The 100,596-nt window shown below is 41.2% G+C and carries 94 protein-coding genes, 5 tRNA genes and 2 pseudogenes; 62 read left to right on the top strand and 39 right to left on the bottom strand.

Going from position 1 to position 100,596, the window contains the following annotated elements; all coding sequences use genetic code 11:
* Positions 1 to 281: 281 nt before the first annotated feature.
* The 10 genes and pseudogenes from FTV43_RS08635 to FTV43_RS08680 all read left to right on the top strand — a co-directional run bounded on the left by FTV43_RS08635 (position 282) and on the right by FTV43_RS08680 (position 10,772).
* Entirely contained in the window at positions 282 to 2,381 is a 2,100-nt protein-coding gene (locus tag FTV43_RS08635) for a carbon starvation CstA family protein (RefSeq protein WP_179995342.1), read from the top strand.
* Positions 2,382 to 2,391: 10 nt separating this feature from the next.
* On the top strand, positions 2,392 to 2,697 hold the full coding sequence (locus FTV43_RS08640; RefSeq protein ID WP_179995343.1) for a YbdD/YjiX family protein: 306 nt from the start codon (positions 2,392 to 2,394) through the stop codon (positions 2,695 to 2,697).
* Between the two features lie 157 nt (positions 2,698 to 2,854).
* Positions 2,855 to 3,814, top strand: a complete 960-nt coding sequence (locus FTV43_RS08645; RefSeq protein ID WP_104853219.1) for a MoxR family ATPase — start codon at positions 2,855 to 2,857, stop codon at positions 3,812 to 3,814.
* Positions 3,815 to 3,821: 7 nt separating this feature from the next.
* Entirely contained in the window at positions 3,822 to 4,730 is a 909-nt protein-coding gene (locus FTV43_RS08650; RefSeq protein WP_179995344.1) for a DUF58 domain-containing protein, read from the top strand.
* A 5-nt stretch (positions 4,731 to 4,735) separates the two neighbouring features.
* Positions 4,736 to 6,763, top strand: coding sequence for a DUF3488 and transglutaminase-like domain-containing protein (locus FTV43_RS08655; protein ID WP_179989321.1), 2,028 nt, complete (start codon positions 4,736 to 4,738; stop codon positions 6,761 to 6,763).
* 32 nt (positions 6,764 to 6,795) lie between these two features.
* Positions 6,796 to 6,872, top strand: a tRNA-Val gene (locus FTV43_RS08660).
* Between the two features lie 225 nt (positions 6,873 to 7,097).
* A pseudogene (locus FTV43_RS08665) lies at positions 7,098 to 7,634 on the top strand (ABC transporter permease); the annotation flags it as partial.
* 116 nt (positions 7,635 to 7,750) lie between these two features.
* Complete coding sequence (locus FTV43_RS08670) at positions 7,751 to 7,930, top strand: hypothetical protein (RefSeq protein ID WP_004971601.1); 180 nt, start codon at positions 7,751 to 7,753, stop codon at positions 7,928 to 7,930.
* 418 nt (positions 7,931 to 8,348) lie between these two features.
* A complete protein-coding gene (locus FTV43_RS08675) occupies positions 8,349 to 9,671 on the top strand; it encodes an NCS2 family permease (protein WP_096901065.1) in 1,323 nt (440 codons plus the stop codon).
* A 99-nt stretch (positions 9,672 to 9,770) separates the two neighbouring features.
* A complete protein-coding gene (locus FTV43_RS08680) occupies positions 9,771 to 10,772 on the top strand; it encodes an adenosine deaminase (RefSeq protein ID WP_096901064.1) in 1,002 nt (333 codons plus the stop codon).
* Between the two features lie 105 nt (positions 10,773 to 10,877).
* On the opposite strand, the pseudogene FTV43_RS08685 reads toward FTV43_RS08680, so the two are convergent.
* A pseudogene (locus tag FTV43_RS08685) lies at positions 10,878 to 11,313 on the bottom strand (cytochrome b).
* Positions 11,314 to 11,824: 511 nt separating this feature from the next.
* On the opposite strand from FTV43_RS08685, the gene FTV43_RS08690 reads away from it, so the two are divergent.
* Positions 11,825 to 12,211, top strand: coding sequence for a hypothetical protein (locus FTV43_RS08690; RefSeq protein WP_004971594.1), 387 nt, complete (start codon positions 11,825 to 11,827; stop codon positions 12,209 to 12,211).
* A 94-nt stretch (positions 12,212 to 12,305) separates the two neighbouring features.
* Positions 12,306 to 12,887 (top strand): ribonuclease HII, encoded by a 582-nt coding sequence (rnhB, locus tag FTV43_RS08695; protein WP_004971591.1) that lies wholly within the window; start codon positions 12,306 to 12,308, stop codon positions 12,885 to 12,887.
* 138 nt (positions 12,888 to 13,025) lie between these two features.
* Here rnhB and csrA read toward each other — a convergent pair whose 3' ends face one another.
* From csrA to alaS, 3 genes are all read right to left on the bottom strand, one after another.
* On the bottom strand, positions 13,026 to 13,280 hold the full coding sequence (csrA, locus tag FTV43_RS08700; RefSeq protein ID WP_004971589.1) for a carbon storage regulator CsrA: 255 nt from the start codon (positions 13,278 to 13,280) through the stop codon (positions 13,026 to 13,028).
* 250 nt (positions 13,281 to 13,530) lie between these two features.
* Positions 13,531 to 14,811: an aspartate kinase gene (locus FTV43_RS08705; protein ID WP_004971586.1), complete on the bottom strand. Its 1,281-nt coding sequence runs from the start codon at positions 14,809 to 14,811 to the stop codon at positions 13,531 to 13,533.
* A 65-nt stretch (positions 14,812 to 14,876) separates the two neighbouring features.
* On the bottom strand, positions 14,877 to 17,570 hold the full coding sequence (gene alaS, locus FTV43_RS08710) for an alanine--tRNA ligase (protein WP_179995345.1): 2,694 nt from the start codon (positions 17,568 to 17,570) through the stop codon (positions 14,877 to 14,879).
* A gap of 462 nt (positions 17,571 to 18,032) precedes the next feature.
* Between alaS and gap the strand changes: the two genes are divergently transcribed.
* The 6 genes from gap (at position 18,033) to FTV43_RS08740 (ending at position 23,724) form a co-directional block, all read left to right on the top strand.
* On the top strand, positions 18,033 to 19,067 hold the full coding sequence (gene gap, locus FTV43_RS08715) for a type I glyceraldehyde-3-phosphate dehydrogenase (protein WP_179995346.1): 1,035 nt from the start codon (positions 18,033 to 18,035) through the stop codon (positions 19,065 to 19,067).
* 135 nt (positions 19,068 to 19,202) lie between these two features.
* A complete protein-coding gene (locus tag FTV43_RS08720) occupies positions 19,203 to 19,517 on the top strand; it encodes a hypothetical protein (RefSeq protein ID WP_004971580.1) in 315 nt (104 codons plus the stop codon).
* Between the two features lie 165 nt (positions 19,518 to 19,682).
* Positions 19,683 to 20,849, top strand: coding sequence for an ATP phosphoribosyltransferase regulatory subunit (locus FTV43_RS08725; protein WP_096901061.1), 1,167 nt, complete (start codon positions 19,683 to 19,685; stop codon positions 20,847 to 20,849).
* A gap of 69 nt (positions 20,850 to 20,918) precedes the next feature.
* Positions 20,919 to 22,238 (top strand): adenylosuccinate synthase, encoded by a 1,320-nt coding sequence (locus FTV43_RS08730; RefSeq protein ID WP_004971574.1) that lies wholly within the window; start codon positions 20,919 to 20,921, stop codon positions 22,236 to 22,238.
* A 238-nt stretch (positions 22,239 to 22,476) separates the two neighbouring features.
* Complete coding sequence (locus FTV43_RS08735; protein WP_004971573.1) at positions 22,477 to 22,785, top strand: hypothetical protein; 309 nt, start codon at positions 22,477 to 22,479, stop codon at positions 22,783 to 22,785.
* Between the two features lie 156 nt (positions 22,786 to 22,941).
* Entirely contained in the window at positions 22,942 to 23,724 is a 783-nt protein-coding gene (locus FTV43_RS08740; RefSeq protein WP_004971571.1) for a M48 family metallopeptidase, read from the top strand.
* A gap of 169 nt (positions 23,725 to 23,893) precedes the next feature.
* Here FTV43_RS08740 and FTV43_RS08745 read toward each other — a convergent pair whose 3' ends face one another.
* Complete coding sequence (locus FTV43_RS08745) at positions 23,894 to 24,943, bottom strand: NADP(H)-dependent aldo-keto reductase (protein WP_179995347.1); 1,050 nt, start codon at positions 24,941 to 24,943, stop codon at positions 23,894 to 23,896.
* 204 nt (positions 24,944 to 25,147) lie between these two features.
* A complete protein-coding gene (gene crp / locus FTV43_RS08750; RefSeq protein ID WP_004971566.1) occupies positions 25,148 to 25,852 on the bottom strand; it encodes a cAMP-activated global transcriptional regulator CRP in 705 nt (234 codons plus the stop codon).
* Positions 25,853 to 26,000: 148 nt separating this feature from the next.
* On the opposite strand from crp, the gene FTV43_RS08755 reads away from it, so the two are divergent.
* The 3 genes from FTV43_RS08755 to FTV43_RS08765 all read left to right on the top strand — a co-directional run bounded on the left by FTV43_RS08755 (position 26,001) and on the right by FTV43_RS08765 (position 30,824).
* Positions 26,001 to 26,423, top strand: a complete 423-nt coding sequence (locus FTV43_RS08755) for an OsmC family protein (RefSeq protein ID WP_070156041.1) — start codon at positions 26,001 to 26,003, stop codon at positions 26,421 to 26,423.
* 309 nt (positions 26,424 to 26,732) lie between these two features.
* Entirely contained in the window at positions 26,733 to 29,312 is a 2,580-nt protein-coding gene (gene clpB, locus FTV43_RS08760) for an ATP-dependent chaperone ClpB (protein WP_179995348.1), read from the top strand.
* A 228-nt stretch (positions 29,313 to 29,540) separates the two neighbouring features.
* A complete protein-coding gene (locus tag FTV43_RS08765) occupies positions 29,541 to 30,824 on the top strand; it encodes a DUF945 family protein (RefSeq protein WP_179995349.1) in 1,284 nt (427 codons plus the stop codon).
* 73 nt (positions 30,825 to 30,897) lie between these two features.
* Here FTV43_RS08765 and rlmKL read toward each other — a convergent pair whose 3' ends face one another.
* A complete protein-coding gene (gene rlmKL / locus FTV43_RS08770) occupies positions 30,898 to 33,102 on the bottom strand; it encodes a bifunctional 23S rRNA (guanine(2069)-N(7))-methyltransferase RlmK/23S rRNA (guanine(2445)-N(2))-methyltransferase RlmL (RefSeq protein WP_179995350.1) in 2,205 nt (734 codons plus the stop codon).
* Between the two features lie 327 nt (positions 33,103 to 33,429).
* Between rlmKL and FTV43_RS08775 the strand changes: the two genes are divergently transcribed.
* The 4 genes from FTV43_RS08775 (at position 33,430) to FTV43_RS08790 (ending at position 38,103) form a co-directional block, all read left to right on the top strand.
* Positions 33,430 to 33,819: a hypothetical protein gene (locus FTV43_RS08775; protein ID WP_104851793.1), complete on the top strand. Its 390-nt coding sequence runs from the start codon at positions 33,430 to 33,432 to the stop codon at positions 33,817 to 33,819.
* Between the two features lie 305 nt (positions 33,820 to 34,124).
* Positions 34,125 to 35,141, top strand: a complete 1,017-nt coding sequence (locus FTV43_RS08780) for an aspartate carbamoyltransferase catalytic subunit (protein WP_179995351.1) — start codon at positions 34,125 to 34,127, stop codon at positions 35,139 to 35,141.
* Positions 35,142 to 35,151: 10 nt separating this feature from the next.
* The gene (locus FTV43_RS08785) at positions 35,152 to 36,387 is read left to right on the top strand and encodes a dihydroorotase (RefSeq protein WP_004971548.1); all 1,236 of its coding nucleotides are present in this window, start codon (positions 35,152 to 35,154) and stop codon (positions 36,385 to 36,387) included.
* A 231-nt stretch (positions 36,388 to 36,618) separates the two neighbouring features.
* Positions 36,619 to 38,103: an OmpA family protein gene (locus FTV43_RS08790; protein ID WP_179995352.1), complete on the top strand. Its 1,485-nt coding sequence runs from the start codon at positions 36,619 to 36,621 to the stop codon at positions 38,101 to 38,103.
* Positions 38,104 to 38,374: 271 nt separating this feature from the next.
* On the opposite strand, the gene FTV43_RS08795 is transcribed toward FTV43_RS08790, so the two are convergent.
* The 7 genes from FTV43_RS08795 to FTV43_RS08825 all read right to left on the bottom strand — a co-directional run bounded on the left by FTV43_RS08795 (position 38,375) and on the right by FTV43_RS08825 (position 46,348).
* Positions 38,375 to 39,013 carry a CoA transferase subunit B gene (locus tag FTV43_RS08795; protein WP_004971544.1) on the bottom strand — a complete coding sequence of 213 codons (639 nt, stop codon included), beginning with the start codon at positions 39,011 to 39,013 and terminating at the stop codon, positions 38,375 to 38,377.
* 3 nt (positions 39,014 to 39,016) lie between these two features.
* Entirely contained in the window at positions 39,017 to 39,721 is a 705-nt protein-coding gene (locus tag FTV43_RS08800) for a CoA transferase subunit A (RefSeq protein WP_004971542.1), read from the bottom strand.
* A gap of 101 nt (positions 39,722 to 39,822) precedes the next feature.
* On the bottom strand, positions 39,823 to 40,725 hold the full coding sequence (locus FTV43_RS08805) for a hydroxymethylglutaryl-CoA lyase (RefSeq protein ID WP_096901054.1): 903 nt from the start codon (positions 40,723 to 40,725) through the stop codon (positions 39,823 to 39,825).
* Positions 40,722 to 42,716, bottom strand: coding sequence for an acetyl/propionyl/methylcrotonyl-CoA carboxylase subunit alpha (locus FTV43_RS08810; RefSeq protein WP_167845930.1), 1,995 nt, complete (start codon positions 42,714 to 42,716; stop codon positions 40,722 to 40,724). Before FTV43_RS08810 ends, FTV43_RS08805 begins: the two co-directional genes overlap by 4 nt.
* 15 nt (positions 42,717 to 42,731) lie before the next feature.
* Positions 42,732 to 43,529, bottom strand: coding sequence for an enoyl-CoA hydratase/isomerase family protein (locus tag FTV43_RS08815; RefSeq protein WP_179995353.1), 798 nt, complete (start codon positions 43,527 to 43,529; stop codon positions 42,732 to 42,734).
* Positions 43,530 to 43,540: 11 nt separating this feature from the next.
* Positions 43,541 to 45,142, bottom strand: coding sequence for a carboxyl transferase domain-containing protein (locus tag FTV43_RS08820; RefSeq protein ID WP_131261348.1), 1,602 nt, complete (start codon positions 45,140 to 45,142; stop codon positions 43,541 to 43,543).
* 33 nt (positions 45,143 to 45,175) lie between these two features.
* Positions 45,176 to 46,348, bottom strand: coding sequence for an isovaleryl-CoA dehydrogenase (locus tag FTV43_RS08825; protein WP_179995354.1), 1,173 nt, complete (start codon positions 46,346 to 46,348; stop codon positions 45,176 to 45,178).
* Between the two features lie 148 nt (positions 46,349 to 46,496).
* On the opposite strand from FTV43_RS08825, the gene FTV43_RS08830 reads away from it, so the two are divergent.
* The 6 genes from FTV43_RS08830 (at position 46,497) to FTV43_RS08855 (ending at position 52,602) form a co-directional block, all read left to right on the top strand.
* On the top strand, positions 46,497 to 47,123 hold the full coding sequence (locus tag FTV43_RS08830; RefSeq protein WP_004971526.1) for a TetR/AcrR family transcriptional regulator: 627 nt from the start codon (positions 46,497 to 46,499) through the stop codon (positions 47,121 to 47,123).
* An 83-nt stretch (positions 47,124 to 47,206) separates the two neighbouring features.
* On the top strand, positions 47,207 to 48,895 hold the full coding sequence (locus FTV43_RS08835; protein WP_179995355.1) for an AMP-binding protein: 1,689 nt from the start codon (positions 47,207 to 47,209) through the stop codon (positions 48,893 to 48,895).
* Positions 48,896 to 49,086: 191 nt separating this feature from the next.
* Positions 49,087 to 50,079 carry a biotin synthase BioB gene (gene bioB, locus FTV43_RS08840; RefSeq protein ID WP_179995356.1) on the top strand — a complete coding sequence of 331 codons (993 nt, stop codon included), beginning with the start codon at positions 49,087 to 49,089 and terminating at the stop codon, positions 50,077 to 50,079.
* Positions 50,080 to 50,139: 60 nt separating this feature from the next.
* On the top strand, positions 50,140 to 50,826 hold the full coding sequence (locus FTV43_RS08845; RefSeq protein ID WP_179995357.1) for a class I SAM-dependent methyltransferase: 687 nt from the start codon (positions 50,140 to 50,142) through the stop codon (positions 50,824 to 50,826).
* A gap of 97 nt (positions 50,827 to 50,923) precedes the next feature.
* A complete protein-coding gene (locus FTV43_RS08850; RefSeq protein ID WP_168419157.1) occupies positions 50,924 to 51,721 on the top strand; it encodes a thioesterase family protein in 798 nt (265 codons plus the stop codon).
* Between the two features lie 104 nt (positions 51,722 to 51,825).
* Positions 51,826 to 52,602 (top strand): Rossmann-like and DUF2520 domain-containing protein, encoded by a 777-nt coding sequence (locus FTV43_RS08855; protein ID WP_179995358.1) that lies wholly within the window; start codon positions 51,826 to 51,828, stop codon positions 52,600 to 52,602.
* 69 nt (positions 52,603 to 52,671) lie between these two features.
* On the opposite strand, the gene trmB is transcribed toward FTV43_RS08855, so the two are convergent.
* Positions 52,672 to 53,388, bottom strand: coding sequence for a tRNA (guanosine(46)-N7)-methyltransferase TrmB (trmB, locus tag FTV43_RS08860; RefSeq protein WP_004971514.1), 717 nt, complete (start codon positions 53,386 to 53,388; stop codon positions 52,672 to 52,674).
* 185 nt (positions 53,389 to 53,573) lie between these two features.
* Positions 53,574 to 55,025: a SulP family inorganic anion transporter gene (locus FTV43_RS08865; RefSeq protein ID WP_179995359.1), complete on the bottom strand. Its 1,452-nt coding sequence runs from the start codon at positions 55,023 to 55,025 to the stop codon at positions 53,574 to 53,576.
* Positions 55,026 to 55,243: 218 nt separating this feature from the next.
* On the opposite strand from FTV43_RS08865, the gene FTV43_RS08870 reads away from it, so the two are divergent.
* On the top strand, positions 55,244 to 55,855 hold the full coding sequence (locus FTV43_RS08870; RefSeq protein WP_096902535.1) for a glutathione binding-like protein: 612 nt from the start codon (positions 55,244 to 55,246) through the stop codon (positions 55,853 to 55,855).
* Between the two features lie 100 nt (positions 55,856 to 55,955).
* On the opposite strand, the gene FTV43_RS08875 is transcribed toward FTV43_RS08870, so the two are convergent.
* The 5 genes from FTV43_RS08875 to FTV43_RS08895 form a co-directional block, all read right to left on the bottom strand.
* Complete coding sequence (locus tag FTV43_RS08875; RefSeq protein WP_004971502.1) at positions 55,956 to 56,738, bottom strand: thiazole synthase; 783 nt, start codon at positions 56,736 to 56,738, stop codon at positions 55,956 to 55,958.
* A 13-nt stretch (positions 56,739 to 56,751) separates the two neighbouring features.
* Positions 56,752 to 56,949: a sulfur carrier protein ThiS gene (thiS, locus tag FTV43_RS08880; RefSeq protein ID WP_004971499.1), complete on the bottom strand. Its 198-nt coding sequence runs from the start codon at positions 56,947 to 56,949 to the stop codon at positions 56,752 to 56,754.
* A gap of 42 nt (positions 56,950 to 56,991) precedes the next feature.
* On the bottom strand, positions 56,992 to 57,357 hold the full coding sequence (locus tag FTV43_RS08885) for a DUF423 domain-containing protein (RefSeq protein WP_131261341.1): 366 nt from the start codon (positions 57,355 to 57,357) through the stop codon (positions 56,992 to 56,994).
* 170 nt (positions 57,358 to 57,527) lie between these two features.
* The gene (rpoH, locus tag FTV43_RS08890) at positions 57,528 to 58,397 is read right to left on the bottom strand and encodes an RNA polymerase sigma factor RpoH (RefSeq protein ID WP_004971496.1); all 870 of its coding nucleotides are present in this window, start codon (positions 58,395 to 58,397) and stop codon (positions 57,528 to 57,530) included.
* A gap of 165 nt (positions 58,398 to 58,562) precedes the next feature.
* Entirely contained in the window at positions 58,563 to 58,817 is a 255-nt protein-coding gene (locus FTV43_RS08895; RefSeq protein WP_179995360.1) for a sulfurtransferase TusA family protein, read from the bottom strand.
* Between the two features lie 476 nt (positions 58,818 to 59,293).
* Between FTV43_RS08895 and FTV43_RS08900 the strand changes: the two genes are divergently transcribed.
* On the top strand, positions 59,294 to 59,506 hold the full coding sequence (locus FTV43_RS08900) for a cold-shock protein (RefSeq protein ID WP_004648643.1): 213 nt from the start codon (positions 59,294 to 59,296) through the stop codon (positions 59,504 to 59,506).
* 110 nt (positions 59,507 to 59,616) lie between these two features.
* Complete coding sequence (gene rhlB / locus FTV43_RS08905; protein WP_004971493.1) at positions 59,617 to 60,768, top strand: ATP-dependent RNA helicase RhlB; 1,152 nt, start codon at positions 59,617 to 59,619, stop codon at positions 60,766 to 60,768.
* A 109-nt stretch (positions 60,769 to 60,877) separates the two neighbouring features.
* Here rhlB and FTV43_RS08910 read toward each other — a convergent pair whose 3' ends face one another.
* Positions 60,878 to 61,255, bottom strand: coding sequence for a hypothetical protein (locus FTV43_RS08910; protein WP_004971490.1), 378 nt, complete (start codon positions 61,253 to 61,255; stop codon positions 60,878 to 60,880).
* Positions 61,256 to 61,635: 380 nt separating this feature from the next.
* Here FTV43_RS08910 and FTV43_RS08915 point away from each other — a divergent pair, with 380 nt between their 5' ends.
* The 14 genes from FTV43_RS08915 (at position 61,636) to FTV43_RS08980 (ending at position 75,082) form a co-directional block, all read left to right on the top strand.
* A complete protein-coding gene (locus FTV43_RS08915) occupies positions 61,636 to 62,211 on the top strand; it encodes a nitroreductase (RefSeq protein WP_104851808.1) in 576 nt (191 codons plus the stop codon).
* Between the two features lie 27 nt (positions 62,212 to 62,238).
* Positions 62,239 to 63,312, top strand: a complete 1,074-nt coding sequence (locus FTV43_RS08920; protein WP_178318507.1) for an NAD(P)H-dependent glycerol-3-phosphate dehydrogenase — start codon at positions 62,239 to 62,241, stop codon at positions 63,310 to 63,312.
* Positions 63,313 to 63,466: 154 nt separating this feature from the next.
* Positions 63,467 to 63,922 carry a histidine phosphatase family protein gene (locus FTV43_RS08925; RefSeq protein ID WP_179989753.1) on the top strand — a complete coding sequence of 152 codons (456 nt, stop codon included), beginning with the start codon at positions 63,467 to 63,469 and terminating at the stop codon, positions 63,920 to 63,922.
* 46 nt (positions 63,923 to 63,968) lie between these two features.
* Positions 63,969 to 65,108: a type II secretion system protein GspL gene (gene gspL / locus FTV43_RS08930; protein WP_179995361.1), complete on the top strand. Its 1,140-nt coding sequence runs from the start codon at positions 63,969 to 63,971 to the stop codon at positions 65,106 to 65,108.
* The gene (gene gspM / locus FTV43_RS08935; RefSeq protein ID WP_004971478.1) at positions 65,108 to 65,587 is read left to right on the top strand and encodes a type II secretion system protein GspM; all 480 of its coding nucleotides are present in this window, start codon (positions 65,108 to 65,110) and stop codon (positions 65,585 to 65,587) included. Before gspL ends, gspM begins: the two co-directional genes overlap by 1 nt.
* A gap of 111 nt (positions 65,588 to 65,698) precedes the next feature.
* Positions 65,699 to 66,700: a quinone-dependent dihydroorotate dehydrogenase gene (locus tag FTV43_RS08940; RefSeq protein WP_004971477.1), complete on the top strand. Its 1,002-nt coding sequence runs from the start codon at positions 65,699 to 65,701 to the stop codon at positions 66,698 to 66,700.
* Between the two features lie 3 nt (positions 66,701 to 66,703).
* On the top strand, positions 66,704 to 67,285 hold the full coding sequence (locus FTV43_RS08945) for a CvpA family protein (protein WP_004971476.1): 582 nt from the start codon (positions 66,704 to 66,706) through the stop codon (positions 67,283 to 67,285).
* Positions 67,286 to 67,310: 25 nt separating this feature from the next.
* On the top strand, positions 67,311 to 68,849 hold the full coding sequence (purF, locus tag FTV43_RS08950) for an amidophosphoribosyltransferase (RefSeq protein WP_096902526.1): 1,539 nt from the start codon (positions 67,311 to 67,313) through the stop codon (positions 68,847 to 68,849).
* A 96-nt stretch (positions 68,850 to 68,945) separates the two neighbouring features.
* Positions 68,946 to 70,835 (top strand): M48 family metalloprotease, encoded by a 1,890-nt coding sequence (locus FTV43_RS08955; protein ID WP_179995362.1) that lies wholly within the window; start codon positions 68,946 to 68,948, stop codon positions 70,833 to 70,835.
* Positions 70,836 to 71,005: 170 nt separating this feature from the next.
* Positions 71,006 to 71,656 (top strand): hypothetical protein, encoded by a 651-nt coding sequence (locus FTV43_RS08960; protein ID WP_179995363.1) that lies wholly within the window; start codon positions 71,006 to 71,008, stop codon positions 71,654 to 71,656.
* 63 nt (positions 71,657 to 71,719) lie between these two features.
* A complete protein-coding gene (locus FTV43_RS08965) occupies positions 71,720 to 72,694 on the top strand; it encodes a D-glycerate dehydrogenase (RefSeq protein WP_104851813.1) in 975 nt (324 codons plus the stop codon).
* Between the two features lie 105 nt (positions 72,695 to 72,799).
* On the top strand, positions 72,800 to 74,236 hold the full coding sequence (locus FTV43_RS08970; protein ID WP_178318511.1) for a M48 family metalloprotease: 1,437 nt from the start codon (positions 72,800 to 72,802) through the stop codon (positions 74,234 to 74,236).
* 48 nt (positions 74,237 to 74,284) lie between these two features.
* On the top strand, positions 74,285 to 74,659 hold the full coding sequence (locus FTV43_RS08975; RefSeq protein ID WP_179995364.1) for a GFA family protein: 375 nt from the start codon (positions 74,285 to 74,287) through the stop codon (positions 74,657 to 74,659).
* 60 nt (positions 74,660 to 74,719) lie between these two features.
* Positions 74,720 to 75,082 carry a hypothetical protein gene (locus FTV43_RS08980; protein WP_004971462.1) on the top strand — a complete coding sequence of 121 codons (363 nt, stop codon included), beginning with the start codon at positions 74,720 to 74,722 and terminating at the stop codon, positions 75,080 to 75,082.
* A gap of 153 nt (positions 75,083 to 75,235) precedes the next feature.
* On the opposite strand, the gene FTV43_RS08985 is transcribed toward FTV43_RS08980, so the two are convergent.
* Together FTV43_RS08985 and rpsU are read right to left on the bottom strand one after the other, a co-directional pair.
* Positions 75,236 to 75,682: a GatB/YqeY domain-containing protein gene (locus FTV43_RS08985; protein ID WP_179995367.1), complete on the bottom strand. Its 447-nt coding sequence runs from the start codon at positions 75,680 to 75,682 to the stop codon at positions 75,236 to 75,238.
* 31 nt (positions 75,683 to 75,713) lie between these two features.
* Entirely contained in the window at positions 75,714 to 75,929 is a 216-nt protein-coding gene (rpsU, locus tag FTV43_RS08990) for a 30S ribosomal protein S21 (RefSeq protein ID WP_001136722.1), read from the bottom strand.
* A 146-nt stretch (positions 75,930 to 76,075) separates the two neighbouring features.
* On the opposite strand from rpsU, the gene tsaD reads away from it, so the two are divergent.
* Positions 76,076 to 77,092, top strand: coding sequence for a tRNA (adenosine(37)-N6)-threonylcarbamoyltransferase complex transferase subunit TsaD (tsaD, locus tag FTV43_RS08995; protein WP_004971458.1), 1,017 nt, complete (start codon positions 76,076 to 76,078; stop codon positions 77,090 to 77,092).
* Positions 77,093 to 77,187: 95 nt separating this feature from the next.
* On the opposite strand, the gene FTV43_RS09000 is transcribed toward tsaD, so the two are convergent.
* The gene (locus FTV43_RS09000) at positions 77,188 to 77,445 is read right to left on the bottom strand and encodes an EexN family lipoprotein (RefSeq protein WP_004971457.1); all 258 of its coding nucleotides are present in this window, start codon (positions 77,443 to 77,445) and stop codon (positions 77,188 to 77,190) included.
* A 353-nt stretch (positions 77,446 to 77,798) separates the two neighbouring features.
* Here FTV43_RS09000 and FTV43_RS09005 point away from each other — a divergent pair, with 353 nt between their 5' ends.
* On the top strand, positions 77,799 to 78,110 hold the full coding sequence (locus FTV43_RS09005; RefSeq protein WP_096902521.1) for a hypothetical protein: 312 nt from the start codon (positions 77,799 to 77,801) through the stop codon (positions 78,108 to 78,110).
* A 76-nt stretch (positions 78,111 to 78,186) separates the two neighbouring features.
* Here the strand turns inward: FTV43_RS09005 and FTV43_RS09010 are convergent, their stop codons facing one another.
* Positions 78,187 to 79,059 (bottom strand): ATP-binding protein, encoded by an 873-nt coding sequence (locus FTV43_RS09010; protein ID WP_179995365.1) that lies wholly within the window; start codon positions 79,057 to 79,059, stop codon positions 78,187 to 78,189.
* A 185-nt stretch (positions 79,060 to 79,244) separates the two neighbouring features.
* On the opposite strand from FTV43_RS09010, the gene FTV43_RS09015 reads away from it, so the two are divergent.
* From FTV43_RS09015 to FTV43_RS09035, 5 genes are all read left to right on the top strand, one after another.
* On the top strand, positions 79,245 to 80,774 hold the full coding sequence (locus tag FTV43_RS09015) for a DUF3336 domain-containing protein (RefSeq protein WP_131261332.1): 1,530 nt from the start codon (positions 79,245 to 79,247) through the stop codon (positions 80,772 to 80,774).
* On the top strand, positions 80,764 to 81,615 hold the full coding sequence (locus FTV43_RS09020; RefSeq protein WP_004971453.1) for a protein kinase: 852 nt from the start codon (positions 80,764 to 80,766) through the stop codon (positions 81,613 to 81,615). The genes FTV43_RS09015 and FTV43_RS09020 overlap by 11 nt, the downstream gene beginning before the upstream one ends.
* 117 nt (positions 81,616 to 81,732) lie before the next feature.
* Positions 81,733 to 81,817: transfer RNA gene (locus FTV43_RS09025), tRNA-Leu, on the top strand.
* Between the two features lie 33 nt (positions 81,818 to 81,850).
* A tRNA-Trp gene (locus tag FTV43_RS09030) sits at positions 81,851 to 81,924 on the top strand.
* 36 nt (positions 81,925 to 81,960) lie between these two features.
* A tRNA-Leu gene (locus tag FTV43_RS09035) sits at positions 81,961 to 82,045 on the top strand.
* A gap of 244 nt (positions 82,046 to 82,289) precedes the next feature.
* Here FTV43_RS09035 and FTV43_RS09040 read toward each other — a convergent pair.
* The gene (locus FTV43_RS09040; protein WP_004971452.1) at positions 82,290 to 82,493 is read right to left on the bottom strand and encodes a hypothetical protein; all 204 of its coding nucleotides are present in this window, start codon (positions 82,491 to 82,493) and stop codon (positions 82,290 to 82,292) included.
* A gap of 418 nt (positions 82,494 to 82,911) precedes the next feature.
* Between FTV43_RS09040 and FTV43_RS09045 the strand changes: the two genes are divergently transcribed.
* The gene (locus FTV43_RS09045; RefSeq protein ID WP_104851819.1) at positions 82,912 to 83,184 is read left to right on the top strand and encodes a hypothetical protein; all 273 of its coding nucleotides are present in this window, start codon (positions 82,912 to 82,914) and stop codon (positions 83,182 to 83,184) included.
* Between the two features lie 41 nt (positions 83,185 to 83,225).
* On the opposite strand, the gene gloB is transcribed toward FTV43_RS09045, so the two are convergent.
* Together gloB and FTV43_RS09055 are read right to left on the bottom strand one after the other, a co-directional pair.
* Positions 83,226 to 83,957, bottom strand: coding sequence for a hydroxyacylglutathione hydrolase (gene gloB, locus FTV43_RS09050; protein WP_131261331.1), 732 nt, complete (start codon positions 83,955 to 83,957; stop codon positions 83,226 to 83,228).
* A 208-nt stretch (positions 83,958 to 84,165) separates the two neighbouring features.
* Entirely contained in the window at positions 84,166 to 85,401 is a 1,236-nt protein-coding gene (locus tag FTV43_RS09055; RefSeq protein ID WP_004971448.1) for a pyridoxal phosphate-dependent aminotransferase, read from the bottom strand.
* A gap of 153 nt (positions 85,402 to 85,554) precedes the next feature.
* Between FTV43_RS09055 and msrB the strand changes: the two genes are divergently transcribed.
* Together msrB and FTV43_RS09065 are read left to right on the top strand one after the other, a co-directional pair.
* On the top strand, positions 85,555 to 85,974 hold the full coding sequence (gene msrB / locus FTV43_RS09060; RefSeq protein WP_096902313.1) for a peptide-methionine (R)-S-oxide reductase MsrB: 420 nt from the start codon (positions 85,555 to 85,557) through the stop codon (positions 85,972 to 85,974).
* Positions 85,971 to 86,450, top strand: coding sequence for a glutathione peroxidase (locus tag FTV43_RS09065; RefSeq protein WP_096902294.1), 480 nt, complete (start codon positions 85,971 to 85,973; stop codon positions 86,448 to 86,450). The genes msrB and FTV43_RS09065 overlap by 4 nt, the downstream gene beginning before the upstream one ends.
* 73 nt (positions 86,451 to 86,523) lie before the next feature.
* On the opposite strand, the gene dapC is transcribed toward FTV43_RS09065, so the two are convergent.
* The 5 genes from dapC to FTV43_RS09090 all read right to left on the bottom strand — a co-directional run bounded on the left by dapC (position 86,524) and on the right by FTV43_RS09090 (position 92,888).
* Positions 86,524 to 87,693 carry a succinyldiaminopimelate transaminase gene (gene dapC / locus FTV43_RS09070; protein ID WP_104851821.1) on the bottom strand — a complete coding sequence of 390 codons (1,170 nt, stop codon included), beginning with the start codon at positions 87,691 to 87,693 and terminating at the stop codon, positions 86,524 to 86,526.
* A 20-nt stretch (positions 87,694 to 87,713) separates the two neighbouring features.
* Positions 87,714 to 90,380, bottom strand: a complete 2,667-nt coding sequence (glnD, locus tag FTV43_RS09075) for a [protein-PII] uridylyltransferase (protein ID WP_004971443.1) — start codon at positions 90,378 to 90,380, stop codon at positions 87,714 to 87,716.
* A gap of 27 nt (positions 90,381 to 90,407) precedes the next feature.
* On the bottom strand, positions 90,408 to 91,625 hold the full coding sequence (gene purT / locus FTV43_RS09080; RefSeq protein WP_104851823.1) for a formate-dependent phosphoribosylglycinamide formyltransferase: 1,218 nt from the start codon (positions 91,623 to 91,625) through the stop codon (positions 90,408 to 90,410).
* Positions 91,626 to 91,806: 181 nt separating this feature from the next.
* The gene (ygaH, locus tag FTV43_RS09085) at positions 91,807 to 92,154 is read right to left on the bottom strand and encodes an L-valine transporter subunit YgaH (RefSeq protein WP_179995366.1); all 348 of its coding nucleotides are present in this window, start codon (positions 92,152 to 92,154) and stop codon (positions 91,807 to 91,809) included.
* Complete coding sequence (locus FTV43_RS09090; RefSeq protein WP_171062558.1) at positions 92,151 to 92,888, bottom strand: AzlC family ABC transporter permease; 738 nt, start codon at positions 92,886 to 92,888, stop codon at positions 92,151 to 92,153. The genes ygaH and FTV43_RS09090 overlap by 4 nt, the downstream gene beginning before the upstream one ends.
* 119 nt (positions 92,889 to 93,007) lie before the next feature.
* Here FTV43_RS09090 and FTV43_RS09095 point away from each other — a divergent pair, with 119 nt between their 5' ends.
* Complete coding sequence (locus FTV43_RS09095; RefSeq protein WP_026438320.1) at positions 93,008 to 93,499, top strand: hypothetical protein; 492 nt, start codon at positions 93,008 to 93,010, stop codon at positions 93,497 to 93,499.
* 125 nt (positions 93,500 to 93,624) lie between these two features.
* Here FTV43_RS09095 and ychF read toward each other — a convergent pair whose 3' ends face one another.
* On the bottom strand, positions 93,625 to 94,716 hold the full coding sequence (gene ychF / locus FTV43_RS09100; protein WP_004971435.1) for a redox-regulated ATPase YchF: 1,092 nt from the start codon (positions 94,714 to 94,716) through the stop codon (positions 93,625 to 93,627).
* A 268-nt stretch (positions 94,717 to 94,984) separates the two neighbouring features.
* Here ychF and FTV43_RS09105 point away from each other — a divergent pair, with 268 nt between their 5' ends.
* Positions 94,985 to 95,749 carry a glutathione S-transferase family protein gene (locus tag FTV43_RS09105; protein WP_096902290.1) on the top strand — a complete coding sequence of 255 codons (765 nt, stop codon included), beginning with the start codon at positions 94,985 to 94,987 and terminating at the stop codon, positions 95,747 to 95,749.
* 79 nt (positions 95,750 to 95,828) lie between these two features.
* Here FTV43_RS09105 and FTV43_RS09110 read toward each other — a convergent pair whose 3' ends face one another.
* Positions 95,829 to 96,887 (bottom strand): hypothetical protein, encoded by a 1,059-nt coding sequence (locus FTV43_RS09110; protein ID WP_218950795.1) that lies wholly within the window; start codon positions 96,885 to 96,887, stop codon positions 95,829 to 95,831.
* Positions 96,888 to 97,375: 488 nt separating this feature from the next.
* On the opposite strand from FTV43_RS09110, the gene FTV43_RS09115 reads away from it, so the two are divergent.
* Entirely contained in the window at positions 97,376 to 97,846 is a 471-nt protein-coding gene (locus tag FTV43_RS09115) for an Lrp/AsnC family transcriptional regulator (RefSeq protein ID WP_004971430.1), read from the top strand.
* 85 nt (positions 97,847 to 97,931) lie between these two features.
* Here FTV43_RS09115 and FTV43_RS09120 read toward each other — a convergent pair whose 3' ends face one another.
* Positions 97,932 to 98,681, bottom strand: a complete 750-nt coding sequence (locus tag FTV43_RS09120) for a YebC/PmpR family DNA-binding transcriptional regulator (protein ID WP_004971429.1) — start codon at positions 98,679 to 98,681, stop codon at positions 97,932 to 97,934.
* A 99-nt stretch (positions 98,682 to 98,780) separates the two neighbouring features.
* Complete coding sequence (locus tag FTV43_RS09125; RefSeq protein ID WP_131261328.1) at positions 98,781 to 99,359, bottom strand: 1-acyl-sn-glycerol-3-phosphate acyltransferase; 579 nt, start codon at positions 99,357 to 99,359, stop codon at positions 98,781 to 98,783.
* A 306-nt stretch (positions 99,360 to 99,665) separates the two neighbouring features.
* On the opposite strand from FTV43_RS09125, the gene FTV43_RS09130 reads away from it, so the two are divergent.
* The gene (locus tag FTV43_RS09130) at positions 99,666 to 99,809 is read left to right on the top strand and encodes a hypothetical protein (protein WP_154320842.1); all 144 of its coding nucleotides are present in this window, start codon (positions 99,666 to 99,668) and stop codon (positions 99,807 to 99,809) included.
* A gap of 282 nt (positions 99,810 to 100,091) precedes the next feature.
* On the opposite strand, the gene FTV43_RS09135 is transcribed toward FTV43_RS09130, so the two are convergent.
* Positions 100,092 to 100,168 (bottom strand) — tRNA-Ile (locus FTV43_RS09135).
* Positions 100,169 to 100,596: the final 428 nt, after the last annotated feature.

Below are 100,596 nucleotides of genomic sequence, written 5' to 3' on the forward strand. Positions count from 1 at the left end.
TCATGAAATACGGTATTCTGATGTGACAAAACCTGAATCCTGGTCGTTAAAGTGTTTGTTTGCACTCATATTTTAACTGTTAGGACTCAGGTTTTTTTATTTAAAGCAAACTATGGGACAGCAGTGGATCATTCCCCCCTTTTTTGTTGATTTGATTATGTGGTAAAAGAATAGGTGAAAAATACAATAAAAGGAGCAACATCACACAAGGAATCTCGGAAATTAAGCTTCATCTCGAAAAATAGTAAATGCTTAAAATGTAACAATAAAGAGAGAGTGACATGGAATCAGTTCAACCGAAGTCAGGCCTGACTTCAAAAATTATATGGCTCTTGGTTGCCGTACTGGGTGCAGTATCTTTTGGGATATTGGCAGTCAGTAGAGGCGAACACGTCAATGCAGTCTGGTTAGTTTTAGCTGCGGTCTGTGTCTATAGCATTGCATACCGCTTCTACAGTTTATTTATTGCCACCAAAGTATTTGAGTTAAATGAGCGACGCTTAACGCCCGCACATCGTTTGGGTGACGGTTTAGATTATGTGCCCACCAATAAAAGTGTGTTATTTGGTCACCACTTTGCCGCGATTGCAGGTGCAGGCCCTTTAGTTGGGCCTATTCTTGCAGCACAAATGGGTTATTTACCTGGCACGATCTGGCTTTTAGTCGGGGTGGTGTTGGCAGGTGCAGTCCAAGACTTTTTGGTTTTGTTTATTTCTACACGTCGTGATGGGCGTTCTTTGGGAGAAATGGCAAAACAAGAGTTGGGTTCATTTGCTGGTGTGATTGTCATGCTGGGTGCGCTGGGCGTGATGGTGATTATTCTTGCCGTACTCGCTTTGGTTGTCGTGAAAGCTTTAACCAATAGTCCGTGGGGCGTATTTAGTATTGCAGCCACCATCCCAATTGCGATTTTCATGGGCATTTATATGCGTTTTATTCGCCCGGGGAAAATTGCTGAGGTTTCCATTATTGGTTTTGTCCTGATGATGATGGGTATTATTTATGGTGAAAATGTTGCACAGCATCCATTTTGGGGGCCTTTATTTACTTTAAGTGGCACAGAATTAACGTGGTGTTTAATTGCCTACGGTTTTATTGCTTCAGTTTTGCCAGTGTGGTTGTTATTGGCGCCACGTGATTATTTATCGACGTTCTTAAAAATTGGTGTTATTGCGGGTTTGGCTGTCGGGATTGTGTTTGCAATGCCTGAAATGAAGATGCCTGCGGTGACCCATTTTATTGATGGTACAGGGCCAGTATTTGCGGGTTCATTGTTCCCATTCTTATTTATTACCATTGCCTGCGGTGCGATTTCAGGTTTCCACGCATTAGTGTCTTCAGGTACGACGCCAAAACTAGTCAATAACGAAAAAGACATTCGGATGATTGGTTATGGCGGCATGTTGATGGAGTCTTTCGTGGCAATCATGGCAATGATTTGTGCCACGGTGCTAGACCCAGGCGTGTACTTTGCCATTAATGCACCCACTGCAGTTTTAGGTACAACGGTGGAAAGTGCAGCAGAAGCGGTACGAAATTTAGGCTTTGTAGTGACTCCTGAGGCTTTAACCATTTTGGCAAAAGAAGTCGGTGAAAGCTCGATTCTGTCACGTACGGGTGGTGCGCCAACGTTTGCAATTGGTATGGCACATATCATCACCGAGATTTTTAATAACCGCTCAATGATGGCATTCTGGTATCACTTTGCCATTTTATTTGAAGCCTTATTTATTTTAACTGCAGTAGATGCGGGCACACGTGCTTGCCGTTTTATGGTGCAAGATACTGTAGGTATTGTTATTCCTGCAGTGAAAAATTCACATAACTTCTTTGGTAACTTGCTTGGCACAGCAGTTGCGGTGGCTGGTTGGGGCTTCTTCGTCTACCAAGGCGTGGTCGATCCTTTAGGCGGTATTAACAGCTTATGGCCACTGTTTGGTATTGGTAACCAAATTTTGGCAGCGATGGCACTCATTTTAGGTACAGTGATTCTGTTTAAAATGAAAAAAGAAAAATATGTTTGGGTGACGATTATCCCAACGGTTTTCTTGTTCATTACTTCAATGACCGCAGGCTGGCAAAAGATTTTCCATGACAATCCAAAAATTGGTTTCTTGGCGCAAGCGGATCGTTTCAGTGCAGCAATTCAACGTAATGAAATTTTAGCACCTGCTAAAACAGTGACTGAAATGCAAACCATTGTGATGTCCAATCAAATTAATGCCGTGTTATGTGGTTTCTTTATGATTGTGGCATTTGTGATGTTGTTCGCTGCCATTGGGGTGATTCGTCGTGCATTGGCAAATCCAACGCCAACCGTACATGAAGCCGAAGCGATTTATCGCGATCCTGAAACGATTCAGCCGAATAGCGGTCATTAGGAGTGAGCACATGATTAAGCTTAAATTTGCCCAACAAGGTAAAACGGTGATTTACAACATCATTAAAATGACCATCATGTCGCAAAAGGATTTAATTTTGAATCCGAAAAACTGGTCGCGTATCGCAACTTTATGGCAGCGTTTGCAACAAAGTTTTCGTTTAATGGTCGGTGTACCTGATTATCAGAATTATTTGGAACACATGCGTAAGCATCATCCAGATTTAGAAGCCATGGATCCGAAGACTTTTTATCGCTACTGTGTCGATGCGCGTTATCCATCGGCAAAAGGTGGTTTGAGAAAGTGTCCGTGTTAATCCCGTATCACGATGGAAACGTATAGAGATACGAGCTGTTTAAAACTTACTTTTTTAGGCAGTTTAGAATATCTCGAGGATTTCTTTGGAAATTTAGCAAAACGGTGTATGTTTAAACATGCGCCGTTTTTTATTGGGGATAAGGGGATTTACTGTGATTTGGGGTACAGAAAAAGTTCAAAAACAACAACTGACGCAAGCGCAGCAACAGCTCAATGCACAGATTGAATCTTATGCTGGAAAAATTCAGGCTTTTTTGACTGAAATTAATACCATTATTTTAGATAAAGAACAGCAGACCAAATTGGCGTTAAGTTGTTTGTTGGCGGGCGGGCATGTGCTTTTTGAAGATTTACCCGGATTAGGCAAAACCACCTTATCGAGTGCTTTATCGCACTTGGCGGGTCTGCAATTTCAGCGCATTCAGTTTACCAATGACATGCTGGCCAGTGATGTGATTGGCGTGAATATGTTTAATCAAAAAGAACATCAATTTGAGTTTAAGCAAGGCCCTATTTTTACCCAAATTTTATTGGCAGATGAAATTAACCGTTGTTCGCCTAAAACCCAAAGTGCCTTGTTGGAAGCGATGGAAGAAGGCGCGGTTACGGTGGATGGTGTGCGTTATAGCTTGCCGCAACCTTTTTGGGTGATTGCCACACAAAACCCACTGTTTCAAAGTGGTACTTATGCGCTGCCAGAATCACAGCTCGATCGTTTTTTAATGCGTCTGTCTTTGGGTTATCCATCGCGTTTTGCTGAAAAAATGCTGTTGCAACAAAACTCCAGACATGCGCTGATTGCCAGTTTGGCCCATATTTTTACTGAAACAGAAATTTTAAATTTACAGCAATTGGTCACAGAAATTTATGTGTCAGATACCGCGCTAGACTACTTACTCGACTTAGCCGCAGAAACCCGTAAAGCGCGTCACGGATTATCTACCCGTGGTGTTTTGGCACTTAAAAAAGCAGCGCAAGCACATGCCTTAATTGAGCAACGCAGTTTTGTCACTGCCGATGATATTCAAGCGGTATTTGTGGCAGTTGCCGCACATCGTATTGGATTGAGTGAGGCAGAAACTTTGCATGTGATGCAACAGGTTAAAGTGAGTTAGTACACGCATGTTTAAGCAGGCATGGCAAAACTGGATCAAGACACGTTTTAAGTTTGATCGACACAAAACCTTAAAACAAAAAGATATTTTGGTTTTTATTTACCAACAGGGCTATCTGTATTTAGTGCTGATTTTGATCACGTTTATTGCAGGCGTGAATTATGGCAATAACCTGATTTTAGGCTTTTGCTTTTTGATCAGTGCCATTTTATGTATCAGTTTTTATTTGACCTTTAAGCAGCTGCATGAATTAGAGATTGAAATTGTGACCACCGAAGTTGGGCAAGTAGGTGAAGTATTGCAATTACAATTGCATTTCAAACAAGAGGTCGCGCAGGCACGCTATTTATGGATTAAAGCCGATCATCAATTAGAAAAGGTTCTTATTCAAGACACTCAGCAGCAGTATGTGTTGACATTTTTTGCAGCGCAACGTGGGCAGTTTCATTATCCTTATTTACACATTTATTCGGTTTATCCTTTTGGCTTGGTACGTGCGTGGACTTATTTGAATTTGTCACGTACCGCGTGGGTGGCACCCAAAGCCGCCATGTATAGCGCAGAGAATAAACAGCATCAACACAGCTTTCAACCCGATTTAGACGAGTTTCGTGAGCTGTGTGATTTTCAATTGGGCGATTCCTTACAAGCCGTGTCGTGGAAGCAAGCGGCACGCGGTCAGGGCTTATATGTGAAAGTTTTTGAACAATATCAGGATCAACAGAGTATCGACATTCACTATGAACACATGCCTGCACCGACTCACGAAGAAAAACTAAGTTTGATGATGGGCTTAGTTGAACAATGTGAACAACAACAGTTGAATTATGCGATGTTTTTGCCGCATGCGACCCTTGAAAAAGGCGTAGGCGAGCGGCAGTTGAAACAGGCAAAAATTCTTTTGGCACAGGCTTGATGATCATGCACAATTCGATTCAGCAATCTATTCTGCTTAGCCTGATCTTAATTTTGGCTGCTCACATGCTGTTTAGCCCTGTGGCATTGAGTGTCATTTTCGGACTCATGTTGTTGCTGTTGTATCTTCACTATAAAAACAAGACAGCGCGTATTTCTAAAGTTTGGACTTATGGATTGACCTGTTGTGCCTTAGCCAGCATTTATTTGAGTTATAAAAGCCTGATTGGTGTAGAGGCAGGGGTTGCCTTATTAAGCACCTTTTTGTTTGCCAAAGCTTTAGAAAGTCATACTCAGCGCGACCTGATTATTTTATTTAATTTTGCGCTTTTTGTGAGCGCCAGTTCATTTTTATACAGCCAGAGCATGTGGATGACCGTGTTGGTCATTCTATGTTTAATCAGTTGTTTAATTGGGTTATATCGGATTCAAAAAAGTGCATTTTCAGATTATGCATCGCGTCATTCGAGCAGGCAAGATGCAAAGCATGACCTTAAAAATGTCGCCAAGTTTATCGCATACGCTTTGCCATTCTTTTTATTATTGTTTTTATTCTTTCCACGTTTACCGCCATTGTGGCATGTACCTATTCCTGATGCCAAAGGCGTGACAGGTATTAGTGACACGATGTCACCGGGCGATATTGCCGAATTATCACAATCTTCTGCTTTGGCATTTCGTATTGTGGGGAATATGCAGCAACTGCCGCCACGTTCAAAACTATATTGGCGGGCGATGGTACTTGATCAATATGATGGTCGCACATGGACAAGCAATTTTAGCAATCAACAACCCGTTCAGGCAGCACAATTACAGCCAGAGCAAGTCGATTTTCAGTATCAATATATTGCCGCAGACCCACGTGCACAGTGGATTATGGCGCTGGAAAAATCTGTACCGAATCAACACGGTTATGTATTACGCCGTGATTGGAGTATGGTGCCACAGCGTCAAAATGGTCGGATTCAACCCATTGCTTTGCAGTGGGTTGGGGAATCCGCACGTATTCAAGGGGATGATGCACAGAACGAGCGTTATCGACGCTTTAGCCAGCGTTTAAATGTTCAGGTACAGACGCAATCTGACCCAAAAGCTCAGCAATTTGCCCTGCAGATGTTTGCTCAAAGTCAGCAACAACCTGAACGCTACGTGCAGAATGTATTGCAGTGGTATCGCAATAATGGCTTTAGTTATACCTTAAAACCTGGAATGCTCGGACAAAATCGAGTCGATGAATTCTTGTTTCAGAGTAAGCAAGGTTTTTGTGAACATTATGCCTCAAGTTTTGCCTTATTGATGCGTTATGTCGGGATTCCAGCGCGTGTAGTCGTGGGCTATCAGGGTGGGGAACTTGCACCCGATGGACAAAGCTGGGAAGTACGACAGCAAGATGCACATGCTTGGACAGAAGTGTTGCTCAATCAACAATGGGTACGCATAGACCCGACAGCCATCATTGCACCTCAACGTATAGATGATGGTATGCAAAACCTAATGGCAGATGATCGGGCCGTTTTGGGTGCTGACACACAAATGTGGCAATACCAACATTCTAATTTTATTCGTTCTTTACGGGTGTGGAGTGATTATGCAAGTTATCAATGGCAAAGCAAGGTCGTGGGTTATGATGCCGAGTCACAGCGTCACTGGTTTGGACGCTTAGGGCTGCACTCAAACTATGCTTTGGCAGCGGTGTTGGTTTCAAGTATTCTCATGATCTTAGCAGGGTATTTTGGCTGGATTTTTTGGAAAAAACGTCAGCAAGGTTCTCGCATAAATCGTGCCTTAGACAAATTTTCTAAAAGATTGCCCGCTCAGTTGCAAAAACAGGATGCAGAAACAGTGAGTGTGTGGATGCAGCGTTTAGCAGCGCAGGTAGATGCAAATGAACAAGAGGCATTTAAGCGTTTAGGCGTGTGCTATCAACAATATTCTTATGCGCCTGAACATGACCGTGTTTCAGAGCAGGTGTTTTTTGATTTGCTTAAAACTTGCTCGGATGTGTTGAAAAAACACAGAAAGGACTTGTCTTAAAAATCAAAACTGAATATGATGCGAAGCACTTTAGGCGTATAGCTCAGTTGGTTAGAGCGCTACGTTGACATCGTAGAGGTCTCCAGTTCGAGTCTGGATATGCCTACCAATACATTAAAATTATATGTTGTTACATAACTTTATATAAGTAATAAAGCTCTGAATTATAACGATTTAGGGCTTTTTTATTGCTTTTCTTAAAGATACATAAATTCGCTTATAGTTTAAAAATATGTACACAGTGGTGTACACATGTAAGTTTTCGGCTTATTTTGCACTAATTGGTTTTTATTTTGCACTAGAGCTTTGAAGCCTCTTTCCACATTTCATTTGTGCACTGATTCGTGAGCGAGAACATGGCACCATTGAGCATTTAATGGTTATGCCAGTCACGGTTTTTGAAATTATGCTGGCAAAGGTTTTATCGATGAGCCTTGTGGTGCTTTTAGCAGCTTTTTTAGGCTTAAAAGTAGTGGTGCAGGGGGCATTGCAGGTACCCATAGAAGGAGGTTTGTTGTTGTTTTTCTTTGGAGCCTTGCTGACCTTATTTGCAACAACCTCAATGGGTATATACATGGCAACCGTGTCTAAATCGATGCCGCAATTTGGTTTGCTGATGATGCTTATTTTGATTCCCTTGCAAATGTTGTCTGGGGCAAGTACACCACGAGAAAGCATGCCAGAAATTATTCAAAATATCATGTTGATTGCAACGACAATGCATTTTGTAACATTGGCGCAAGCAATTTTATACCGAAATGCAGGATTGGATGTGGTCTGGCCTTCCTTTCTATGGTTAATCGCAATTGCAACAACATTTTTCTATGTATCTTGGAAACGTTTTAAAAATACCATTCATACAATGGCTTAATGTAATAGATTGAGTTTGATCGCTGAAGCACAAATTTTGACTGGGGCGTATTAAGAGTTACACCGCGCATAATTTTTGCTAATATGTATGAAAATTGTTCAATAAAAGTAAATGACATGAAACACATTCTTGTGCCAGTTTTGGTGGTGTTGGTCGTTTTATTAGGTTATCTCGTTTACTTGGAAGAGGAAACGCGAAAGCAGGCAGAACTGAACCGAGTTTTGACTGAATCTGCAAATTTATCGCTAGAAAAAACAGAAGCGGCTACACCACAGATTTTGCAAGTCACAGAATAAGCGTAGAAATTTCTAACATAATGTGTGGTAATTGCTTTATTCATCACACTTTTGTGTGCTTCACTTTATCGTAAAATTTTATCTTTAATTCAAAAAACTAGAATTTTTAAAAAATCCCTATGGTATAATTTGCCAATTGAAACTGCTTCATCACAACTCAAAGGCATTACTTTTGAGAGTGACTGAAGTAAAAAAAAGATGAACAAAGCTGCATAAAATTTATGCGGCTTTTTTATTTAGCATTCCGAATTTTTGATTTTGATAAAATCAAATGCTTGATTGTGAATTAAGTTTATCTTTTTCATGTAATTTTACATGCTCATTGGGCAAATCCATTGCCGCAACTGACACAGGCTTTTAAGTGCTGACTTAAAATTGCGTCATGCTGCAAATTCAGTTTATTTACAGGGGCTAGGTCATGACGACTCCTAATCCATCCTCAGCGGGAATGCTTGAGCGCTTATTCAAATTAAGCGAAAACAAGACCACATTCCGTACCGAGATTTTGGCGGGTGTAACCACATTCTTAACCATGTGTTACATCATTATTGTCAATCCGATGATTTTATCTGAAACAGGAATGGATCATGGAGCTGTCTTTGTCGCCACCTGTTTAGCCGCAGCTATTGGCTGCTTGGTGATGGGAATTGTTGCCAATTACCCAATCGCACTCGCACCAGGCATGGGGCTAAACGCCTATTTCACTTACTCGGTTTGTTTAGGCATGGGTGTGCCTTGGCAAACGGCTTTGGCTGCAGTTTTTGTATCAGGGATTATTTTCATTGCCATTAGCATGTTTAAAATCCGTGAAGCCATTGTTAATGCCATTCCCATGTCATTAAAACTAGCCATTGGCGGTGGTATTGGTTTATTCCTAGCTTTAATCGCCCTAAAAAATGCAGGTGTTATTGTTGATAATCCTGCGACTTTGGTGGGCTTGGGTGACTTAAAACAACCATCAGTACTGTTAGCGCTACTTGGCTTTTTAATGGTTGTAGTAATGCATCACTTTAAAGTACGTGGTGCAATTATCATCAGTATTTTGGTGCTGACTGCTATTTCAACAGCTTTAGGTTTAAGCGAATTTAAAGGTGTGGTTGGTGAAATTCCATCTATTGCACCTACTTTTATGCAAATGGACTTTGAAGGTCTATTTACAGCAAGTTTAATTGGCGTAATTTTCGTATTTTTCTTAGTCGATTTATTCGACTCTACAGGTACTTTAGTGGGTGTTTCACACCGTGCAGGCTTGTTGCAAGATGGTAAATTACCCCGTTTGAAAAAAGCACTTTTTGCCGATTCTTCTGCAATTGTTGCAGGTGCGGCATTGGGTACATCTTCAACAACGCCGTATATTGAATCATCTGCAGGTGTTGCAGCGGGTGGTCGTACAGGCTTAACCGCAGTGATTGTTGGCTTGTTGTTTATTGCCTGTTTGTTCTTGGCACCACTTGCGCAATCGGTACCAGGTTTTGCGACTGCACCTGCCTTGTTATTTGTGGGTGTGTTGATGATTCAAGGCATTGTGCATATTGATTGGGATGACATCACCGAAGCCGTGCCTGCATTCTTAACAGTCGTGTTCATGCCATTTACTTATTCTATTGCCGATGGCATCGCTATGGGCTTTATTAGCTATGCGCTGATTAAACTACTCACTGGCAAAGCCAAGTCTGTACCTTATATGGTGTGGATTATTGCTGCACTTTGGGCATTAAAATTTGCCATGTTTGGCGGTTAATATTCTTAAACTGAAAAGGGGTGTAAACTCAGTTTGCACCCTTTTTTATTTTGATCAATTTTTTAATATTCTCCCATAAAATAGCAAAAAGGACAGAACATGAATCAACTTGAGCTAATCTGTGCATTACCTAAAGCAGAATTGCATGTGCATATTGAAGGTACTTTTGAACCTGAATTGATGTTTGCTATTGCGCAGCGCAACCAAATTGACATCCCTTATCAGTCCGTAGAAGAAGTCAAACAAGCATATAACTTTCATAACTTGCAGTCTTTTTTAGATATTTATTATGCAGGCGCACAAGTGTTGGTGCATGAGCAAGATTTTTACGATTTGGCTTGGGCATATTTTGAAAAATGTGTTGAAGACCGTGTGGTACATACCGAAATGTTTTTTGATCCGCAAACCCATACCGAGCGTGGTGTGGCATTTGCAACCGTGATTAATGGCTTACAACGTGCTTGTGATGATGCGCAAACAAAATTAGGCATCAGTTCAAATTTAATTATGTGTTTCTTGCGTCATTTAAGCGAAGATGCAGCATTTGCCACACTTGAACAGGCTTTGCCTTATAAAGATCAAATTATCGCAGTGGGTTTGGACTCAAGCGAAGTTGGACATCCACCTTCAAAGTTTGAACGTGTCTTTGCCAAAGCACGTGAAGCAGGCTTTTTAGTCGTGGCACATGCAGGCGAAGAAGGGCCAGCCGAATATGTTTGGGAAGCATTAGATTTACTGAAAGTAAACCGTATTGATCATGGTGTGCGTTCTGAAGAAGATCCTGTATTAATGCAACGTCTAATTGCAGAGAAAATGCCGCTCACGGTCTGTCCATTGAGTAATTTAAAGCTATGCGTAGTGGATGATATGGCACAGCACAACATCCGCCGTTTATTGCAGCAGGGTGTTAAAGTGACAGTTAATTCAGATGATCCATCTTATTTTGGTGGTTATATGAATGATAACTTTGTTGCTATTAGCCAAGCTTTAGATTTAAGCAATGCTGAATTAAAACAATTGGCGGTTAATTCTTTTGAAGCTTCATTTATTTCGGCTGAAGAAAAGCAAAAATGGATTGAGCAAATTCAAGCATTGGGATGAGTTAAACTGAATTTAGATTAGCTTAGACTACAAAAAAGCAGCTTAATTTAAGCTGCTTTTTTGTGGGAGAACGATTTGAATCGCTTTAAACTCAAGCTTTAAAAATTATTTACCTTGTTGCGTCATACTACGCAATACATCGTCTTTATCTATAAAGTGATGTTTAAGTGCTGCAAGCATATGCCCAACCACCATTGCCCCTGCAAACCATGACAAATAAGTATGCACAGGTTTAACAATTGCTAATAGTTCGGGGTTCTTATCCACCAAGGCTGGAATTTCAAATAAATACAACACAGGCACAGGTTTACCCACGCTCCAGCTAAACAAACAGTCCGTGATTGGAATCGCAATCAGCATAAAATACAGACCTAGATGTCCTAAATGCGCTAGTGTTTTCATCAACGGTGACATGCTGTCAGGCAGTTGTGGCGCAGGGTGGGTGTAACGCCAAAATAAGCGAATCACCAATAAAAATAATCGCCATGAGCCAATGTAAAACTTGTGCGGTACGGGTGTAATATGAATGAGAACTGTTCATGTTGTGTTTCAGGCGAATAGTGTGCTTGCATGCTAAACAACAGCATGTAGCGAAAAAAGTATCCACCTGCAACGGAGTGTTGAAAATCTGCAACGCTGCAAAAAAAATAGCGTTCTTGAGGGGGCTGTTGATATTTCATAAATAGTTTGCGCTGTAGGCTAAAACTGAGCAGATCAGGCATGAAACGCAGGGAATAGCGAGACTATTGCCAAGTTTCATAACGCAATCTGAGAAAGTTTTAGCCACAGCCTTTCAGGACAAGCATATTTTTTGCTGCTATTGCGTTATGAGTCAGTCATTTAGAATGACTAAATTTCCTACCTCATGCCTTATATCAGCTAAAAAATATGCGTTGTCGCAAACATAGAAAAATTGTCAACAGCCCCTAGCCTTAAGCCTAAGCACATGAATGTAGAAATTGCAAAAAGCTATTCCTTCGTCAAACAAGTTTAGGCACAATAGCGGCATTGTTTCACTCAAATGACTTGAATATTAAATACAGGAAATATCCATGAAAAAACTACTCGCTGTATTGGCACCTATCGCTTTGGTTTTATCTGCATGTACCACCACTACAGGTACTACTACAGGAACGACAACTGCACCGACAGCAACTCAACAATTGGGTATGGCGGCGATTAAAATTGCAATTAATGCCAAGTGTGTGACTGAATTAAACAACATTCCTGCATGGCACACTGCGACACGTGTTATGACACCAACGCAAAAGCAAAATGTTCAAGCTGAAATTTGTGGTTGTGTTAGTGAAAAAGCACCACAAAATGTGACTGCAGTAGATTTAGCCACTGCAGCAATTGACCCTGCTGCACGTGCAACCATTGTGAGCAATGCAGTATCTCGAACCATTAATGCATGTGTGGCAGAAGCAGTAAGATAAGTTTTACCGATTCTGTAAAATTAAAAATGGTGCGTTGTGACTCGCATCGTAAGATAGGCTGAAGATTTCAGCCTATTTTTTCTGGAAAAAGATGATGAAAATTGCAGGTGTAGATGAAGCAGGACGTGGGCCTTTAGTGGGTTCTGTTGTCGCTGCGGCAGTTATTTTAGATCCGAATAACCCGATTGAAGGTTTGAATGACTCTAAAAAGCTGACTGAAAAAAAACGTGAAAAGTTGTTTGTTGAAATTCAGGAAAAGGCTTTGGCTTGGGCAATTGCAGAAGCCTCTGCAGCCGAAATTGATGAGCTGAATATTTTGCAAGCATCTTTATTGGCGATGCGCCGTGCGGTGGAAGCCTTGTCTATTCAACCTGAACATGTCTTAGTCGATGGCAATAAAATTCCACAAGGTTTAGCAATGTCTTGTGACGCAGTTGTTGGGGGTGATGCATTGCATGCAGAAATTTCAGCAGCTAGTATTTTAGCTAAAGTGGCGCGTGACCGTGAAATGGTATTGCTTGATCAAGCATTTCCACAATTTGGTTTTGCTAAACACAAAGGTTATCCAACCAAAGCACATTTTGAAGCCATTGCACAGCATGGTGTAATTGCGGCACATCGACGTAGTTTTGCACCTGTGCGTAAGGCTTTAGAGTTAATGGAAAACTCACAGTAATTTTCATGCAAAACTTGTGCTGAGTTGCCTGTAAAATAGCTTTTACATGATTTGAATCAGGGCAAGTTTTTAAAAAGCATTCAGCAGAAAAATTTAAAGCGGCAAATGAGCCGCTTTATATTCAATTACCTTAATCGTTTAACGATTAAAGTCATTTTGCGAGTAGTTATCTTCTTCAAATGAAGGTTGATAATCTTGATCTAAATGTTGCAAATGCTCATGCATGGCACGCTCGTGTTGAATACGTTGATAGATTTCTTCACGATGAACCGATACTTCTTTCGGGGCATTTACACCAATACGAACTTGGTTACCTTTGACACCAAGCACAGTCACGCTGACTTGGTCCCCAATCATTAATGTTTCTCCGACACGTCGGGTCAGAATCAGCATGTTTATCTCCTTGCAAAATGCTAAACCTGCATTGATTTTTAAAGCAATTTAAAAGTCACAACCAAATAAAAACCAGTAAATTTTAACGGAACGTATCATTATTTATTTTATAAGATACAGCGCTGCCAAAATTTATGAAAGCATGTTGCTCAATATAACAGAGCCACTATAAAAAAAACTATAGTGGCTCTATTTTTTTGTACTTTTTCGCAAAATTTGTCAGACAATTACATTTTCTGACAGGGGCGTATTAAGCGCGTGCGCTAGACTCACCGCTTTCACGATCTAGACCAAATACAGTGTGTAAAGTACGTACTGCAAGCTCTAAATAGTTTTCTTCAATAATGACTGAAATTTTAATTTCAGAAGTAGAAATCATTAGAATGTTGATGCCTTCATCTGCAAGTGCAGTAAACATTTTGCTTGCAACACCTGCGTGTGAACGCATACCTACACCTACGATAGATACTTTCACGATGTCACCACGTGTAGCGACTTCACGTGCACCAATTTCTTTGGCAGTTGCTTCAAGAATTGATTTTGCTTTGGCAAGTTCGCCACGGTTTACAGTAAAAGTAAAGTCGGTAGTACCATCTTCTTCTACGTTTTGGATGATCATGTCAACTTCAACATTGGCAGCGCCAATAGGTGACAAGATTTTAGATGCAATACCTGGCTCATCAGGCACACCTAAAATAGTTAATTTTGCTTCGTCACGGTTAAACGCGATACCTGAGATGATAGGTTGTTCCATGTTGTCTTCCAATTCAGTAGTAATGAGTGTGCCGACATTTTGTTTAAAATCTTCGTCGAATGCGCCATCATTGTCATTATCAAAACTTGATAATACACGTAAAGGTACTTGGTATTTACCTGCAAATTCAACCGCACGAATTTGCAATACTTTAGAACCTAAAGAAGCCATTTCTAGCATTTCTTCAAAAGAAATACGATCTACTTTTTTGGCTTTTGGTGCAACGCGTGGGTCTGTGGTGTAAACGCCATCTACGTCAGTGTAAATTTGACATTCATCGGCTTTCAATGCAGCAGCAAGTGCAACGCCAGAAGTATCAGAACCGCCACGACCTAAAGTCGTGGTGTTACCTTCAGCATCAAACCCTTGGAAACCAGCAACCACAATCACACGGCCTGCGTCTAGGTTTTCAGTTAACACGTCAGTATTAATCGCTTCAATACGTGCTTTGGTAAATGCGCTGTCAGTTTGAATACCAACTTGGCGACCAGTTAGTGATTTTGCTGCAACGCCAATAGAATTCAGCGCCATCGCTAACATCGAAATCGTCACCTGTTCGCCTGTAGACACCATTTGGTCTAATTCACGCGGATCAGGGGTTTCGGTAATGGCTTTCGCGAGAGCGAGTAGGCGATTGGTTTCGCCACTCATGGCAGAAACGACAACCACTACTTTGTGGCCATGATCATGCCAGCGCTTCACACGACGAGCAACATTTAAAATGCGCTCGGGAGTACCCATTGAGGTACCGCCATATTTTTGAACGATTAGTGCCATAGTTGTTCCATATAAGCCATGACCCCGAATTTACCTGCTCAGGGTCAGTTACACAAAAAGTGAGATTATTTTGCCGCAAGCCAAGCAGTTAAACCTGCCATCACCGTTGCAAAGTTCTCGTTAAGTGGCGCGCCACCTTGTGCCAAATCAGGTTTACCACCACCTTTACCACCTAGTTCTGTAGCCAAGTGTTTGATGATGTCTCCTGCTTTAATCGTAGCAGTAAAGTCTGGTGCAACAGAAGCGATTAAGCTGACTTTATCGCCTTCTACACCTGCAAGTACAATCACTGCTTGGTCGAGTTTGGATTTTACACCGTCGTGCAAATTACGCAGTGATTTTGCATCCATATTTTGTACAGTGGTAATGAGCGTGGTACGTCCAGCAAGTTCTTGTACTTGACTTAAAAGTTCAGCTGCTTGGAAGTGCGCTAATTTTTGATTGAGCTGTTCAATCTGCTTTTGAAGGCTAGATGCTGTATCGACCAATGTATTTACTTTTTCTAAAGTTTGGTCTTTTTGTGCTTTCAACAAAGCATTGATGCTGTTGATATCGCGTTCAGTTTTTTGAACGGCTTCAACGGCTTTGCTGCCTGTAATTGCTTCAATACGACGTACACCAGCTGCAACACCACCTTCAGAGATGATTTTGAATAGACCAATATCACCTGTACGTTTCACGTGAATACCGCCACAAAGTTCAATGGAGAAGTTTTTATCTTCAATGATTGAACCCATAGAAAGTACGCGAACTTCATCGCCATACTTTTCACCAAATAGCATCATTGCGCCTTTGGCTTTGGCTGCTTCAATATCCAGTAATTCAGTAGAAACTGCGGTATTGGCAATGACTTCTGCATTTACCAAACGCTCAATTTCTTGCAATTGTTCAAATGACACAGGTTGGTCATTGGCAAAGTCAAAACGTAAAATATCAGAAGCAACCAACGAACCTTTTTGCTGTACGTGTGCGCCTAAAACTTGACGTAAGGCAGCGTGCAATAAGTGTGTTGCAGAGTGGTTGCGTGCAGTTGCTTCGCGGATGTCTGCTTTTACAATCGCTTCTACCGCTTGCGCAGCTTTTAAACTGCCCATGGTGACAATACCTTGATGAACAAAGGCACCGCCAGATTTTTTGGTGTCTTGAACTTCAAAAATACCTGTTTCGTTTTTGAATAGACCTGTATCGCCAATTTGACCACCGCTTTCTGCATAGAATGGGGTTTGGTTAAGTACGATTAAAGCTTCATCGCCTTCAACCACTTCATCGACTTGTTCGCCATCTTTATAAATAGCCACAATTTGACCCTGACCAGTTGTTGAGTCATAGCCATCAAATTGAGTTTCACCTTCAACTTTTACAATTGAGTTGTAGTCAACTGCAAATTTACCTGCATCGCGTGCACGTTGACGTTGCGCTGCCATTTCAACTTCAAAGCCTGCTTCGTCAATGGTCAAGTCGCGTTCACGTGCAATGTCTGCTGTTAAATCTGTTGGGAAGCCATAAGTGTCATATAGTTTAAATACTACTTCACCAGGAATGACTGAGCCTTTAAGCTGTGCCAATTCACCCTCAAGCAATTTCAAACCTTGCTCAAGCGTTTTGGCAAATTGTTCTTCTTCTTTTAGAAGTTGCGCTTCAATACGCGCTTGTTGTGCTGCAAGTTCAGGATAGGCCTGACCCATCACCTCAATTAAAGGCTGAAGCATTTTGTGGAAGAATGAACCTGTTGCGCCAAGCTTGTTGCCGTGACGTACTGCACGACGAATAATACGACGCAATACATAACCACGACCTTCATTCGATGGATTCACGCCATCGGCAATTAGGAAGCAGCAAGAACGAGCGTGGTCAGCAACTACTTTGAGTGAAGCAGGGTAGTCTACAGGCTTGCCAGTTTGCTGTGCAGTTACTTCAAGAGCAGTCGTGTCTAAACCAATAATCTGTGCTGCATTTTTGAGTAAGTGCTGGAACAGATCAATTTCGTAGTTAGAGTTGACGTGTTGCAATACTGCAGAAATACGCTCCAAGCCCATGCCTGTATCTACAGACGGTGCTGGAAGTGGGTGTAATACACCATCTGCAGTGCGGTTGAACTGCATGAATACGTTGTTCCAAATTTCAATGAAACGGTCGCCATCTTCTTCAGGTGTGCCTGGTAAGCCACCCCAGATATGATCGCCATGATCATAGAAAATTTCAGAACACGGACCGCAAGGACCTGTATCACCCATTGCCCAGAAGTTGTCTGAAGCATATTGGCCGCCTTTGTTATCGCCAATACGGATAATACGAGAAGCATCTAAACCAATTTCTTTGTTCCAGATGTCAAATGCTTCATCATCGGTGTGGTAAACCGTGGCATATAAACGGTCTTTTGGTAGCGCTAACCATTGTTCACTGGTTAAAAATTCCCAAGCAAATTTAATTGCATCACGTTTGAAATAATCACCAAACGAGAAGTTACCTAACATTTCAAAGAAAGTATGGTGACGTGCGGTATAACCCACATTGTCTAAATCGTTATGTTTACCGCCTGCACGCACACATTTTTGTGACGATACAGCACGTACATAATCACGTTTTTCTAACCCAAGGAAACAGTCTTTAAACTGGTTCATACCTGCATTGGTAAATAACAGGGTTGGGTCATTGGCGGGTACTAGAGAACTCGATGCGACACGTGTATGCCCTTGCGATTCAAAGTAACGCAAAAATGCTTCACGAATTTCAGCTGATGTCATAAAACGAGTACTCACAACCAAGTCACTCCATAAATTCCGATTTGGCTAAACGCAAGACAGTCTGACAAAAATAATTCTTTTGCTGTCATGCAGGCTTAAAATTTTAAAAACGCCAAATTATAACGGAAAAAGCCATTATCACCAATCATTTTAGTGTGAATAGATGACAATTCTGACGCAAACTTGGTTGCGATTACGCAGAATAAATCTTTGCAATAGAAGATGATGAACATTTACATTCAAAATAAGCGTTTACTGTAGGTCACGGAGTATGCCGAACTGCCATAAAGTAGAATACAAAATTTAAGAAAACGTAAATGTAAGCTAGAAAGTCAAAGCTGATATTTTTGATTTGCCGAATTAAACAACAAATTGCGTGAAAATTCGCAGAATTGATCTGATTTTTTTCAGTAAGGCCTCAAAATCTATTAACATAGTCTGTGCTTAAATTTTGATTTCATTATGAAAGGATCGGTCATGCAACGAGTGGCAATCAATGGCTTTGGTAGAATCGGGCGCAATGTGCTGCGGGCTTGGTTTGAAAATCCCAAAGACTTTCATTTTGAAATCGTCGCCATAAATGACATTGCCGATGTAGAAACCTTGGTTCATTTATTTAAATATGACAGTACCCATGGTCGTTTTAAAGGACAGGTGGAAATTAGCCTCGAAAATGAACAGATTTTTTTGAATATTTCTGCAGGTTTGGCGCAATTAAAAGTTCAGGTGTTGAATCAGGCTCAACCTGCGCAATTACCGTGGCAAGCCTTAAATGTTGATGTGGTATTGGAATGTACAGGGTTGTTCCGTTCCCGCGAGGCGGCAACGCAGCATATTACTGCGGGCGCCAAACGTGTAATTATTGGTGCTGCACCATTCGATACTGTAGATGCTGCGATTGTTTATGGTGTGAATCATCATGAAGTCAAAAGTACCGACCAAATTATTTCCAGCGTATCTTGTACCACGCAGGCTTTAGTACCATTAGTTAAAATCATTGATGATGCTTTCGGAATTGATACCGCATTAATGACTGAAATTCATGCAGTCACAGCCGATCAAACTGTATTGGATCAAGCACACCGTGATTTACGTCGTGCGCGTGCATCAGGGCAAAATATTATTCCTACAACTTCATCTGCCTTGGGTGCATTAAAACAAGTCATGCCAAAAATGGCAGATCGGATTGATGGTTACTCGATTCGTGTACCGACCATTAATGTTGCAGTTATTGATTTAACTTTTATTTCTCAGTCACCAATTACGGTGCACAAATTGAATCAGGTGTTGTGTGCTTCGGCAGCGCATGATTATGCCGAAATTATGCAAGTGACCGATGAGCCTTTGGTATCGAGCGACTTTAACCATTCACCTTATTCTTTAATTGTCGATTTAAGTCAAACCATGGTCGTGGGTCATCAAGCCAAAGTTTTTGCGTGGTATGACAACGAGTGGGGTTATGCCAACCGTTTACTAGATTTGTGTGAATCTTTTAGTCAGCGGGCGGTGTAAGCGGCTACTTTTTAAGACATATACAAAGTGTGAAAAGCGTGTAATAGTGATGACAGATTTTACACTTCGTATTCACGGTTAATTCACTGATTGATATAACAAAGTTTGCATAGAAAATTTGAATAGAGTAGTGGCATGATGATTATTTTATTGTGGGGATTTATTTTTTTGCTGGCACTTGCTGTCATTTTTCTGATTTGGTTGCAATTTAAAAATCAGGCAGACAGCAGCAGCGACGTGCAGCATCAACAGCAAGTCGAGCAAAAAGTATTACATTTAGAAGAGCATCTAAAAAAGACGTTGGAGATTATGCAAGATTTGGCTAAAAAGATGCAGGTTCAGCAAGATGCGCTAGATAAAACCGTGCAAAAAACCGCACAGCTTGAAATGCAAAATGCTGAGTTGGTCAGTTTATTGGCAAAGGCGGTGAAATCAAATCAGGACTTTTAAATGATGGCTTTGAAAGATGTGGTGTATTCATATTTTTTTACCGCATATTTCAGAAAAAGTCAGGTGCATGAGCAAAAGTATCATGCTAAACTAGGAGAAATCGGGTGTGCTCCCGATTTTTTTATGCGGATTCGTTCCGCGCAAACAAGAATTTAGGTTTACAACATGCCCATTTCAGAGACATGGTTATTACCTGATGGTGTAGCTGATGTATTACCAGAACAAGCGCAAGTGATTGAAAGCTTGCGTCGTAAGTCACTGGATTTCCTCGCATCTCGAGGTTATCAGTTGGTGTACACGCCATTCATAGAATACATTGAATCTCTATCTTCTCTTTCAGAATCGAATCAAGATTTAGACCTTGCCACATTTAAAGTGATCGACCAACTTTCAGGTCGTTTGCTGGGTGTTCGTGCCGATATGACACCCCAAGTGGCGCGTATTGATGCGCATGTACATCCTGTAGATGGCATTGCACGTTACTGCTATGCAGGTACGGTTTTACATACCAAACCACAAGGTTTTAATACCACACGTGCACCGTTGCAATTGGGTGCAGAGTTATTTGGTTCAGACAGCATTGATGCCGATGTAGAAATGGTTGATCTGATGCTCAGCTTGCTAAAAGAAGCAGGTTTGGCAGAAGGTGTGCATTTAGACTTGGGTCATGTCGGCTTGTTCCGTAGCTTGGTTAAACAAGCAGAATTAAGCAAAGCCACTGAACGTCAATTGTCAGATTTATATCAGCGTAAAGCATTGCCTGAATTGGCAGAATTTACCCAAGATTTAAATTTCGGTTCAGATTTTTATGCTTTAGGTCGCTATGCCAGTGATTTAACTGCTTTGCAGGCTCATTTAAGTGCTGATGTGTTGGAAAATACCGAATTTAAGCAAGCGTTTGAAGCCGTGAAAGCAACACAAGCTGAAATTCAGGCACGTTGGCCAAACTTGCATATTGGTATTGATGTGGTTGAGCTGCGTTCTTATCACTATCACACAGGTTTAATGTATGCAGTGTATGCGCCAAATCGTGCTGCACCATTGGCACAAGGCGGTCGTTATGATGGCATTGGTCAGCATTTCGGACGTGCGCGCCCTGCAACAGGTTTCTCTTGTGACTTGTTTGTATTAAGTGCAGGTCGTTTTGAATCATCGTCTGTTGTTGTTGCGCCTAAAGGCTCACAACCTGATTTAATTGCTGCTATCCAAAACACACGTGCGCAAGGCTTTAGTGTAATTCAATTGTTGGGCAATGATGATTTAAACTCGGTTCCATACGCAACGCACCAATTGGTTCTTGCAAATGGTGAGTGGACAGTCGAAAAAATTTAATCGCCAAGGCATGTTTCATGTTACAGGTCTTGGTTTTCAATTTTAACAGCATGATGTAATGAGGCTATTATGGGCAAGAATGTTGTGGTACTTGGTACCCAATGGGGCGACGAAGGTAAAGGTAAGATCGTCGACCTGCTCACAGATCAGGCGGCGGCAGTCGTTCGTTATCAAGGCGGACACAACGCAGGCCATACTCTCGTGGTTGGTGGTAAGAAAACTGTATTACACCTCATTCCATCAGGTATTTTACGTGAAAACGTACTGTGCTTAATTGGTAATGGTGTAGTACTTTCTCCTGAAGCACTCATTAAAGAAATGGGTATTTTGGAACAAGAAGGCGTGCCAGTGAAAGAGCGTTTACGTATTTCACCAAACTGTCCGCTTATTTTGCCGAACCACATTGCACTTGACCAAGCACGTGAGAAAAAACGTGGTAATGCCAAAATTGGTACAACAGGTCGTGGTATTGGCCCTGCTTATGAAGACAAAGTTGCACGTCGTGCAATCCGTGTTGCAGACTTGGTTCGTGGCGGTGAAGCACTACGCGCTCAATTGACTGAATTATTGGACTATCACAACTTCCAATTGACACAATACTACGGTGTTGAAGCAGTTCAGTTAGATGAAGTTTTAGCGCTATGTGACCAATGGCGTGAAGTGATTGCACCATTAGTGGTTGATGTAACGACTGAAATTCATAATTACCGTAAAAACGGTGACAACATTATGTTTGAAGGTGCGCAAGGTTCATTACTTGATGTTGACCACGGTACTTATCCGTATGTGACTTCATCGAACACGACTGCGGGCGGTGTAAGCTCAGGTTCAGGTTTAGGTCCATTACATTTAGACTACGTTTTAGGGATTACCAAAGCTTATACCACACGTGTAGGTGCAGGCCCATTCCCAACTGAGTTGGTGTATGACGCAGCAAATGACGTAGGTGATGCGATTGGTAAACACTTAGGTACCGTGGGTCACGAGTTCGGTGCTTCTACAGGTCGTCAACGTCGTTGTGGTTGGTTTGATGCCGAAATTTTACGTCGTTCAGTCGATGTAAACTCACTGTCTGGTATCTGCTTGACCAAGTTAGACGTATTGGACGGTTTAGAAGAAATCAAAATCTGCGTAGGTTATGAAAACACCGATTCAGGTTGTGTAGGTTCTTCTGATGCGCTTGCATACGAAAACTTAAAGCCAATTTATGAAACAATGCCAGGTTGGTCTGAATCAACTGTGGGCGCGACCAGTGTAGAACAATTGCCTGAAAATGCAGTGAACTACATCAAACGTCTTGAGCAGTTAATTGAATGTCCAATCGACATTATTTCTACAGGCCCAGACCGCGCAGAAACTATTGTATTACGTCATCCATTTGATGCTTAAGTCGTTGTGCTTTAGCATAGCATTTAAGCTCTGATGATGTATTCAGCCCTGTCTAAATGATGGGGCTTTTTATTGCTGTTGTTTCAGTTTCAATAGCGACTCATTTTTGGAAACATTATAGATGATGCTGAGTGAGTTGTTTTTTCAAGACTAAAGTTGCAGATGACTGGCGCTGTGCAGAGCAGGGTGGCTTGTTACAATGGCTTTAGAAAATTAAATTTAATTAAGGTTATGCAGGATGCATAAAAATATTACCAGTACGATTTTTTATTCTTTATTGTTTGCGATGGGCGGCGCACCGACCATTGCCATGATGCTGATTTTATCGCAAAAGCATGATCCGAATATTATGTATCAGGCATTTATTGGTTTAAGCGTTATTTTTGCCTGTATTTTGGTGCCACTGATTCTGATTCAAAATGCTTACCTACTCTACAAACGCAAAAATCCAGAAATGGAAGAAAAAGTAGAAGTAGTGTCTAAAATTTACTTGGGTTTAAATGTTTTCTGTTTAGTATTTTGGTTGTGTTATCAATTTCTTTACTAGGGTAGTGATTGATCGCTCAGACATACAATCTGTACACAGCTTAGGCGTTGTTTACATAAATGATATGTTTATGAAGTGATTATAGATTTAAAGCCTTGAATTGATTTCATATAATTGATTGGTATGAAGATAGCTCGCAAGGCGGAGATTATTATAATGAACAAAAAACTGATGTTAAGTTTATGTGCCGCAGGCGCAATCACAGTTTCAGGGTGTACGACTGTTGCAGACATGGCGGGTGCAGATACTGCGACCTTAAATGCAACTGCAACCAAAAGCTATAATGAAATGGTGCAAGACGCACGCAATAAAAATCAGTTAGACACAAGCTCCACCACGTATAAACGTATCAATACTGTGTTTCAGCGTTTGATTCCACATGCCAATCAAATGAACCAAACAGGTCAGCCTTTCCAGTGGCAATTGGCGGTACTTAAGTCTGATCAAGTCAATGCTTTTGTCGCACCTGGTGGTAAAGTGGTGTTCTACACTGGTATTGTGAATAAACTGAATTTAACTGATGCTGAAATTGCCGCAATTATGGGGCATGAAATGGTGCATGCTTTAGAAGAACACGCGAAAAGTAAAATTGGTGCACAGGCTTTAACCAATATTGCCTTGAACGTAGGTTTAAGTGCGGCAGGCAATAACGTTGGTCAATTGGGTGCAGCAGCAGCGCAATTGGGTACCCAAATTGGGATTGGCTTGCCATATTCACGTAATTTGGAAAGTCGTGCCGATCAGGGTGGTTTAATGCTGATGGCGCGTGCAGGTTATAACCCACAAGCTGCAATTACCCTTTGGGAAAAAATGAACAAGCTTGAAGGTGGCGGCGGTGCGTCCTTCTTATCGACTCACCCATCGAACAGTCAGCGTATTGAAGCAATGCGTAAAAACTTGCCAGCAGCACAAGCGCTATATAACCAAAGTCGTCGTTAAGATGACCTCAGCCAGTTCAACTGGTTAAGATAAAACACAAAAAAGATGCGCATGGTTTTATGCGCATCTTTTTTTATGAAGACTTTTTGACTTTAAACAGCATAAAAATGATGAGTTATTGCTGAGTTCATATTTTTAATTTCATTTTAAAGCAGTGCTTAAAATAAAATTAGGGCGCTGGATTGGGTTGTTGACGATGAATGGCTTCAATGCCTTGTAAAATTTCATCTGATAAGGTGATGTCAAAGGCATCAATATTTTCTTTGAGTTGCGCCATATTCGTCGCGCCAATAATGGTACTTGTCACAAAAAATTGCTGCTTGATAAATGCCAGCGCCAGTTGCGTCAAACTCAAGCCGTGTTGTTCTGCAAGTTGGGCGTATTGCTCGGTTGCCCATTCGCTTTGTGGATTACTGTAACGGCTAAAACGTGAATATAGCGTGACACGTGCATTGGCAGGGCGTGCGCCATGACGGAATTTACCAGTTAAATAACCAAAAGCCAAAGGTGAGTAGGCGAGTAGTCCAACACCTTCATAATGGGCGATTTCAGACATGCCAATTTCATAAGTACGATTCAGCAAGTTATATGGATTTTGTACGCTGACAAATTTACTTAATCCTAATTGTTCTGCCAAGTGTAAAAACTTCATGGTGCCCCAAGGGGTTTCATTCGACAGACCTATATAGCGAATCCGTCCTTTTTGAATTTCTTGTTGCAACGCGGTTAAGGTTTCAGCAAGGTCGGTTACTTCTTGCGTATTTTGTGCTTCTTGGTTGCCATAACCAAGTTTGCCAAAAAAGTTGGTTGGGCGTTGTGGCCAGTGCAGTTGGTATAAGTCGATATAGTCGGTTTGCAGGCGTTTTAAATTGCCATCCAGTGCAGAATGAATATCCTCTGCGTTAAAGCGGGTTTTGCCGTCTCGAATATGACTGCCGCCTTGCGAAGGGCCTGCAATTTTAGAGGCTAAAAATAATTTGTCACGTCCGCCACGTTGTTGTAACCAATTGCCAATGATGGTTTCGGTTGCACCTTGAGTTTCTACTTTTGGTGGTACGGGATACATTTCTGCGGTATCCCAAAAATATAAGTCTCGTTCTAGCGCATAATCGAGTTGTTGAAAGGCTTCTTGCTGGGTATTTTGTTCACCAAATGTCATGGTGCCTAAACAGATTTCTGGAACTAGAATGCCTGTTTTTGCCAATGGTTTAAATTGCATATTGTCTCTCGCTCAAGATTATATGTATATATTGATGTTACAAGAGCTGAAACCATTTTGCGCCACTTGTGGCTGCGAAAATTGCTACTTCATTGTAGTGACAGCAATAATGGTATTTTGATAATTGAAAATGGTAAAAAGTTAACAGCTGGTAATAAAAAAGCAAATCCGAAGATTTGCTTTTTTAATGAGCATATAGATGGTTTACTCGTCATCAAAGTTGCCATCAGTGGATTCATTTTGCTCCAAAGAAGCATCAAAAATCAGAATGGCTTTACCATCAGTTTCAATCATGCCTTGTTCTTCAAGTGTTTTTAGAACACGCCCGACCATTTCACGTGAACAGCCGACAATACGACCAATTTCTTGGCGTGTAATACGAATTTGACGACCGTTTGGCAAAATCATGGCTTCTGGTTGCGCAGAAAGATCAATCAAGCAACGTGCAATACGACCAGACACATCTATAAAGGCAAGGTCAGTTACCTTACGTGTAGTATTTTTTAAACGACGTACCAGCTGTGCAAAAACGGCATAGCTTAAGTCAGGATATTGTTTGCTGAGTTCGTGGAAGTTTTCATAAGTAATTTCTGCAATTTCACAGACATCACGAGTACGAACTTCTGCAGTACGTTGTGGATTCGATTCAAACAGACCCATTTCCCCAAAAAAGTCGCCTGGATTCAAATATGCCACAACAATTTCGCGATCATCATCTTCGCGAAGAATAATTGATACTGAACCTTTTAAAATCAAATATAACGATTTAGATTCAGTCCCCGCATCAACAATAGTTGTCCGTTTTGGATAACGGTTGATGTATGCACGTTTTAATAATGCTTTGACTGAGTCAGGCAGTTGTCCAGGGGACAATGCATCAGTGCTCAGCTGTGAAAAGTTTGAAGTCATGCTAACGGTTCCGAAAATGGATAAATAATAGATCGCACAAGACCTAGTCTGAACTTGTCACACAGTAGAGATGAAATTCCTTATCAACTCAAGTTATGTTAGTGTACAAATACCCGTGTCAATTTATAGTTTTTTTTAGGTAGTTGCAATGCAAACAAGTGTTCAGTGGTTAGAGAACGTTGCTTTTGAAGCCAAATCAGAAAGTGGTCATTCTGTAGTGATGGATGGATCCGCAGAATATGGTGGTGAAAACCGTGGTCCACGTCCTATGGAGTTAATCTTAATGGGACTTGGTGGTTGTGCTTCATTCGATATTGTGACTATTTTAAAAAAATCACGCCAAGAAGTGACGCATGTTGAATGTCAGTTAACAGCAGAACGTGCCGATAGCATCCCTGCAGTGTTCACCAAAATTCATTTGCATTTTGTGGTCAAAGGCAAGGCTGTTAAGGAAAAGCAGGTCGCGAAGGCGGTTGAACTTTCAGCAGAAAAATACTGTTCTGCCAGTAAAATGCTATCTGATGGTGGTGTTGAAATTAGCCATGATTTTGAAATTATTGAACAAGATTAAGCGTTGACTGATAGGTCATACAATGGTTGGTATATTTGCCAATCATTGTAACTAAATATTTCTATTTGCATAAATAATAATCAAAAGCCTTTAATTGATTGATATGCAAGTGTATGTCAATGACTCAACTAAAATAAAAAATTACCAGACTAAACTTGAAATTTACTTTAATTAGTCCAATATTATAATTGAAATCTAACTGTTAATTTCAATTAAGATTTTGAAAAATATATAAAAATTCAATTGAAATTTACGCCTGCGTTCCCATATATCCATCAAGTACACAATTTGTTGTGAGGAATAACAAGAATGCGTTTTGAAAAGTTTACCAACCGACTACAGCAAGCTTTATCCGATGCCCAATCTCTTGCGATAGGGAAAGATCACACTGCCATTGAAGGCATTCACTTATTGGCGACTTTGCTCGAAGAAGCCTCCAATGTCAGTTTATTACAACAAGCAGGCGCCAACCTACGTGATTTGCAAAGCAAATTACAGCAAGCGATTGCCGATGCACCGACTTTGGCCAATCCAACAGGCGATATCAACTTAAGTCCAGATGCGGTTAAAGCCCTGAATTTGGCTGACAGTTTTGCCCAAAAAGCAGGTGATGAGTTCTTGTCAACCGATTGGTTGATGCTGGGTTTGACCGAAGTGGGCGCGACCAAAACACTACTGAACAGTGTAGGCGTGACTTCAGCCAGTTTGCGTAGCGTGATTGACAAAATTAGAGGGGATGAAAAAGTCATGAGCAATAATCACGAAGATCAACGTGACTCACTCAATAAATATACCATCGACTTAACTGAACGTGCGTTGGCGGGCAAGCTAGACCCTGTAATTGGTCGTGATGATGAAATCCGCCGTACCGTTCAGGTGTTGTCACGCCGTACCAAAAACAACCCAGTACTCATTGGTGAACCTGGTGTGGGTAAAACTGCGATTGTTGAAGGTTTGGCGCAGCGTATTGTGAATGGTGAAGTGCCTGAAAGTTTAAAAGGTAAACGTGTTTTATCTTTAGATTTGGGCTCATTGTTGGCAGGTGCGAAATATCGCGGTGAGTTTGAAGAACGCCTAAAAGCGGTCTTAAAAGACTTGGCGAAACAAGAAGGGGAAGTCATCTTATTTATTGATGAATTACACACACTTGTGGGTGCAGGTAAAGGCGATGGTGCCATGGATGCAGGCAATATGTTGAAACCTGCATTGGCGCGTGGCGAATTGCGCTGTGTGGGTGCAACCACTTTAGATGAGTATCGTCAATATATTGAAAAAGATGCAGCTTTAGAGCGTCGTTTCCAAAAAGTATTGGTTGATGAGCCAAGTGTAGAAGACACCATTGCAATTTTACGAGGTCTGAAAGAACGCTACGAAGTGCACCACGGGGTTAAAATTTTAGATTCGGCGATTATTGCCGCCGCTAAAATGTCGCACCGTTATATCACTGACCGTCAACTTCCCGACAAGGCAATTGATTTGGTGGATGAGGCAGCGTCACGGATTAAAATGGAGCTAGATTCTAAGCCTGAAGCCTTAGATAAATTAGAGCGCCGTTTAATTCAATTAAAACTGCAACTTGAAGCCGTGAAGAAAGATGAAGATGCAGGCAGCCGTGCTGAAGTTGCACATCTGGAAAAACAAATTATTGAAGTTCAAAATGAATACAATGATTTGGAAGAAGTTTGGAAAGCGGAAAAAACCTTGGTTGAAGGCACTAAGCAAATTCAGACTCAGCTTGATCAGGCACGTATGGCATTGCAAAAAGCGCAACGTGAAAATGACTTGGCGGAAATGTCACGTTTACAATACGGTGTGATTCCTGAGTTGGAAAAACAACTGGCACAAGATGAGTTGGTTGAAGAGAAAGAAGAACCAAAATTATTGCGTAACAAAGTTACGGACAATGAAATTGCTGAAGTCGTGAGTGCTGCAACGGGCATTCCTGTATCGAAAATGCTGCAGGGTGAACGTGAAAAATTGCTACACATGGAAGATTTCTTGCATAACCGTGTGGTGGGGCAAGATGAAGCTGTGGTGGCGGTGTCGAATGCGGTACGTCGTTCACGCGCAGGTTTGTCTGATCCTAACCGTCCAAGTGGTTCGTTCCTGTTCCTTGGCCCAACAGGGGTAGGTAAAACAGAATTGACCAAAGCGTTAGCGAACTTCTTGTTTGACAGCGATGACGCCATGATTCGGATTGATATGTCTGAATTTATGGAAAAACACTCGGTCAGCCGTTTGGTCGGTGCGCCTCCAGGCTATGTCGGTTATGAAGAAGGTGGTGTATTAACCGAAGCAGTACGTCGTAAACCGTACAGTGTGGTGCTGTTTGATGAGGTGGAAAAAGCCCATCCAGACGTATTTAACATCTTGTTGCAGGTGTTGGATGACGGACGCCTAACCGACTCGCAAGGTCGCGTGGTGGACTTTAAGAACACTGTAATTGTGATGACTTCTAACTTGGGTTCACACGAAGTACGTGAATTGGGTGACAATCCAACACGTGAAGAAGTGCGTACCGTGGTCATGGCCGCAGTTTCACAACATTTCCGCCCTGAGTTTATTAACCGTATTGATGAGTTGGTGGTGTTCCATTCACTGGAAAAAGCACAAATTCGTGGCATTGCCGATATTCAATTGGATCGTTTACGTGCGCGTTTAAGCGAACGCGACTTGAGCTTGTCGATAGACGATACTGCATTTGATCAATTGATTGAAGCAGGTTTTGACCCAGTCTACGGTGCGCGTCCATTGAAACGTGCAATTCAGCAACAAGTGGAAAACACATTGGCGCAAAAAATCCTCGCAGGTGACTTTGTTGCAGGTGATACGATTTTAATTAAAGCTGAAAATGGTCATTTGCTGTTTGAAAAAATGAAACTCAGCTAATTGGCTATGTGTAAGCAACTTTTAAGAAACCCAGCTTCGGCTGGGTTTTTTATGACTGACAATTTAGGTCACATAAGTAAAATTTTTGGTAAAAAATGACAGCTATTTTTAATATTTTGTGATGAATATTATATTTAAGTGATTTATTTGCAAAACAATTATCTTTTTTAAAGAAGATTAATTATAATTTATTGTTCAATAAGAATAGATAAATTCTGAGCAGAATCTATGTCAAAAATAGTATGGGGTGGAATGGGGGTTGCAGTGTTGGCAGGAGCTGTCACTGCAGGAAATTTATATGCAGATAAGAGCCTGCGTGAGCATTATCAACAAAATTTAAATCCTGTACCCAATGTGAGCGTCCAATATACGGACTACGACATGGGGACTTTAACAGGTACTGCCAAATGGAAAATGACCATTATTGCAGACCCATGTAATGCTAAAGAAAAACTGGTGTTTCACGGACAAGATCAAATTCAGCGGACATGGAAAGGTTACCAAATTGATTCTAAAATGAATCTGGAACAAGGGCAGGGACAATTTTCCGAGTTCTTTCAGCAGCCTCTAAATGTGACAACGCAAGTGAATTGGTTGGGTGTATCGACCACGAAATTGAGCATACCTGCTATAGAGAAAAAAGAAGCAGGACTTGAAGCTAAATTTTCTCCTATGCAGATTGAGTTTCAGGCGAAACAAAGTCAGGGGCAGCAGAAAATTGTAAATATGAGTTTTGATGTGCCTCAATTGACGGTGCTGGATCAATTTGGACATCTTCAAGTAAAAGGCATGCAGTTTAAAACCAATCAGGCTTTGAATGTGCAGTCTTTAGAGCCGGGCTATTTCCAATTCAGTATTGCAGAAATGCAGCGTCAAGACCCAAAAGCAGTGGGTTCAGGCAAAATGAAAGACTTCAGTTGGCGTATGGATACTCAACTGCATGAGCGCACGGTAGATATTCAATCGAAATTTAAAATTGCCGAGTTGGGTTTAAATAATGTGCCTGCCATGCAAGACCTGCAAGTGAATTGGGATGTTAAAAACTTGCAGCGCAGTAAAATGCAGACGTTTCTTGATATTGTGCAAAAACAAAACAACTCATGCCTAGAAGCGGAAAACTTTGAGAAAGAAGTTCAACAAGCCTTGTTGGCTGTGATTAATGAGGGCTTTCAGTTCGAATCCAAGAAGAATCAGTTGAAATTAGGCACAGGCAGTATTCGGGCAGATTTGGTTGGTAAAGTGATGCCAGGGCATCAAACCACTGTAGAAGGCTTAGCGAAAATGTTCCCAAGTTTATTGGAAATGCAAACCGATGTGAGTTTTAACAAGCAAGTGGTCAAAACCATTATGAATAATTATATGAATGCTGCAGGTAAAAGCATGTCTGATCAAGAGTTGGAACAGATACTCAGTGCGATGCAAAGCAATCAGCAAATTCAACGTGATGGTGATGAATTTAAACTGTCGATGCATTATCAATATGGTGAAAAGAAGTTTTTAACTGGTCAATAATCTAGATACTGATCTACGATAAAACAAAGCCTGTTCAAATGAACAGGCTTTGTTGTATTGCCATATCGTTTATTTAAACAGGCGGGTGCTGAATTTTCCAAGCACGGTGGATTTTGGTGTTGCGTTTGAAATCTTGCCCAATGGTTTCATGGCTAATTTCCTGCACATCAAACATGGCTTCAATTTCTTCATCCATTTCAAAACCACGGTAGTTGTTGGAGAAGTACAGCGTTCCGCCTGTGGTTAAGCGGTTCATGGCACGCTTAATTAAAGAAACGTGGTCGCGTTGTACGTCAAATGTTCCGTAGAACTTTTTAGAGTTTGAGAAAGTTGGTGGGTCAATAAAGATCAGATCATATTGTTCATGACCTTCTTTGAGCCATTCAAAACAGTCGCTAGCAAAGAATTGATGCTGTTCATCGGCATGGTCTACAGTCAAACCGTTCAGTACGAAGTTTTCTTTAGACCAGTTTAAATAGGTGTTAGATAAATCGACACTGGTGGTGCTTGCAGCCCCGCCAAGTGCAGCATGCAAACTTGCAGTTGAGGTGTAACTGTATAAATTCAGGAAGTGCTTACCACGTGCTTCTTTGGCAATGCGTAAACGCATTTGACGGTGGTCTAGGAATAAACCTGTATCTAAATAATCCGTCAGGTTGACCAAAATTTTCGCTTGACCTTCTTGCACGATAAAACGCTTAGAAGCAGTACTTTGTTTGGTGTACTGATTTTTACCTTCTTGGCGGGCACGTGTCTTAATGAATACCGCATCACGGCCTAAGCCTGTTACAGCACGAATTGCTTGTAATGCAAGATTAAAACGCTTTTTGGCTTTTTCAGGATCAATTTTTTTCGGTGGTGCATATTCTTGTACGTGCAAACGATCGCCGTATAAATCGACTGCGACATTAAAATCAGGCAAGTCTGCATCGTATAAACGTAAGCAATAGACATTATCTTTCACCGCCCATTTTTTCAGGCTTTGCATATTTTTCTGTAAGCGGTTGGTGAAGTCTTCTGCACCTTCAATCGGTTCAAATTGCTGAGGTTGCCAGTCAGCTAAGAATGGACGTGCTACTGTTGCAGGTTTGATCGTGCCAAAACGTACGTAAATTGGTAGTTTACCGTTCATCAAACGTAGAATTTGAGGGTCATTAAATGCCAGTACATCGGCTTGTTCGACCTGTGCGGCAATTACAGCTGCTTTTTGATTTGGGAAATGCTTTTGCAAAAGGGCAGACAGACCCAAATATAAGGCACGGTTCGAGGCTTTATCGCCCAAACGTTCACCATAAGGTGGGTTGGTGACAATAAAGGCCTTTTTACCTTCGGCTTGAAAGTCGGGCCAGTCAGCCAAAGTACGTTCTTCAATTTGAATCTGATCGAGCAGACTTTCAAAACCTGCCGCAATAATATTTTGCTTGGTGGCTTTGACTGCTTCCCAGTCGGCATCGAAAGCATAGAATTTTGGCAAGGGCTGTTGTAATGCAGTTTGATGGCGTTCTGCCGCTTCTGCTTTAATGCTCATCCACAATTCATGGTCGTGACCTTGCCAACCGTTAAAACCAAAACGACGTACCAAACCCGGTGCACGGTCAGTTAGCATCATCAATGCTTCAATAATAAACGTGCCCGAACCACACATTGGGTCTAAAATAATGTCGGGTTGAATTTGTTGTAACTGACCTTTTTGCAGAATTGCTGCGGCAAGGTTTTCTTTAATTGGGGCATCGGTCATAAAACGACGATAACCACGTTTATGCAACGAGTCGCCCGATAAATCTAAACAGTAGGTGTGTTCAGTTTTCCCTGCTAAAACATACAGCGTAATTTCTGGCTGTTTGATGTCGATGCTTGGGCGTTTGCCCACAGCGTCCATAAATGAATCGACCACACCATCTTTAACGCGCAAGGTCGCAAATTGGCTGTTCACTTTAATGTCACGCTCTATATGCAAACGCACTGCAAAAGTACTTTGTGGCGCAAAAATCAGTGACCAGTCAAAGCTCAGCGCACCTTCATAAAGCTCTTCGGCTACATCGCGCGCGTCGTGACTAAATTCAATTTCGTGTGTGTGAATTGGTGTAAGGACACGTGAGGCTAAACGTGACCACATGCAGACACGATAGGCATTTTCGAGTGTGCCTTTGAAAATTAAACGACCCGGTAAACGTTCGATATTTTGAATACCTAAACCTTGCATTTCTTCTTGCAATAAGGTTTCAAGTCCATCTGCACAGGTGACCCAATATGTAGAAAGACGGGGTTTCGAATTCATGAAAATTTCCAAAAGCAATTCAGCAATCGGCTATTTTACCGTATTTTGTGCTAGAAAACTTAGTGATTTAGCGTGAATCGTGCAGAATTTTAAAGGTCTAGATTTGAAGAGCTTCAGGGCATTTTTTACTGTTTTTTTCTAAAAAGGCAATGAGGATGTAATGACATCTCTAAAAAATTTTGAGTGATTGTATTGCGGAAAAATAAAAACCTGAATATTCACATGATTGGTATGTATTTTGCTCATACATTGTTGTGATGGTGAACATTTTGCAGATGAGCATCAAACACTGCAAAACAACAATGAAGCGATAAGGGGAATATTTAAATGACCACGGCTACTTTAAACACGGCACAGGCTTTAACAGCAAATAACGAGATTTTTTCAGTTGCCACTTTAATTTATACGCGATTAAGACGGGTCAGTGGACGTGTGATTGATGTCATGTATCTGGTTGAAAATTCAGACTATGCACGTGCTGTGCTGCAATTGGCGCTCGCTACACACGATGAGGAATTGTGCCGTTATGCGCTGCGCTTAAACAGTATATTGGCTAACTTAATGGATGCTGATGCAGAAATAACGTCGCCACAGACTGAAGCGCAGCAATTAGATGCAGTAGAAAATATAGAAAATATAGATGACTTGACTGAACCTACAGCTGAAGAAATTTATCGGGCGCAGGTGTCCCATCATTATATAGGGGCATTGCGTTAAACGGTGAATTGTACAGACTATGCCTACATAGCCTGAAGGTTGCGTAGGCAGTTGTAGACGAAGATTGACCCACCAGATGTTCATCAAGCTCATATCAAGATGATTGGCTAGCAGAGCAGTTAAATATAAATGCCATCCTTTCACATCGCTTTGTAGAGTATTAAGCATGAAAGAAAGTGTAGATGAGTCTGCATGACTTAATTTTTAAAATCATAAGTTTCTTTTGACTAAATCATGCCAAGTTACACTGCTTTGCCAAATCAATTTCTGTATAATGCGTTAACTTAACGTATAAGGAATCTCTCATGCATTTGGCGGCATTGCATACTCCGAGCCAGATTCAATTGAATAAAGATGGGCATTTAAAACACTTTTTAACCATCGAAGGTCTTTCCAAAGAAACCCTCACCCAAATTCTGGACACAGCACAGTCCTTTTTCAATGAACAAAACCAACTGATCACCAATAATTTGCTCGAAGGGCGCACGGTGATGAATTTGTTCTTCGAAAACTCTACTCGTACCCGCACCACATTTGAAGCCGCAGCCAAGCGTCTTTCTGCCAATGTACTCAATATTGATATTGCCCGTTCAAGTACCTCTAAAGGTGAAACTTTGCGTGACACTTTGTGGAACTTAGAGGCGATGGCTGCTGACATTTTTGTGGTGCGTCATTCATCTTCAGGTGCAGCACATTTTATTGCTAAAACGGTTTGCCCAAAGGTTGCCATTATTAATGCGGGTGATGGCCGTCATGCACATCCAACGCAAGCGATGTTGGATATGCTGACCATTCGCCGTGAAACCCAACGACCTTATGAAGAATTAAGTGTTGCGATTATTGGTGATATTAAACATTCACGCGTGGCGCGTTCCGATGTGGCTGCCTTGCAAACACTGGGCTGTAAAGACATTCGCGTGATTGCACCGAACACCTTGTTGCCCTACGGTTTTGATGAATATGGCGCAGGCGTGCGTTTATTTAACAAAATGGAAGAAGGCATTAAAGATTGCGACGTGATTATCACCCTGCGTATTCAAAATGAACGTATTGATTCGCCAGCACTTGCCTCACAAGCCGAATTCTACAAAATGTATGGTTTAAACAAAGAGCGGTTGGCGCTTGCAAAAGCAAACTGTATTGTGATGCATCCTGGTCCAATGAACCGTGGTGTCGAAATTGATTCAAGCATTGCCGATGGGCCTCAATCGGTGATTTTAAATCAAGTAACCAACGGTATTGCGGTACGTATGGCGGTATTGGCCTTGGCGATGCAAGGTCAATTGCAAGAACAAGGTTTGATTGACGCGATTGCGGTATAAGGAAAAAGTCATGGCGATTGTAAAAATTGAAAATGTACGTGTGCTTGACCCAATCCAGCAAATTGACCGCGTACAAACGGTATATCTTGAAAATGGCAAGTTGGTTGCAGAAAGTGCAGATATTAGCGAAAGCATAGATGCCCAAGGTCAATGGCTCATGCCAACTATGGTAGATTTATGCGCACGTTTACGTGAACCTGGTCAGCAACAACACGGCACGCTCAAATCTGAAGGCAAGGCTGCCCGTGAAAATGGCATCCTGCACTTATTTACCCCACCTGATTCTAAACCGATTGTGCAAGATAACGGCGCACTTATTCATGGTTTGGTCGAAAAAGCCATGTTGGATGGCGGCATTTATTTAGAAGTAATTGGTGCACAAACTCAAGGTTTAAACGGCAAGCAGCCTGCCAATATGGCGGGACTGAAAAAAGGCGGCTGTAGTGCAGTGTCCAATGCCAATGCACCTTTTGAAGATGATGATGTCGTGATTCGCACACTGGAATATGCTGCAGGTTTGGACATGACCGTGGTGTTCTATGCCGAAGAACCGCAAATTGCTAAAGATGGCTGTGTGCATGAAGGTTTTATTGCATCGCGTCAGGGCTTGCCTATGATTCCAACTTTGGCAGAAACCGTAGCGATTGCCAAATATTTGCTGATGATTGAAGCCACAGGTGTACGTGCGCATTTTGGCCTATTGTCTTGTGGTGCATCAGTTGAATTGATTCAACAAGCTAAAGCCAAAGGTTTACCTGTCACTTGTGATGTTGCGATGCATCAACTGCATTTAACCGATCAAATTATTGATGGTTTTAACTCGTTAGCGCATGTACGTCCGCCACTGCGCTCAGAGCAAGACAAAGCATTACTGCGTCAAGGTGTAAAAGATGGTGTGATTGATGCGATTTGTACTCATCATGAGCCGTTAAATAGCTCTGCAAAAATGGCACCATTTGCAGATACTTTGTCAGGTTTTACTGCATTTGATACTTATATTCCATTTGGGATTCAACTGATTCAGGAAGGTCTGTTCAGTCCATTGGAATGGGTAGAAAAAGTGACACTTGCACCTGCGCGTGTGGCAAAAATGCAAAGTCGTTGGGAACAGGAAGCGGGTTGGGTCTTGGTTGATCCAGAAGTGGAATGGACACTGAACAAAGAAACGATTGTGTCACAAGGCAAAAATACGCCTTTGATTAATCAAGTTGTAAAAGGCAAAGCAGTACGCGTCTTTACTGCTTAATATGCTCTGATTGATATTTTATTTTCAAGTTTAAATAAGAGTCAGCTTCGGCTGGCTTTTTTATTGAATTTTAACAATCCCCAAATAGAAAATCGAAGAAGAGACTCTACATGCCGTTGACTCAAATTTCACAACAAAATCAAAACACCACAATTTATTACATTTGTTTAAATTTTAAGCATATACACTAAAAAACAGCTTGAAAACAAAGACAAAAAAGAGGGCATATATATGCAAACAGATTTTATAGACTTGCTCAAACAAAGTGTGTCATCCATTGTATTGGAAGGGGAAACCCAGCATTTGCTTGAAAAAAATCAGGCATTAAATAGTTTTTATCCCATTTTATTGTCTATTTTAAATTCACGACCTGAACTGATTGACAATCTGCTGCGACAACTGAATCCACGTGTGGGCGATGTATTTGGTTCAAATCTATCTTTAAAACAGCAGTTTTTAGATTTGGTCAGCGGCACAGCACCGCAAACCGAAATTGAAAACACCCTGAATCGTTCAATTGCACCAAGTTTAAACTTTTTGGAAAATCAGGCAGGTTCATCTGACCCAGTTGCCATTCAGCATTTACTGCAAAACAATTTAGATTCAATTCAGGCGGCTTTACCGCAGTGGGCAACAGCATTATTGGCTGCTTTGGGGGTAAATAATGCTGCAGGACAAACCATACATCATGCACCTGAAGTTATTGTGACTGAGCCAGTAGAAGAACGCCGTTCGTGGCTATTGCCAATTTTAGCTTTAATTATTTTAATTGGTTTATTGGCATTTTTATTCCGTGCATGCAGTGACCGCAACAAAACGCCTGCAACCACCCAGACTCAAGTGGCAGCGAATCAAGCTGCAATGTTACAAGTCAGTACGGGTAGTGATGGTAATTTGGTGACTTGTCAAATTTTGTTAAATAACTCAAGTTATATGGAAATTTTGCAAAATGAAGTGAAGCAAATTTTTAATCATCCAACAGGTTGTGGTGCAGAAAATTTTGCCAACTATCATTCGGAATTTATTGATCAGGACGTGATTCCAAGCGTTTTAAAAATGCTGAAAGGTGTACCGAATGTCAATTTAAACTGGGTGGGTAATCAACTGTCTATTCAAGCCGCGAACCCTGCCGATGCAGAGCGTTTAGCCAGTCAAATTCGTCCATTGGCTAAAAACATGACTGTAGTGACTCAGCAACCTGCAGAAACTACAGTAACCGATGTTAATCAGGCTGTAACCAGCAGTATTAGCAATGCCGAGCAGGCTTTGGCTGCAATTAATCCTGACAATATTCAAGCTTTGGATATTGCGACGGCACTCAATATGCAAATCATTAATTTTGATTCTGCATCGACTGAAATTCCAGCAGCCAATAAGTCTATTTTAGATCAGGCTGCGGTATTGATGCAGCGCGCGCCACAAGTGCAATTAACCGTGAAAGGGCATACCGATGCCGTAGGTGATGCCAATGCCAACAAAACTTTGTCACAACAACGTGCGCAAGCAGTGGTCGATTATTTAGTATCACGTGGTGTAAATCCGGGTCAATTGCAAGCCATTGGTTTTGGTTCAGAGCAGCCGATTGCGGCAAATGCAACGCCAGAAGGTCAATTTAAAAACCGCCGTATTGAGTTTGAAGTCTTGAATGTAGATACAGGCACGGTGCGTAGTGTGGAAGATGCTGGCGTGGTAGAGCAAAAGGCGCCTCAATCTTAAAATAGGTCTATTTTCTTGTAAGCCTTCACTTTGCAAAGTGAAGGCTTTTTTATTGTGGATCAATCCCGAAGTATTGTGCAAATATCGAAATTGAAAGTGATTTTTTAAATGATTTTTGGTTTAGTGGAATCGTTTTATAAATCATTGATTTATTGGTTTTGTTGAGTGGAAAAGTATAGGAGTCAAAATAAACTCTCTCCCTTGTATTAAGTTTTAAAGCAGTGCATCAAAACTTGCAAAGGAGAGGGGGAGTTAACTTGAGATAAATTCATCAAGCTGCGACTTTTTGCAAGGCAACGCCTGTAACTTTTTGAATTTCATCAAAACTGACATCAGGTGCAAGTTCAATCAACTTTACGCCTTGTGGGGTAATATCAAGTACGCCTAAGTCGGTAATGATACGATGCACCACTGCTTTACCCGTAAGTGGTAAACTGCACTGCGATACAATTTTAGGTGTACCATCTTTGGCACAATGTTCCATCAACACCACAACTTTTTGTACGCCTGCGACCAAATCCATTGCACCGCCCATGCCTTTAACTTTCTTGCCGGGAATCATCCAATTGGCAAGATCGCCTTGTTCAGAAACTTCCATTGCCCCTAAAATGGCGATATTGACATGCCCGCCACGAATCATGGCAAAGGAATCTGCGCTGGAGAAAAATGCCGCACCTTTACGTGCAGTCACAGTTTGTTTGCCTGCATTGATCAGGTCGGCATCTACAGTTTCGGCAGTTGGGAACTCACCAATGCCAAGCAAGCCATTTTCGGACTGTAACCAGACATTGATATGTTCAGGAATATAATTGGCGACCAGTGTGGGTAAGCCAATGCCTAAATTGACATAAAAACCATCTTCTAATTCTTGTGCAGCGCGCTGCGCCATTTGATTACGCGTCCAAGCCATGTCTTAAGCCTCCGCCTTTAAAGTCATTTGTTCAATCCGTTTTTCTGGGCTTGCATTGAGGACAATGCGGTTCACATAAATACCAGCTAAGTGGATTTCGTCGGGGTCTAAATCGCCAATTTCAACGATTTGTTCAACTTCGGCAATGGTGATTTTGCCTGCCATAGCACAAACAGGATTAAAGTTTTGTGCTGTTTTACGGAAAATAAGATTACCCGCTTTATCTGCTTTGTAGGCTTTGACCAAAGCGACATCTGCAGTCAAAGATTCTTCTAAAATATAATCTTTGCCGTTAAATTCACGGACTTCTTTGCCTTCTGCAATGACAGTGCCTACACCTGTTGGGGTGAAAAATGCAGGAATACCTGCACCGCCTGCGCGTAGTTTTTCTGCCAGTGTGCCTTGCGGGGTGAGTTCAACTTCCAATTCACCGCTTAAAAACTGGCGTTCAAATTCTTTATTTTCGCCGACATAAGATGAAATCATTTTTTTGATTTGTTTGGTTTCAAGCAATAAGCCTAAACCAAAACCATCGACGCCAGCGTTATTAGAAATACAAGTCAGTTGTTTGACGCCTGTATCTTTTAACGCAGCAATCAAGGCTTCAGGAATACCGCATAAACCAAAACCGCCCACCGCCAAGGTATGCCCATCTTGAACCACGCCATTTAATGCAGCTTGTGCGCTGTCATATACTTTATTGGACATTTGTCACCTCTATTTATTCTCTGCACGGCATTCACTTGCCATGTTGTGTTGTTGTCATCCTTGTCGCTTATGTTCCAAAGTTATTGAGGATGAAATGGGTTTTAAGCACAAACCTTTTGCCAGTAGGCATTGGCATAGTGAGATGGATTATCACGCTGTAAGATATTGCTGATGTTGCGACTGGCTTGCATCAGCGGCTCTAACCGCACACCTGTTTCAAAACCCATCTTGGACAGTAAATAGTACAAGTCTTCGGTAGACACATTGCCCGATGCACCTTTGGCATACGGACAGCCACCCAAACCAGCAATGGATGAATCAAATACACGAATTCCTTGTAAGAGCGATTGATAAATATTGGCAATCGCCATGCCGTAAGTATTGTGAAAATGACCTGCTAAAACTTTGGCATCGACCTCTGCCAAACATGCATCCCAGACTTTTTGCACACGGTCAGGGGTTGCTGTACCAATGGTTTCACCCAAAGACACTTCATAGCAGCCCATGTCCAATAATTGCTGTGTGACTTTTGCGACTTGTTTCGGGTCAATTGCGCCTTCATAAGGACAGTCCACCATACAAGATACATAACCACGCACGCGAATGTTGTGCGCTTTGGCTTGACGCATGACATCGCTAAATTTTTCCAAACTTTCTTCAATTGAACAGTTGATATTTTTTCGGGTAAAGCTTTCAGAAGCGGCGGTAAACACGGCAACTTCTTTGCAACCCACCGCCAAAGCCGACTCAAAACCTTTTGAGTTTGGGGTCAGTAAACTGAATTGAATGTTTGGGTTTTGTGGCAGGCTGGCAAACAGCACATCGCTGTCTGCCATTTGCGGTACCCATTTGGCCGATACGCAAGAACCGACCTCAATGCTGCTTAAACCTGTTTGCATTAAATCCAAAATCAGGTTTTTACGGTCTGCCAAAGTGAGTGGCGTTTTCTCATTTTGCAGACCATCTCGTGGGCCAACCTCTACAATTTTGACAAATTCAGTCATGCAACTTCCTCCGTCAAGGCTTCAAATTCAACCAGTTCATCGCCTGCTTTGACCTGATCGCCCGCTTGGAAGTACGAACTTGCCACAATGCCATCGAAAGGCGCACGAATTGAATATTCAATTTTCATGGCTTCCAGTGTCATCAGTACATCATCTTTTTTCACACGGGCATTGGCTGCCACCAAAACTTGGGTGATTACACCCGGCATTGGTGCAGTCAGATTGTTGGCATTGTCTTGTTGATCATCGCTGTTAAAGTTTGCTTGTACATAGCTAAACACATGACGCTGACCGTTTTGGAACAGGGTGATGCCTTGCGCATGTTGGTTAAATGCTATTTTTTGTTGCTGACCATTGATACAAACCTGTAGACGATGTGCATCCAAAAGCTCGCCTTGAACGCTCAGCGTTTGCCCATTGTAATGAGCCTCAAAACCAGAAGTGCATGGTTTTAACTGGATTTTGAGTGTTTGGTCATTGCACTGTAATTGCACTGTGTGGGCGCTTTGCTGATTTAAGCGCCAGAAGTGGTCTTTTTGCCAAACCGCGTTGTTTGCCGCTTTGTTGTTTTGAATACGAGAAAGTACATCAATTAACGCAGCTGCAACGACAGTTTCTGTAGCGACTTCAGGTTTTGCGTTAAGTAAAAATGCTTCCTCACGTTGAATAAGCCCTGTATCCAAATTGGCATGTTTAAAGGAATCACACAGCACCAAACGATCCAAGAATGCAATGTTGTTGCCTAAACCATCGACGTGGAACTGACCTAAAGCATGGTGCATTTGCGTTAATGCTGCTTCACGGTTTTTACCCCAAACAATCAGTTTGGCAATCATTGGGTCGTAGTAGGTGCTGATTTCATCACCTTCGACAATCCCGCTATCGACACGTACGGCATCATTTTGCTCTGGATAATGCAGATAGCTGATTTGACCAATGGCAGGAATAAAGCCTTTTTCTGGTTCTTCGGCATACACACGCGCTTCAAGGGCATGACCATGAATTTGCAATTCATGTTGCTGTTTTGGCAATGGCTCACCAAAAGCAACTCGCAATTGCCACTCAACCAAGTCTTGCCCTGTAATCATTTCTGTGACGGGGTGTTCGACCTGCAAGCGGGTATTCATTTCCATGAAATAAGCAGTACCGTCTTGCTCGACAATAAACTCTACCGTACCTGCGCCCACGTAATTTACAGCACGTGCGGCATCAATTGCGGCTTGGCGCATAGTTTCGAGTTTATCTTCTGGCATTTTTGGTGCAGGTGCTTCTTCAAGCACTTTTTGGTGGCGACGTTGTACCGAGCAATCACGTTCAAACAAATGCACGTAGTTGCCGTGAGTATCGCCAAAAACCTGTACTTCAATATGACGTGGTTGAATCACATAGCGTTCAATCAGCACATCTTCATTACCAAAGCTAGAACGTGCTTCACTTTTACATGAAGCGAGTGAGCTGAGAAAGTCTTCACTGCGTTCTACTAAACGCATGCCTTTACCGCCACCGCCTGCACTGGCTTTAATGAGCACAGGATAACCAATGCTGTCGGCTTGTTGCTTTAAAAATGCCGCATCTTGATTGCTGCCGTGGTAGCCCGGAGTTAGTGGCACACCTGCTTTTTCCATCAAGGCTTTAGAGGTTGCTTTTAGACCCATCGCCAAAATGGCTTCAACTGGCGGGCCAATAAAAACAATATTGTTGTCTTTACAGGCAAGTGCGAATTGGTCATTTTCAGATAAGAAACCATAACCCGGGTGAATCGCTTGTGCACCTGTGCTTTTGGCTGCCTGAATAATACGTTCAACTTGCAAATAACTTTGTGCCGCAGGCGATTCACCAATATAAATGGCTTCGTCTGCCAGTTTAACGTGTTGTGATTGCGCATCGGCATCTGAATACACCGCGACAGTCGCAATCCCAAGTTTTTTTGCGGTACGAATTACACGGCAGGCAATTTCACCACGGTTGGCAATTAAAATCTTTTCAAACATCGTGCGATCCTTCTTTTATTCTGCCGTGGTCTTGATCCAAGCCGGGCTTTGTTTATTTAAAAAAGCATTTAAGCCATTTTTCGCCTCAGTTCCTTGGCGAACATGTGCAATATGCTGTGCAGTTTGTTGGAGTAAATCTTCGGTCAAAACTTGATGATTAACCATCTGAATCAGTTGTTTAGAAGCATGTTGCGCTTCTGGGCCACCAAGCAATAAGGCTTGCACAATTTCATCAATTTTGCTGTCTAAGTCTTCGGCTGAAGTGACTTCATGCGCTAAACCAATTTGCTGTGCCTGTTCTGCAGAAATACGCTCTGCCGTTAAAAAGTAACGTGATGCCTGACGTGCGCCAATCGCACGAATGACGTAAGGGCTAATGGTAGATGGTGCTAAACCTAAACGTACTTCAGAGGTCGCAAACTTGGCATCGGTGCTGGCAACGCAAATATCACAGGCAGCTGCCAAACCCATACCACCACCAAAGGCAATACCATGCACACGGGCAATAGTCGGTTGTTTTAACGTCGCTAAACTTTGCAGCATTTTTGCCAGTTTTAGGGCATCGGCTTGATTTTCTGCTTCAGAGGCTTGACCTGCCTGTTTCATCCAGTTCAGGTCTGCGCCTGCAGAGAAGCTTTTGCCGCGTCCAGCTAAAATCACCACACGCACATCCTCACGCGTATTCAACTGCAGAAAGCAGGCATGTAATTCTTCAATCACTTGGGTATTGAAGGCATTGTGAAGCTCCGCACGATTAATCCAAACCGTAGCCACTTGGTTGTTCTGTTCGAGCTGTAAAAACTGATAATCCATTTTGTCACCTCTTACATGCGGAACACGCCAAACTTGGTCGGTTGGATTGGGGCATTTAGAGCAGCAGCCAAACTTAAAGCCAACACTTCACGCGACTGAGCAGGATCAATCACACCGTCATCCCATAAACGTGCAGACGCATAATATGGATGACCCTGACGTTCGTATTGTTCACGAATTGGCTGTTTGAACTGATCTTCTTCTTCTGCAGACCAGCTACCACCTTTGGCTTCAATCTGATCACGCTTTAAGGTAGACAATACGCTCGATGCTTGTTCGCCACCCATCACTGAAATACGTGAGTTTGGCCATGTCCACATAAAACGTGGTGAATAAGCACGACCACACATCCCGTAGTTACCTGCACCAAAAGAACCGCCAATCACCAAAGTCAGTTTAGGCACATTGGCTGTGGCAACCGCCATCACCAGTTTGGCACCATTTTTGGCAATGCCTTCATTTTCATATTGGCGTCCAACCATGAAGCCTGTGATATTTTGAATAAATAACAGGGGAATGTTGCGTTGGGTGCATAGTTCAATAAAGTGTGCGCCTTTTTGTGCCGACTCGGAAAATAAAATACCGTTGTTGGCAATAATCCCGACAGGCATACCATATAGTTTGGCAAAACCTGTAATTAATGTGGTGCCAAAGCGCGCTTTAAATTCATCAAAACGTGAACCATCGACAATACGGGCAATCACTTCACGTACATCAAACGGTTTACGCGCGTCAGTCGGAACAATGCCATACAGTTCAGAGGCATCGAATAATGGTGCTTCTATATGCTCAGGCTGCGGGTTTGGCTTTTTATTTAAATTGGCAACGATGTTGCGGGCAATTGCCAAGGCATGTTCATCATTTTCTGCCAAATGATCGGCTACACCTGAAAGGCGAGTGTGTACATCGCCACCACCCAAGTCTTCGCTGCTAACCACTTCACCTGTTGCGGCTTTAACCAGCGGTGGGCCGCCCAAGAAAATTGTCCCCTGATTACGCACAATGATGGTTTCATCTGACATGGCAGGGACATACGCACCGCCTGCGGTACAACTTCCCATCACAACGGCAATTTGGGCAATGCCCATGCTCGACATACGCGCTTGGTTATAGAAAATGCGTCCGAAATGATCACGGTCTGGAAAGACTTCATCTTGTAGCGGCAAATATGCACCGCCAGAATCGACCAAATAAATACAAGTCAGGTGATTCTGTTCGGCAATTTCCTGTGCGCGTAAATGCTTTTTCACAGTCAGTGGATAGTACGTTCCACCTTTTACTGTGGCATCGTTGGCAATGATCATGCAGGTCACGCCATTCACTTGACCGACACCCGCCACTACACCCGCAGCAGGGACATCATCCTGATAGACCTGATAAGCGGCCAACTGACCAATTTCAATAAATGCAGTACCCGGATCGATCAGGTGGTCAATCCGTTCACGTGGCAGTAATTTGCCACGGTCTAAATGTTTTTGGCGTGCAGTTTCGCCACCACCCAAAGCAATTTTTTGGACTTTTTCTCTGAGGTCATCGACTAGGCTTTGCATCGCAGCTTGGTTGTTTTTAAACTCGTCGCTGCGAATATTAATTTTGCTCTGTAATTGATTCATGCCAACATCCTTGTCTATTCTTGTGATTTATTTTTAGGCAGTTTCGTTAAACAATTCACGGCCAATCAACATACGGCGAATTTCTGAAGTACCCGCACCAATTTCATAGAGTTTGGCATCACGCCATAAACGTCCTGCAGAGAACTCATTGATATAGCCATTACCGCCCAAGGTTTGAATGGTTTCACCTGCCATCCATGTGGCTTTTTCGGCAGCGTATAAAATGGCACTGGCTGCATCTTTACGTAAACTACGGCTGTGTTCAGCTTTGTCACATTCTGCGCCAACGGCATAGACCAGTGCTTTACATGCCAACCAAGTCGAATACATATCGGCAATTTTGCCTTGCATAAGCTGGAATTCACCCAATGCCTGACCAAACTGTTTACGCTCATGAATATAAGGAATCACGGTATCCATGCAGGCATCCATAATACCTAGCGGCCCTGCACTTAAAACTGCACGTTCATAGTCCAGTCCACTCATTAGTACTTTTGTACCATTGCCCACACCGCCCAAGACGTTTTCTTTTGGTACTTCAACATTGTCAAAGAACAATGGATAGGTATTTGAGCCGCGCATCCCGAGTTTGTCTAAATGGCTGCCGTGGCTAAAACCTGACATGGTTTTTTCAATTAAGAAAGCAGTCATACCTTTGGCGCCTGCCTGTAAGTCAGTTTTGGCATACACCACCAAAACATCGGCATCACCGCCATTGGTAATCCACATTTTTGAGCCGTTGAGCAAGTAATGATCGCCTTTATCTTCAGCTTTCAGTTTCATGCTAACCACGTCTGAGCCTGCATTTGGTTCAGACATTGCCAAAGCGCCGATGTAATCGCCTGAAATCAGTTTTGGTAAATAGCGTTGCTTCTGTTCTTCTGTCCCATTTCGCTTAATTTGGTTCACACATAGGTTAGAATGAGCACCGTAAGACAAACCAATGGATGCTGATGCACGAGAAATTTCTTGCATGGCAATGATGTGAGCTAAATAGCCTAAGTTAGTGCCGCCGTATTCTTCACTCACGGTTAAGCCAAGTAAGCCCATATCGCCAAATTTTTTCCAAAGCTGGGCAGGGAATTCGTTATCACGATCAACCTGTTGAGCAATGGGTGCAATTTCCTTTGCACAAAAAGCAGCGATTGAATCGCGCAGGGCGATTAAGGTTTCATCTAAGCCGAAGTCTAAGCTTTGTAAAATCATGTGTTCATCCATCCTGTGGTTATATTTGTTGTTCCTAAAACAAGCATTGTTGTTGTGCTTAGGTTCTAACATACATCGAAAATTTAAAAAAGTGAACTAAAATTCACAAAATGATTTACAATTCATTTTATCTGGTTGAGAATAAGATATGAGTTATAAAAGATCATCATTGATGCAGGAACGTATGGAACAAAATCGCATGGCGATTTTAGATTCTGCTCGTGAACTTATTGCTCATGGGGGCTTTAAAGAAGCGTCTATCCAAGCCATTGCAGAACGCGCAGGCGTATCTACAGGTTTGGTGTATCGCTACTTTGAAAATAAAAGTCAGATTTTGATTGAAGTTTTATCGGATGCGATTCGTCGTGAGGTCGAAATTTTGGACCACATTGCGAAGTCAGATTTAAGTGCAAAACAAAAATTGCAAAAATCTGTCACCACTTTTGTGAAGCGTGCGATGAACAGCCCTCAATTGGCGTATTCGTTAATGTTCGAGCCTGTAGACCCAGAAATGGAACATGAGCGTTTTCGCAGTAAACAACTGATCAAACAGAGCATCAAGGAAATTTTGGCTGAAGGAAAAGTCAATGGTGAGTTTGATTTTGAAGATTTGAACACTGCTGCTTTAGGTGTGGTTGGCTCCATGACCTTTGTAGTGATTGAACCTTTAAACCCGTCTCGCAATGTGATGTTTGATCAAAATTATAAAGATTACTTTGTCAAACAAATTGCCGACTTTTGTGTAAATGCAGTGCGAAAACAGCAGGGAGGGTAGTAAAAACAACGCACAAAACAGGCAAAAAGTAATCGTCGTCATAATGGAAAACAGAATTACAAAGAATCAAGGAGATCGATTCAATGACACAAGTACGGTTAAGTTATGCCTATGGCACCAGTAATCAGCCTTTGTTAGGCATGACCATTGGTGAAAAGTTTGATCAGGCTTGCCAGCAATATGCAGATCAGGATGCTTTGGTAAGCGTGCATCAAAATGTGCGTCTGACCTATAAGCAACTACAGCAACAGGTCAATGCCTTTGCCTGTAGTTTGTTAAAACTCGGTTTTAAAAAAGGTGACCGCCTTGCCATTTGGTCTCCGAATTGTGTGGAATGGACGATCACTCAATTCGCAGCCTTTAAGGCAGGGGTGATTTTGGTGAATTTAAACCCAGCCTATAAAAGCAATGAACTGGAATTTGTGCTCAACAAAGTTTCCTGTAAAGGTTTGGTAATTGCATCGCAGTTTAAAAGTACCAACTATCAGGACATCTTAACGAAAATTGCCCCAGAGCTGTGTCAGGCAGACAATAAAGTCCTCAACGCCAAGCGTTTACCGCATTTAAAGCATGTGATTAAAATTGATGATCAAGCACATACAGGAATGCATCGTTTTCAGGATTTATTGACAGCTCCAACCACACACATGCTGAAAAAACTGCAACACATTGCTAGTGAGTTGCAGTTCGATGAAACCATTAACATTCAATTTACCTCAGGCACGACGGGCAATCCGAAAGGCACTATGCTGACCCACAACAACATTTTAAATAATGGTTACTTTGTAGGAGAAGCAATTCATTTAAGTCCACAAGACCGTGTTTGTATTTCCGTACCGCTGTTTCACTGCTTTGGTATGGTGATGGGCAATTTAGCGTGTATCACACATGGTTCAACCATGGTCTATCCATCGGCAGTGTTTAACCCGCTCGATACCTTAAAAGCCATTCAGCAAGAAAAATGTACAGCTGCTTACGGCGTACCGACCATGTTTATTGCCATTTTAGAGCATGAACAGTTTGATGAATTTAATTTATCTAGCTTGCGCACAGGCATTATGGCAGGCAGTCCGTGTCCGCAAGAAATTATGCAACGCGTCATCGACCGTATGCACATGGCGCAAATCACCATTTGTTATGGCATGACCGAAACAGCACCTGTGAGCGCACAAAGTTCGACTGAAGATTCTGTGGAGCGTCGTGTCAGTACGGTGGGGCGTGTACATCCACATCTGGAAGTAAAAATTGTCGATGAAGAAGGCAAAGTCGTGCCGCGCGGACAGTTAGGAGAATTGTGTGTGCGTGGTTATTCAGTCATGCTGGGTTACTGGGATGAACATGACAAAACCCAAGAAGTCATTGATGTTGCACGTTGGATGCACACAGGCGACATTGCAGAAATGGATGATGAAGGCTTTGTAAAAATCAAAGGTCGCATTAAAGATGTGGTGATTCGTGGCGGTGAAAACCTGTTCCCGAAAGAAATTGAAGATTTCTTATATACTCACGATGCGGTCTGCGATGTGCAAGTAATTGGCGTGCCAGATCATCGTTATGGTGAAGAACTATGTGCCTGTATTATTTTGCATGAACACCATATATGTACCGAAGAGGCAATTCGCCAATACTGTGCAGAACACATTTCACACAATAAAGTCCCACGTTATGTGCGCTTCTTTAGTGAATTTCCAATGACCGCTTCAGGCAAGGCACAGAAATTTAAATTACGTGAATTTATGCGTGAAGAATTAAATTTAAAGGAAATTGCTTAAGGCATTATTTCAGCTATTTACTGCTGCAAGATCGACCTTTTAATTTTGTCAGCACACACCCTTTATTTCTCACGCAGAGATAAAGGGATACTCTATACAGGAATAATCACACTAAAAATATATCGCATGCTCGGCTTAATAAAAGATGGCACAAGTTTAAGCATGATGCGTGATAATCAAGGATGAAAATAATGACCGTACGCAATGATTGGACTCGAGAAGAAATTCAGCAGTTATATGAACAGCCTTTTCTGGATTTAGTCTTTGAAGCACAGCGTGTGCATCGCCAACATTTTGCTGCCAATACCGTACAAGTCAGTACCTTATTGTCTATTAAAACAGGCAAATGCCCTGAAGACTGTAAATATTGCTCGCAGTCTGCGCATTATGATTCACAGCTTGAAGCTGAAAAACGTATTGCAGTGGATAAAGTCATTCAGGAAGCCAAAGAAGCTTTAGCATCAGGTTCTTCACGTTTTTGTATGGGCGCTGCTTGGCGTAATCCGCATGAACGCGATATGCCCTATGTTCTGGAAATGGTGCGTGAAGTCAAAGCTCTGGGCTTAGAAACTTGCATGACTTTGGGGATGTTAAACCAATCTCAGGCAGAACGTTTAAAAGATGCAGGCTTAGATTATTACAACCACAACCTAGACACCTCGCGTGAGTATTATCCTAATGTGATTAGTACCCGCTGTTTTGATGATCGCTTAAACACTTTGGATATTGTGCGTCAAACAGGTATGAAAGTATGTAGTGGCGGTATTGTCGGTTTAGGTGAAGATACCCAAGACCGTATTGGTTTATTACATGAATTAGCGACTTTACCGTTACATCCTGAATCTGTGCCGATCAATATGTTAGTTCCGATTGAAGGTACACCATTGGCTGAAGTAGAAAAACTGGATGTGATTGAGTGGATTCGTACCATTGCAGTTGCACGTATTATCATGCCAAACAGTTATATTCGTTTATCTGCAGGGCGTGAATCATTATCTGATTCAGATCAGGCGTTGGCATTCATGGCAGGTGCGAACTCGTTATTCTCAGGTGAAAAGCTTTTGACCACACCAAATGCAGGCGAAGGCAAAGACAAACAACTATTCCAAAAATTAGGTTTAGTCCCAGAACGTGCCAAACCAACCGTTGCAGAATTATCTGTAGATGCAATGGCAGTGGCTTAAGCCGCTTTTAAAAAAAATATTAAGTTTTGATGTTAGTAAATTAAATAAGAATCATGTGATATGGCAAAAGATTTTCACAGTGCAAACGTGGTTGCAGGCTATGACAGTCATATTCGGAAACTCATTCCTGGCTATGAATTGGTACATCAGCAACTCAATGCGATTTTAAGCAGTCATTTGCCTGAAAATGCACAGCTTTTAGTAGTGGGTTGTGGCACAGGTTATGAGTTGCAGTATTTGTTGCAGCAGCATCCGCAGTGGCAATTTAGCGCAATCGACCCATCTTTAAGTATGTTGCACCAGGCAGAAAAAAATATTCAGTCTGTGGCAGGGTATGAACGTGTCCGTTTTATACAGGCAGACACGCAGCAATTTGCTCAGCAAGCACAGGTAGAAAACTTGCAGTTTGATGCGGCATTAGCGATTTTGGTGGCGCATTTTGTACCTGTGGCAGAAAAAAAATCATTCTTTCAAGATATTTACCAAACATTAAAACCTAGGGGTATTTTATTAAGCTATGATCTAATGCAGCAGACTGAAAATATTGAATTACACTGGATGCAAAACTTGGCACTAGAGAGTGGTTTAACCGTGCTACAGGCAGAAAAAATGATTGCACGACTGGCCGATGATTTTCATTTAATTTCTGCAGAAGCACAGAGGTCATTACTCACTCAAGTGGGTTTTAGACAGTCTAAGACCTATTGTCAAATTATGAATTATTATGGTTTTTTTGCGCAAAAATAGGTTATAAATAATGTGATTTAACTATTAATCTCAATGCTGCAAGCAGCACTCTAAATCGTATCCACATAAAAATATTCGTATCAGGGAAAGAGGAAAAATGTCAGCATATTACACTTTACTTAACCGTGAACAGCATGCAGATGGAAGCTGTACTACGCACTATCGTTCCAATATTCATGCACAAGGTGCGTGGAATCCGCATGAGCAGCACATGGCACCTGCAACGGGTATTTTATGTGCAGAACTAGAACAGTTTATGCCACGTGATGATATGCGAATTGGTCGAGTCAGTTTAGATATTTTTGGCTTAATTGCTGCTGGGGAGTTTACGATCACTACCCGTATGATTCGTCCAGGTAAAACCATTGAATTGATTGAAGCTGAAATGTGTGCCGAAGGGAAAACCTGTATTGTGGCGCGTGCATGGAAAATGAAAACCTCAGATACACGTGCAATTGCAGGGCTAGAAGACTTACCCGTAGAAAACCCTGAATATTTGGCCAATTGGGATGGTATGCGTTGCTGGCCGGGAGGCTATATTCAAAGTATTGAAACCCGTGCGCATTTAGACCGTCGTGCAGGTAAGGGCATTGTCTGGTTAAGAAACCAATTGGAAATGGTTGAAAATCAAGCTACATCTAGTTTTGTTCGATTAATGGGCATGGTAGATACCGCCAATGGGGTCGTACCACGCCTAGACCCAAATGAAGGTTGGGGTTTTCCAAACTTGGATTTACAAATCCATTTACACCGTTTACCGCAAGGCGAATGGTTGGGCTTGGAAGTGACACAGCAATATGGTGAAGATGGAATCGGGCTGACTAGCGGAATTTTGCATGATACCCAAGGCCCATTTGGACGTAGTGAGCAGATTTTAACATTGCGCCAATTCTAAAATTGATTCAGGCTTAAACAAAAACATCAGGACGAATTGCTTCGTCCTTTTTTTATTGGCATGCTGTGTGCAGATTATTTCATCTTATTTTATCTGAAAATATTATGCGAATTAGTTTGATTGGTGCAGGGCGCGTTGCACATCATTTGGCTCATGTTTTAAACGCACAGCATCAAATTGTGCAAATTTATAGCCGTAGTCTGGACAAGGCGCAGCATTTGGCTGCGCAGGTTGGCGCAGAAGCGATTGCTGAAGTAGAAAAACTTCATTCAGATCTAGATTTAGTGATTATTGCAGTGAGTGATCAGGGCATTGCACAGGTGATTCAGGAAGTTCATCGTGATTTAAATCATGTGTTGATTGTGCATACCTCTGGCAGTACTAAACTAGATATATTGCAACAGCATCATGCGCGTTCAGGGGTATTTTATCCCTTACAAACCTTTAGTTTAGAGCGTGAAATTGATTGGTCAGAAACGCCTTTATTTATAGAAGCTGCATTTGCTGAAGATCAACAGCTTTTAATGACTTTGGCAAATAGCCTAAGCAAAAGGGTTTATGCCTATACTTCAGCACAGCGTTTGAGTTTGCATTTGGCTGCGGTATTTGCCTGTAATTTTAGTAATTATTGCTATGACATGGCTAAGCAAGTAGTCGACGCTCAGCAAGTAGATTTTAGTTTGCTATATCCGCTTATTTTGGAAACTGCGCATAAAGCGACCCAGAATGATCCACGTCAAATGCAAACAGGGCCTGCCATGCGGGGCGATCACAATATTTTAAAAATGCATCAGGACTTATTGGCAGTAGGGCAGCAACATGAACTTGCCAAAGTTTATGCGATGATGAGCCAACAGATTTTAACGCGGCATCAATCTTAGTCATTTGATACGATAACACGAGTTCAAATAAAAAATGCTTCCTTGTGGAAGCATTTTTTCTAGCAGAAATTAGTTAATTTTCTTGAAGATAAAATCATTAATCTTATGACCTGCTTCAATTCCGCGGCGTTCAAACTTGGTTTGTGGACGCCATTCAGGGCGAGGGTAGCTATTGCCTTTACCCGCCAAGTTTTCTAAACGTGGACGGTTGTCCAATACATCCAGCATCCATTCTGCATACGGTTCCCAGTCGGTTGCTGCATGGAACGTACCACCTAACACTAATTTTTGCTCTACCAATTCCATGCGTTCATGAGCAACAAAACGGCGTTTGAAGTGACGTTTTTTCTGCCATGGGTCTGGGAAATATAACTGCACCGTATCAATGCTATTGTCTGGCATTTCACGCAGTACTTGAATTGCATCGGCATCTAAGACACGTAAGTTGCTTAAACCTGCTGTACCTGCTTCATAAACGCACTGTGCAATCCCTGGAATATGGACTTCAATCCCGACAAAGTTACGTTCAGGATTGGCCTGCGCCATAAGTACCAAAGAACGCCCCATCCCAAAACCAATTTCTACTGTAAGCGGGCGTTCAGGGTGTTCAAAATGCTGACGTAAATCACCAACAGGATATTCCAAAATTAAGTCGCCGTATTGTTCCAGGGCGCTACGTTGTGACGTATTCAATGGTGAAGAACGGCGCATGAACGTTACAATTTCACGATGCTCGTTGAGGTTGTCCAGCTCGACAACGTGCTGGTCTAATTGATCGTTCGACATAATTTTGGCAAATCTAATAAATTCGAATGCGGTATTTTAAGTCCTGAGCCATTGAAGTCAAATTTTTTCGCTGTTTTTCGCAGCGCCGTGCAAGATTGCGATACATCTGCATCTTTTGAGCATAAAAAATGCCGAATCATTAAGATTCAGCATTTAACATCATCAACGGTATTTTAATACAATAATTACGAATGGGTACTGTATTCATCAATTAAGGTATGACTGGCCTCATTCAATCCAATAATATGCACTTTAATTTGTTGGGCTTTAAATTTGTTCACCACGCTATTCAGCATATTTACAGAGGTAATATCCCAAATATGTGCATGCGTTAAGTCGATGGTGACATTGCTAATATCTTCTGAAAAATCAAAAAACTGATAAAACTTTTCTGAACTGCTAAAGAAAATTTGCCCTGAAATCACATATTGGCGGGTATGTTCGCCTAATAAAAATGAGCTGACTTTAACTTCACTTTCCAGTTTATTCACCAAAAATAAAGCAGAAAGCAGTACGCCAACAAAAACACCCAAAGCAAGGTTATGGGTAGCTAACACCACAATCACCACAGCTAACATGACTATATTGCTTTGTTTCGGATGCTTTTTAAAATTACGGATGGAATCCCAGTTAAAAGTCGTGAATGACACCATAATCATAATCGCAACCAAGGCTGCTATAGGAATATATGCCAACCAATCTTTGAGAAAAACCACCAAGCACAGCAAAAATACGCCTGCTGTAAGTGTAGATAGCCGTGTACGCGCCCCAGAACTGACGTTGATAATAGATTGCCCAATCATGGCACAGCCTGCCATACCGCCCATAAAGCCACTCACAATATTGGCATAACCCTGACCACGACATTCCTGATGCCGATCTGCTTCTGTGCCTGTGGCTTCATTGACAATCGTAGTGGTCATCATGGTTTCGAGTAAACCGACTGTGGCTAAGGTCATGGCATAAGGAAAAATAATAAATAAAGTTTCAAAATTCAGTGGAATGTCAGGCACTAGAAAAATAGGCAGCGTGTCGGGAAATTGTCCCAAATCGCTTACGGTACGCATATCTGCACCAAGTAATAAAGCAACCACACTCAGCACAATAATGCAGACCAAAGGCGAGGGAATGCTTTTACCAATTTTAGGAATGTATGGAAACAGATAGACTACCGCTAAACCTAATCCTACAAATAAATAGCCTAAGCCATCCATTTTCGATAATTCAGGCAGTTGCGCCACAAAAATTAAAATCGCCAAGGCATTTACAAAGCCATAAACTACCGATTGCGAAACAAAACGCATCAGTTTGGCAACTTTAAAATAGCCTGCTATAACCTGAATCAGCCCTGTGAGTACTGTTGCAGCCAATAAATATTGCAAACCATGTTCTTTGACGAGGGTAATCATCAGTAATGCCATAGCGCCTGTCGCGGCAGAAATCATGGCAGTACGCCCACCAAAAAAAGCAATCGTGACCGCAATACAGAACGATGCATATAAGCCGACTTGCGGATCGACGCCTGCTATAGCCGAAAAGGCAATTGATTCAGGAATTAATGCCAAACCTACCACTAAACCTGCCAAAACATCGGTGCGGATATTGGAAAACCATTCTTCTTTTTTCAGGCTAATCACAATCTCAATTTCATGAAACTTTAAAGGGCTGTATGTTAAAACATCTAGAGATAAAAAAGCAGGCAAAACAGACTTGAAAAAGCCTGTCTTTTGCAGGATAGTCAAAGCGTAAGGGCTTTTTAAGACATTTTCGCTTTTTTGCAATTTATAGGTTCAATCACTTGCAAGTTTGTGACAAGCGATTTACAACAGAGATAGTTATATAACAAGGATCAAATATGAAGCTTTATTATTCACCTGGCGCATGCTCTTTGGCAGCACATATTATTTTAAATGAAGTGAATGTCGATTTTGATATTGAGCGTGTAGATTTAAAAACCCATAAAACAGAAAAGGGTGCCGATTATTATGAAATTAACCCTAAAGGTTATGTACCTGCTTTAGAAATTAACCCAGGTTTAATTTTGACGGAAAACGTAGCGCTATTGCCATTTTTAGCGCAGCAAGACCCTAAACAGGATTTAATTCCGCCATCTGGTTTAGGTCGTGCTAAAGTTTTGGAATGGTTGGGTTATTTAAACTCTGAATTACATGACGCTTACGCAGTATTTTTTGGCGCGCCTTTAGATGCAGAAGCCAAAGAAAAAGCCTATGCAGAAATTGATCGTTTGTTGACTTATATTGATCAAGCGATTGCATCATCAGACCATGAATATTTGGTGGATGATAACTTTGGTCCAGCCGATGCGTATTTGTTTGTTATCACTAATTGGTCAAACTATATTGAGCATGATTTAACTCCGTATAGCCATGTGGTTGAAATCCGTAATAAAGTTGCTGCGCGTCAGTCGGTACAAATTGCTATGCGTGATGAAGGCTTGATTCCTTAATCGGCTTTTATTTGCCCAAATCGCATAATAAAAAAAGACGTTGAGTTAACACTTAACGTCTTTTTATTTGTGCTGTCGGACTTGGAAAAGACCCTAATGATTATTTAAAGAAATAACCCGTTTCAGGTGAGCTGGCATTCGCCATACGCTTACGTGGCATACGTCCTGCCAAATAAGCTTCACGTCCTGCTTCTACTGCTTTACGCATCGCAGATGCCATTAGCACTGGGTTTTGTGCTGCTGCAATTGCAGTATTCATCAGCACACCATCACAACCTAATTCCATTGCAATCGCAGCATCACTGGCAGTACCCACACCTGCATCTACCAATACAGGTACTTTGGCATTTTCTTTAATAATCGAAATGGTATGCGGGTTAAGAATACCTAAGCCTGAACCAATTAAACTACCTAATGGCATAATTGCCACGCAGCCCATACTTTCCAATTCTTGCGCCACAATCGGGTCATCGGAAGTGTAGACCATGATCTCAAAACCATCGTCAATTAGCGTGCGTGCAGCTTTTAAAGTTTCGGTGATATTTGGGTAAAGGGTTTTTTCATCGCCCAAAACTTCCAGTTTGACAAGGTTGTGACCATCTAGCAATTCACGCGCCAGCATGCAGGTGCGCACGGCACTGTTGGCATCAAAACATCCTGCTGTATTTGGCAAAATGGTGTATTTTTCTGGTGGAATCACGGAAAGTAAGTTTGGCTGATCTGGATGTTGCCCAATGTTTACACGACGAATGGCAACCGTGACAATTTCTGCGCCACTGGCTTGAATCGCCAAATCTGTTTCGGTTAAATCTTTATATTTGCCCGTACCCACCAATAAACGTGAATTAAAGGTACGTGAACCGATTTTAAAGGTATCTTGCATGGGTGCTCCGAGTTTAGCCGCCACCAACGGCATGAATAATTTCAATGCGGTCTTGATCGCAAATAGGGGTTTCGGCAAGTTTGCTTTTGGCAATAATTTTTTCGTTTTGCTCCACAGCAAAACGTTTGCCTTCTAAATCTAATGCCTGAATCAGTTGTAACAGGGTCGTGTGAGTGGTCTGTTGTGCTTCGCCATTCAGATAAATTTGCATGACCGAGAATCCATCTTCAAAATTACAAAATATAATTGAGCTTTATTTGGCATATTTCATGGCTTGCCACGCTAAGCTTAGCCAGCCTGCAATCATGAGTGCTCCACCAATTGGTGTAATCATGCCCAAGCCACGGGCTAAATCCAATGCCATGATATACAGTGAACCGCAGAAAAATAAAATACCCAGTTGAATCAGAATAAAACTGGCTTTAATAGGAAGTTGTGGAATTACTTTGGCCAATATGCCCAATGCTAAAAGTCCAAGGGCATGATAGAAAAAATAATCTGTTGCAGTTTGCCACCAAAGCAATTGCGCTTCAGTTGCACGGGCCTTTAAGCCATGTGCACCAAATGCACCGAGCATGACTGCTATAGCTAAATTCAGGGCAGAAATTGCAATCCACATACGCAAATTGACCTATTTAATTTTGCGCTTAACCTTAGCACATTTTTAGGGGCGGGAAAATCTGAGATTTGCCTGCCTGTATGTAGCTGTACCAATTAAAGACGATAAAAAAGGGCAGTTTGCCCAATTTTATTTTTCGATGTGTCTGCATCAATTTGGAGAATGTCAGTTTAGTTTGATGACATCGCCACTTTAATTTTTTCCATGGCATTTTTTTCGAGCTGACGAATACGTTCTGCCGAAACATTATATTCTGCTGCCAATTCATGCAGGGTCGATTTATCATCATCTAACCAGCGACGCTGCAAAATGTTACGTGAACGATCATCCAACTGCTCCATGGCTTCATGTAGGGCAGAAGTGCTTTGTTCTTCGTAGTCTTCGTTTTCGACCAAACGTGCAGGGTCGTAACGGTTATCTTCCAAATACAATGCAGGTGCAACATAAGTTGAACCTTCATCGTCATCATCGCCCTGTGCTTCAAAAGCTGCGTCATAAGCGGTTAAACGACCTTCCATTTCCAAGACTTGTTCTGCAGTTACATTTAAGTCATTGGCAATAGATTGTGCTTCTTCAAGCGTCAGTTTTTTGCTAGATTTTTTGAGGCTACGCAAATTAAAGAACAATTTACGCTGTGCTTTGGTGGTGGCAATTTTAACAATACGCCAGTTACGAATAACATATTCGTGAATTTCAGCTTTAATCCAATGCACGGCAAATGACACCAAACGCACGCCCATATTCGGGTCAAAGCGTTTCACGGCTTTCATTAAGCCCAAGTTGCCTTCCTGAATTAAATCGCCCTGCGGTAAACCATAGCCCGCATAACTTCGTGCAATATGCACCACAAAACGTAAATGCGACATGACCAACATTTTGGCCGCGTCTAAATCTTGATCGTAATAATAACGCTCGGCTAACTCTTTTTCTTGTTCAGCCGTTAAAATAGGAATTTGGTTAACAGTACTAATATAAGCCCCGAGGTTTACCCCTGGTGCAGATAATGACAGGGGCATCAACTGATTGCTGCTGTCACTCATGAGATCTCCTTATAGGATTAGGTAGGTAAAATAACCGATGTCTTTATCTTAATGCCAATATTCTACTTAAATAAGTAAAATTGGTGTAGATATGTAAATCTTTATAGCAATAAGCGGCGAATATTAAGTCATTAAAACAAATGAACAATCAAACAGATACGCTTATTACGATGCTTTTGGCTTGGCAACATCAATCACATAATGAAACTCTGTTGCCGAAATCTGACTTGCTTCACAGCTATATTGATGTAACTGACAATAACGCGCCACATCTCGCTGGCTATGCGGATCAGATGACTTCAATAAAAACCGTGCAGAATCTGATTGTTTAAGGGCACGTTTTAGCATCAATAAAGGCATAGGACAAGGTTGTCCCATGGCATCAATCACTATGATAGGTTGTTCAGCATCACACAGCATTGAAGTAAAAATTCGCCTTAAAAAACAGAATGATCATACTAGCAAATTTGCTCACAAATCCCAAATAAATTTCATCTGAAGCGTCGGGGCTATTCATTGCGCGGCTTACTGCGCATAAGGGCAAGAGAATTGGCTTATTTTGTGAGATATTTGCAATAAAATTTATAGATCAAAATTGTGCTAAGTCACTTAACAGAAATAAAATTTTCCATTTGTTCAACTCGTTTCAAACTGAACAAGATAAATCAAAAAAAATCTATTAATTGTCATAAAGCCGTGTTAAGCTCGATGCGTATTTAGGATTTTAGATAGACAATCGTTGTTTGTCGCCCTATTACAAATGGATGTAACCGGGATTTTGTTAATAGTTATACAGAATGATTACAAGCTTAGAAATAAAAATATTTTTAAACTTTGTTTGCTCTGCTGTTTGCAACACCGGGTGGTCCTTCTTTTTAATCAATGAGGATTAACTTATGACAGCTCGTGAACAAGGCGTAGTTAAATGGTTCAACGACACTAAAGGCTTTGGCTTTATCCAACGCAATGGCGGCGACGATGTATTCGTTCACTTCCGTGCGATCCAAGGTGACGGCCACCGTTCACTTCGTGACGGCCAACGTGTTGAATTCAGCGTAGTAAAAGGCCAAAAAGGCTTCCAAGCTGAAGAAGTACAGCCATTAGACTAATCACTCGATTATTCTAAAAAAACGCTCCAATCCTGATTGGGGCGTTTTTTATTTGTATTTCTGTTTATAATAGGTCAGTTTTTTGTCTGTATAAGTTCGAGCACATATTTATGTCATCTGGTTTTGAAACCTTAAATTTACATCCGCAATTGAAACAGGCTATTGATGCTTTGGGTTTCAAGGAAATGACGCCAATTCAGCAAAAGGTTTTAAAATTTACTTTGGCTGGACATGATGCCATTGGTCGTGCGCAAACAGGTACAGGAAAAACTGCTGCCTTTTTAATTAGTGTGATCAACGATTTATTGAATAACCCAATTCAAGGGCAGCGTTATCGTGGTGAACCACGTGCATTGGTTTTAGCGCCTACGCGTGAATTGGCTTTGCAAATCGAAAGTGATGCAAAAGACTTAACCAAATTTACCGACTTAAATGTGGTGACTTTGTTGGGTGGTGTAGATTTTGATAAGCAAAAGTCACAACTCAATAAAAACTTTGTCGATATTATTGTTGCGACACCAGGGCGCTTGATTGATTTTGTAGAACAAAAAGAAGTTTGGCTAGATCAGATTGAGTTTTTAGTGATTGATGAAGCAGACCGCTTGCTGGATATGGGCTTTATTCCATCGGTAAAACGTATTGTGCGTTATTCACCGCGTAAGGAACAGCGTCAGACGTTAATGTTCTCGGCAACTTTTAGTTATGATGTGTTGAACTTGGCTCAACAGTGGTTATTTGAACCTGTTACAGTCGAAATTGAACCTGAAAAGAAAACCAATGCCGATGTTGAGCAACGGGTATATATGGTTGCCAAAACCGATAAATACAAATTGCTTGAAGAAATTTTACGTGATGAGCCGATTGAAAAAGTCATGATTTTTGCCAATCGGCGTGATCAGGTGCGTAAGCTTTATGATCATTTAAAGCGTGATGGCTATAAAGTGGTGATGTTGTCAGGTGAAATTGCCCAAGACAAACGCTTAAAAATGCTGGATCAGTTTAAAAATGGCAAACATAACATCATGATTGCAACAGACGTTGCAGGGCGTGGTATTCATGTCGATGGTGTTTCGCATGTGGTGAATTTCACTTTGCCTGAACAGTCAGATGATTATGTGCACCGTATTGGTCGTACAGGTCGTGCAGGTACACGTGGTGTGAGTATTAGCTTCTTGTCGGAAGATGATGCGTTCTATTTACCAGAAATTGAAAAAGCCATTGGTCAAAAATTGCCATTAACACGTTTAGATGGTTATTGCTAAGTACTCATTTAAGCTATTTTTTAGTTTAAATCCTGCTGTTCTTAGTTTAAAAGTCGCTCTCAGTGGAGCGACTTTTTTGTATTTGCTTCTTATGTCGTGCTGTAATAATTTACTTTGCCTGACATCTAAAGGTCAGCACAGTTTGATAATCATCATCACGGGCAATATCAGTATTACGTCCTGCAATTGTACCTAAAACAGTTGCTGCCGCCTGAATCATTTGTCCCGTTTGCTCATCGACTACACCTTTGAGTGCGCCGTTATAAGATGTTTTTTCATCAACCAAGACTGGAGCGGCACGAGTACCACAGGTTTTATTGGCAGCTGTAATTGCATTATTTTTGGCAATAATATTACTTTTACCTAAACCTGTGACTTCATATAGGTTGTTTTCTTTTTGAATGGCAAGAGAATTATTTGGCGTGGTGGCACATGCGGTTAAAAGTGCAAAAACGGCAAGGCTAGAAAAGGCGACTATTTTTTTCATATCTACCTCGGGGCTAAAACGCTGTAGCGCGTATTGTTTGTTGATGATATTTCAATTCAAATGTGTAGAGATTGAAAATAACAATTTGATCTAGTTGAACATAATCTGGATGGTTTTAGATGTAGACACTGTATAGGCTGTGTTGATAATTCGTCATTCATTTATACACATCAAACCCAATCCATAATGTATTTTCATGCTCTTAAACTATAGATGAATGCGTCAAAGCATCATTGTTTAGATGTGCTGAGCAGGTTCATCTTAAAAGTGCAGACATATAGACCCTAATCAGAATCTTGCAAATAAGCATACGGAAATAGCGCAATTTTTTGAGTTTATGCTAATCTTAACCGAGCTTTTTGAAATAGTTATATAAGTCAATGACGGATACAGCGGTAGAAATCGTTCATCAAAATATTCATCAACGTCAGTCTACGGGGCAGTTAGTTGAACCTGCACCAAATACTGAGCAGCTAGAAATGGCTTTTCAGGCAGCTTTAACCGCACCAGATCATCATCGTTTAAAACCTACGCGCTTTGTGGTGATTACTGCCGAGCAACGTGCAGCATTTGGTGAGTTACTTTCTCAAGCCTTGGCAGACATGGGCGAAACCGATGCGGTTCAGTTGGAGCGAGTGAAACAGCATCCATTTCGTGCGCCACTTTTAGTGTTGGCGTTAACACAATTTCAGGATCATCCAAAAGTGCCATGTTTTGAGCAGACTTTAAGTACAGGTGCTGCGGTACAGAACTTTTTATTGTCTTTGCAGGCGCAGGGTTTTGCCAGTATGTGGCGCAGTGGTGCAGTCGTTGAGTCAAACTTGCTGAAACAAGCTTTAAACTTAAATGCAGATGATTTAATTTCAGGCATTATTTATGTGGGAACAGCAGCCAAAGCCATTCCTGCCCGCACTGAGTTGAATACGCAAGCTTATGTTCGTTATTGGAACGCATAAGTCTTTATTTTTTAGGATATAACAATAATGTCAGAATTAAATTTTACCGATTTGGTTGAACCTGTTGCAGTAGATCGAAAAACTGCGTTACGTATTACAGTATTGGGTGGTGGCAGTTTTGGCACAGCAATGGCCAATACAGCAGTACGTAATGGCTGCGACACGATGATTTGGATTCGTGATGAAGCAACTGCCAAAGAAATTAATGAAACGCATATTAATCGACGTTATTTGCCAGATTTTCAGTTGGAGCAGGGTTTAAGAGCCGTTTCAGATTTGGAAACTGCAGTTCGTGACCGTGACATTATTTTAGTGGCTATTCCAAGTCATTCTTTCCGTGATGTGTTGCGTCAAATTAAACCTTTTATTAGTGCGCAAGCAGTGGTGTCTTTAACCAAGGGTATTGAAGCCAAAACCTTTAGTTTTATGAGCGATATTATCCGCGAAGAATTGCCTGAAGTGCCGTATGGCGTATTGTCTGGCCCAAACCTTGCTAAAGAAATTGTGGCGGGGCAGCCTGCAGGTACGGTCATTGCCAGTCATTCTGAATTGGTGCGTTATGCAGTGCAGCAAGCTTTACACAGTGCATTATTCCGTGTTTTTGCCAGCGATGATGTGAATGGTGTGGAATTAGGCGGTGCGCTAAAAAATATTTATGCTGTGGCAATGGGCATGGCAGCCGCTTATAACGTGGGTGAAAATACTAAGAGTATGATTTTAACCCGCGCTTTGGCAGAAATGAGTCGTTTTGCGGTTAAGCTTGGTGCAAATCCATTGACCTTCTTAGGGTTGTCTGGTGTCGGTGACTTATTTGCAACGTGTAGCAGTCCATTGAGTCGTAACTATCAAGTGGGTTATGCATTGGGCAAAGGCAAAACTTTGGAACAAGCCACAGAAGAATTGGGGCAAACAGCCGAAGGGATTAATACCATCGTGCAAGTGCGGGCGCGCTCGAATGAATTAGATGTGTATATGCCAATCACTTGTGCGCTTTATGAAGTGATTTTTGAAGGTGCGCCGCCTATGAATATTGCACTGTCTTTAATGAAAAATGGACATCGCAGTGATGTGGAATTTGTCTTGCCGCATCATCAAGTTTAGTTTTACATCCATAAAACTGCGCCACAGTAGGTAAAAACTTGCGTGGAATATGACAGTTTGGTGAACTGAATTGTCATATTCTCAGGTTATACTGAGCGCATAATTTGAGTTAAATTGACACAACTTAATGTGTATCATCCTATAAGGAAATTCTATGCAACTGACTCTTGTTCGTCATGGTGAAGCCGCTCCTGCGATTATGGGCAATGATCATCAGCGTCCATTGACTGAGCGTGGTCATATACAAGCACAAGAAACGGCAGATTATGTAAAAAATATCATTCAGCCCGATGTGTTTGTAGTCAGTCCTTTACTGCGTGCACAAGAAACTTTGGCACATTTGCAGCAATATTTTAAAGATGTGCCTGTGGTGGTCTGCAATACCATTAAACCTGAAGATGATGCAAAAGTTGCTGTGGAATGGTTGTCACAATTGCCGTATGAGTCAATTGCAGTGGTGTGTCACATGAATGTAGTGGCGCACATGGCAGAGATTTTGACTTCAGAATCATTCCATCCCTATCATTTGGCAGAAGCACGGATTTATGAGCAGGCAGTAATTGCTGCGGGGCTTTCAACCCAAATCAAAAGTTTTATTCCAAACGCATAAAATAAATGTATAAAGTTAAATATAATTCAACGGTAGAACGATAATAATGCTGTATTTATGGATGCCAGAAGCCAATGGGGTTTGGCAATGGTCAAATGGGGAATACTGGACAGAGGCAGATAGTCTTGATGCCTTGATTCAGGCATTGCAGGCTTTTCAAGGAAAAGATGCTGTGGTGTTTTTCCCAAGCCGTGATGTGCAAATCATGCAACAAACTTTGCCTAAAGCTCAATATAAACAATTGGGTACCGATGGCGTGAAGTATTTATTAGAAGAATATACCGTATTGCCAATTGATGCGATGCAGGTGGTTCATCATTTTCAGCCACCTGAGCAAATAACCGTGCTGGGAGTTGCCAAGCATAGTATTGAAACCTATTTGCATGTATTAAGTTTGTTGCCAGTTAAAATCAGTGCATTGTTACCTGATTTTTTAATTTTGCCGCAACCTGAACCAGGGCAAACGGTGATTGGAAATATTTGCGGACGCTTGTTGGTACGTGAAAGTGAATTTTTAGGTTGTTCAGTTGATGATCTGGCACTTTATCTAGATTATCAAACTGCAGAACGAAACTATAAAATCACCAACTTTAGTGCAGAACAAATGCAAAGTATTGAAGCATTTGCAACACAAGAACAATTAGAAAGCTTTCATTATGTAGTACCTGCATTAGTGAAAGCCAAACAGCATCCATTCAATATGCTGCCAAAATCCAAGCAAGACACGGGTGTTTCAGGTTATTGGAAAGCCTGTGCAGCAGTATTTCTTGGGATTTTAATTGTACAGTTTAGCTATGATGCACTGCGTTGGAGCAAACTTAAAAAAGTAGCAGATCAAACAGCGGTTCAAGCCATAGAACAATATCAATATTGGTTTGGTGCAAATAGTCGTATTACCGAACAAAATATTCAAAGCCAGTTTGAAAGTCAGGTACGCATGAGTAAAAATGCAGATACTCAAGCGCTGCAATTGCTCAGTCGTGTTGGCCCTGTGTTGATGCAAAATCAAATTGTGGCCAATCGTGTGAGTTTTGATGCCAATATGTTGAACATGGAATTGAATGCCAACTCGGCAGCGACCTTACAAGCGCTCACTCAGCAATTGAATCAGCAGGGTTTTAAGGTCGAGCTGGGTAATATTCAGCCGAGCGCGTCAGGTGCAGTAGGATTGGTGAAAATACAATAATGAAAGCCATTGAAAAAATGTCAACTTGGTTCGATCAACGTATTGAACTGATACAAGATTATCTAGATCGTTTAAATACACGTGAACGTGTTTTGGTGGTATTTACCACAATCTTTGTGATCGTTGCTGCTGTGGGTTCTGCGTTGTGGTATATGCATGCCGCAGCCGAAAAACAGCAAAAACGGGTAAATGACCTTAAAGATTTGGTGGTGGTGATGCAAAGTCATGCAGTCACCATGAAACCTGCCAATGATGCACAACTCAGTGCAGCCGATAAAATTCAGCGTGTGGCTCAGCAACAGGGTTTATCGGTTGCTTCGCAGCAAAGTGGTGACAAGATGCTACTGGTGGCGAGTCATGCCAATTATGCTGTGTTGGCAAATTTTTTAACCCAATTGGCGCAAATGGGTTTAAGTATCGAAAAAATGGAATTAATTTCTGAAGCAGGGCAGATTAAATTAACAGCGACAGTCCAGTAAAGGTTAAAAATAAAGTCCGAAACTCGGAAAATAAACCCATGTCAAGCATAGCGTTTTGACTGGGCTAAGCCTATAATATGGCGACTTAGAAAGCAGTAGACTTTTGCAGATATGTTGTATTCTCTAGCCCGCCCGTTGTTATTTTCTTTAGCACCAGAGCGTGCACATGAGCTGACACTATCACTATTGAAATCGAGCCATAAAATGGGCTTGATGCGTCAAAAGACTGTAGCGAAACCTGTGACTTGTATGGGAATTGAATTCCCTAATCCAGTAGGTTTGGCAGCAGGTCTAGACAAAAATGGTGCATATATTGATGCCTTGGCTGGTTTAGGCTTTGGGTTTATTGAAATTGGCACCATTACGCCACGTCCTCAAGCGGGCAATCCGCATCCACGTTTATTCCGTATTCCACAGGCCAAAGCCATTATTAACCGTATGGGTTTTAATAATGATGGGGTCGATCAGCTGATTGAAAACGTCAAAGCGGCAAAATTTAAAGGTATTTTAGGGATTAATATTGGTAAAAATGCCGATACGCCTGTTGAAAATGCGGTAGATGATTATCTGATTTGTCTAGAAAAAGTCTATAACTATGCCTCTTATATTACTGTAAATATTTCATCACCGAATACCAAAAATTTGCGCAGTTTGCAAAGTGGTGATGCGCTGACTGAATTATTGCAAACCCTCAAACAGCGTCAGTTGGAGTTGGCCGAAGAACATCAACATTATGTGCCGTTGGTCTTAAAAGTTGCTCCAGATTTAGACCCTGAAGATATTCAGTTTATTGCCAAGCAATTGTTGCAATTCAAAATTGATGGCCTGATTGTGACCAATACCACTTTGTCGCGTGAAGGCGTAGAAAACTTGCCGCATGGCGATGAAGCTGGTGGTTTATCGGGCGCGCCTGTGTTTGAAAAAAGTACTGCATGTTTGGCAGCATTTTCAGCAGCACTGAAAGGTGAAATTCCTTTAATTGGTGTCGGTGGCATTTTGTCGGGCGAACAAGCGGTTGCCAAAAAAAATGCAGGTGCAAGCTTGGTTCAGGTGTATAGTGGTTTAATCTATGCAGGTCCTGAGTTGGTTCAAGATTGTGTGAACGCCTTATAACTTATGAATACCATTGATATCGTTATTCTGATTCTCTTGCTGATTGGAGGGTTGAACGGTTTGCGACAAGGATTTATTAAAGCCTTTGCGAACTTGGTAGGATGGATTTTTGCCCTAATTGTTGCGGCAAAATATGCAGTTGTCCTAGCACCTTCGATGACAGCACTCAGTAGCGATCCTGTGGTACAAAAAATTGCAGCCTTTGCATTTATTGTCTTGGTGATTGTGGTACTGACCTGGATTGTAACCGCTGTTTTAAATGGTGTTTTAAAGAGCTTGAAACTTGGCCCATTAAATCGTTTGGCAGGCGGTGCATTTGGTACCTTGAAAGGCTTACTCATTGTTCTTATTACCATTCAAGGCATTGGTCCTTGGGTCGAAAGCTCGCCTTATTGGAAACAGTCTAAATTTGTACAAACTTTATTGCCGTATGCACCGTGGGCAACAGAACTGTCCAAAGACGCTGCCAATGAGGCTTTACAGCACATCAAGTCGAAAGATGCCGCGCCATCTTCCGACATCGCATCTGACGCAAAAGAAAATCGCTCTGGCGCAGATGGCTCAACGAATAATCCTTTTTATTAATCCCTAGCTGGTCTGCGAGGTTGCTATGTGTGGAGTTGTTGGTATAGCTGGTAAATCACCTGTTAACCAAATGTTGTTTGATGCATTAACGATGTTACAACATCGTGGACAGGATGCAGCTGGGATCGTAACTTGCCACAATGGGCGTTTGTTCTTGCGTAAAGATAACGGTATGGTGCGTGATGTATTCCATACGCGTCACATGCGTGCGTTGCAAGGTAATTATGGTATTGGGCATGTGCGTTATCCAACTGCAGGTTCATCAAGCAGTGCTGAAGCGCAGCCATTTTATGTGAACTCGCCGTACGGGATTACTTTGGCACACAATGGTAATTTGACCAATGCCGAAGAAATTCACGAAGATCTGTTTAAAACAGATTTACGTCACATGAACACCGATTCTGACTCAGAAGTGTTATTGAACGTATTTGCACATGAATTGCAAAAACGTGGCAAATTAAACCCAACTTCAGAAGATATTTTTCATGTGATCAGCCGTGTGCATGAGCGTTGTAAGGGTGCTTATGGCGTTGTTGCTATGATTACAGGTCAAGGCTTGGTTGGCTTCCGTGATCCAAATGGTATCCGTCCATTGATTTATGGTTCACGTGAAACTGAACAGGGCATGGAATATATTATTGCATCAGAATCTGTGGCAATTACTGCACTTGGCTTTAAAGTTGAACGTGATATTGCGCCGGGTGAAGCGATCTTTATTAATGACGCAGGTGAATTATTTACCCAGCAATGTGCCGCTAAACCTGAATATCGCCCATGTATTTTTGAATATGTATATTTTGCTCGTCCAGATGCGACCATTGATGGTATTTCAGTGTACAAAGCGCGTTTGAAAATGGGCGAAAAACTGGCGCATAAAATTACCCAAGAGTGGGGCGAGCAGCACGATATTGATGTCGTTATTCCAATTCCAGATACATCGCGTACTTCAGCTTTAGAATTGGCAAATACTTTAGGGGTTAAATTCCGTGAAGGTTTTATGAAAAACCGTTATATCGGACGTACCTTTATTATGCCAGGTCAGCAATTGCGTAAAAAATCAGTACGCCAAAAACTCAACCCTGTAGAGCTTGAGTTTAAAGGCAAAAATGTACTGTTGGTGGATGACTCGATTGTCCGTGGTACGACCTGTAACGAAATTATTCAAATGGCACGTGATGCAGGTGCGAAAAAAGTATTCTTTGCTTCTGCAGCGCCAATGGTGAAATATCCAAACGTGTATGGTATTGATATGCCAGCCAAAGATGAATTAATCGCGTCTAACCGTAATGTCGAAGAAATTCGTGAAATTATTGGTGCAGACCGTTTAATTTTCCAAGATTTAGAAGATTTAAAACAAGCGGTTCGTACCCATAAAGTGCCGCATTTAACTGAATTTGATTGTTCAGTATTTGATGGTGTGTATGTGGCTGGCGGAATTGACGAAGCTTATCTGAATGATCTTGAGCAAAAGCGTAACGACTTGGCTAAAAAAGGCAAAGATGGTTATATTGATGTCAATATTGATGCCGCGTCAGTAGACTTAACTGGTGTAAAAGAGAGTTAATTCTTTTTCTGATCAGCTCAGTGAGAAAAGCGGGAAATTCCCGCTTTTTTCATTTATGATGGTGGCTCAAATACAATGTAATTCAGGATGTTTACATTGAGGTCTGTGAGTAGTTACTTGATTAAAAACAAAAATATGATTTGGTCTGCAATTTTATGTTTGGTTGCAGTCGCTTTGACTCTGTTTATCTTAAACACAGTTTTGGGTCTGTTGGTTTATTATGTCGATTCAAGCCAATCCATCTATTGGCACAGTCTAAGTCCATACTGGATTACGGTCTTGGTGTTGATTATGACTGTATCCGTTATTTTGGAATTTTACGTTTTTCGCTCAGGCGGTCATTCTTTGGCAAAACAATTGGGTGCGCGTCGTTTAACCCAGTTCGAAAGTACCCCAGAAGAAAGTACCGCACTTAAACTGACCGAACAATTGGCCGATACCTTTCAAATCCCAGCGCCTACTGTATATGTATTGCCCGATGAAATTGGGGTAAATGCCCTCACTGCAGGCTTTAGTCATAAAGATATTGTGATTATTTTGACTTGGGGTGCTTTGCAAAACTTGGATGAGCAAGAGCTTTATGGACTACTCAGCCATGAGTTTAACCATATTTTAAGTGGTGAAACCATTGATAATACCAAGCTTAAAATCCTCTACAGTAGCCTAACCACGTTTAGTAAGTGGGGCAGTAGCATCGCCAAACTTGGCTTTGGACAACATCGTGATGCACCGCCACATAAGTTAGCGACTTTTTTTGTTGCTGTAGGTGGTGGTATCTGGTTGTTTGGTAGCTTGGGCGTGTTGATTACCCGCTTAATTAAATATATTAGTCTAAGCGGACGTACCTTTAAAAATGATTTAAAAACCAAACGTTTGATTCAAAATAATGCCAATATTCAAACTTTGCTGCGAATTTATGTGCATCATGCAGGGTCGCAAATTCATAGTGAATATTCAGAATCTATTTCCCACATGTGCTTTGCTAACTCGCTCAGTCCGCAAAGCTGGATGAATATTCATCCAAGTATTGAAGCCCGTATTTTTGAGCTTGATCCAACCTTGGTGCAAGACTTACAACTCGAAAATTTGAAGCGTTTACGCAATCAGCCTTTGTTTAGCCTATTTCGCTCGTTAGAAGAAATGAATGCTGAATATTATGCGCCGTGGAGCTCACCGCAACCTTTGCCTTTGCTGCGCTTGTCGCCGATTAGCTTTGCAATTAATGATGCAATTAAGCCACTCAAGCCTGAAATTCGCAATAACATGCCGCGTCCAGAGCTAATTCAGCGTGCCTTACAAACGGCAACGGGTTCGCGTGAGGTGATTGTCGCTATTTTGATGATTCGCCAATATCGTGAATTTATTCCTGCTGAAGCAGAAGTCAGCCGTGCAATTGTAGATGCTTTATTAAATTTGGATGGGCGAGTACATATCTCGATTTTCCATGAAGCATGTAAAAATATTGGTGGTATGCCGCTGAGTATCGCACGGCAGTTTTTAACCAAATTGGCAAAAATCATTCAGGAAGATGGTGAAATTGGTTTGTTAGATGCTTTGCTGCTTGAACGAATCAAGTTTGAATTAAACTTACTGCCTTTACATACACCTGCAGCGTTACACGAAGTTAAACCGCAAATTGTACGTTTAATCGATGCTTTATTGCATGTGCAGCAAATTAATAGTGTTAATCAGTTAGATGTACGTGAACGTATTTTAGAACGTGTTTTAACTGCAGATGAATTGATTGATTATGAAGAAATTTCAGATGAACCGATTGATTTATCAGAAATTTTAAATGATATGGCAGGTTTGCTGCTGCGTGATCGACTAATGGTGTTAGGCATTGCTGAAATTTGTTTGTGGAATGACCGTATTATCACCCAAGATGAATTGGATGTTTTGGAGTTGCTCTATTGGCGTTTAGGTTTTAAAACCGAAGAAATTGTCGAGCAAATGCAAAAACAAAACAGTTTGATGATTGTGTGACACTGATTGACTAGGTGTGTTTAAAGCAGATTTTGAAAAAATACGAATAGGTCAGATTGGGTGAAAGAAAGCACAGCATTGTGCAGCCTTTCTAGGTAGAATAGGTGCTATCTTGCATGTTGTTCTGTGATAAATACGTGCAGCGAAAAATTAGATAGGTGATGATAAACATGATGGGGCATCAGCGTGACATTTTAGCCAGTTTGGGAATCGATATTTGGGTTTCCAGAACGGCTGTGTCTCAAACTTTGCCACAATCATCGGTTTGGCGCGACCAAGCTGCACCTGAAATACACAGCGAAATTATTGTTCCTGCTGCAGTACCTCAACAATTAAAACAACAACAGCCGATTATTCACGAAAAGCCTAAGCAAGAACCATCTCCGCAACATACGACAGTTGAAGCGGCCGCGCCAGAAGTTGTTCCTGAAGCGCGTGTCATGCTGCAAATTGAAGCATTTAGTATTGAAGCTTTGCAGTTGCCACATTGTGTCATTTTGGTAGAAAGCACTACCTTGAGTCAGGAACAGCAACAATTGTGGCGTAATATTCAACATGCGCTACAGGCCGAATATCACGTATTGCAATGGCCTTTTGCTTTAGAAGTATTACAAGACGGCATCGGGGTAGAAAATTATGTGCAAGGTTTTGTTGATGTCTTGAGCACAGATAAAAACATGCTGATTTTAGGTCAATTACCACATTTTAAATCTGAACAATGTTTGCATTTAGCCAGCTTGCAAGAGATGTTAGATCAACCGCTGTTGAAAAAAAGTCTGTGGGATGCGATACAAATCACATCGTTAAAGCCTAAAGCCTAAGTCAATTCAGATATTTAAAACTCTACATATACAAGCAATTGTAGACACGAAACAGGGATAATCATGCGTAAAAAAGTGGTAGTGTTTAGTCAAATTGATGCAGAAATTTTAAGTAAGCTAGAGCAAGATTATCAGGTGGTGCAGGTCAGCCCGAAGTTGGGTGACGTGAATCAACAGTTGCTTGAGCATGTGCAAGATGCGGATGGCATGATTGGTGCAGGGCGCTTGCTTAATCAAAGTAACTTACATACTGCGACTAAACTCAAAGTGATTTCGAGTGTAAGTGTCGGTTACGACAACTATGATGTAGATTATTTAACCCAACAAAAGATTAGTCTTTGCCATACACCGCATGTCTTGACTGAAACCACAGCAGATTTAGCCTTTACTTTATTGATGAGTGCAGCACGACAAGTGCCATATTTAGATCGGTGGACTAAACAAGGGCAATGGAAACGTACCGTGGGTGCAGCACAGTTTGGACAGGATATTTATGGTAAAACCATTGGTATTGTAGGTTTGGGGCATATTGGTGCGGCTATCGCACGGCGTGCATTTCATGGTTTTAATATGAATGTGGTGTACCACAATCGTCGTGAAAAAATGGAAGTGGCGAAGGCATTTAATGCAGAATATTTAAGTCTGGATGAATTGCTGCAACAGTCTGATTTTGTGGTACTGGCAGTCGATTTAAATGCAGACTCTAAAGCCTTAATTGGTCAGCGTGAACTTGATTTAATGCCGTCTCATGCAATTTTGGTCAATATTTCGCGTGGTTCGGTCATTGATGAGCAGGCACTTATTCAGACCTTACAAGCAGGCAAAATTTTTGCCGCAGCTTTGGATGTCTATGACAAAGAACCACTGCAAGAATCACCATTATTTGAGTTAGATAATGTCGTGACTTTGCCGCACATTGGTTCAGCAACTGCAGCAACTCGTCGACAAATGGCAAACTTAGCCTATAAAAATTTAGTTGATGCGCTGGAAGGACGTCGCCCGCAATATGTTGTTAATCCTGCTTGTTATACGTCTTAAAGTTAAAGATGATTTGGTAAAAATTGATAACACATCATTGCAAATGCGTTCATTTTTCAATGTTATAGTGAATCATTATGCAAAATATGTATTTGAGATCATCCATTGAAACATCTATTACTGATCTGCGGTTTGAGTTTTGCCAGTATTGCGACAACCCAAAGTGCCAATCTAACCACCACACCACAATTTAATGTGCCTGAAATAGGCAGTGGTGTGGGATTAATTGATCAGCAAAAAGAACGCAGTATTGGTGAAAAAGTCTATCGGGAAGTGCAGCGTAAAATGCCTGTCACGCAAAACCCGTGGCTGGAAGATCAATTAATCAATACGTTTTCGCATCTACTCAGCCAAACTCAATTGGGGCAACCCATTGGGCTACTCATTATCAATGATCCACAAATTAATGCTTTTGCTGTGCCGGGTGGTTTATTTGCGTTAAACACAGGTCTTATTAATTCTGCCCGTAATATGGATGAAGTTGCGGGCGTGATGGCGCATGAAATTGCGCATGTGTCGCAACGTCATTACAGTCGCTCTCAAGAGGCATTTAAAGGACAGGGTTTGTTGGCACTGGCTGGGGTTGTGGTTGGGGCATTGGTTGCCTCACAAGCCGATGGTGATGCAGGCGCAGCGGTGATGATGGGTTCTCAAGCCGCTTTAATGGATCAGCAATTGACTTATAGCCGTAATCAGGAACGTGAAGCAGACCGTATTGGCATGCAATATATGTATAGCGCAGGCTATAACCCACAAAGTATGGCAGATTTTTTTGAGGTGATGCACCGTACTACGAGTCGAGTGAGCTTCTTACCTGACTTTTGGTTTACCCATCCCTTAACCACAGAGCGGATGAGTGAGGCGCGTTTACGTGCCAATCAATTGCCACCAGTGCCAACCTCGCTGCGTGATGAAGACTTTGAGATTTTAAAGTTATATAGTTTGGTGGTTTCGCAGCAGGCGACAGAACAGCAGCTTAAAGCATTTGCAACCCGTAACCATTTTGCGGCGAATTTGGCTTTGGCTTATTTTTATAGCCAGCAAGGCGATTTTGTTTTGGCGCAACAAAGTATAGATCAGGCCAAAAGTCACAATCGTTTACATAATTTATTGACACTTATTCAAACTGACATTTATTTAGGGCAAAATAAAATTGATTTAGCGCTCAAAACAATTGGTTCACCTGCGCGAATTATGCCTGAAAATCGTGCGCTGAATTATAAATGGGCCGAGGTTTTGATTCGTCAAAATCAAACTACGCAAGCAGAAAGTATTTTGAAGGATTTCTTGCAAAAAAATCCACGTGATTTATCGGCATGGAATTTAATGCAGCAAGCGGCAAATGTAGACCGAAGCTCTGCATTACGCACGGTAAATGTGTTACGGTATCGTGCAGAAGTACAGTATTGGTCAGGTTGGGAAGAAGAGGCAATTAAATCATTACTGCACGCGCAGCGTTTAGCCAAAGACAATCAGGCGATGTCGGCAAATATAAAAAACCGTGTGACTGAAATGCAAAGAGAACGACAGTTAAAAATATAAGTCGGGCGTACATACGGTGGCATAACAATAAAGAAAGGGAGTTTAAGAATGATTGAAGGACAATGTTTATGTGGTGCGGTGTATTACCGTTACCATGCCGAAATTGAAAAAACAATATTATGTTTTTGCCAGCATTGCCGTCGTGCGCAAGGCGGTATTATGGTATGGAATAGTCCAGTGGCACGCGAACATTTTGAAGTGGTGCGTGGCTTAAAATATCTAAAAGAATATTTTCATAGTCCCAATAAAGCACGGGTATTTTGTCAGGAGTGTGGCAGCCCGATTTATTCTTATCGGCTAGATTTACCCGATATTATTCGCTTACGCTTAGGGACAGTGACTCAAGGCAAAGTTCCCGAACCATGTGAGCAAGCATTTGCGCAATACAAACCCAACTTTTTGGCAATTGAGTCGTGTGAATAGTTATTCACCGAATATACAATGCTAAAATAGAACTTGAGTTGAAACGACCCTGACTTGAAAATGAAAAAATATATTTATTTATGCCTTACTTTGGGGATGACCTTGCAAAATGTCTATGCTGCGAGTGCAGAGCAGTATGTGTTGGCTGTTGAAGAAATTAATGCGCAATATAAACAAGATACCCGACAGTTTTTACGAGGCTTAAACCCACAACAGCAGGGTTTTAATCCGCAGCAACAGCAGCAGTTTTGCGGCATTGTTAGTCGTTATGTTGATCGTTTATATCAGGCAGCAGATGAAAACCGTGCCTATTTGGATCGTCGTTATCAGAATATTAATAAACAGGACGTGATTCAGCAGGTCAGCACATCTAAAGAAATGCAATTACTGAAAAAATATCAAGTGAACTGCGATTTAAAGTAAAAAGTTAAAGCAGAAGTGTCTAAGGGTGAATAGATAATCTATCTCATCCTAGGTTTAGCATTTTACTTAATAGCATTAGATAGAAAGATTAAAGCGGGCTTAATCTGACATTTAAATCAGTGTTCGGAGAAGCACAAATTTGGGGTGAGCTAATTAGCTTAATTTGGCTTTAATTTTGGCAGATACTTGAGCAGGATCGGCGCGCCCGGCTATGAGCGGACGCAGAGAGTTCATCACCTTACCCATATCTTTCATGCTAGTAGCTTGTTGCGCTTCAATGGTTTGCGCAATCATGGAATCAAGTTCTTCCTCAGTCATAGCTTCTGGTAGAAACTGAGATAACACCTCAATTTCGGCTTGTTCCTTACTAGCTAAATCTTCTCGGCCAGCGCCTTCAAAGGCTTTAACCGATTCTTTACGTTGTTTAATTTGCTTTTCAATGACCGCAAGAACCTGAGCCTCGTCAAGCTCTTTGCGCTCATCGACTTCGATTTGCTTAATTGCCGCCTGTAGACTACGAATTACCGTTAACTTATCCATTTCTTTGGCGCGCATTGTCGCTTTCAAAACGTCAGTAATTTGGTTTTTTAAAGTCGTCATCATTTAATCCAGACAGGCAATCACAAATTAATTAGTAAAGGCGAGTAGTACGTACTGATTCACGCGCCAATTTCTTTTGGTAGCGTTTAACAGCAGCAGCTTTTTTGCGCTTACGTTCTTGAGTTGGTTTTTCGTAGAATTCACGCTTACGTACGTCAGCTAAAACACCTGCTTTTTCGCAAGAACGTTTGAAACGACGGATAGCTACGTCTACTGGTTCGCCTTCTTTCAATTTAACTTGTGGCATGAAGAATCCTCATTAAGTTATGGATAAGATCTGGGCGAAATTGCCCACGATCACAAGTGAAGGTCAGTATTTTACTCATTTACATCTCATATCACAAGTCTATAATAGGTTTCGCAATAGAATTGATACAGGTTATAGGCAATTTAATGATCGTTTTAGGCTTAGAAACATCTTGTGATGAAACAGGACTTGCACTGTATGACAGCGAGTTAGGTTTGCGCGGGCAAGTACTGTATAGCCAAATTAAATTGCATGCAGAGTATGGTGGTGTGGTACCCGAACTGGCTTCACGTGACCATGTGCGCAAACTTATTCCTTTAATCAATCAATTGCTTGAGCAGAGCCAAGTCAAAAAATCTGAAATTGATGCAGTGGCTTATACCCGTGGGCCGGGGCTAATGGGCGCACTCATGACAGGCGCATTATTTGGACGAACTTTAGCTTTTGCCTTAAATAAACCTGCAATTGGGGTGCATCACATGGAAGGGCACATGCTTGCACCATTATTGTCTGCGACACCGCCAGAATTTCCGTTTGTCGCTTTATTGGTTTCGGGTGGACATACACAGCTCATGGCAGCTTATGGCATTGGCCAATATGAATTGTTAGGCGAGTCGATTGATGATGCTGCAGGCGAGGCTTTTGACAAAGTTGCCAAAATGATGGGTTTACCGTATCCGGGTGGGCCAAATATCGCCAAACTAGCTGAACAAGGCGATGCCAAAGCTTTTGAATTTCCACGTCCAATGTTGCACCAAGGCTTAGAATTTTCATTTAGCGGTTTAAAAACTGCGGTTTCAGTACAAATGAAAAAGTTAGGTGATGAAAACCGTGATGCCGATATTGCGGCAAGTTTCCAAGAAGCGATTGTTGATACTTTGGTGAAAAAATCGGTAAAAGCTTTAAAACAAACAGGTTTAAAACGCTTGGTGATCGCGGGTGGGGTGAGTGCAAATACTCGGTTACGTGAGCGTTTAGAAGCAGATTTAGCTAAAATTCGTGCAACGGTTTATTATGCAGAACCTGCATTGTGCACCGACAATGGTGCAATGATTGCTTTTGCGGGCTATCAGCGTTTAAAAGCAGGGCAGCAAGATGGTTTATCGGTTACGACTACACCACGTTGGCCAATGACGGAGCTTACCAATCCAACTGCGGGTTAAGTTGTTCGTAGCATAAAATCAATCAGAGGCAATAATCTGCCTCTGACTTTATATGCTAAATTTTTACATTAATATTAGAAACGAATACTTAAGACTTAGCGAACTGCGTCCATTAAACCTTTGGTAAGATCTTTCATCATGCCTTGCATCACAGCATTCCCTGCATTTGTACAGTTTTCTAATTTTTTACCTTCTAGTGATTTACCTTGATTGGCCATTTCTTCGCACTTCTGCAAAACTTTTTTAGCTTCATCTAAGTTCTCGGCATAATACTCTTGCGTTTTCACTTGTGTACATGCTGTAAGCGTTGTAATTAAACTTACTGTAATTAACAAATTTTTAAATTTAAACATTATTTTTTAACCGTTGTTTGTTTTAAAGAGATTGCATCTTAAGCGAATAATGGGTTCATAAAATAATACAATGGACTAAAGTTGATCTTATTAAGTAAAATTAAATAATTGCAATATAAATATTTTTAATTTTTTTGAAGTTTTATAGTCATATTCTATCCCAAACTTTATTTCACGTATTGGTTTCAAATAGAACTGCTTTATTTGTTTGTGCACTCATCCTACAATTTATAGAAATCCATAAAGTAGCTGACAGCAGTATTTAAATCTGTGAATCCTGTCCAATTGTTGTGTTTTCAACTTTAAACTATGATTTTTGGTAGATATTTAATATAAAACCAATTGAGATAAACATGCGATTTAAAAATACATTTTGCATTATTTGTGTGATGGGGATGATGGTATTGACCGCTTGCGAAGGGGCTGAGTCAATACAGCAAAATATAAATAGTACAGAAAATCAGCCGAGTTCAGTGACAGCCCAACAGGTCGAAGTGCCGACTCGTTTGACTACTGCAGCAACTCATCCTTCGGCTATCACACCTGAAGCGACAGTACCGCAAGAAGTATATGTAGGAGAGCCGACTGTGGCAGAAATGCAGGCGCATGGCGAAGAATTTTATAAAGACACATTGGCACGGATTGCTGCAGAACAAGGTCAGTAGTCGCTCAGTCATTTAGCGCGTTTAAATAGAGTGGGTTGCTGACTATCTTCTATATGCAAACAACCCATTAAAATATTTAAAGTGCTTTAAGTTGCTGCGAGCCAATCCAGTGTTTAGAAAATTGATAGGCAGCACGCCCTGAACGCTGTCCACGTGCCTGACACCATCTTAATGCTTCTGCACGTACTTCGGCAGTCATTGGCATTTCGGCTTTGTGTAAATAATGCTCCACAATTTCTAAATATAGATTTTGATCCATTGGATAAAACGACAGCCATAGACCAAAGCGATCAGACAGTGAAATTTTCTCTTCAATTGCTTCTTGAGGATGCAACTCAGTATATTGCGGTACATCTACACGAGTGACAGGTGTATTTTCATGCATAAATTCAGGTAATAGATGACGTCTGTTACTGGTTGCATAAATAATAAAATTACTGGAACCTGATTGTAATGAACCATCTAAAACACTTTTTAAACTACGATAATTTTCATCTTCTGCGTTAAAAGCTAAATCATCACAGTAGACAATAAATTTTTCAGGACGATGCTGAATGATTTTTTGAATTTCTGGCAATTCAGACAAATCATCGCGTTCAATTTCAATTAAACGTAATCCTTGATTGGCATACTCGGTCAATAGGGTACGTACAATAGATGATTTTCCCGTACCGCGTGAGCCTGTAAGTAACACATCATTGGCAGGTAAGCCATTTAAAAACTGCAAGGTGTTTTGAATGACTTTTTCTTTTTGCTTTTCGATGCCTTTTAAATCATCTAAATCAATTTTTCTTGGTTGTTGAATCGCTATCAATTGTCGATCTTGCCATTTGAATGCGATGGCGGAAAAGTCGGTTTCTTGTTTTAAAGCAGGTAAACTTTGCTGTAGTTGTTGGAGTACATGAGAAAGTGATAATAAGATGTTGTCGGGTAAATCTAGGTTTGCCATGATAATTCAGCTTAAAAAATGCAGATCAGATTGCTACACTTTAAGACTAGCGCAATTGACCTAGATTTGACAATCAAAGTGTGAATCGAGTCATTGACGCGTATTACAATTTTTTAGATATTGTTGTGTATAGTAGGCATAGGCAAGCGTAGTGCTGCGAATAAACCAACGGATTGAGGAATGCTATGTTATTTAAAGATTTCACCGAAGATGTTAATCCGCATCAAGCCTATCGCATAAAAAAACTCAAGCGCCAAATTCAAAATGCCGAATCGTATGAAGAATGGAAAAGTATTGCCATTCGTATAGATGAAGAAACTGGTGCGCAAGAATGGAAATATGACAACAGTTCGCCATATTTTGATGCGGAAATTATCTCGCATCGTTTAAATTTATTACGCCGTTATCGCACCACCGAACGCAGTCACGATTTAATTTATATTTTGCGTGAAGGTTTAACTTTTGACATCGCCAATATTGCCCATCCGATGTTGTTTACTGCAACCTATGTGGGTACTAAAAAAATTATTGAAGATTATGTGGATGAAGTCAGTAAAAGTTTGGCTTTTGTCGCTTCAGATGAATGTCAGGCTTTAACCAAAGTAGAAAAAATAGAGTTTTTTCAGCAATGCCAAACTGCATACGGACAACCTGCCTTGATGTTCTCTGGTGGGGCAACGCTAGGTTTGTTTCATACAGGTGTTTGTAAGGCCTTACTTGAACAGGATTTAATGCCTAAAGTGCTGTCGGGTTCGAGCGCGGGTGCAATAATGACTGCAATGCTAGGCATCGCAAAACCTGAAGAAGTACAGCATATTTTGGGTGGTGAGTCATTTTTCCACGAAGCATTTCAGTTTAGACAAATGCGCGAAATTCTTAAAGGCAATGGTGGAATTGCCGATGTGCATTATTTAAAAAAATTCCTGATCAAAAACTTGGGCGATACCACGTTTGAAGAAGCTTTTCAAAAATCAGGTTTGCATATTAATGTGGCGGTTGCGCCTTATGATGCATCGCAAGACTCACGCATTATGAACAGCTTCACTGCGCCAGATTTGTTGGTTTGGAGTGCGGTGTTGGCCTCGTGTGCTGTGCCAATTTTATTTCCACCAGTACGTTTAACCAACAAGCGTTATGATGGCGAACACACTCCATATATGGGTAAAACCCGTTGGGTGGATGGCAGTGTGCGTAGCGATTTCCCACAGGAAAAAATGGCACGTTTGTATAATATTAACTACACCATCGCCAGTCAGGTCAATCCGCATGTAGTGCCTTTTATGCAGGATGATATTAAGCGTTATCGTAAAGATATGCTGAGTTGGCCAGAACGGATTATTCGTCGTCAGGGCAAAGTCATTAGTCGTGGGGTAATGGATTTTGTACGTGAGCGCGCAGGAGCTGTACCGCCAGTGCGTCGTTTGCTAGATCATGGCTATGGCATTGTCGATCAACGCTATTATGGTGATGTGAATATTGTAGGAAGCTATAACCTGCGTCATTACAGCTATATGTTGCAAAACCCGAAACCACATTTATTTAAAATTTTACAGCGTGAAGGCGAGCGTGCGACTTGGCCGAAAATTTCATCAATTGAAACACATGCACGTGTCGGTAAAACTTTGCAACATTGCTTAGAGTTATTAAATGTACCACAAATAGAGGTATCCACCGAAGTCGCAGCAGAAATGCGCACTGGCGCAAGTGTTGTTTAATGTTTTAAATTTGGATGTTCAACAGTTAGATACTGCGCAGTTCGAGCTGCGCAGTAAAGCGCAAAGTTTGCAATATGGTCGGCATATCTATCGTTTTGAACATCAAGGGCAGTTTTATTGGCTGAAAGCCCAACAACAAGGTGTTCATGCGACAGTAGAGCAGGGTTTTGCACAAGAATGGAACTTTTATAAACAGTACGCGCAATCATCATATTTATCTTTTTTATTGCCATGTGAATTGATGGATGCTGCACCCATTCATATTCAGTCGCAGGGTAATTCACATGACATTTCATCGCATTATTCACAGGTCTATTCACGTGCTTTAATTTTACCTGAAGCGCAAGCTGTTTTTGTGATGGGTAATTTACCTGAATATACAGAAGCGATTAAACACATATTTTTGCGTGTCTTTGAAGCAGTGGAAGCATTACATCAATTAGGTTGGATTCATGCTGACTTAAAAGCTGAACATATTGTGCAGTTGGATGGGCAAATCAAACTGTTAGATTTTGAGCAAGTACAGCAAATTGCAGATATTCAATGTCAGGGGATGACTGCAACGCCACGTTATATGGCACCAGAATTATTTCACGGACAGCTCAAAACTGCACAAAGTGATATTTATGCTTTAGGCATTATTTTTTATGAATGGTTAACGCAACAACGCTTGCAGGCAAATAGTTACCACGATTGGGCGTATTTACATTGTCAAAGATTGCATATCCAACTTTCTACGCATCTACAAGCATTTTTACCACTGCTGAATCACATGTTGGCAAAGTCCTATTCGCAGCGTGCAACGAGTATTGCAGAGTTGAAATTATGGCTTAGTGGCTGAATATGCTTAAGAAAAAATCAAAAAATAGTTTTTTGTTTTTTATTTAAACAGTCATTGTGCTTTTTTATAAAAAAGGCTTGTCATCAGGAAGTGATCTCTATAATATACACAGCCATCGGGGACGTGGCGAAATTGGTAGACGCACTGGATTTAGGTTCCAGCGCCGCGAGGTGTGAGAGTTCGAGTCTCTCCGTCCCCACCACTTAAATATCAAGTCAGCTTGATTTTAAGTTACAGAGGATTGGTGTAATGGTAGCATGACGGTCTCCAAAACCGTTCGTCAAGGTTCGAATCCTTGATCCTCTGCCAAATTAAAATCCAACAACTCAGTTGGTACCCGATGTTGGGGACGTGGCGAAATTGGTAGACGCACTGGATTTAGGTTCCAGCGCCGCGAGGTGTGAGAGTTCGAGTCTCTCCGTCCCCACCATACATTAAAGAGCAAGGCAATGACCTTGCTTTTTTATTGCCTGTTATTTTAGCTTTAAATCATTGCATCTCTTTGACAAGGCTTAGATGTATTTTAAGATTTAAAGTTCAGTATAAAAAAAAGCCCATAAACAGGTTATGGGCAAGATCATCTTTAAGTGTTGATGAAATACGATTTGAATTTTTATTTTTGCATCCTATCAAGTTCAACCGTTATCGCATACTTATCTATATTGTATAAGTACTTATGCTTTTAAATGGTCTTCAAATTCCTCGCCTAATTTCATTGCTAAAGCATTACCAGAAAGCTCGCAAGTGACCAAACCATATTCTTTTTGAAAGCTAAATGTGAAACCGTGACCATCCGCCAAATTTTTGACTGAATAACCTAATTTTTCTAACCAAATACGAAACGCAATTAAATTTTTTGCTTTAACAACTTTTTTCACGAGAGAACTCCTATCCATTTATTTAATTATTAATAGGGATATTTCTTGAATTTTTAAAGGGCAGAAATGTATTTCTTTGACATTTTTTTCACTGATTTTTAGAAATCTAAAGTCCTTTTAAGCAATTAGAATATTTTAAAAGAATTATTTATTTGTAAATTATTGATATTTATTATTTTAACTGAGGTGGCGTAATTAATTTTAAGGTCTTAGATATATTGCCAAAAGATGACTTGGAAATAATTTGTTAATGATTTTTGGTTTTAGACTGTATTTATTTTCAGCATTAACACATAAAGATTATCCATTTTTTATGCCAAGCTTTAATTTAGCGCAATGCATATCAGTGTGGAGCATGTCGGCACCAAATGGACATTAGCTTATACTATGGTTGAGTTTGAAGATTTGGAAAATAAACATGACTGCACAAACAATCCAACAGCAGGCTGAGTACATAGTGAAGCAGATGCAAAATCAAGGGCTAGAGCCTTTTGCTGTGATGCTTGGGCATGAAGATTGGTTACTGTTTTCCTCGCAATCCAAAGTGGCTTATACGCCTTTTGGCAGCGCACGCCGTTATCAGCCTGCATTGTCCAATTTACTTTTGGTGCGGGTCGATGAAATGAATGCTGTGCGTGTGGTGACGCAAACTCAATTAGATGAGTTTGCTGCCAGTAATCAGATTTTATAATCCGAGAGAAATATCAGATGCTTTATGATCAAAGCATCAATTTAAAAGTTGTCTTTGAGTTCACGTAATTTCTGAAATTCTTCGACACTTTCGGCCCTTAAAAATGGATTGGTTTCCAGTTCTAGTTCGATGCTGCTTGGCAAAGTGGGTTGATTAAGCATGCGTAAACTTTCAATTTGTTGATAACGCTCTTGAATGGCAACATTGTCGGGTTCTACATGCAGTGCAAATTGTGCATTCGCCAATGTATATTCATGGGTGCAATATACTCGGGTACGCGGAGGCAGCGCTGCCAAGCGGTTTAAAGATTGATACATTTGCAAATATGTACCTTCAAAAACACGCCCACAGCCCATCGCAAATAAAGTGTCGCCACAGAACAATACATCCAACGCATCTATAAAATACACAATATGCCCCAAGGTATGTCCCGGAACGGCAATAACATCGACCTGTAAATCATGAAAATTGATATGATCTTGGTTTTGTAAAGGATGCGTGATAAACGGAATTTTGCTCAATTCTTCACGTGGCCCATAAACAGGTAAATTACGTTCTGCAATGAGTTCAGGTACACCGCCAATATGGTCTTGATGCCAATGCGTCAACCAAATTTGCGCGATCTCTAAACCATGATTTTGGCAAAAATCTTCAACAGGTTTGGCATCGGTAGGGTCAACCACCACCACTTGTTTGCTGGCACAATGTTCAAGCAACCAAATATAATTTTGTGATGGTTTTTGCGCATCAATAAGATGGACTTGGTAGTGCATGCTCAATTCCTGAAACTTAATCGCTTGTGGCTATTACAGCATGCTTTTGCGGGCGTGTAAAAGTGTATCCCCAAGTGTCAGGTTATCGCTTTGCTGTGTTACTGCTTGATGATGGACCAGAGATGTAAAGATAAAATAGAAATAAATTAAAATCCATAAAAAATGCCGTAATTAACACGGCATTTTAAAAGAGAGATTCGGTTTGATCTTAGCGGATTTTTGCCAAGAAACGACCTAAACGTGTCATTGCTTCACGTAATTCATTTTCTGCTGGCAAGAACACCACACGGAAATGATCAGGCGTTGGCCAGTTAAAACCTGTACCTTGAACCAATAAAACTTTTTCTGCTTTGAGTAAATCGAGCATTAACTTTTCGTCATCTTCAATTGGATAGACGTTTGGATCAAGTTTCGGGAAGCAATACATTGCACCCTCAGGTTTGACACAAGACACGCCAGGAATGTCGTTCAGCATTTCCCATGCAATGTTACGTTGTTCGTATAAACGACCACCCGGACGAATCAAGTCATTGATAGACTGATAACCACCCAATGCTGTTTGAATCGCGTACTGCGCCTGATGGTTGGCACACAAGCGCATAGACGCCAACATGTCTAAACCTTCAATGTAGTCTGCAGCGCGTGATTTATCGCCTGTAATCGCCATCCAGCCTGAACGGAAGCCCGCAATGCGATACGATTTAGACAAGCCATTAAATGAGATACAGAGTTGATCACCCGCTAAAGCTGCAACCGCAACATGCTCAATGCCGTCATAAATAATTTTGTCGTAAATCTCATCGGCAAATAAAATTAAGTCATATTTTTTTGCCAATGCTACAATTTGTTCCAACACATGACGTGGATAAACCGCACCCGTTGGGTTATTCGGGTTAATAATGACAATACCGCGCGTATTTGGCGTGATTTTGCTTTCCATATCGGCAATGTCTGGATACCAAAAGTTTTCTTCATCACATTTGTAGTGAATAGCAGTACCGCCCGATAAATTCACTGCCGCAGTCCAAAGCGGGTAGTCAGGCATTGGTACCAGCATTTCATCGCCATCGTCCAACAAGCCTTGCATCGCCATAACAATCAGTTCAGACACGCCGTTGCCTATATACACATCATTGACATGCATATCGAAAATGCCTTTTTGCTGATAGTACTGACAAATCGCTTTACGCGCAGGGAAAATCCCTTTGGAGTCGGTATAACCAATCGCATTAGGCAAATTCAATGCGACATCATTAATAATTTCCTGTGGCGCTTCAAAACCGAATGGGGCAGGGTTGCCAATATTCAGTTTAATAATTTTATGACCGGCCTCTTCCATTTCATTGGCCGCTCGTAACACAGGTCCGCGAATGTCGTAGCATACATGCTCAAGTTTTGATGATTTTTTTATTTCGCGCGGAGTCGTGTTACCTAGTACGGACATAGTTCCATCCAATGATTAGAAGATAAATAAATTATAGATTACTGAAATATCACAATCTATGCTGAAATTTAGCTAGATATTTTGCAAGGTCTAGCGTAAAAATGGAAGTACTGAAGCATGACACTGAATGTCAAAGATTTAAAGGAGTTAGTGATGGGAAAACTCAATAAAACAGACCGAGAATGGCAAAGAGAGTTATCACCAGAGGAATTTCGGATTACACGTCAAAAAGGCACGGAGCCTGCTTTTACGGGGAGATATTGGAATACTAAACAAGAGGGGATTTATACCTGTCGTTGTTGCGGTACAGCGCTATTCTCATCTGAAACAAAATATGACAGCGGTAGCGGTTGGCCAAGTTTCTATCGTCCAATCCAGCCTGGGGTGATTGAAGAACATCAGGATGGTTCGCATGGCATGCAGCGTACTGAGATTGTTTGTCATCATTGTGACGCACATTTAGGGCATGTTTTTGATGATGGTCCACAGCCAACAGGATTGCGCTATTGTGTCAATTCGGCTTCTTTAGAACTCAAAACACAAGAAAAAAATGATGAGGGAAATTATCCATGACCAACATTTATCAGTTTGAAGCTGAGTTGTTAGATGGACAAAATAAAGCCTTTAGCGATTATGAAGGGAAGGTTTTGTTGATTGTAAATACAGCCAGCAAGTGTGGTTTTACGCCTCAATTTGCGGGTTTGGAAAAGTTATACCAACAATATAAAGACCAAGGTCTGGAAGTTTTGGGCTTTCCGTGCAATCAGTTTGGTGGGCAAGATCCAGGCTCCAATGAGCAAATTGGGAGCTTCTGCCAAAAAAACTATGGTGTCAGTTTTCCAATGTTTAGCAAAATTGATGTGAAAGGTCCTGAAGCACATGCGATTTTCCGTTACCTGACCAATAACAGTAAAGGTATTTTGGGCAACGGAATTAAATGGAATTTCACCAAGTTTTTAATTGGCAAAGATGGCAAGGTGTTGAACCGTTTTGCTCCGACCACAAAACCTGAAGATTTGCAGGCGGAAATTGAAAAGGCTTTACGATAAAGGCTTGCGCTTGTGCAAGTAAGATAATTAAGGCGATCAGATGATCGCCTTAAATTTAATTGAAATCATTAACTTATAAAATCGCTTTAAGACGTTGAATTACTTGTTCACATTGCGCCAAATCTGCAACCAAAGCTAAGCGAACATGGTTTTCACCCGGGTTACCTTGTGCGGTTTCACGAGATAAATACCGACCTGGCAGCACTTTAATATGGGCTTTTTCCATCAATATTTTGGCAAAATTTTCATCATGGTCGACTTTGAGCCAGTAATAAAAACCTGCATCTGGTTTTTTTAATGGCAGTAAATGCCCAAGTTCCGTTTGGAATAATTCAAACTTGGCGCGATATTGTTGACGATTATCTTCAACGTGCTGTTCATCATCCCAAGCTGCAATAGATGCCAATTGATGTTGTACAGGCATTGCCGCACCATGATAGGTACGATATTGCAAATAAGGTTTTAATAAGTTGGCATCGCCCGCAACAAAGCCTGAACGCATGCCGGGTAAGTTTGAGCGTTTAGACAAAGAATGGAATACGATGCAGTTTTTGTAGTCATCGCGTCCAAGTTCGGCACAGACTTCCAGTAAACCTGTAGGCGCTTGGTCAAACCATAATTCTGAATAACATTCATCAGATGCAATGACAAAATTATATTGATCTGACAGGGCAATCAGCTTTTTAAATTGTTCTTTTGAAAGGACAGCACCCGTTGGATTTCCCGGTGTACAGACAAATAATAAAGCAGTTTTTTCCCAGACTTTTGCAGGTACAGCATCAAAATCACCCAAGTAATTATTGTCTTCGGTGCAATTGATGAAATAGGGTTGAGCACCTGCCAATAAAGTTGCCCCTTCATAAATTTGATAAAACGGATTGGGCATCACTACATAAGGCGCATCTTCACGTCGAATCAAGGCTTGTACAAAGGAAAAAATCGCTTCACGTGTACCTGAAACGGGGAGTACTTGTGTGTCTGGGTTAACTTGCTTTAAATGAAAGCGTTGTGTCAGCCAATGGGCAATGCTGTGACGTAATTCAGGCAGACCTTTGCTGTTCGGATAAGTTGATAAATGCTGAAAATTATCAATAATGGCCTGTTTGACAAATTCAGGTGCAGGATGTTTAGGTTCGCCAATAGACAGTGGAATTAACGGCAAATTTGCAGGTTGTACGTCCTGAAATAGTTTGTTTAACTTTTCAAAAGGGTAAGGATGTAATAAGGACAAACTTGAGTTCATGGATGTTCCGTAAATTGAAGTTAATGTTGACCACAGACCTGATTAGAGGCCTCATCTAAAGCAGCTTTGAGCTGGATTGCAAAGGTATCTGCTTCAGATTTTGTCATTGGGTTGCCATCTTTTTTGGTGACGAAGAAAATATCTTCGGCACGTTCGCCCAGGGTGGCAATTTTGGCGGAGTGAATATCTAAGCCTTGCATCATAAACAAGCCGCCAATTTTGGCGAGTAATCCGGGATGATCTAGTGTGGCAATTTCGACCATGTTTTGATTCAGCGCTGCATTGAAAGTCACTTCTACTGTATTTTCAATGTCAAAATGACGTAATTGACGCGGAATGCGGCGTTGCATCAGACCCGGATATTTATCTGACTGGCTCAAGGCATTCACTAAAGCCTCAATCACCATTTCTTCACGTTCAGGGTCTGTTAAGAGTGTGCCAAAACGGTCTAAGACCACGTAAGTATCCAAACTAAAGGCTTTGGTCGCAGTAATAATTCGTGCATCCTGAACGTCAAGGTTCATGCGGTCTAAAATAGCGACAGTTGTGGCAAATAGGTTGGGTTGGTCTTGCGTGTAAATAAAGATTTGTACTGCGTCTTGTGCTGATTTTCGGTGCGCGCGCATGAGCACTAATGGTGCAGGATTATCGCCATGCTCCAAAATCGCGCGGGTATGCCATGCAATTTCATCGGCAGATTCTTTAATAAAGTATTCATCGCCCAGTTCTTGCCAGACTTTTTCAACAGCACTGAGTTCAAAATCTTTAACCAGTAACTCGCTTGCCGCAAATTTGGTGTCTTCAATCAGCATTTGATAATCGACGGGACGCCCAAGTCCTGAGCGAATGACATCACGCGCTTGCGTATAAAGTTGGCGCATTAAGGATGCACGCCATGAGTTCCAGAGTGTTGGATTAGTCGCATTAATATCAGCAACCGTTAAGGTATAGAGATAATCTAAATGCTCCATATCTCCCATTTTTTCGGCAAATTCCTTGACCACATCGGGGTCAGAAATATCTTTTTTCTGTGCTGTGACTGACATCAACAAGTGATTTTTGACTAACCATGCCACAAGGTTACATTCACGTTCAGTAAATCCGTGTTTACGGCAAAACTCAATCGCATCTACCGCACCAAGTTCACTGTGATCACCACGACGACCTTTAGCAATATCATGGAAAATCGCAGCCAAATAAATAATGTCACGACGGGCTAAACGCTGAAATACCGAACTGACCACAGGAAAATCTTTCGCGAATTCAGGTTCTTTGAAGCGGCTTAAATTGCGGAGTAATAGTAAAATGTGCGCATCGACTGTATAAATATGGAATAAGTCGTATTGCATTAAACCTGTAATTTGACCAAAAGCGGGGATGTAATTGCCCAATACACCTAAGCGTTTCATAGTCACCAAGGTATTATACAAGCGGTGCGGTGAGCGCAAAATTGCCATAAACAGCGCTTGATGCGTTGGATCATCACGGAAACTTTGGTCAATACGCTTGGCTGCAAGTGTCAGCAGGCGCAGTGTTCGTGCGCGAATTCCTTCAATTTCAGGACGATTGGCCAATAAATAGAAAATTTCTAAAATTGCGCTTGGTTTTTCTGAGAAAATTTTGTGGTGCTGCACGGCAAGTTTGCCATCGACCAGTTTAAAATTTTCATTAATTTCTTCAATGTTACGTTCATAATTAGGCAAACGCGGGGTAATGACCGACTCATTAAAATAGGCCAGCAACATTTCATTTAAAGTGGAAACTTGCTGTGCAGAGCGATAATAACGCTTCATAAATTGTTCAATCGGGTAATTTTGCGGTTTACCTTCTTCTCGAACATAGCCAAAAGTTGCTGCAATATCTCGTTGATAATCAAATAATAAACGGTTTTCATCACGTTTGGTTAAACGATGGAGATGATGACGGATTTCCCATAAAAAGCTTTCGGCTTCTTCAAGTACACCCAATTCAAATTCTGAAATAAAACCTAAATGCACCAAGTCGTAAATACGATTGACGCGAAAATGGCGTTTGGCAATCCAGCCAATTTGGTTGATGTCACGAATACCGCCCGGAGCATTTTTAATATCAGGTTCTAAATTACTTTCGGTGTCATTGTGCTGCGCGTAACGCTTGCTTTGCTCCTCCATTTTGGCATCAAAAAAGGTTTTATCTGTCCAAGTCTGCGAAACAATACGACGCGGCCATTTGGCAAGCTGCTGATTTCCTGTAATTAAACGCGCTTCAATCAAGGCAGTTGCAACAGTTAAATCACTGGTTGCCTGAATCACACAGTCCTGAATAGTCCGCACGCTGGTGGCAGGTTTGAAGTTGCCAACATCCCATAAAGACGAAATAAAGGTCGAAATAAGTTGTTCTTGTTCTGATGTGATTGCATCTTCCGACAACACCATAATATCGACATCGGAATAGGGCAGCATTTCTTTACGCCCATAGCCGCCCACTGCAAATAGGCTCAAATCGGTTTTGTCTAATTCAGCATGTTGCCATAAGAAAGTGAGCGCTTCATCAATCAGGTTAGAACGCGCCAAAATCACTTCACGAATGGATTGTCCATTTTCAAAACATTGTTGTAGCTGATTTTCGACATCGGTGCGCCATTGGTTAATGGCCTGAATGTCATGGTTGCTTTTTACATAATTCAGCAAGGGTAATGTAATGATCATGGACAATTCCGTTATGCAATGACGAGCTTAATTTTGATTTTCGTTTAAATGTACGCGAACAGTGTCCGCAGTATGCTGAGCTAGCTCACGCGCTTGCTCTGTGGTTTCTGCTCGTGCAGTGGCAACGCCCATACGACGACGCTCAAAACCTTCAGGTTTGCCAAATAAACGTAAATCTGTATCGGGATGTGCTAATGCAAGATTCAGGCCAGAAAATGAAAGATTCGTTGCATCGACACCTGCATAAATCACCGCACTGGCTGCAACGCTATGGCGTGTGGTATTGACAGGTAAGCCTAAAATCGCGCGGGCATGTAATTCAAATTCACTTTGGAATTGTGAAGCCAATGTCACCAAACCTGTGTCGTGTGGACGTGGAGATACTTCACTGAACCAGACTTTATCGCCTTTCACAAACAGCTCTACACCAAAAATACCGCAACCACCTAAGGCAGTAGTCACTTTGTGTGCAATTCGTTTGGCTTCAGTCAAGGCAGCATCACTCATGGCTTGAGGTTGCCAGCTTTCTACATAGTCGCCTGCATCTTGACGGTGACCAATTGGGTCGCAATATGAAGTTTCAATCGCACCAGTTTCTGGGTTTTTAGCACGTACGGTTAATAAGGTAATTTCAAAATCGAAGTCAATTTGTGATTCAACAATCACAGTGCCTTGATTGACACGCCCGCCAGTCTGGGCATATTCCCAAGCTGCATCAACTTCATCAAAGCAGGTGACACGCGATTGTCCCTTGCCTGAAGATGACATCACAGGCTTCACAAAGTTTGGATAACCAATGTCATCACATGCAGCGCGGAAAGATTCGAGAGAATTGGCAAAGCGATAAGCGGATGTCGGCAAACCTAATTCTTCCGCAGCTAAACGACGTATGCCTTCACGGTTCATGGTCAAATTTACCGCTTTGGCAGATGGAATCACTGTTGCAATATTTTGCGCTTCAATTTCAAGTAAAACTGATGTCGCAATCGCCTCAATTTCAGGCACAATTAAATTAGGTTTAATTTTTTCAATCAGTTGTTTTAATTCTGTGGCATCTGCCATGTTTAAAGTATAAGCATAATGTGCGACTTGCATGGCTGGCGCATGGTCGTAGCGATCGGCGGCATGTACTTCTACGCCTAAGCGTTGCAGTGAAATTACCACCTCTTTACCGAGTTCCCCTGAACCCAATAGCAAAACCTTGAAAGCAGAAGATTGAAGGGGAGTACCAATGGTCACGCTCATGTGAATCGTCCTTGCTAAAGTGGGCTTTTAGCATAGCAGAACTGTTCCATGAGTTAAGCCCTGTTTGCAATAAAATCATGATTTTGTCATCTCATTGTATTGCATTCAGTGCTTTATAGTAATTAAGGCTGAATCCTGAAATAGCTCATTTGGACGATTCAACCTCTAAATTTCAGCAACATTAGAACGAAAATGGCACATAAGTATAAATTAAACCATAGGTGATGGCTGCGGTAAGCGTTGCAGGTACGATTTTCTTAAACTTAAAATACAAACCTGTCAGCACTAAAAAGCCAATCAACATCGCAAAACTTTTATTGGGTGTTTCAAGCAAAGGTGGCAAGGTTGCAACCACGAGCATAGAGCTAATTGCGGCTATACCAATGCTGCCCAAAGCGATTTTAAGCCATAAAACACCACGTTGCTGTGAGCCTTGTTGAAACTTTTGAATCACAAAAAATGGCCCAAAACGTGAGGCGAAGTTTGCGATACCGACCATAATACCGACCAAAATAATTTCTAAACTCATGATTTTGCTCCTGTATGTTCAGGGTCGGGTTGTTTTAAAACATAGTGTTTAAATAATCCCGCCAAAATACCTGAAGAAATCCCAATAAAAATTGCAGCAGATAAGTCAATAAAATAACAAGCTACGGCAGATACTAGAATGGTGATTCCCACGACAAAGGTGTGTTTCTTTTCAAATGCTGCCAATAAGAAGCTAAGGAATAAAGCGGGCAGTAAAAAGTCGAGCGCCGCTTGCAAAAACTGTGGCATTTTAGTGACTTGATCGGCAAATAATCCGCCTAACAAAGAGCCTAATGCCCAAGACAACCAACTAAATAAACTCAGTCCAAGCATCCATGATTCAGACCATTCCTGACGGCGCTGTGACAGTTTAATCATGCCTGAGGCAAAAACTTCATCGGTCAGACCCCATGACCAAATTGCAGTTTTTTTTAGGTTTAAACGATCTTGAATCAGGTTTTGTAAGGCCGGGCCGTAAAGTAAATGTCGAATATCCAAGGCGATTACCGTTAATGCGGTCATCCAGATTGAAGTTCCACTGCCCAATAAGGCAACGACTAAAAATTGACTCGCCCCTGCATACATCGAGCAAGATAAAAATAAGGCTTCCCATGCGCTAAAGCCGAATTGAGTTGCAGAAACACCAAAAGCAAAAGAAACAGGCAGATAGGTGAAAATAATCGCCTGACTATCTTTTGCACCTTGCCAAAAACTTGCTGCGGGCGCAGTTTGAATATTGTGTACGGACACGACACACCTTGTGGGAGAAAGTTGAACGATGGGTCAAATGAAGATTGTGTATTATACTTGAATTCATTAGCATGATGCCGAATTGTTTGTATGGGCGAACCGATATGTTGAAATTGAAAACACCTGTAATCCTGCTTGCTTCAATGTTATGCAGTAGCCTGTTATTGCAAGCGTGTAGCAATGACAACAACCCGCAAAAAACAGTAGAAATTAAGCCTGCGCCAAAACTCACCAATGATGCGACTGTGTATGCGCAAGCCGCGTGGGAATTAATGAATGAAGTTGAGCCGTACGTGTATCGTAAACAGCGTAACTTAATTGAAGATAAAGTCCGCAAACCTGCCCGTAAATTAAGTACCGACTGGCGTATTAATGTCAAAATGACCGACTCTGTAACGGAAGGGAAATATGCGCTGTGTCGTAAGGCTTTGACCAGTTTGGAAATTTGGGCACGTGCGACGATTGACAGTTCAAGCAGTCTTGCACAAAAACAAGCTGATTATGAACGGGATAAAAAACAATGTGCTGATGCTTTGGCGCATCCTGAATTGGGTAATACCGACCCGAAACAAAAGGGCAATGTGGTGCAGTCTTAGTGAGATTATTTTGCATTGATGTGATGCAGAATCGCCCATAAAAAAACCTCGATGCTTACATCGAGGTTTGTTGTTGAATCAATGCTTTGCTGCAAGCATTGTTCTAAAACTAAGCAATAAAAAAATTAAACATTAAAGCGGAAGTGTAAAACATCACCGTCTTGAACGATATAAGTTTTACCTTCTAAGCGCCATTTACCTGCTTCTTTTGCACCTGCTTCGCCGTTGTATTGTACGAAATCTTCATAAGCAATACATTCTGCGCGGATAAAGCCTTTTTCAAAGTCAGTGTGAATTACGCCTGCTGCTTGTGGTGCAGTTGCACCTACTTTCACTGTCCAAGCACGGACTTCTTGTACGCCTGCAGTAAAGTAAGTTTGCAGACCTAACAGCGCATAACCTGCACGAATCACTACGTTCAGACCTGGTTCTTCCATACCTAGTGCTTCTAGGAATTCTGCACGGTCTTCATCTTCAAGCAATGAAATTTCGGCTTCAATTTGGTTGCATAAAGGCACCACAATCGCATTTTCTTCTGCAGCAAGTTTTTTGACTGCATCTAAGTGCGGGTTATTTTCAAAGCCATCTTCTGCCACGTTCGCAATATACATGGTTGGTTTTAAGGTTAATAAACCAAAACCACGAACCAATTTGCGTTCATCGTCATCTAAATTGGCTGCACGTGCAGGCTTGCCATCATCCAGTAAAGGTTGGATTTTTTCTAAAACGGCTTTGGTCGCTACGGCTTCTTTATCGCCACCTTTGGCAGATTTTGCTAAGCGTGTAATGGCTTTACTTACCGTTTCTAAATCGGCCAAAGCAAGTTCGGTATTGATGGTTGCAATGTCATCTAATGGGTCAATTTTACCATTTACGTGAATGACGTTTTCATCTTCAAAGCAACGAACTACATGCGCAATCGCATCGGTTTCACGAATGTTGGCAAGGAATTGGTTACCTAAACCTTCACCTTTAGATGCACCTGCAACCAAACCTGCAATATCCACAAATTCCATCGTGGTTGGTAATACACGTTGCGGATTTACGATTTCTGCCAATTTGTCCAAACGTGAATCTGGCACAGGTACAATGCCTGTATTTGGCTCAATGGTACAGAACGGGAAGTTTTCCGCTGCAATTGCAGCTTTGGTTAAAGCATTAAAAAGCGTAGATTTACCAACGTTTGGCAGGCCCACAATACCACAATTAAAACCCATGAATAACTCACAACGTGTTATTTAAAAATTAGGCACGATTTTACATGAAAGGGCAGATAAAGTCAGGTCATCGGACAGATGTTTCTCCAATCTAGCGTGCTTGATGCTGTACGTTGAATTTCTTTTCGGAATTGATTTTGAATTGCTGACTGTTTCGCCTGAATTTTGAATAAAAATTACATTGTAATTATAAGAGGCTATGACTAAAGTATGACAAGCACAGTATTGATACTGCTTTGGATATCAAAATTTTAAATATGGAGATTTTATGCGCATCTTATACCAGTTTCCTTTGTCTCATTTTTGTGAGAAAGCTCGCTGGTTATTGGATCATAAAGAGTTAGATTATGATGCGCAAAACTTAATTCCAGGCGTGCATCGCGCTTTTGCCCAATTAAAAACAGGGCAAAATAAATTACCTATTTTACGTGATCAAGACCGCTGGATAGCAGATTCGACTCAAATTGCTTTATATCTAGATGATATTTACCCCGAACATGCCTTGTTACGCAGTGATGCCGAACAATATAAACATGCGTTGGCCATAAATACTTTGGCTGATGAATTGGGGCAGCATGTGCGTCGATGGGGGTTGGCGCATGCATTATCTGAAAGTGAAGAACCTTTGGAAATTTTAATTGGCGAAAAAGGCTATTTGCGTCAATTTTCTAAATATTCCAAGCCAATTATTAAAGCCTTGGTGTCTAAGGGCTATCAGCTCGATCAAGATAAAGTTGCAGAATCCAAACAGCGGATGGATGAATTAATTGTCATTTTAAATCAGCATTTGATTGATAATTACGGGCGTTATTTTGTGGGTGAGCGTTTAGGTTTAGCCGATATTTCAGTGTGTTCGATGCTTGCACCTATTTTGGAAATTTCTGGAACGCCGTGGGAAAAAGAACATGATGAAGTGATTTCTGAAGAATTTAAAGATTATAAAAAATATTTGCTGGATTTACCTTTAGGGCAATATGTTTCTCGTATTTATCAAACTGAGCGTAATGCACGTGTAGATTGGCGCGGTATTTAAATGTTATCGCCTCAGATAAAATACGCGCAATCTGCGCGTATTTTTTGGATACTGATGTATAAAAACCTAAAACCAAGGATTAGAACAAAGAATTTAAGTTATTCAAATCAAAAGTCTGTACCAAATTTGGCAGGGTAGCTAAATCAAATTGAGTGTCTGATGTGCCACCAGTTAAATTGCCAAATGCATCGCCTAATGCAGGGACTAAGCTATCAATATTGATCTCTGAACTGGTTGTAGATGACGCACCTTGCAGTAAGTCGCTGATGTTAAAATCTGAACCAGAAATTAAGTTGTCAAAACCATCACTCAAGCCATCTAAGCTGAAACCACCAGTTGTATCTCCAGTCAGATTATTTAATAAACCACCTAGATCAAAGTCACTTGCAAGCTGACCTTCAGGATTAAGCAACGCAAGAATTGGTTCTAGAGCAGCGATATCTAGACCACCTAAATCACCACCGATGTTACCGCCAATTAAGCCGCTTGCCAGTTGCGCAATTTGTGCAATATCAAGATCGCCATTGCCTTGCATTAAACCGCCTACTAATTCAGCAATGATCGCGATATCCATACCGCCTAAACCTCCACCGATGTTGCCACCAATCAAGCCACTAACCAGTTGAGCAATTTGAGCAATATCAAGATCGCCATTGCCTTGGATTAAACCACCCACCAGTTCAGCGATAGCACCAAAATCCATACCGCCTAAACTGCCAGTATTGCCGCCAATTAAACCACCAACCAGTTGTGTGATTGCGGCCATATCGAGGTCACTATTACCCAAAATCAAACCGCTGACCAATTGAGTAATTTGAGCAATATCAAGATTACCCGTATTACCACCGATTAACCCACTCACTAATTGGGTGAGTTTCGTAATATCTAAATCACCTGCATTGCTGCCAATCATGCCGCTGAGTAAATTGGTGATGGAAGCAATATCGAAGCTACCGCCATTGGATTGTGTCAGTTTGCTAATTAAACTGGTGATATCTAAGTTGGTATTCGAGCTTGAAAATTGGCTGATTAGATTGGTTAGGCTAGAACTATCTAAGCTGCTGCCAGAGAGTAAACTTTTTAATAAAGAATCTAGGGTAGGTGTGGTCGAGGTCGAACTAGTCAGGCTGCCAAGCAAACCAGAAAAGGTATTGCTTAAAGAGCCACCACTTAAGAGTCCATCGAATAAAGAGCTGGTCTGAGTTTCTACGGTAAATACAGAGCTAATTTTATTTTCAGCAAGCTTAGAGATTTAAAAGCCATGACGATTACTTGTATTTTTATTGGTTTTGTTGTGCTGCATTGTGCTTATTGTCGAGCGCATCTGTTTTAATACATTTCTATACACTTGTAAAAGATAGACGGTCGGGATTGTGAAAATGTATGAGTAGATTCGTTGTTTTGTTGAGTTTTTTAAATTTAAAAATTTGAAAATCAATAAATTAGAAAGCTGTTCCGTTTGTCTGTTAAGTTGTTCAAAACGATAAGCGGTGATCTGTTGAATCATAAACATTTTGCTTTAATAATGGAAAATAATTTTCGATAAAGATGCTTAGTCTGCAAAATAATTTAAGTATAATGGCAGCATGAGTTTAAATTTTATCAGATTAGATTGAGTGCTTGAAAATGGAATTAGATCGCTACGATAAGCATATTTTAGAAATTTTAAGCAATGAAGATGTCAATTTGAATGAACTTTCCGAGCGGGTTAATCTGTCGGTAAGTTCGGTGCATCGCCGTATTAAAAGTCTGATCGATCATAAAATTATTTCAGGTTTAAAGCGTGAAATTAATTATCAAAAACTGGGCTTTAGTTTGCATGTGTTGTTGCAGGTGTCTTTGAGCAAACACGATACCGATATTTTTGCCAAATTTTTGGATGAATTGGAAAGCATTCCTGAAGTGATACGTGCATTTTTGGTGACAGGACAGACTGCAGATTTTATTGTAGAGGTTGTGGCACGAGATATGGAAAATTACAGCGAAATTTTATTAAAACGGATTGGTAAAATTGAGCATGTGGCAGGTTTGCATTCTAGCTTTGTGATTAAAGAATATGATGTTTTAAACTGTCATGGTTTATTAAATAAAGTTTAATTTATTAGAATCTTAGAATTATTTTGACTGGATCTATAAAAAAACGCACGAGAACGTGCGTTTTTAGGAATTGCAGTTAGACCGATTATGCGTCTAATTGTGCTAAAACTTCATCAGAGAATTCAACGTTGGTATATACGTTTTGAACATCATCTAAATCTTCAAGCATATCAATCATTTTCATAATTTTTTTCGCTTGATCGATGTCTGTAATTTCTGCTTTGGTCGATGGACTCATAACCACTTCAGCATTGTCAGATTTCAAACCTGCTGCTGTGAGCGCATCTTGAACTGTACCAAAAGCTTCTGGCGTGGTAATAACCAAAATGCCATCTTCAGACACTTCAATATCTTCTGCGCCAGCTTCTAAAGCCACTTCCATCACTTGATCTTCTAAAGATGAATCTTCAAATGAAATTTCACCACGTTTTGTGAACAGGAATGCTACAGAACCATTGGTACCTAAGTTACCGTCAGTTTTAGAGAAACAGTGACGTACATCTGGCACGGTACGGTTTAAGTTGTCTGTCATGGTTTCTACAATAACCGCAACACCACCTACACCATAACCTTCATAGGTTACTTCTTTAAGATCGTCGTTATCTTCACCGCCTGCACCACGCTGGATGGCACGGTTAATGACGTCACGTGTCATGTTAACTGAAAGTGCTTTTTCCACAACAGCACGTAAACGAGGGTTACTTGCCGCATCTGGACCGCCGAGCTTTGCAGCAGTTGTTAATTCACGAATAAATTTGGTAAACAACTTACCACGACTAGCATCTTGTTTGGCTTTACGATGCTTAATGTTGGCCCACTTGGAATGACCCGCCATGCGAACTATGCTCCTTACAGATTGGCAGTATGCCTATCAAAATTGCGCCCATTCTAACATAAGCCCTTTTTTTAGATAAAGGGCAGAGTTTTAGGTTTTTTAAGTGTTGCTTTGAGTTGTTTTTGGCTCAGGAATGACAATATCTAAGCCCACTTGTTCTTTATATAATTGTTGGATAAGTGCCATATCGTGATCTAAATCTGTCGGATAGATTTTGCCAAAAATCCCACCTTGTTTGGTTTGTGAGTTGGCATACATTAAAACGATAGGCACATTGGCTGCTTTGGCAATATGCCAAAAACCTGTACGAATTGGCTTGCGGGCTTCACCTGTTTTTGCGCGAGTTGCTTCGGGTGCGATGACCAAATTGAAATGTTCATTTTGATCAAAAAGTTCGACCATTTGCGACACAATATCTTTGTTAGATTTACGGTCTACTGGAATACCGCCGACTTTTTCTAAAATAGGTTTAAGTGGCCCTTTAAAAAGCTCTTTTTTGATTAAAGTATGGATTTTAATATCATAAATTTGGAACAGAGCAAGCGAGAGGATTGCATCCATCATTGAGGTGTGTTCAAAACCGACGATCACTTGTTTATTTTCGAGGATGTTGGGTTCTACCTGATATTGCCATCCTGCAAGTTTGAATGCGGACTCGCCTATAAATTTTTTCAACATAGATGTAACAGCTGATGAATCTGGAAATGCATAATTTCTGCTTGTTTTATATAAGAGTCAACAGAAAATTGTTTGAAATATAGCAATCTCAAGTGATGCAGTTGATATAGCGTTATATCTTTTATTGGTTTTAACTCTAAATACTTTGTTTTTAATATTAAAAATATATGAATTGAGAGAAATTAAGTCTTAAATTGAGCAAAAATTCACTATTCAAATGATTTGTAAATCATTAGACTTTGGTCGTAATTAGCTATGATTCTATTCATCATTTCACTATTCCACGCATCATGGAAGGATACTAAAGTGGCTTATTTGACGACTTTTCTTGTGGCATTGACTGTGTTGTTATTGGTCTTGGTATGGTCAATGTTTGAGTTGTTTTTAGAAGTGCGTAAAGAGAAGCGTTTAAAGTTGCATCGGGCAATGTTTCGGAAAGTGAAGGTGTAGTTTTTGGATAATGATATCTCAAAAAAAAACAGTGTTGCTTTTGAACTATATGGATCATGTGATCATTTTTTAAGTGCTGTGCGCCAATAAAATATAAATAATAGGCTTAAGATGATTTCAATTTTTATCAAATTTGAATAAATAGATGAATGCACCATGATAATGAATTCATTATGCAATAGGGTATTAATTGTATTTAAATGAAGTAGATACCTTGATGCTTCCTAAAGCTCAAAAATAAAAAACAACTTAGGATTAGTACACCTAAGTGGTTGTTTTATATGGTGGGCCCACCCAGACTCGAACTGGGGACCAACGGATTATGAGTCCGCTGCTCTAACCGACTGAGCTATAGGCCCTATAAACTGAAATTGTTATTTTTCAACAAGTTCAAGCGCAAAGAATACTAGCGAAGTATTTTCTAAAATACAAGCATTTTTAGAATCGGCTGTACAGTTCATCAACAAACCATTCTTTTAAGAAATTTAAAAAATAACACGTCAAACTATGGCGTACTGCATAGCAATAAACTAGATATTGTCATAATAGTCTGTTAGTTTTTAATAAAAACAAGGGGTTGTATTTACTATGGAACAGCTAAACCCATCAGATTTAAAAGCGATATTACACTCTAAACGCGCCAATATTTTGAACCGTACCGGGTTTGTCGGAGACCAACTTTCTTGAGAGAATGTTCCAATGACAAAACCAAAATATACCCCTGAAATCAGAGAAAGAGCGGTTCAATTATTGATTGAATCTGAAAAAGATTATCCTTCTACTTGGG

This window comes from Acinetobacter sp. YH16053 (assembly GCF_013417035.1).
GTDB lineage: Bacteria > Pseudomonadota > Gammaproteobacteria > Pseudomonadales > Moraxellaceae > Acinetobacter > Acinetobacter towneri.

Coding starts and splice junctions, on each gene's coding strand:
- FTV43_RS08845 (WP_179995357.1), top strand. CDS start 50,140: ATGGCAAAAGATTTTCACAGTGCAAACGTGGTTGCAGGCTATGACAGT.
- trmB (WP_004971514.1), bottom strand. CDS start 53,388: ATGTCGAACGATCAATTAGACCAGCACGTTGTCGAGCTGGACAACCTC.
- FTV43_RS08775 (WP_104851793.1), top strand. CDS start 33,430: ATGACCACGGCTACTTTAAACACGGCACAGGCTTTAACAGCAAATAAC.
- FTV43_RS08640 (WP_179995343.1), top strand. CDS start 2,392: ATGATTAAGCTTAAATTTGCCCAACAAGGTAAAACGGTGATTTACAAC.
- FTV43_RS09000 (WP_004971457.1), bottom strand. CDS start 77,445: ATGTTTAAATTTAAAAATTTGTTAATTACAGTAAGTTTAATTACAACG.
- FTV43_RS08915 (WP_104851808.1), top strand. CDS start 61,636: ATGACGGATACAGCGGTAGAAATCGTTCATCAAAATATTCATCAACGT.
- FTV43_RS09010 (WP_179995365.1), bottom strand. CDS start 79,059: ATGGCAAACCTAGATTTACCCGACAACATCTTATTATCACTTTCTCAT.
- FTV43_RS08900 (WP_004648643.1), top strand. CDS start 59,294: ATGACAGCTCGTGAACAAGGCGTAGTTAAATGGTTCAACGACACTAAA.
- FTV43_RS08720 (WP_004971580.1), top strand. CDS start 19,203: ATGATGATTATTTTATTGTGGGGATTTATTTTTTTGCTGGCACTTGCT.
- FTV43_RS08985 (WP_179995367.1), bottom strand. CDS start 75,682: ATGACGACTTTAAAAAACCAAATTACTGACGTTTTGAAAGCGACAATG.
- FTV43_RS08725 (WP_096901061.1), top strand. CDS start 19,683: ATGCCCATTTCAGAGACATGGTTATTACCTGATGGTGTAGCTGATGTA.
- ychF (WP_004971435.1), bottom strand. CDS start 94,716: ATGGGTTTTAATTGTGGTATTGTGGGCCTGCCAAACGTTGGTAAATCT.
- FTV43_RS08870 (WP_096902535.1), top strand. CDS start 55,244: ATGAAGCTTTATTATTCACCTGGCGCATGCTCTTTGGCAGCACATATT.
- FTV43_RS08960 (WP_179995363.1), top strand. CDS start 71,006: ATGATGGGGCATCAGCGTGACATTTTAGCCAGTTTGGGAATCGATATT.
- FTV43_RS08925 (WP_179989753.1), top strand. CDS start 63,467: ATGCAACTGACTCTTGTTCGTCATGGTGAAGCCGCTCCTGCGATTATG.
- gap (WP_179995346.1), top strand. CDS start 18,033: ATGCAACGAGTGGCAATCAATGGCTTTGGTAGAATCGGGCGCAATGTG.
- FTV43_RS09115 (WP_004971430.1), top strand. CDS start 97,376: ATGGAATTAGATCGCTACGATAAGCATATTTTAGAAATTTTAAGCAAT.
- FTV43_RS08810 (WP_167845930.1), bottom strand. CDS start 42,716: ATGTTTGAAAAGATTTTAATTGCCAACCGTGGTGAAATTGCCTGCCGT.
- gspM (WP_004971478.1), top strand. CDS start 65,108: ATGAAAGCCATTGAAAAAATGTCAACTTGGTTCGATCAACGTATTGAA.
- FTV43_RS09015 (WP_131261332.1), top strand. CDS start 79,245: ATGTTATTTAAAGATTTCACCGAAGATGTTAATCCGCATCAAGCCTAT.
- FTV43_RS09095 (WP_026438320.1), top strand. CDS start 93,008: ATGTTGAAATTGAAAACACCTGTAATCCTGCTTGCTTCAATGTTATGC.
- purF (WP_096902526.1), top strand. CDS start 67,311: ATGTGTGGAGTTGTTGGTATAGCTGGTAAATCACCTGTTAACCAAATG.
- FTV43_RS08740 (WP_004971571.1), top strand. CDS start 22,942: ATGAACAAAAAACTGATGTTAAGTTTATGTGCCGCAGGCGCAATCACA.
- FTV43_RS09045 (WP_104851819.1), top strand. CDS start 82,912: ATGACTGCACAAACAATCCAACAGCAGGCTGAGTACATAGTGAAGCAG.
- FTV43_RS08785 (WP_004971548.1), top strand. CDS start 35,152: ATGGCGATTGTAAAAATTGAAAATGTACGTGTGCTTGACCCAATCCAG.
- FTV43_RS08730 (WP_004971574.1), top strand. CDS start 20,919: ATGGGCAAGAATGTTGTGGTACTTGGTACCCAATGGGGCGACGAAGGT.
- FTV43_RS08705 (WP_004971586.1), bottom strand. CDS start 14,811: ATGGCACTAATCGTTCAAAAATATGGCGGTACCTCAATGGGTACTCCC.
- rpoH (WP_004971496.1), bottom strand. CDS start 58,397: ATGAGTGACAGCAGCAATCAGTTGATGCCCCTGTCATTATCTGCACCA.
- msrB (WP_096902313.1), top strand. CDS start 85,555: ATGGGAAAACTCAATAAAACAGACCGAGAATGGCAAAGAGAGTTATCA.
- gspL (WP_179995361.1), top strand. CDS start 63,969: ATGCTGTATTTATGGATGCCAGAAGCCAATGGGGTTTGGCAATGGTCA.
- FTV43_RS08745 (WP_179995347.1), bottom strand. CDS start 24,943: ATGCAATTTAAACCATTGGCAAAAACAGGCATTCTAGTTCCAGAAATC.
- FTV43_RS09005 (WP_096902521.1), top strand. CDS start 77,799: ATGCGATTTAAAAATACATTTTGCATTATTTGTGTGATGGGGATGATG.
- FTV43_RS08765 (WP_179995349.1), top strand. CDS start 29,541: ATGTCAAAAATAGTATGGGGTGGAATGGGGGTTGCAGTGTTGGCAGGA.
- thiS (WP_004971499.1), bottom strand. CDS start 56,949: ATGCAAATTTATCTGAATGGCGAAGCACAACAGACCACTCACACGACC.
- FTV43_RS08735 (WP_004971573.1), top strand. CDS start 22,477: ATGCATAAAAATATTACCAGTACGATTTTTTATTCTTTATTGTTTGCG.
- FTV43_RS09125 (WP_131261328.1), bottom strand. CDS start 99,359: ATGTTGAAAAAATTTATAGGCGAGTCCGCATTCAAACTTGCAGGATGG.
- FTV43_RS08830 (WP_004971526.1), top strand. CDS start 46,497: ATGAGTTATAAAAGATCATCATTGATGCAGGAACGTATGGAACAAAAT.
- FTV43_RS08945 (WP_004971476.1), top strand. CDS start 66,704: ATGAATACCATTGATATCGTTATTCTGATTCTCTTGCTGATTGGAGGG.
- clpB (WP_179995348.1), top strand. CDS start 26,733: ATGCGTTTTGAAAAGTTTACCAACCGACTACAGCAAGCTTTATCCGAT.
- bioB (WP_179995356.1), top strand. CDS start 49,087: ATGACCGTACGCAATGATTGGACTCGAGAAGAAATTCAGCAGTTATAT.
- dapC (WP_104851821.1), bottom strand. CDS start 87,693: ATGAACTCAAGTTTGTCCTTATTACATCCTTACCCTTTTGAAAAGTTA.
- FTV43_RS08835 (WP_179995355.1), top strand. CDS start 47,207: ATGACACAAGTACGGTTAAGTTATGCCTATGGCACCAGTAATCAGCCT.
- FTV43_RS08850 (WP_168419157.1), top strand. CDS start 50,924: ATGTCAGCATATTACACTTTACTTAACCGTGAACAGCATGCAGATGGA.
- FTV43_RS08805 (WP_096901054.1), bottom strand. CDS start 40,725: ATGACTGAATTTGTCAAAATTGTAGAGGTTGGCCCACGAGATGGTCTG.
- FTV43_RS08940 (WP_004971477.1), top strand. CDS start 65,699: ATGTTGTATTCTCTAGCCCGCCCGTTGTTATTTTCTTTAGCACCAGAG.
- FTV43_RS08820 (WP_131261348.1), bottom strand. CDS start 45,142: ATGAATCAATTACAGAGCAAAATTAATATTCGCAGCGACGAGTTTAAA.
- FTV43_RS08920 (WP_178318507.1), top strand. CDS start 62,239: ATGTCAGAATTAAATTTTACCGATTTGGTTGAACCTGTTGCAGTAGAT.
- FTV43_RS09120 (WP_004971429.1), bottom strand. CDS start 98,681: ATGGCGGGTCATTCCAAGTGGGCCAACATTAAGCATCGTAAAGCCAAA.
- tsaD (WP_004971458.1), top strand. CDS start 76,076: ATGATCGTTTTAGGCTTAGAAACATCTTGTGATGAAACAGGACTTGCA.
- FTV43_RS08650 (WP_179995344.1), top strand. CDS start 3,822: ATGTTTAAGCAGGCATGGCAAAACTGGATCAAGACACGTTTTAAGTTT.
- FTV43_RS08670 (WP_004971601.1), top strand. CDS start 7,751: ATGAAACACATTCTTGTGCCAGTTTTGGTGGTGTTGGTCGTTTTATTA.
- FTV43_RS08790 (WP_179995352.1), top strand. CDS start 36,619: ATGCAAACAGATTTTATAGACTTGCTCAAACAAAGTGTGTCATCCATT.
- FTV43_RS08885 (WP_131261341.1), bottom strand. CDS start 57,357: ATGTGGATTGCAATTTCTGCCCTGAATTTAGCTATAGCAGTCATGCTC.
- FTV43_RS08910 (WP_004971490.1), bottom strand. CDS start 61,255: ATGAAAAAAATAGTCGCCTTTTCTAGCCTTGCCGTTTTTGCACTTTTA.
- FTV43_RS08855 (WP_179995358.1), top strand. CDS start 51,826: ATGCGAATTAGTTTGATTGGTGCAGGGCGCGTTGCACATCATTTGGCT.
- rpsU (WP_001136722.1), bottom strand. CDS start 75,929: ATGCCACAAGTTAAATTGAAAGAAGGCGAACCAGTAGACGTAGCTATC.
- FTV43_RS08875 (WP_004971502.1), bottom strand. CDS start 56,738: ATGCAAGATACCTTTAAAATCGGTTCACGTACCTTTAATTCACGTTTA.
- purT (WP_104851823.1), bottom strand. CDS start 91,625: ATGAGCGTGACCATTGGTACTCCCCTTCAATCTTCTGCTTTCAAGGTT.
- ygaH (WP_179995366.1), bottom strand. CDS start 92,154: ATGAGTTTAGAAATTATTTTGGTCGGTATTATGGTCGGTATCGCAAAC.
- FTV43_RS08825 (WP_179995354.1), bottom strand. CDS start 46,348: ATGATTTTACAAAGCTTAGACTTCGGCTTAGATGAAACCTTAATCGCC.
- FTV43_RS08980 (WP_004971462.1), top strand. CDS start 74,720: ATGAAAAAATATATTTATTTATGCCTTACTTTGGGGATGACCTTGCAA.
- FTV43_RS09105 (WP_096902290.1), top strand. CDS start 94,985: ATGCGCATCTTATACCAGTTTCCTTTGTCTCATTTTTGTGAGAAAGCT.
- FTV43_RS09065 (WP_096902294.1), top strand. CDS start 85,971: ATGACCAACATTTATCAGTTTGAAGCTGAGTTGTTAGATGGACAAAAT.
- FTV43_RS08895 (WP_179995360.1), bottom strand. CDS start 58,817: ATGCTGTGTGATGCTGAACAACCTATCATAGTGATTGATGCCATGGGA.
- FTV43_RS08975 (WP_179995364.1), top strand. CDS start 74,285: ATGATTGAAGGACAATGTTTATGTGGTGCGGTGTATTACCGTTACCAT.
- rlmKL (WP_179995350.1), bottom strand. CDS start 33,102: ATGAATTCGAAACCCCGTCTTTCTACATATTGGGTCACCTGTGCAGAT.
- rhlB (WP_004971493.1), top strand. CDS start 59,617: ATGTCATCTGGTTTTGAAACCTTAAATTTACATCCGCAATTGAAACAG.
- FTV43_RS08655 (WP_179989321.1), top strand. CDS start 4,736: ATGCACAATTCGATTCAGCAATCTATTCTGCTTAGCCTGATCTTAATT.
- FTV43_RS08680 (WP_096901064.1), top strand. CDS start 9,771: ATGAATCAACTTGAGCTAATCTGTGCATTACCTAAAGCAGAATTGCAT.
- FTV43_RS08675 (WP_096901065.1), top strand. CDS start 8,349: ATGACGACTCCTAATCCATCCTCAGCGGGAATGCTTGAGCGCTTATTC.
- FTV43_RS08635 (WP_179995342.1), top strand. CDS start 282: ATGGAATCAGTTCAACCGAAGTCAGGCCTGACTTCAAAAATTATATGG.
- FTV43_RS08690 (WP_004971594.1), top strand. CDS start 11,825: ATGAAAAAACTACTCGCTGTATTGGCACCTATCGCTTTGGTTTTATCT.
- csrA (WP_004971589.1), bottom strand. CDS start 13,280: ATGCTGATTCTGACCCGACGTGTCGGAGAAACATTAATGATTGGGGAC.
- crp (WP_004971566.1), bottom strand. CDS start 25,852: ATGACTTCAAACTTTTCACAGCTGAGCACTGATGCATTGTCCCCTGGA.
- gloB (WP_131261331.1), bottom strand. CDS start 83,957: ATGCACTACCAAGTCCATCTTATTGATGCGCAAAAACCATCACAAAAT.
- rnhB (WP_004971591.1), top strand. CDS start 12,306: ATGAAAATTGCAGGTGTAGATGAAGCAGGACGTGGGCCTTTAGTGGGT.
- FTV43_RS08965 (WP_104851813.1), top strand. CDS start 71,720: ATGCGTAAAAAAGTGGTAGTGTTTAGTCAAATTGATGCAGAAATTTTA.
- glnD (WP_004971443.1), bottom strand. CDS start 90,380: ATGATCATTACATTACCCTTGCTGAATTATGTAAAAAGCAACCATGAC.
- FTV43_RS08815 (WP_179995353.1), bottom strand. CDS start 43,529: ATGGATTATCAGTTTTTACAGCTCGAACAGAACAACCAAGTGGCTACG.
- FTV43_RS08800 (WP_004971542.1), bottom strand. CDS start 39,721: ATGTCCAATAAAGTATATGACAGCGCACAAGCTGCATTAAATGGCGTG.
- FTV43_RS08780 (WP_179995351.1), top strand. CDS start 34,125: ATGCATTTGGCGGCATTGCATACTCCGAGCCAGATTCAATTGAATAAA.
- FTV43_RS08795 (WP_004971544.1), bottom strand. CDS start 39,013: ATGGCTTGGACGCGTAATCAAATGGCGCAGCGCGCTGCACAAGAATTA.
- FTV43_RS08755 (WP_070156041.1), top strand. CDS start 26,001: ATGCAAACAAGTGTTCAGTGGTTAGAGAACGTTGCTTTTGAAGCCAAA.
- FTV43_RS09055 (WP_004971448.1), bottom strand. CDS start 85,401: ATGTCCGTACTAGGTAACACGACTCCGCGCGAAATAAAAAAATCATCA.